The 113,260-nt window shown below is 71.2% G+C and carries 100 protein-coding genes, 2 tRNA genes and 1 pseudogene (1 of these 103 cut by a window edge); 44 read left to right on the top strand and 59 right to left on the bottom strand.

Annotated elements, in window-relative coordinates; all coding sequences use genetic code 11:
• The 3 genes from ABD371_RS13130 to ABD371_RS13120 all read right to left on the bottom strand — a co-directional run.
• Positions 1-19, bottom strand: partial view of an ATP-binding cassette domain-containing protein gene (locus tag ABD371_RS13130; protein WP_344476205.1) — the 5' end (the start) only. Its footprint begins 950 nt before the window's first position; only the first 19 of its 969 coding nucleotides appear in the window; its start codon is at positions 17-19; its stop codon lies beyond the left edge, outside the window.
• A 132-nt stretch (positions 20-151) separates the two neighbouring features.
• A complete protein-coding gene (locus ABD371_RS13125) occupies positions 152-766 on the bottom strand; it encodes an NADPH-dependent FMN reductase (protein WP_344476203.1) in 615 nt (204 codons plus the stop codon).
• A gap of 117 nt (positions 767-883) precedes the next feature.
• The gene (locus tag ABD371_RS13120; protein WP_190121135.1) at positions 884-1,261 is read right to left on the bottom strand and encodes a hypothetical protein; all 378 of its coding nucleotides are present in this window, start codon (positions 1,259-1,261) and stop codon (positions 884-886) included.
• 133 nt (positions 1,262-1,394) lie between these two features.
• Here ABD371_RS13120 and ABD371_RS13115 point away from each other — a divergent pair, with 133 nt between their 5' ends.
• From ABD371_RS13115 to ABD371_RS13105, 3 genes are all read left to right on the top strand, one after another.
• Positions 1,395-2,282 carry a hypothetical protein gene (locus ABD371_RS13115; RefSeq protein WP_344476200.1) on the top strand — a complete coding sequence of 296 codons (888 nt, stop codon included), beginning with the start codon at positions 1,395-1,397 and terminating at the stop codon, positions 2,280-2,282.
• Positions 2,283-2,504: 222 nt separating this feature from the next.
• Positions 2,505-3,569, top strand: a complete 1,065-nt coding sequence (locus ABD371_RS13110; RefSeq protein WP_344476198.1) for an endonuclease/exonuclease/phosphatase family protein — start codon at positions 2,505-2,507, stop codon at positions 3,567-3,569.
• Positions 3,570-3,661: 92 nt separating this feature from the next.
• The gene (locus ABD371_RS13105) at positions 3,662-5,614 is read left to right on the top strand and encodes an FUSC family protein (protein ID WP_344476196.1); all 1,953 of its coding nucleotides are present in this window, start codon (positions 3,662-3,664) and stop codon (positions 5,612-5,614) included.
• Between the two features lie 52 nt (positions 5,615-5,666).
• Here ABD371_RS13105 and ABD371_RS13100 read toward each other — a convergent pair whose 3' ends face one another.
• Positions 5,667-6,842, bottom strand: a complete 1,176-nt coding sequence (locus ABD371_RS13100; RefSeq protein ID WP_344476194.1) for an RCC1 domain-containing protein — start codon at positions 6,840-6,842, stop codon at positions 5,667-5,669.
• A 544-nt stretch (positions 6,843-7,386) separates the two neighbouring features.
• Here ABD371_RS13100 and ABD371_RS13095 point away from each other — a divergent pair.
• Complete coding sequence (locus tag ABD371_RS13095) at positions 7,387-7,923, top strand: DUF2690 domain-containing protein (RefSeq protein WP_344476192.1); 537 nt, start codon at positions 7,387-7,389, stop codon at positions 7,921-7,923.
• Between the two features lie 11 nt (positions 7,924-7,934).
• Here ABD371_RS13095 and ABD371_RS13090 read toward each other — a convergent pair whose 3' ends face one another.
• Together ABD371_RS13090 and ABD371_RS13085 are read right to left on the bottom strand one after the other, a co-directional pair.
• Positions 7,935-8,324 carry an RNA-binding S4 domain-containing protein gene (locus tag ABD371_RS13090; RefSeq protein WP_344476190.1) on the bottom strand — a complete coding sequence of 130 codons (390 nt, stop codon included), beginning with the start codon at positions 8,322-8,324 and terminating at the stop codon, positions 7,935-7,937.
• Between the two features lie 119 nt (positions 8,325-8,443).
• Entirely contained in the window at positions 8,444-10,522 is a 2,079-nt protein-coding gene (locus ABD371_RS13085; RefSeq protein WP_344476189.1) for a PhoX family protein, read from the bottom strand.
• Between the two features lie 288 nt (positions 10,523-10,810).
• Here ABD371_RS13085 and ABD371_RS13080 point away from each other — a divergent pair, with 288 nt between their 5' ends.
• The gene (locus ABD371_RS13080) at positions 10,811-12,061 is read left to right on the top strand and encodes a VWA domain-containing protein (protein ID WP_344476187.1); all 1,251 of its coding nucleotides are present in this window, start codon (positions 10,811-10,813) and stop codon (positions 12,059-12,061) included.
• 11 nt (positions 12,062-12,072) lie between these two features.
• On the opposite strand, the gene ABD371_RS13075 is transcribed toward ABD371_RS13080, so the two are convergent.
• A complete protein-coding gene (locus ABD371_RS13075; protein WP_381733698.1) occupies positions 12,073-13,224 on the bottom strand; it encodes a sensor histidine kinase in 1,152 nt (383 codons plus the stop codon).
• On the bottom strand, positions 13,221-13,874 hold the full coding sequence (locus ABD371_RS13070) for a response regulator transcription factor (RefSeq protein ID WP_344476185.1): 654 nt from the start codon (positions 13,872-13,874) through the stop codon (positions 13,221-13,223). The genes ABD371_RS13075 and ABD371_RS13070 overlap by 4 nt, the downstream gene beginning before the upstream one ends.
• Positions 13,875-14,007: 133 nt before the next feature.
• Here ABD371_RS13070 and metG point away from each other — a divergent pair, with 133 nt between their 5' ends.
• Complete coding sequence (gene metG, locus ABD371_RS13065; protein WP_344476183.1) at positions 14,008-15,627, top strand: methionine--tRNA ligase; 1,620 nt, start codon at positions 14,008-14,010, stop codon at positions 15,625-15,627.
• Between the two features lie 94 nt (positions 15,628-15,721).
• Here metG and ABD371_RS13060 read toward each other — a convergent pair whose 3' ends face one another.
• The 4 genes from ABD371_RS13060 to aspS all read right to left on the bottom strand — a co-directional run bounded on the left by ABD371_RS13060 (position 15,722) and on the right by aspS (position 19,817).
• A complete protein-coding gene (locus ABD371_RS13060) occupies positions 15,722-16,540 on the bottom strand; it encodes a L,D-transpeptidase family protein (RefSeq protein ID WP_344476181.1) in 819 nt (272 codons plus the stop codon).
• Between the two features lie 11 nt (positions 16,541-16,551).
• Positions 16,552-17,388 carry a hypothetical protein gene (locus tag ABD371_RS13055; RefSeq protein WP_344476179.1) on the bottom strand — a complete coding sequence of 279 codons (837 nt, stop codon included), beginning with the start codon at positions 17,386-17,388 and terminating at the stop codon, positions 16,552-16,554.
• A complete protein-coding gene (locus ABD371_RS13050) occupies positions 17,372-17,899 on the bottom strand; it encodes a SigE family RNA polymerase sigma factor (RefSeq protein WP_344476177.1) in 528 nt (175 codons plus the stop codon). Before ABD371_RS13050 ends, ABD371_RS13055 begins: the two co-directional genes overlap by 17 nt.
• A gap of 136 nt (positions 17,900-18,035) precedes the next feature.
• Positions 18,036-19,817: an aspartate--tRNA ligase gene (gene aspS, locus ABD371_RS13045; RefSeq protein ID WP_344476174.1), complete on the bottom strand. Its 1,782-nt coding sequence runs from the start codon at positions 19,815-19,817 to the stop codon at positions 18,036-18,038.
• 157 nt (positions 19,818-19,974) lie between these two features.
• On the opposite strand from aspS, the gene ABD371_RS13040 reads away from it, so the two are divergent.
• A complete protein-coding gene (locus ABD371_RS13040) occupies positions 19,975-22,074 on the top strand; it encodes an ATP-binding SpoIIE family protein phosphatase (protein ID WP_344476172.1) in 2,100 nt (699 codons plus the stop codon).
• A 135-nt stretch (positions 22,075-22,209) separates the two neighbouring features.
• Here ABD371_RS13040 and ABD371_RS13035 read toward each other — a convergent pair whose 3' ends face one another.
• The 3 genes from ABD371_RS13035 to ABD371_RS13025 all read right to left on the bottom strand — a co-directional run bounded on the left by ABD371_RS13035 (position 22,210) and on the right by ABD371_RS13025 (position 24,944).
• Positions 22,210-23,283, bottom strand: coding sequence for an AI-2E family transporter (locus ABD371_RS13035; protein ID WP_344476169.1), 1,074 nt, complete (start codon positions 23,281-23,283; stop codon positions 22,210-22,212).
• 108 nt (positions 23,284-23,391) lie between these two features.
• Positions 23,392-24,348, bottom strand: a complete 957-nt coding sequence (locus tag ABD371_RS13030; protein WP_344476167.1) for a pirin family protein — start codon at positions 24,346-24,348, stop codon at positions 23,392-23,394.
• A gap of 137 nt (positions 24,349-24,485) precedes the next feature.
• Positions 24,486-24,944, bottom strand: coding sequence for an SseB family protein (locus ABD371_RS13025; protein ID WP_190121151.1), 459 nt, complete (start codon positions 24,942-24,944; stop codon positions 24,486-24,488).
• Positions 24,945-25,072: 128 nt separating this feature from the next.
• On the opposite strand from ABD371_RS13025, the gene ABD371_RS13020 reads away from it, so the two are divergent.
• The 3 genes from ABD371_RS13020 (at position 25,073) to ABD371_RS13010 (ending at position 28,828) form a co-directional block, all read left to right on the top strand.
• Positions 25,073-26,899: an acyl-CoA dehydrogenase gene (locus ABD371_RS13020; RefSeq protein WP_344476164.1), complete on the top strand. Its 1,827-nt coding sequence runs from the start codon at positions 25,073-25,075 to the stop codon at positions 26,897-26,899.
• 203 nt (positions 26,900-27,102) lie between these two features.
• The gene (locus tag ABD371_RS13015; RefSeq protein ID WP_344476161.1) at positions 27,103-28,401 is read left to right on the top strand and encodes a M18 family aminopeptidase; all 1,299 of its coding nucleotides are present in this window, start codon (positions 27,103-27,105) and stop codon (positions 28,399-28,401) included.
• A 58-nt stretch (positions 28,402-28,459) separates the two neighbouring features.
• On the top strand, positions 28,460-28,828 hold the full coding sequence (locus tag ABD371_RS13010) for a hypothetical protein (RefSeq protein WP_344476159.1): 369 nt from the start codon (positions 28,460-28,462) through the stop codon (positions 28,826-28,828).
• On the opposite strand, the gene ABD371_RS13005 is transcribed toward ABD371_RS13010, so the two are convergent.
• A complete protein-coding gene (locus ABD371_RS13005; protein ID WP_344476156.1) occupies positions 28,825-30,657 on the bottom strand; it encodes an NHL domain-containing thioredoxin family protein in 1,833 nt (610 codons plus the stop codon). The genes ABD371_RS13010 and ABD371_RS13005 overlap by 4 nt on opposite strands.
• Positions 30,658-30,660: 3 nt before the next feature.
• Positions 30,661-32,262: a recombinase family protein gene (locus ABD371_RS13000; RefSeq protein WP_344476154.1), complete on the bottom strand. Its 1,602-nt coding sequence runs from the start codon at positions 32,260-32,262 to the stop codon at positions 30,661-30,663.
• Positions 32,263-32,706: 444 nt separating this feature from the next.
• Here ABD371_RS13000 and ABD371_RS12995 point away from each other — a divergent pair, with 444 nt between their 5' ends.
• The gene (locus ABD371_RS12995; protein ID WP_344476152.1) at positions 32,707-33,531 is read left to right on the top strand and encodes a maleylpyruvate isomerase family mycothiol-dependent enzyme; all 825 of its coding nucleotides are present in this window, start codon (positions 32,707-32,709) and stop codon (positions 33,529-33,531) included.
• 20 nt (positions 33,532-33,551) lie between these two features.
• Here the strand turns inward: ABD371_RS12995 and ABD371_RS12990 are convergent, their stop codons facing one another.
• Both ABD371_RS12990 and ABD371_RS12985 read right to left on the bottom strand, forming a co-directional pair.
• Positions 33,552-34,868, bottom strand: a complete 1,317-nt coding sequence (locus ABD371_RS12990) for an MFS transporter (protein ID WP_344476150.1) — start codon at positions 34,866-34,868, stop codon at positions 33,552-33,554.
• Positions 34,865-35,506, bottom strand: coding sequence for a GntR family transcriptional regulator (locus ABD371_RS12985; protein ID WP_344476148.1), 642 nt, complete (start codon positions 35,504-35,506; stop codon positions 34,865-34,867). The genes ABD371_RS12990 and ABD371_RS12985 overlap by 4 nt, the downstream gene beginning before the upstream one ends.
• A 263-nt stretch (positions 35,507-35,769) precedes the next feature.
• On the opposite strand from ABD371_RS12985, the gene ABD371_RS12980 reads away from it, so the two are divergent.
• A complete protein-coding gene (locus ABD371_RS12980; protein ID WP_344476549.1) occupies positions 35,770-36,711 on the top strand; it encodes a D-alanyl-D-alanine carboxypeptidase family protein in 942 nt (313 codons plus the stop codon).
• Positions 36,712-36,790: 79 nt separating this feature from the next.
• Here the strand turns inward: ABD371_RS12980 and ABD371_RS12975 are convergent, their stop codons facing one another.
• The 3 genes from ABD371_RS12975 to pdhA (ABD371_RS12965) are packed head-to-tail and all read right to left on the bottom strand — an operon-like array spanning position 36,791 to position 40,394.
• On the bottom strand, positions 36,791-38,233 hold the full coding sequence (locus tag ABD371_RS12975) for a dihydrolipoamide acetyltransferase family protein (protein ID WP_344476547.1): 1,443 nt from the start codon (positions 38,231-38,233) through the stop codon (positions 36,791-36,793).
• A 28-nt stretch (positions 38,234-38,261) separates the two neighbouring features.
• Complete coding sequence (locus ABD371_RS12970; RefSeq protein ID WP_344476146.1) at positions 38,262-39,242, bottom strand: alpha-ketoacid dehydrogenase subunit beta; 981 nt, start codon at positions 39,240-39,242, stop codon at positions 38,262-38,264.
• 3 nt (positions 39,243-39,245) lie between these two features.
• A complete protein-coding gene (gene pdhA, locus ABD371_RS12965; protein WP_344476144.1) occupies positions 39,246-40,394 on the bottom strand; it encodes a pyruvate dehydrogenase (acetyl-transferring) E1 component subunit alpha in 1,149 nt (382 codons plus the stop codon).
• A gap of 363 nt (positions 40,395-40,757) precedes the next feature.
• Here pdhA (ABD371_RS12965) and ABD371_RS12960 point away from each other — a divergent pair, with 363 nt between their 5' ends.
• From ABD371_RS12960 to ABD371_RS12950, 3 genes are all read left to right on the top strand, one after another.
• On the top strand, positions 40,758-41,426 hold the full coding sequence (locus ABD371_RS12960; RefSeq protein WP_190121161.1) for a response regulator: 669 nt from the start codon (positions 40,758-40,760) through the stop codon (positions 41,424-41,426).
• 147 nt (positions 41,427-41,573) lie between these two features.
• On the top strand, positions 41,574-42,110 hold the full coding sequence (locus ABD371_RS12955) for a pyridoxamine 5'-phosphate oxidase family protein (RefSeq protein ID WP_381733708.1): 537 nt from the start codon (positions 41,574-41,576) through the stop codon (positions 42,108-42,110).
• A 15-nt stretch (positions 42,111-42,125) separates the two neighbouring features.
• Entirely contained in the window at positions 42,126-43,226 is a 1,101-nt protein-coding gene (locus ABD371_RS12950; RefSeq protein WP_344476141.1) for a phosphotransferase, read from the top strand.
• 109 nt (positions 43,227-43,335) lie between these two features.
• Here ABD371_RS12950 and ABD371_RS12945 read toward each other — a convergent pair whose 3' ends face one another.
• Complete coding sequence (locus tag ABD371_RS12945; protein WP_344476139.1) at positions 43,336-44,952, bottom strand: protein kinase domain-containing protein; 1,617 nt, start codon at positions 44,950-44,952, stop codon at positions 43,336-43,338.
• 305 nt (positions 44,953-45,257) lie between these two features.
• Here ABD371_RS12945 and ABD371_RS12940 point away from each other — a divergent pair, with 305 nt between their 5' ends.
• From ABD371_RS12940 to ABD371_RS12915, 6 genes are all read left to right on the top strand, one after another.
• Positions 45,258-47,036: a protein kinase domain-containing protein gene (locus ABD371_RS12940; RefSeq protein WP_344476137.1), complete on the top strand. Its 1,779-nt coding sequence runs from the start codon at positions 45,258-45,260 to the stop codon at positions 47,034-47,036.
• Between the two features lie 150 nt (positions 47,037-47,186).
• Positions 47,187-47,819: a chromosomal replication initiator protein DnaA gene (locus ABD371_RS12935; protein ID WP_344476135.1), complete on the top strand. Its 633-nt coding sequence runs from the start codon at positions 47,187-47,189 to the stop codon at positions 47,817-47,819.
• Between the two features lie 144 nt (positions 47,820-47,963).
• On the top strand, positions 47,964-48,662 hold the full coding sequence (locus ABD371_RS12930; protein WP_344476133.1) for a PadR family transcriptional regulator: 699 nt from the start codon (positions 47,964-47,966) through the stop codon (positions 48,660-48,662).
• A 332-nt stretch (positions 48,663-48,994) separates the two neighbouring features.
• Positions 48,995-49,765 carry an ABC transporter ATP-binding protein gene (locus ABD371_RS12925; protein ID WP_344476131.1) on the top strand — a complete coding sequence of 257 codons (771 nt, stop codon included), beginning with the start codon at positions 48,995-48,997 and terminating at the stop codon, positions 49,763-49,765.
• Positions 49,762-52,632, top strand: coding sequence for an FtsX-like permease family protein (locus tag ABD371_RS12920; protein ID WP_344476129.1), 2,871 nt, complete (start codon positions 49,762-49,764; stop codon positions 52,630-52,632). Before ABD371_RS12925 ends, ABD371_RS12920 begins: the two co-directional genes overlap by 4 nt.
• Positions 52,633-52,747: 115 nt before the next feature.
• The gene (locus tag ABD371_RS12915) at positions 52,748-53,293 is read left to right on the top strand and encodes a bacterial proteasome activator family protein (RefSeq protein WP_344476127.1); all 546 of its coding nucleotides are present in this window, start codon (positions 52,748-52,750) and stop codon (positions 53,291-53,293) included.
• A gap of 135 nt (positions 53,294-53,428) precedes the next feature.
• On the opposite strand, the gene ABD371_RS12910 is transcribed toward ABD371_RS12915, so the two are convergent.
• Together ABD371_RS12910 and ABD371_RS12905 are read right to left on the bottom strand one after the other, a co-directional pair.
• The gene (locus ABD371_RS12910; RefSeq protein ID WP_344476125.1) at positions 53,429-54,409 is read right to left on the bottom strand and encodes an NAD(P)H-quinone oxidoreductase; all 981 of its coding nucleotides are present in this window, start codon (positions 54,407-54,409) and stop codon (positions 53,429-53,431) included.
• A 57-nt stretch (positions 54,410-54,466) separates the two neighbouring features.
• Positions 54,467-55,138: pseudogene (locus ABD371_RS12905) on the bottom strand (potassium channel family protein); the annotation flags it as partial.
• Between the two features lie 183 nt (positions 55,139-55,321).
• On the opposite strand from ABD371_RS12905, the gene ABD371_RS12900 reads away from it, so the two are divergent.
• A complete protein-coding gene (locus tag ABD371_RS12900; RefSeq protein ID WP_344476123.1) occupies positions 55,322-56,434 on the top strand; it encodes a potassium channel family protein in 1,113 nt (370 codons plus the stop codon).
• A 7-nt stretch (positions 56,435-56,441) separates the two neighbouring features.
• Here ABD371_RS12900 and ABD371_RS12895 read toward each other — a convergent pair whose 3' ends face one another.
• The 5 genes from ABD371_RS12895 to pdhA (ABD371_RS12875) all read right to left on the bottom strand — a co-directional run bounded on the left by ABD371_RS12895 (position 56,442) and on the right by pdhA (ABD371_RS12875) (position 62,825).
• Positions 56,442-58,154, bottom strand: a complete 1,713-nt coding sequence (locus tag ABD371_RS12895) for a molybdopterin molybdotransferase MoeA (protein ID WP_344476121.1) — start codon at positions 58,152-58,154, stop codon at positions 56,442-56,444.
• Positions 58,151-59,074, bottom strand: coding sequence for an NTP transferase domain-containing protein (locus ABD371_RS12890; protein WP_344476119.1), 924 nt, complete (start codon positions 59,072-59,074; stop codon positions 58,151-58,153). Before ABD371_RS12890 ends, ABD371_RS12895 begins: the two co-directional genes overlap by 4 nt.
• A 115-nt stretch (positions 59,075-59,189) precedes the next feature.
• Positions 59,190-60,677 (bottom strand): dihydrolipoamide acetyltransferase family protein, encoded by a 1,488-nt coding sequence (locus tag ABD371_RS12885; protein ID WP_344476117.1) that lies wholly within the window; start codon positions 60,675-60,677, stop codon positions 59,190-59,192.
• A 1-nt stretch (position 60,678) separates the two neighbouring features.
• Complete coding sequence (locus ABD371_RS12880; RefSeq protein WP_344476115.1) at positions 60,679-61,701, bottom strand: alpha-ketoacid dehydrogenase subunit beta; 1,023 nt, start codon at positions 61,699-61,701, stop codon at positions 60,679-60,681.
• The gene (gene pdhA / locus ABD371_RS12875) at positions 61,698-62,825 is read right to left on the bottom strand and encodes a pyruvate dehydrogenase (acetyl-transferring) E1 component subunit alpha (RefSeq protein ID WP_344476112.1); all 1,128 of its coding nucleotides are present in this window, start codon (positions 62,823-62,825) and stop codon (positions 61,698-61,700) included. Before pdhA (ABD371_RS12875) ends, ABD371_RS12880 begins: the two co-directional genes overlap by 4 nt.
• Positions 62,826-62,991: 166 nt before the next feature.
• On the opposite strand from pdhA (ABD371_RS12875), the gene ABD371_RS12870 reads away from it, so the two are divergent.
• Entirely contained in the window at positions 62,992-63,591 is a 600-nt protein-coding gene (locus tag ABD371_RS12870) for an Lrp/AsnC family transcriptional regulator (protein ID WP_344476110.1), read from the top strand.
• A 67-nt stretch (positions 63,592-63,658) separates the two neighbouring features.
• Here the strand turns inward: ABD371_RS12870 and ABD371_RS12865 are convergent, their stop codons facing one another.
• Together ABD371_RS12865 and ABD371_RS12860 are read right to left on the bottom strand one after the other, a co-directional pair.
• A complete protein-coding gene (locus tag ABD371_RS12865; protein ID WP_344476108.1) occupies positions 63,659-64,261 on the bottom strand; it encodes a TetR/AcrR family transcriptional regulator in 603 nt (200 codons plus the stop codon).
• Positions 64,258-65,826: a 3-hydroxyacyl-CoA dehydrogenase gene (locus tag ABD371_RS12860; RefSeq protein ID WP_344476106.1), complete on the bottom strand. Its 1,569-nt coding sequence runs from the start codon at positions 65,824-65,826 to the stop codon at positions 64,258-64,260. The genes ABD371_RS12865 and ABD371_RS12860 overlap by 4 nt, the downstream gene beginning before the upstream one ends.
• A 123-nt stretch (positions 65,827-65,949) precedes the next feature.
• Here ABD371_RS12860 and paaN point away from each other — a divergent pair, with 123 nt between their 5' ends.
• Positions 65,950-67,626: a phenylacetic acid degradation protein PaaN gene (gene paaN / locus ABD371_RS12855; protein WP_344476104.1), complete on the top strand. Its 1,677-nt coding sequence runs from the start codon at positions 65,950-65,952 to the stop codon at positions 67,624-67,626.
• 17 nt (positions 67,627-67,643) lie between these two features.
• Here the strand turns inward: paaN and ABD371_RS12850 are convergent, their stop codons facing one another.
• Genes ABD371_RS12850 through ABD371_RS12840 form a run of 3 tightly spaced genes read right to left on the bottom strand, consistent with a single transcriptional unit; the run spans position 67,644 to position 70,555 of the window.
• Complete coding sequence (locus ABD371_RS12850; protein ID WP_344476102.1) at positions 67,644-68,423, bottom strand: TrmH family RNA methyltransferase; 780 nt, start codon at positions 68,421-68,423, stop codon at positions 67,644-67,646.
• Between the two features lie 9 nt (positions 68,424-68,432).
• Positions 68,433-69,626 (bottom strand): HTTM domain-containing protein, encoded by a 1,194-nt coding sequence (locus ABD371_RS12845; protein WP_344476100.1) that lies wholly within the window; start codon positions 69,624-69,626, stop codon positions 68,433-68,435.
• Positions 69,623-70,555, bottom strand: a complete 933-nt coding sequence (locus ABD371_RS12840) for a DUF5819 family protein (protein WP_344476098.1) — start codon at positions 70,553-70,555, stop codon at positions 69,623-69,625. Before ABD371_RS12840 ends, ABD371_RS12845 begins: the two co-directional genes overlap by 4 nt.
• Before the next feature lie 112 nt (positions 70,556-70,667).
• Between ABD371_RS12840 and paaA the strand changes: the two genes are divergently transcribed.
• The 6 genes from paaA to ABD371_RS12810 all read left to right on the top strand — a co-directional run bounded on the left by paaA (position 70,668) and on the right by ABD371_RS12810 (position 75,535).
• A complete protein-coding gene (paaA, locus tag ABD371_RS12835) occupies positions 70,668-71,660 on the top strand; it encodes a 1,2-phenylacetyl-CoA epoxidase subunit PaaA (protein WP_344476095.1) in 993 nt (330 codons plus the stop codon).
• Positions 71,657-71,947, top strand: coding sequence for a 1,2-phenylacetyl-CoA epoxidase subunit PaaB (gene paaB / locus ABD371_RS12830; RefSeq protein ID WP_190121184.1), 291 nt, complete (start codon positions 71,657-71,659; stop codon positions 71,945-71,947). Before paaA ends, paaB begins: the two co-directional genes overlap by 4 nt.
• Positions 71,944-72,669 carry a 1,2-phenylacetyl-CoA epoxidase subunit PaaC gene (gene paaC, locus ABD371_RS12825; protein WP_344476091.1) on the top strand — a complete coding sequence of 242 codons (726 nt, stop codon included), beginning with the start codon at positions 71,944-71,946 and terminating at the stop codon, positions 72,667-72,669. Before paaB ends, paaC begins: the two co-directional genes overlap by 4 nt.
• Positions 72,663-73,187, top strand: a complete 525-nt coding sequence (gene paaD, locus ABD371_RS12820) for a 1,2-phenylacetyl-CoA epoxidase subunit PaaD (RefSeq protein ID WP_344476089.1) — start codon at positions 72,663-72,665, stop codon at positions 73,185-73,187. Before paaC ends, paaD begins: the two co-directional genes overlap by 7 nt.
• Positions 73,188-74,243 (top strand): 2Fe-2S iron-sulfur cluster-binding protein, encoded by a 1,056-nt coding sequence (locus ABD371_RS12815; RefSeq protein ID WP_344476087.1) that lies wholly within the window; start codon positions 73,188-73,190, stop codon positions 74,241-74,243.
• 137 nt (positions 74,244-74,380) lie between these two features.
• A complete protein-coding gene (locus ABD371_RS12810) occupies positions 74,381-75,535 on the top strand; it encodes an acyl-CoA dehydrogenase family protein (protein ID WP_344476085.1) in 1,155 nt (384 codons plus the stop codon).
• Between the two features lie 52 nt (positions 75,536-75,587).
• Here ABD371_RS12810 and ABD371_RS12805 read toward each other — a convergent pair whose 3' ends face one another.
• The 7 genes from ABD371_RS12805 to ABD371_RS12775 form a co-directional block, all read right to left on the bottom strand.
• Positions 75,588-75,932 carry a rhodanese-like domain-containing protein gene (locus ABD371_RS12805; RefSeq protein ID WP_344476083.1) on the bottom strand — a complete coding sequence of 115 codons (345 nt, stop codon included), beginning with the start codon at positions 75,930-75,932 and terminating at the stop codon, positions 75,588-75,590.
• A 104-nt stretch (positions 75,933-76,036) separates the two neighbouring features.
• Positions 76,037-76,870, bottom strand: a complete 834-nt coding sequence (locus ABD371_RS12800; protein WP_344476081.1) for a J domain-containing protein — start codon at positions 76,868-76,870, stop codon at positions 76,037-76,039.
• 33 nt (positions 76,871-76,903) lie between these two features.
• Positions 76,904-78,340 (bottom strand): DUF2252 domain-containing protein, encoded by a 1,437-nt coding sequence (locus tag ABD371_RS12795; RefSeq protein WP_344476079.1) that lies wholly within the window; start codon positions 78,338-78,340, stop codon positions 76,904-76,906.
• A gap of 145 nt (positions 78,341-78,485) precedes the next feature.
• Positions 78,486-79,151, bottom strand: a complete 666-nt coding sequence (locus tag ABD371_RS12790; RefSeq protein WP_344476078.1) for a response regulator — start codon at positions 79,149-79,151, stop codon at positions 78,486-78,488.
• A gap of 140 nt (positions 79,152-79,291) precedes the next feature.
• Positions 79,292-81,034 (bottom strand): sensor histidine kinase, encoded by a 1,743-nt coding sequence (locus tag ABD371_RS12785; protein ID WP_417801410.1) that lies wholly within the window; start codon positions 81,032-81,034, stop codon positions 79,292-79,294.
• Positions 81,035-81,601: 567 nt separating this feature from the next.
• Complete coding sequence (locus ABD371_RS12780; protein ID WP_344476076.1) at positions 81,602-81,943, bottom strand: hypothetical protein; 342 nt, start codon at positions 81,941-81,943, stop codon at positions 81,602-81,604.
• A gap of 26 nt (positions 81,944-81,969) precedes the next feature.
• On the bottom strand, positions 81,970-82,878 hold the full coding sequence (locus ABD371_RS12775) for a radical SAM/SPASM domain-containing protein (RefSeq protein ID WP_344476074.1): 909 nt from the start codon (positions 82,876-82,878) through the stop codon (positions 81,970-81,972).
• A 574-nt stretch (positions 82,879-83,452) separates the two neighbouring features.
• Here ABD371_RS12775 and ABD371_RS12770 point away from each other — a divergent pair.
• The gene (locus ABD371_RS12770) at positions 83,453-84,664 is read left to right on the top strand and encodes a helix-turn-helix transcriptional regulator (protein WP_344476072.1); all 1,212 of its coding nucleotides are present in this window, start codon (positions 83,453-83,455) and stop codon (positions 84,662-84,664) included.
• 316 nt (positions 84,665-84,980) lie between these two features.
• Here the strand turns inward: ABD371_RS12770 and ABD371_RS12765 are convergent, their stop codons facing one another.
• From ABD371_RS12765 to ABD371_RS12755, 3 genes are all read right to left on the bottom strand, one after another.
• Positions 84,981-85,814, bottom strand: coding sequence for a recombinase family protein (locus ABD371_RS12765; protein WP_344476070.1), 834 nt, complete (start codon positions 85,812-85,814; stop codon positions 84,981-84,983).
• A 1,029-nt stretch (positions 85,815-86,843) separates the two neighbouring features.
• Positions 86,844-87,086, bottom strand: coding sequence for a hypothetical protein (locus ABD371_RS12760; protein ID WP_344476068.1), 243 nt, complete (start codon positions 87,084-87,086; stop codon positions 86,844-86,846).
• A 239-nt stretch (positions 87,087-87,325) separates the two neighbouring features.
• Positions 87,326-87,508 (bottom strand): helix-turn-helix domain-containing protein, encoded by a 183-nt coding sequence (locus ABD371_RS12755; RefSeq protein ID WP_344476066.1) that lies wholly within the window; start codon positions 87,506-87,508, stop codon positions 87,326-87,328.
• Between the two features lie 137 nt (positions 87,509-87,645).
• Between ABD371_RS12755 and ABD371_RS12750 the strand changes: the two genes are divergently transcribed.
• Both ABD371_RS12750 and ABD371_RS12745 read left to right on the top strand, forming a co-directional pair.
• Positions 87,646-88,209 (top strand): hypothetical protein, encoded by a 564-nt coding sequence (locus tag ABD371_RS12750; RefSeq protein WP_344476064.1) that lies wholly within the window; start codon positions 87,646-87,648, stop codon positions 88,207-88,209.
• 29 nt (positions 88,210-88,238) lie between these two features.
• Positions 88,239-89,507, top strand: a complete 1,269-nt coding sequence (locus ABD371_RS12745) for a tyrosine-type recombinase/integrase (protein WP_344476062.1) — start codon at positions 88,239-88,241, stop codon at positions 89,505-89,507.
• Positions 89,508-89,602: 95 nt separating this feature from the next.
• Here the strand turns inward: ABD371_RS12745 and ABD371_RS12740 are convergent.
• Positions 89,603-89,689, bottom strand: a tRNA-Leu gene (locus ABD371_RS12740).
• 379 nt (positions 89,690-90,068) lie between these two features.
• Here ABD371_RS12740 and ABD371_RS12735 point away from each other — a divergent pair.
• The 6 genes from ABD371_RS12735 (at position 90,069) to pknB (ending at position 98,200) form a co-directional block, all read left to right on the top strand.
• Positions 90,069-90,935, top strand: a complete 867-nt coding sequence (locus ABD371_RS12735; protein ID WP_344476061.1) for an FHA domain-containing protein — start codon at positions 90,069-90,071, stop codon at positions 90,933-90,935.
• A 10-nt stretch (positions 90,936-90,945) separates the two neighbouring features.
• Positions 90,946-91,458, top strand: coding sequence for an FHA domain-containing protein FhaB/FipA (locus tag ABD371_RS12730; RefSeq protein WP_344476059.1), 513 nt, complete (start codon positions 90,946-90,948; stop codon positions 91,456-91,458).
• 129 nt (positions 91,459-91,587) lie between these two features.
• Complete coding sequence (locus tag ABD371_RS12725) at positions 91,588-93,081, top strand: PP2C family protein-serine/threonine phosphatase (protein WP_344476057.1); 1,494 nt, start codon at positions 91,588-91,590, stop codon at positions 93,079-93,081.
• A gap of 25 nt (positions 93,082-93,106) precedes the next feature.
• Positions 93,107-94,516: an FtsW/RodA/SpoVE family cell cycle protein gene (locus ABD371_RS12720; RefSeq protein ID WP_344476055.1), complete on the top strand. Its 1,410-nt coding sequence runs from the start codon at positions 93,107-93,109 to the stop codon at positions 94,514-94,516.
• Positions 94,513-95,979, top strand: coding sequence for a peptidoglycan D,D-transpeptidase FtsI family protein (locus ABD371_RS12715; RefSeq protein WP_344476053.1), 1,467 nt, complete (start codon positions 94,513-94,515; stop codon positions 95,977-95,979). Before ABD371_RS12720 ends, ABD371_RS12715 begins: the two co-directional genes overlap by 4 nt.
• A gap of 169 nt (positions 95,980-96,148) precedes the next feature.
• Positions 96,149-98,200, top strand: a complete 2,052-nt coding sequence (gene pknB, locus ABD371_RS12710) for a Stk1 family PASTA domain-containing Ser/Thr kinase (RefSeq protein ID WP_344476050.1) — start codon at positions 96,149-96,151, stop codon at positions 98,198-98,200.
• Positions 98,201-98,320: 120 nt separating this feature from the next.
• Here pknB and ABD371_RS12705 read toward each other — a convergent pair whose 3' ends face one another.
• The 6 genes from ABD371_RS12705 to ABD371_RS12680 form a co-directional block, all read right to left on the bottom strand.
• Positions 98,321-99,016 carry a class E sortase gene (locus tag ABD371_RS12705; RefSeq protein WP_344476047.1) on the bottom strand — a complete coding sequence of 232 codons (696 nt, stop codon included), beginning with the start codon at positions 99,014-99,016 and terminating at the stop codon, positions 98,321-98,323.
• A 36-nt stretch (positions 99,017-99,052) separates the two neighbouring features.
• Positions 99,053-100,108, bottom strand: a complete 1,056-nt coding sequence (locus ABD371_RS12700; RefSeq protein ID WP_344476545.1) for a class E sortase — start codon at positions 100,106-100,108, stop codon at positions 99,053-99,055.
• Positions 100,015-100,665 carry an aminodeoxychorismate/anthranilate synthase component II gene (locus ABD371_RS12695; protein ID WP_344476045.1) on the bottom strand — a complete coding sequence of 217 codons (651 nt, stop codon included), beginning with the start codon at positions 100,663-100,665 and terminating at the stop codon, positions 100,015-100,017. Before ABD371_RS12695 ends, ABD371_RS12700 begins: the two co-directional genes overlap by 94 nt.
• Positions 100,662-100,865 (bottom strand): hypothetical protein, encoded by a 204-nt coding sequence (locus tag ABD371_RS12690; protein ID WP_344476043.1) that lies wholly within the window; start codon positions 100,863-100,865, stop codon positions 100,662-100,664. The genes ABD371_RS12695 and ABD371_RS12690 overlap by 4 nt, the downstream gene beginning before the upstream one ends.
• Positions 100,866-100,939: 74 nt before the next feature.
• A complete protein-coding gene (locus ABD371_RS12685; RefSeq protein ID WP_344476041.1) occupies positions 100,940-101,758 on the bottom strand; it encodes a class E sortase in 819 nt (272 codons plus the stop codon).
• Positions 101,759-101,785: 27 nt separating this feature from the next.
• Complete coding sequence (locus tag ABD371_RS12680) at positions 101,786-102,553, bottom strand: DUF881 domain-containing protein (RefSeq protein WP_344476039.1); 768 nt, start codon at positions 102,551-102,553, stop codon at positions 101,786-101,788.
• A 143-nt stretch (positions 102,554-102,696) separates the two neighbouring features.
• Here ABD371_RS12680 and crgA point away from each other — a divergent pair, with 143 nt between their 5' ends.
• On the top strand, positions 102,697-102,954 hold the full coding sequence (gene crgA, locus ABD371_RS12675) for a cell division protein CrgA (RefSeq protein WP_190121225.1): 258 nt from the start codon (positions 102,697-102,699) through the stop codon (positions 102,952-102,954).
• Between the two features lie 322 nt (positions 102,955-103,276).
• Here the strand turns inward: crgA and ABD371_RS12670 are convergent, their stop codons facing one another.
• Both ABD371_RS12670 and ABD371_RS12665 read right to left on the bottom strand, forming a co-directional pair.
• On the bottom strand, positions 103,277-104,182 hold the full coding sequence (locus ABD371_RS12670) for a rhomboid family intramembrane serine protease (protein WP_344476036.1): 906 nt from the start codon (positions 104,180-104,182) through the stop codon (positions 103,277-103,279).
• Between the two features lie 135 nt (positions 104,183-104,317).
• Entirely contained in the window at positions 104,318-104,851 is a 534-nt protein-coding gene (locus tag ABD371_RS12665) for a peptidylprolyl isomerase (RefSeq protein WP_344476034.1), read from the bottom strand.
• Positions 104,852-105,130: 279 nt separating this feature from the next.
• On the opposite strand from ABD371_RS12665, the gene ABD371_RS12660 reads away from it, so the two are divergent.
• Positions 105,131-105,829, top strand: a complete 699-nt coding sequence (locus ABD371_RS12660; protein WP_344476032.1) for a DUF5324 family protein — start codon at positions 105,131-105,133, stop codon at positions 105,827-105,829.
• A 124-nt stretch (positions 105,830-105,953) separates the two neighbouring features.
• Here ABD371_RS12660 and ABD371_RS35855 read toward each other — a convergent pair whose 3' ends face one another.
• Positions 105,954-106,631, bottom strand: coding sequence for a DUF6344 domain-containing protein (locus ABD371_RS35855; protein WP_381733734.1), 678 nt, complete (start codon positions 106,629-106,631; stop codon positions 105,954-105,956).
• A 349-nt stretch (positions 106,632-106,980) separates the two neighbouring features.
• Here ABD371_RS35855 and ABD371_RS12650 point away from each other — a divergent pair, with 349 nt between their 5' ends.
• On the top strand, positions 106,981-108,882 hold the full coding sequence (locus ABD371_RS12650) for a protein-arginine deiminase domain-containing protein (protein WP_381733780.1): 1,902 nt from the start codon (positions 106,981-106,983) through the stop codon (positions 108,880-108,882).
• Positions 108,883-108,984: 102 nt separating this feature from the next.
• On the opposite strand, the gene ABD371_RS12645 is transcribed toward ABD371_RS12650, so the two are convergent.
• Genes ABD371_RS12645 through ABD371_RS12635 form a run of 3 tightly spaced genes read right to left on the bottom strand, consistent with a single transcriptional unit; the run spans position 108,985 to position 111,730 of the window.
• Entirely contained in the window at positions 108,985-110,106 is a 1,122-nt protein-coding gene (locus ABD371_RS12645) for a CU044_5270 family protein (protein WP_344476028.1), read from the bottom strand.
• On the bottom strand, positions 110,103-110,768 hold the full coding sequence (locus tag ABD371_RS12640) for an RNA polymerase sigma factor (RefSeq protein ID WP_344476026.1): 666 nt from the start codon (positions 110,766-110,768) through the stop codon (positions 110,103-110,105). The genes ABD371_RS12645 and ABD371_RS12640 overlap by 4 nt, the downstream gene beginning before the upstream one ends.
• Positions 110,769-110,824: 56 nt before the next feature.
• Positions 110,825-111,730: an alpha/beta hydrolase gene (locus ABD371_RS12635; protein WP_381733738.1), complete on the bottom strand. Its 906-nt coding sequence runs from the start codon at positions 111,728-111,730 to the stop codon at positions 110,825-110,827.
• A gap of 186 nt (positions 111,731-111,916) precedes the next feature.
• Between ABD371_RS12635 and ABD371_RS12630 the strand changes: the two genes are divergently transcribed.
• Both ABD371_RS12630 and ABD371_RS12625 read left to right on the top strand, forming a co-directional pair.
• Positions 111,917-112,450 (top strand): GNAT family N-acetyltransferase, encoded by a 534-nt coding sequence (locus ABD371_RS12630; RefSeq protein ID WP_344476024.1) that lies wholly within the window; start codon positions 111,917-111,919, stop codon positions 112,448-112,450.
• Between the two features lie 18 nt (positions 112,451-112,468).
• Positions 112,469-112,984: a hypothetical protein gene (locus ABD371_RS12625; protein ID WP_344476022.1), complete on the top strand. Its 516-nt coding sequence runs from the start codon at positions 112,469-112,471 to the stop codon at positions 112,982-112,984.
• A gap of 69 nt (positions 112,985-113,053) precedes the next feature.
• Here ABD371_RS12625 and ABD371_RS12620 read toward each other — a convergent pair.
• Positions 113,054-113,129: transfer RNA gene (locus ABD371_RS12620), tRNA-Ala, on the bottom strand.
• Between the last annotated feature and the right edge of the window lie 131 nt (positions 113,130-113,260).

Raw genomic sequence — 113,260 nt, 5'->3', positions numbered from 1 at the left:
TGGCTGCTTCTGTACTCATTCGCCTCATTTTCCTTCGAACAAATCTTCGGTCAATGCGCCGGGGACGGCGACTCGTGGCCGTCGGCGGGACGGGAGCGGGCACGGGTGCGCACGGGTCTCGGGAGAGGACCGGTCCTTCGGGAGACAGGCCTCAGGAGACATGGGGCCGCGCGGCGCGAGCCTCCCTCAGCACGAGCCCCCACCAGCCGAGCTGGTCGAGCATGGGCTGGCAGGAGCGCTCCTGCTCTTCCCAGCCCTCTTCGAGCAGATTGACGCCGACGGTGTTGCGGACGGTCACGGTGTGGAGTTCGGTGAAGACCGGGCGCAGCTGCTCGACCGCGTTGAGCCCGTGGGAGCCGAGTCCGTAGCTGACGAAGGCGACCGGCTTGAAGTGCCACTCGTCGTAGGCGTAGTCGATGGCCTGCTTGAGGGAGGCGGGGAAAGAACGATTGTACTCGGGGGTGACGACGACAAAGGCGTCCGCTTGATCGACTCGGGCGGCGAAGTCGGCCATCGGGGCGGTCGGCCGGGCGGGGAGACGGGCCGGGAAATCGAAGTCGATCAGGTCGATGACGGACAGCTCGAGATCCGTGCGCCCCCTGGCCCCGGCGATGAACCAGCGGCCGACCTCGCCGCCCGCCCGGCCCTCCCGCGTACTGCCGATGATCACCGCGACACGCAGCGGCGGAACGTCCGCCGCGCCGCCCCCGAGCCCGCCCCCGCCCCCGCTTCCGCTTCCGCTTCCGTCTCCGACCCGGTCCCGCATGGTGTCCGCCTCCCTCGTGGGCAGTCCGTTCCGCCGTCACTCGAAAGGCGCGAGACCGCGTCGCGCGGTCGCCAGATTCGATCTGGCGACCGCGCGACGGGATCTGGCGACCGCCGGTCACTCCTCCCGGGTGTGGAAGACGTAGAACGAGACCACGAGCATCGCGGCGGCGAAGAAGAGGCCCATCCCCACCGAGCGCAGGATGCTGGTCCCGGTCAGACTGTGCAGAAACCCGATCGCCACACCGCACAGCGCGGCGTACGCGGCGGCGCGCAGCTCCTGGGGCAGCGCGTGCTGGATCCGGCCGAGGCCGAAGGCCAGCGCGGTGAAGATGAGGCCGGCGACCACCCCGTAGAGGACGTCCCACCAGCTGACGGCCTCGCCGGTGCGGCGGAGGAAACCGGCGTAGAAGCCGAAGAGTGTGCCGAGGGCGACCGGTATCGCCCAGCCGAGTGATCCGTGGTGCCGTGCGGGCATCGTCGCGTGAACGGCCATGGCCGGGGCTCCTTCTCTCTCGTCCTTCCTCCCAGGGCACACCCCGGGGGGACGCCCGGCAACTCGGCGGCGGCGCACCCGGTCGGCGGCGCAGCGCTCGCGCCCGCGCCGGGGCGCGCGTTCCCTTGGAGGGGTGCGGAGACTCAGGGCGGCGGTGGCGGCGGTGCTGATCGCGCTCGTGGCCGTGCTGACGCCGCTGAGCGTGCTCGCCGTCTGGGCCGAGTGGGAGATCGGCGACACGGACGGCTATGTCACCGCCATGGCCCCGCTCGCCAAGGACCCGGCGGTGCGGAGCGCGGTCGCGGACCGCATCACCGACGAGGTGATGGGGCAGGCCGGCGGTGCCGGGGAGGCGGTGCGGCCGGGGGGCGTGGGCGGCGCGGAGGGGGTACGGGGGCTGGTGCGCGAGGCGGTGCTGTCGTTCGCCGGGACGGATTCGTATCAAACCGCCTGGAACACGGTGAACAGAGCCGCTCACACGGCCGTGGAGCAGGCGCTGACCAGCGATGAGGGCGATGTCGCGAGTATTGATCTGGCACCGGTGAGCGAGCAGGTGAAGCGGCAGCTGAGCCTGGACGGGGTGCCGTTCGCCGATCAGATCCCGGTGGTGGGCGCGAGGATCACGATCGTGGAGTCCGGGCGGCTCGGCGCGGTGCGCGAGATCTTCGACGCCCTCCAGGTCGCGGGGGTGTGGCTGCCCGCGGGGACACTGCTGCTCGCCGCCCTCGGCGTGCTCCTCGCGCCCCGCGGACGCGGGGCGCACGCCCTGGCCGGGCTGGGGCTGGCGCTCGCGGCGGGCGGGCTTCTGCTGCTGCTGGCGGTGCTGCTCGGACGGGCGCCCACCCTCGGCGATCTGCCGCCCGATGTGGACCACCGGGCGGCCGGGGCGGCCTTCGACGCCCTCGCGGGCACCCTCCGCCGGAGCGCCTGGTGGCTCATCGCGCTCGGCCTCGTCCTCGCCGCCACCGCCGGCCGCCGGCTCCACCGGGACTACTCCGGGACGGCCCCGGAGCGGGCCTGAGGCCGCGATCCGCCGCGATCCGCCGGGGCCCGGCTGGGGAGATACGGCCGGTGCTGTTCCGGTTGCGGCGAGTTGACGCCAGGGGCGGCGGGGACGGAACGATCCCGGTGGGGCCGGACGTCCTTCCTGTGTGACGCCCGGCCCGGACGTCACCCCCGATCCACCCGGCCCCGGTCCGCCCGGTCCGACCGGCGGGAAGCCACCCCATGCCCGGAGGCAGTCTTGGACAGCGCGATCCCGACCGCGGCCCCGGCCGCCGAGCCGGCCGCCGAGCCCGGCACAGGGCAGGACACCGGCCCGGACGCCCCCGCGCGCCGCCCGGGCCGCCGCCGGGGGCTCATACGGCTCGCGGTCCTGCTGCTGCTCGTGCCCACCGCGGTCACGGTCTGCCGGGCGGCGGACACCGACGCGATCACCCCCGTTCCCCAGCTGCTCGCCTTCCTGCCGTGGCTGCTGCTGCCCGCCGGGGCCGCCCTGGCGGCGGCGGTCCTCGCCCGCTGGCGGTCCGGCGTCGTGTGGGCGGCGGCGGTGCTCGCGGTCACCGGCTGGTTCGTCCGGCCGTACGACATCGGTCTCGCCGGCACTCCCCCCGGCCCGGTGACGGCCAGGTTCGAGGTGCTCACCTCCAATGTCGAGTTCGGCAACGCGACGGAAGGGCTGCTGACGGCGATCCGGCGGGAGAGACCGGATCTGGTCTTCGTGCAGGAGTGCGCGGCCCGCTGCTCGGACGGGCTCGCCGCGCGGGTGCCCCTCGCGGACTACCCGTACCGCAATGTGGTCGAGGGCCCCATGGCCTCGGGCTCGGCGATCCTCAGCAAGTACCCGCTGCGGAACACCCCCGGGATCGAGAGCACCCTCGCGATGCCGGGCGCGGTCGCGCGCATAGCGGGCCAGGAGGTGCGCCTCCAGCTCGCGCACCCGCTGCCGCCCATACCCGGCGGGGTCGACGCGTGGCGGAGCGAGCTGGGCCGGATGAGCGCCCACGCCGCGAAGACGGAGAACGGCGGCCCGGCGATCGTCGCGGGCGACTTCAACGCGACACCGGACCACGCCGCCTTCCGCCGTCTGCTGGACGCGGGCGGCCTGCGCAACAGCGCCGACCTCGGCGGAGCCTCCCGTACCCCGTCCTGGCCCACGATGGTGGGCGGACCGCTGGGCGCGCAGATAGACCATGTGCTGATCAGCCGTGAGTTCGCGGTCAGCGAGGCCCGCTTCCTGGAGCTGGGCGACACCGATCACCGCTCCCTGCTGGTCGGCCTGGAGCTGCACGACACCGGCCGGCCCTGACCGTCAGGGCCTGACCCGACCGGATACCGGGCGGGCTCCCCGCGCGGGGGCGGCTTGCCCCCGGGCACCCCCATGAGGCATGTGTAAGGACCATGGAGACCCGAGCGGGACGACTGTCCCCACCCGAGTGGCTGCTCAACACCCTGCGCCCGCGCTCCGCCCCCGTCCCCTGGGCGGCCGTCGCCCGCGCCGGAATCGCGCTCTCCGCACCGCTCGCCGTGGGCATCGCCGTGGACCGGCCCGACTACGGGGCGCTGGTGTCGATGGGCGCGCTGAACGGAGTGATCGGCGACACCGCCGACGCGTACCGGATGCGGATCTTCAACATCGCGGTCCCGCAGCTCTTCGGAGCGATCGGAGTCACCCTGGGGACGCTGGTGTACGGGGAGGGCCGGCTCGCGGTCCTGGTGCTGACCCTGGTGGCGCTGGCCTCCGGAATGATCTCCTCGATCGGTGCGGTCGCCTCCGTCTCCGGGCTGCTGCTCCTGCTCAACGCCGTGGTGGGCGCGGGCCTCCCGATGCCTCAGCCGCTGTGGATGCCGGCGGTGCTGCTCTCCCTCGGCGGGCTTCTCGTCCTGTTCCTCACCCTGCTGGGGTGGCCGCTGCGCGGCCGGATGCCGGAGCGGACGGCGGTCGCCACCGCCTACCGCGATGTCGCCGATCTGCTGGCGGCGGCGGGCACTTCGCACTACCCGGAGCGACGCCAGACCGTCACCGACTCCCTCAGCACCGCCTATGACCTGATCCTCGCCCTGCGCACCCGCGACCACGGGCGGCGCAGCCCGCTGGTGCGGCTGCTGGCCCAGCTCAATGTGCTCATCCCGCTGCTGGAGGCGGCGGCTGCGGCGCATCTGTACGGCAGGGCGTCCCGCCGCCCGCCCGTCGCCGCCGCCGTCCGGGCCATGGCGGACTCGGTGGCAGCGCCCGGCCGGGGCGGACCCGTCGATCTGTCGGGGCTGCCGGAGCCCGAGGGCCCCGCCGACCGCGCGGTGGACGCGGCGCTGCGGCACGCGGCGGCCGTGGTGCACCGGCCGGACCTCGATCCCTACCAGGGGGACGACGCCCTCGGGCGTCCGGCGGCGCTGAGCGTCCGCTTCCGGACCACCGCCCGTGCCGTGCTGCTCTCGGGGGCCTCCTGGCGGTACGGAACGCGGCTGGCGCTCTGCATCGGCCTCGCGCAGGCGCTGGTCTCGCTGGTGGACGTGCCCCGCTCGTACTGGGTCGCGCTCACCGTCACCTTTGTCATGAAGCCGGACTTCGGCTCGGTCTTCTCCCGCGCGGTCCTGCGCGCCCTGGGCACGGCGGCCGGGCTGCTGGTCGCCGCTCCCGTGCTCGCGGCGGTGCCGCGCGGCTGGTGGGACATTCCGGTGATGGCGCTGCTCGCCGCGCTGATCCCCTGGTTCTCCGCCAAGGGATACGCCTTCCAGACGGCGGCCATCACCCCGGTGATCCTGCTGCTCTCCGACACCCTCAACCGGGAGGGCTTCGATCTGGTGCTGCCCCGGCTGCTGGACAGTCTGCTGGGCTGCGCCATCGCGCTGATCGCGGGATATCTGCTCTGGCCGGAGAGCTGGCACACCCGGATCGGCGACCGGCTGGCCACGGCGGTGGAGGAGATCGCCGGGTATGTGGGATGCGCCTTCGACCCGGCGGCGGACCGGGGTGACCAGGTGCGCGGACGCCGCCGGATCTACCGCGAACTCTCCTCGGTGCGGTCCGAGTTCCAGCGCGCGCTGACCGAGCCGCCGCCGACGGGAGCGCGGGCGGCGGCCTGGTGGCCGCTGGTCGTCGCGGTCGAGCGGATCGTGGACGCGACCACGGCTGCCCGGGTCAGGGTCACCCACGGCGCGAGCCCGCCCTCGCCCGGCGAGGTGGCCGGGGTGGAGCGGGAGCTGCGCGAGCTGGCGGGGAATCTGCGCGCCAGCGAGGTCCTGGTGGAGGTGCGTACGGCCCTGGAGGGCGACGAGGACGGCGTACTCGCCCCGCTCCGCCACGAGGTGACGGCGGCCAGGGCCATCGCCTCCCCCGCGCCCCGGACCCGATAGGCCCGGCCCGCGCGGCGGCACGCGGACCGGGCCGGGGGTTCTCGCCGCAGAGCTATCCGGCGAGGCTGAACTCGCCGCCCGCCGCAATGACCGAGACGCTGCTGAGGCTGTTCACCGGAGTGAAGAGCGCGGTGCGGTTGGTGGCGGTACCGTCGCCGATCTGGCCGTTGTTGTTGTAGCCGACGGCGCTGACCTTGCCGTCCCGGTCGAGTACGAGGGTGTGGTACCCGCCGGCCGAGACGGCACGGATGTTGGCCGCGCCGTCGAGGGTGATCGGCGCGGGGCGGTTGGTGGTGGTGCCGTCGCCCTGCTGCCCCTGGGCGTTGTAGCCCCAGGTCTTCACGGTGCCGTCGGCGAGCCGGGCGACGCTGTGATAGACTCCGGCGCTGATCTCACGGGCGGTGGTGATGCCGTCCGTCTTCACCGGAGTGAGGCGCTGGGTGCTGGTGTTGTCCCCGAGCTGGCCCTCGGAACCACGGCCCCAGGCCCAGACCGTGCCGTCGGCGAGCCGCGCGAGGCTGTGCGCGCTGCCGCCCGCCACACTGCGCACATTGGCGAGCCCGCTCACCGTGACCGGCGTGGTCCGGTTGGCGACCGAGCCGTCGCCGAGCTGGCCGTTGGCGTTGTAGCCCCAGGACTTGACCGTGCCGTCGGCGAGCACCGCGATGCTGTGGAGGGCCCCGGCGGCGATGGCCTCGACATTGGTGAGCCCGGCGACCGCGACCGGAGTGTTCCGCTGAGTCGCGGAGTTGTCCCCGAGCTGGCCCTCGGAGTTGCGCCCCCAGGCCCGTACCGTGCCGTCGGCGAGCAGCGCCAGGCTGTGGTAGTTCCCGGCGGCGACGGCGACCACGCCCCGCAGACCGGTGACGGTGGAAGCCTGCTCCTGGGCGGCCGTGCTGCCGATGCCGAGCTGGCCCTCGGCATTGCGGCCCCAGCTCTCCACCGTCCCGTTGGAGAGCAGTGAGAGGCTGTGGTAGTACCCGGCGGCCAGGCTGTCGATATCGCTGCCCGTCGCGCCGGGGATGGTCACCGGCTTGTACTTGGCGGTGACGAGGGTGCCGCCGAGCTGGTAATTGTCATTGGATCCCCAGCCCTTGAGCCGGCCCTCCTGAGCCGTGGCACTGCCGGCGGGCAGCGTCGACCAGGTCGCGAGGACGGCCAGCAGCGCCAGCAGCGCGGCCAGCGCACGGGCGCCGAGCCCCCGGCCGTTGTTGGGACGTACGTTCATATCAATCCTCAACCATCACGTGGCGCAGACGGCCATCGGGGTCACGCCTGTCACCCACGGCGCAACAACTACCGTCCGGGGTGGGCCGCGAGGGGAGTCGCTCCGCCGGATGCCGGTACGTTTTCACCGGTTCGGCTGTCCGGTCTCATGAGCACGCCAACACTCCGCGACCGTCGCGGCCTTCACCGGAGCCGCCCGCTCCGCGACCCGCCGCAGCACGGCCGGAGCACCGTGGACCGTCCCAACGAACACCGCCCAGGGATGAGTTGGCATTTACCCCGGCGGCCCGCGCGCGTCAAGGCGACGGTCGGGGCGGCGAGAAGCCCCGTACACGAATCTTACGCTCAGGTATAACGTGGACACATTCCGTAAGGGCGTGGAGTAGCGGGGGTGCCCCACCGTGCGAGACAGCAACAGCGGCAGTGGCGATGGCGGAGAGGACCCTGAAGGGGCCGGCAGTGCGGCGGGCCGGAGTGGCCGAGTCCCGGCCGCACGGTCGTGGATTCGGCGGCATGGCCCGGAGTCGCTGGTCGGGGCGCTGATCGTGGCGGTCGTCGCGGCCCTGGTACCGGTGATTCTCTCCGCGCTGCTCGCGAAGGAGAGCCCCGGCCCGCCGGACAGCGGCAAACCGGCGGACTCGCCGTCGGCCTCGGTCGCCATCGTCGCCGACTGCCACGGCGAGAGCTGCGGCGGGCTCGATCCGGAGAAGGCCGGCTGCACCCGGGGGACCGTCACCCTGCGGGACGCGTGGATCGGCCTGATGCGGCTGGAGATCCGCTACAACGCGGGGTGCGAGACCGTGTGGGCCAAGCTGACCGGGGCACAGCCGGGCGACACCGTCACGATCAGCACCTCGCCGGCCCAGCGGCAGGCGGCGGAAGTGGACTGGGGCAAGACCCAGTACACCTCGATGCTTCCCGTGTCCCGGCCGGACTTCTCCGCACAGGCGACAGCGGTCGCGGTCAAGGGCGATCCGGAGCAGGAGATCCCCAAGGGGTACGAGCTGCGCATCGGGGCGAACGGCACGCATCTGCCGACCGCCCCGGCCACCCCCGGCTCCTCGTCGCCGAGCCGGGAGTGAGCCGCACGGCCCTACGGGTTCGTACGCTGCTGGAGCCGCTCCAGCTCCCGGCGGTCGCGCTTCGTCGGACGGCCCGCGCCCCGGTCGCGCACCGCCGCCGGGGCGACGAACTCCTTCGGCGGGGGCGGCGGGCTGTTGTCGATGTAGCACTGGACGGCCACCGGCGCGCCCACCCGCTTGCGGACGATCTTGACGACGACCACCACCCGCTCCCGGCCCGCGTGGAAGAGCCGGACCTGATCGCCCGCGCGCAGGTTGTGCGCGGGCTTGATCCGGGTGTCGTTGACCCGGACATGGCCCGCCTTGCACGCCGCCGCGGCCTGTGAGCGGGTCTTGGTCAGCCGCACCGACCACAGCCAGGCGTCGACCCGTACGGACCCTTCTGCCCCTTCGGTATCCATGCGTCCGACTCTACGGCTCCGCCGCCGCCGGCACCGGAATCATTTCCGGCACCGGCACGGCACCGGCACGGCACGGGCGCCCCGCCGGCACCGGCACCGGCGGGGCGGAGCCGACCAGGTCAGACGCCGATCTCCCGGCCGTCCCGGCGCCAGACCGCGACCACGGCGGGCCGCACCAGCCTGCCCGGCCCGTCCGGCCAGCTGCTCGCGGGCTTCTCGACCGAGGCCCCGTCCACCTCGCCGGGGTGCTGGACGGCGACCAGCACCCGCCGCTCCTGGATGACCGGGCCGCAGGTCTCGGCCCCCGTCGGCACGGTCAGGAACTGCTTCAGCTCACCGCGCCGCTCGCCGTGGACGGCCACTCCGAAGAGCCCGTCGTGCGAGCCCAGCTTGTTGCCGTCGGTGGAGATCCACAGATTCCCGTAAGGGTCGAACGCCACATTGTCCGGGCAGGAGATGGGGCTGACCTTCTCCTTGGGGAAGCCCGCGAAGTAGGTGGACGGATCCTTCGGATCGCCCGCGACCAGGAAGAGCCGCCAGGCGAAGCCGTCGCCCGCCGGGTCGTCCCAGTTCTCCGCCAGCTCCAGGATCTGGCCGTGCTTGTTGAGGTTGCGCGGATTGGCCTCGTCCGCGCCGGGCCTGCCGGGCTTGCCCCGGTCGGTGTTGTTGGTCAGCGCGACATAGACCCGGCCGGTGCGCGGCGAGGGCTCGACGTCCTCGGGGCGGTCCATCTTGGTCGCGCCCACCTTGTCGCCCGCGATCCGGGTGAAGACGTACACCTCGTCCGCCGTCATCCCCGGCACGTGCGAGACATCGCCGGTGGCCAGCGGGATCCAGACGCCGGAGCCGTCGAACTCCCCGTCGTCCGGGAGCCTGCCCGAGCCGTCGACGGCCTCCGGGCTGTCGCCGCTCAGCTTGGCGACGTACAGCGTGCCCTCGTCCAGCAGCGTGCGGTTGTGCTCGCGCGCCGCCCGTGACGTGCCCTTCTTCATACGCTTCGACGAGACGAACTTGTAGAAGTAGTCGAACCGTTCGTCGTCCCCCATGTAGACCACGGGACGGCCGTCGTCGGTCAGCCGGGGCTGCGCGGCCTCGTGCTTGAAGCGGCCGAGCGCGGTGCGCTTGCGGGGCGTGAAGTCGGGGTCGTACGGGTCCAGCTCGACCACCCAGCCGTGACGGTGGGACTCATGGGGCTCCAGCGTCGCGTCGAAGCGCCGGTCGAACCGCTCCCACTTGCGCTCGGAGGGACCGGCGGCGATGCCGTAACGGCGGTCGGTCTCGCTCGCGCCATTGGCGAAGTACTGGTTGAAGTTCTCCTCGCCGTGGAGCGTGGTGCCCCAGGGGGTGGTGCCGCCCGCGCAGTTGTTGAGCGTCCCGCGCACCCGTACGCCGGTCCTGTCGGCGGAGGTCCTCAGCAGCGGACTGCCCGCCGCCGGGCCGGTGACCTCGAAGAGGCTGGTCGCGGTGAGCCTGCGGTTGAGGTGGTGACGGTTGACCGGGGTGAGCCTGCCCGTCGGCCGTTCCTCCTGGACCACGACGACCGAGAGACCGTGGGCGGCCCAGGCGATCTCGACCTGTTCGCGGGTCGGATTCTCCGGGTCGTACTTCCGGAACATCAGCATCTCGTCGGTGTACTCGTGGTTGGCGACGAGCACTTGGCGACGGCGCTCACCCGGGAGGGGGAGCAGCGAGAGGAAGTCGTTGTTGTAGCCGAACTGCCCCGCCTGGGCCTTCGCGGTCTGCTTCTCCGCGTTGAAGGCGGGCGCGCCGCGCAGGATGGGGTCGCCCCAGCGGATCACCACATTCTGGCCGTACCCGGCGGGGACGGTGACCCTGTCGTTCACATTGGGGGGTACGGGGGTGAACCGCAGGCCCCTCGCTCCGTCGGCGCGGCCCTTGCCCCTGGCGGTGGCGGCTGTGGCGGGCGCGGCGGCGGCCGGTGCGGCGTGTGCCCGGGAGCCGCCGTCCGGCCCGGCGAGCGCGGCGGTCCCGGCGGCCGTCGCGACGGTCACCACGGCGGCGGCGCGCACCATCGAGCGGCGGGAGAGGGCTCCGGCGATGATGTCGCCCGCGTACTCATTGCCGCTGGTGTTCGGGACCTCCTGGAAGCAGGCGTCACCGCAGCGGTAGCGGCAGGTCAGCGCCGAACGTCCGCCCGCGTGCGGCTTGGTGCTCAAGAGCGGCAGCAGTCTGCGCACTTTTCCTCCTCCGGCGCACACCGCGCCGACAGTCTGTCGGAATCTCTCCGGGCCAGACGTTAGGCGGCGAGCCGTGCGCGGCGGGGGACTCGGAGTGAACGGTGGGTGAACCCGGCGAGTGCGGTGGGGATTGAGGTTCTGGGGCCGTCGGGCGCGGGGCCCGCCCCCGCAGGGGTCGCCGACGGGTGGCGGCTAACCTTACGTGTCCGCCCTGGCCAGGACATATCACGGACAACCTGGCCCAAAAGCGGAGAATACTCCACCCAACTCATGCGAAAGGCCTCGCACATGGGCATTCGGAGCCTGCTGCGCAAGATGTTCGGCCGCGATCGTTCGGAGCCCAGCGAGTCGGCGGCCGCATCCTCCGTACCGCCCCAGTCCGAACACACGGAACCGGCCACCGCCACCGCCATCGCTGCTGCCACCGTCCCGCCTCCGGCCGAGACTCCCGCCGAGACTCCCGCCGAGCCCGCGCCCGCGCCTTCCACGACGACGACGGCGACCGTGCCGACGACGGCGACGGACCTGGTGTCGGCGGCGTTCGACAATCCGCAGGCCCGCCCGCAGACGGCCGCGGTGCCGCCGCAGTCCCGCACAGAGCCGGAACCGGAACCGGAACCGAAGGCGGAACCGGAGCTGAAGCCCGAGCCGGACCCGGAGCCGGAGCCGGAGCCGGAGCCCGCACCGATCGTGACGGCGGAGAAGGCCCCCGAGCCGGTCGAGGAGACCCCCGCACCGGCCGAGCCGGAGCCCGCACCGGCACCCGAGGTGGTCGTCGACGAGCCCGCCAAGGCCGCCGAGGCCCCCGCGGCCCTTGAGGACCCGGTGGTGGCGACCGCCGAGGAGACCCCCGTACCGGCCGAGCCGGAGCCCGAGCCGGAGCCGGAGCCCGAGGCCGAGCCCGAGAGCGCCCTCCCGCATCACGCGGCCGCGCGGGACGCGGTGCGGCGGGCCGGGATCAAGGTCAAGAGCGGCCGGTCGCGGACGCGGGTGTATCTGGTGCTGGACCGGTCCGGCTCGATGCGCCCGTACTACAAGGACGGCAGCGCCCAGCGCCTCGGCGAGCAGACGCTCGCGCTCGCCGCGCAGTTCCAGGACGATCCCTCGGTCAAGGTGGTGTTCTTCTCGACCGAGGTCGACGGGACCGGCGAGCTGACCGCCGAGGCGTACGAGGGCAGGATCGACGAACTGCACGGCTCGCTCGGGCGGATGGGGCGCACCAACTACCATCTCGCCGTCGACGCGGTCCTCGCCCTCCACGTCAAGGCCGCTCCCCGCGCGCCCGCGCTGGTCGTCTTCCAGACCGACGGCGCGCCCGAGTCGAAGACCGCCGCGACCGCCGCGCTGGCGGCGGCGGCCACGACCGCCCCGAAGGTGTTCTGGCAGTTCGTCGCGTTCGGCGAGGAGGACGCGAAGGGGTTCGACTACCTGCGCAGGCTCACCGCCGAGAACGCGGCCTTCTTCCACGCGGGCCCCACCCCCGGCGCGCTCGCCGACGAGGCGCTGTACGACGGGATCCTCCAGGCCTGGCGTCCCTGACCCGCGGTGTCCTAGAGCGCGGGAACGACGGGCAGCGACACGGTGACGGTCAGGCCCCCCTCGGGGCCGGGCCCGGCCGTCACCTCGCCGTCGTGGGCACGGGCGATCGAGCGGACGATCGACAGCCCGAGGCCCGCCCCGGGCCCCATCCGGTCCCGCCCCTCACCCCGCCGGAAGGGCTCGAAGAGCGCCGGGATCTCCTCCGCGGGGATCACCGGCCCGCTGTTCTCCACCGTCAGCGTCCCGCCCTCGACCCGTACCGACACCGTCCCGCCGGGCACGTTGTACGCCACCGCGTTGGCGACCAGATTGCCGACCATCCGGTCCAGCAGCGTCCGGTTCCCGCGCACAACGGCCGGTCCGGCCGCCTCGGCCGTCACCCCCTGTCTGCGGGACTCCTCGACCGCGGCCTCCCCGAGGTCGACGTCGTCCCGCTCGGACAGCCCGCGCTCCCCGTGCGCCAGCAGCAGCAGGCCGTCGATCAGCCGCTCGCTGCGGCGGTTGCTCTCCAGCAGGATCTCCCTGGTGGCGGCGGTCTCCTCGGGGTTGCCCGAGGCCAGCCCCACCTGGATCGCGGTGCGCTGGGTGGCCAGCGGGGTGCGCAGCTCGTGCGAGGCATTGGCGATGAACCGCCGCTGGCTGTCGAAGGCCGTCTCCAGCCGCGCGAGCAGCGCGTCCAGGGTGTCCCCCAGCTCTTTCAGCTCGTCGTCGGGGCCGCTCGCCCCGATCCGCTCGTGCAGCGTCCGCTCGGAGAGCTTCCGGGCCTTCGCCGTCATGGCGTGCACGGGCCGCAGCAGCCGGCCGGCCGTCCACCAGCCCACCACCACCGCGCAGAGCGCCGTGATCAGCAGCGCGGTGAAGGACCAGAAGAGCAGCTGCGCGGCGGCGGCCTCGCTGACGGTCCCGGTGAGCTGGAACGCGCTGATCTGCTCCAGGGACGCTCCCTCCCCGCCCGCCGGGAGCGCCCGCCGGGCGATCGCCTCCGCCTCCGACCGCGTGCCCTCGGTGGAGAGCAGATAGACCACGGCGAGCAGCACCGCGCCCAGCACCAGGAAGACCGCCCCGAACACCAGGGCGATCCTGGTCCGGATCGTGGAACCGGGCCCCAGCCGGCCGGGCCCCCTGTGCGCCACCCGTGTCGCGGGGGCGGGCGCGGCGCTCACAGCGCGTACCCCACGCCCTGGACGGTACGGATCAGCCCGGGTTCCCCGAGTTTTCCGCGCAGCTTGCTCATGCAGACGCGTACCGCGCCGGTGAAGGGGTCGGTGTGCGCGTCCCAGGCCCGCTCCAGCAGCTCCTCGGCGGAGACGGTCGCACCGTCGGACTCCAGCAGGATCTGGAGTACGGAGAACTCCTTGGGCGACAGATCGAGCTCCCGCCCGTCCCGCTCGGCGCGTCTGCGCACACTGTCGAGCCGGACCCCGTGCCGCTCCAGCAGCGGCGGCACCGGGCGGGCGCTGCGCCGCCGCAGCGCCCGGACCCGGGAGACCAGCTCGGGGAAGTCGAAGGGCTTGCCCAGATAGTCGTCGGCCCCCAGGTCGAGCCCCTCGACCCGGTCCTCCGGGGCGGCGGAGGCGGTCAGCATCAGAATCCTGGTGCGGGCGGCGGCGGCGACCAGCGCGCGGGCCACCTCGTCGCCGTGGAGCCGGGGCAGATCGCGGTCGAGGACGACCACGTCGTAGTCGTACAGCCCCAGACGGGCGAGTGCCTCGTCCCCGCTGTAGACCGTGTCCACGGCGAATCCCGCCCGCCGCAGCCCGGTGGCGACCAGCTCGGCCAGAACCTGTTCATCCTCGGCGACCAGTACCCGCATGTCGTTCTCTCCTCGTGCCCGATCCACCCGCAAGAGATACGCCACGGGGTGTTTCGCCGATGTCTCCGCCCCCCGGTGCCCGCGCGGGATTATCGCGGTGAGAAGGGCATCGCCGGGCCAGTAGGATTTCGACATGGCGGCCACTGGATCCGAGAAGCAGGGGGCGGCGGCGTACTACGTCTCGACCCCCATTTACTACGTCAACGACGCTCCTCACCTGGGCCACGCCTACACGACCGTCGCAGGCGACGTGCTCACCCGCTGGCACCGTCAGCGCGGCGAGAAGGTGTGGTACCTCACCGGCACGGACGAGCACGGTCAGAAGATCATGCGCACTGCCGAGGCGAATGGGGTCACTCCTCAGGAGTGGTGCGACAAGCTCGTGGAAGAGGCGTGGAAGCCCCTCTGGGAGCATCTCAACATCGCGAACGACGATTTCATCCGCACCACCGAGAAGCGGCACACGGACCGGGTGAAGGAATTCGTCCAGGATCTCTACGACAAGGGCGAGATCTACAAGGGCGGATACGAGGGCCCGTACTGCGTGGGCTGTGAGGAGTACAAGCTCCCCGGCGATCTGGTCGACGGCGAGGGCGAGTACGCGGGCGAGAAGCTCTGCCCCATTCACAAGAAGCCGGTGGAACTCCTCAAGGAGGAGAACTACTTCTTCAAGCTGAGCGAGTACGGACCGAAGCTGCTGGAGCTGTACGAGGCCGACCCCGGCTTCATCCAGCCCGAGTCCGCCCGCAACGAGGTCGTGAACTTCGTCAAGCAGGGCCTTCAGGACCTGTCGATCTCCCGGTCCACCTTCGACTGGGGTGTGAAGGTCCCGTGGGACGAGAAGCACGTGATCTACGTGTGGATCGACGCGCTGCTCAATTACGCCACCGCGGTCGGCTACAACGAGAACCCGGCGAAGTTCGCCGAGACCTTCCCCGCCAATGTGCATCTGGTCGGCAAGGACATTCTCCGTTTCCACGCGATCATCTGGCCGGCGATGCTGATGGCGAACGGGCTGCCGGTGCCGGGGCGCGTGGCGGCCAACGGCTGGCTGATGGTCGGCGGCGAGAAGATGTCGAAGTCGAATCTGACCGGCATCAAGCCGCAGGATCTGACCTCGCACTTCGGCGTCGACGCCTACCGCTGGTACTTCCTGCGCGCCATCGCCTTCGGCCAGGACGGCTCCTTCTCGTGGGAGGACTTCACCGCCCGCTACACGAGCGAGCTGGCGAACGACTACGGCAACCTGGCGTCCCGGGTCGCCGCGATGGTCGGCAAGTACTTCGGCGGCGCGCTGCCGGCCGCGACCGCCGCCGGTGACGCCGAGACGGCGGTCCAGGAGGGGCTGGCGCGGGCCGCGGCCACGGCGGACGCGAAGATCGGCGACGAGCTGGACTTCCAGGGCGGCATCCTGGCGATCTTCGACTTCGTGAAGCAGGTCAACGGCTATCTGACCGAGCAGGAGCCGTGGAAGGTCGCCAAGGACGACTCTCCCGAGGGTCGGGCCCGGCTGGCGACGATCCTCTACACGGCCGCCGAGTCCCTGCGGGGCGTCGCGGTGCTGCTGAACTCCGTGATGCCCGAGACCTCGCAGGCGCTGTGGGACTCGCTGGGCGCGGAGGCCGCTCTCGGCGCGCTCGGTGAGCAGCGCGTCCAGGACGCCGGCGCCTGGGGTCTGCTGCCCGCGGGCTCGACGGTCACCAAGGGCGCGGTGCTCTTCCCGCGTCTGGAGGACCCGAAGAAGGACCAGTAGCCGTACGCGGTTCACCGCACGAGGAGGACCGCCGCCCCGAGGGAAGGGGCGGCGGTCCTCCTGTCTCGTTCGTACGCCGCCGGCGAAGGCGCTCTCAGCGGGCCAGCGACTTCTCCGGCCCCATCACCACCACCGGCCGCGCCTTCGGATCCAGCAGCTTCAGCAGCTCCGCGACCCGGGGTCTGGCGAGGCCGACACAGCCCTGTGTCGCACCGCCGTGGTCGACATGGATCCAGATGCCGCCGCCCTTCGCCTCGCCGAGCGGGCGCGTCCAGTCCAGCGGGGTGAGGCCGGGCTTCCGGTTGTAGTTGACCGCCACCACATGGTCGAACGCGCCGTCCAGGGGCTTCCCGTCGAAGTTGGTCCCCCGGGCGGTGAACTCCGGCCGCCGGTCGTACGGCAGCTCGGTGCCCGGGTCGGGCAGCAGCCCGCCCGCGTCGGTGAGCCCGTACACCCCGATCGGTGTGCGCAGATCGCCCAGGCGATGGTCCTCGGTCCAGCCCTTCAGCCCGTTGCGGGCGGGCCAGGGCCCGGCGGCCCGCCGCCAGCCGCTCTCCGGACCGCTCTCCTGCCCGCTCTCCGGTCCGCGCTCCGGTCCGCGCTCGTAGAGGGCGGCCGTGGCGCGGTTGGCGTCGGCTCCCCCGCCGCTCACCACGAGGACCTGCCGGGTCCGGCCGTCGATCCCGGCCAGGGTCCGGGGCCCGATCCCGGGCAGCTCCCGGCGCGCCTCGCGCCGCGCCTCCTGCGTCCGCACCGAGGCCGAGAGGGAAGGGGAGGAGGAGACGGGTTCCGCCGGGCGCTTCGCGTCGTCGGGCGGGGCGGTGGCGGCGGGTGCGCCGCAGCCGGTGAGCAGCGCCGCGAGGGCGAGCCCGGCGGCCGGGAGCGCGGCGGACCTGCGGATACGGGAGGTCATCGGGGTGTCCTTCACTGCGGGGCGCTGGAGGCCCGCGACTTGTCCACGGCCTCGTACAGGGGCGCGGTGGGTGCGGTCATCTCCCGGAACCGGGTGCTGTTGACGATCCGCTGGACCGTCGCCCTCGTCTCCTCGGAGGCGTTCACATGGACACAGATGTCGAAGTCGGTCCTCAGGTCGTAGTTCGTCCCCTCGTCCAGCGCCTCGGTCGTGTACGAGAGATCGCCGCCGACCCGCCGGCAGAAGCTGTCCGTCCGCCGGGGCGGCTCCGGGCCGTTCCCGCTCTTCGCCCGGTCCGGGCCCCCGCTCGTGCCGTCGGTCAGCCGGATCAGCACGTCCTCGCGTCCCAGCTTCCTCAAGGACGCGCAGTCGGTGTCGGTCTCCGGCTCGCAGGAGTCCGCCAGCCCGGTCAGGGGCACCGTCCCCGCGTACCCGACCGCCGCCGCGGGCCCACCGGCGGCGGGCACGGTCAGCGCCCGCCAGGACTCGGGAAGATCGATCGTCGCGCCCGCCAGCAGCGGGAAGCGCACGGAGCGCACCTTCTCCTCGCCCCACTGGACGGGCGGCTCCGCCTGTCTGTACGAGGGCCCGGGGGCGGGTTCCGAGGCGGCGGGCCGCACCGGCCGGACACCGGCGTCGCGCAGCGCGGTCGGCAGCACCGTCCCGGCGACCGCCAGCGCGGACGCGACGAGCACCGCGGCCCCCGCCCTGCGGCGTCTGCGGCGGGCCACCCGCTCCCGCACCTGGCGCAGCCGTCCCTCCGGCGCCGCGAGTTCGGGCGTGGCCCGTTCCAGCAGGACGCGCAGCTCGTCCTCGCCGTGTTCCCTGTGCTCAGCAGGCCTTCGCATGGAGATCACCCCCGTGTCCGGCGTGTTCCGGAAGCAGCTCCCGCAGGGTCCGCAGGGCCTTGGACGACTGGCTCTTGACGGTGCCGGGCGCACAGCCGAGGGTGGCCGCGGTCTCCTCGACGCTCAGATCCTCGAAGAAGCGGAGCACCACCACCGCGCGCTGCCGGACCGGAAGGGCCCGGACGGCGGCGGCGAGCGACTGCTCCAGGTCGACACAGGCGTACGCGTCCCAGGAGACGACCGTGTCGGGAAGCTCGCCGTGCGGCAGCTCGCCCCGCCAGCGCCTGCGCCACCAGGAGGCATGGGTGTGCACCAGAGCCTTGCGGATGTACGCCTCCGGATGGTCGCCGGAGATCTTGCGCCACTTGGGCCAGACCTTCGCCAGTACGGTCTGGAGCAGATCCTCCGCGAGGTGGGCGTCGCCGGTGAGCAGCCAGGCCACTCTCAGCAGCCGTGGCCCCCGTGCCCCCACAAACGCTTCAAAATCGCTCGCGTCTCCCCCGGAGCCCATCACGCCGATCCCGTCCTCGATTTCCGTCGTCCACGTCTGTGGAACGCCCCAGGGGCCGGTTCCGGTTGCCCCGGGTACGGGACAGGGCCCGGTACGCGAGGCGTACCGGGCCCTGGTCGGTGCGGGAGCCGGGGTGCTACTCGGCGGCGGCGGCCGGCTTGGCGACCGGCTTGCGGAGCTGGATGTTCAGCTCGCGCAGCCGCGACTCGTCCAGCTCGGACGGCGCGCCCATCATCAGGTCCTGCGCGTTGCCGTTGAGCGGGAAGGCGATGGTCTCGCGGATGTTGGGCTCACCGGCGAGGAGCATCACGATGCGGTCGACGCCCGGGGCGATGCCGCCGTGCGGGGGAGCGCCGAGGCGGAAGGCGCGGAGCATGCCCGCGAACTCCTGCTCGACGGTCTCGCGGGTGTAGCCGGCGATCTCGAAGGCGCGGAGCATGATCTCGGGCTCGTGGTTCCGGATCGCGCCGGAGGACAGCTCGAAGCCGTTGCAGACGATGTCGTACTGCCAGGCCAGGATGGAGAGCGGGTCCTTCTCCTCCAGGTCCTTCATGCCGCCCTGCGGCATGGAGAACGGGTTGTGGGAGAAGTCGATCTTCCCGGTCTCCTCGTCGCGCTCGTACATCGGGAAGTCGACGATCCAGCAGAAGCGGAACTCGTTCTCGACGAAGTGCCCGGCGCGCTTGGCGGCCTCGACCCGGACGCCGCCCATGATCTTGGAGACCTCTTCGTAGTCGCCCGCGCCGAAGAAGACGGCGTGACCGGCGGCGAGGCCCAGCCGCTCGGTGAGGACGGCGACGTTCTCGGCGGTGAGGAACTTGGCGATCGGGCCGGAGAGCGAGCCGTCCTCGGCGACGCGCACCCAGGCCAGGCCCTTCGCGCCGAGCGAGACGGCGAAGTCGCCGAGACCGTCGAAGAACTTGCGGGGCTGGGCGGCGACGTCCGGCACCGGCAGGGCGCGGACGTGCTTCCCGGCGAAGGCCTTGAACTCGGAGCCCTCGAAGACATCGGTGATGTCGACCAGCTCCAGCTCGGCGCGGAGGTCCGGCTTGTCGCTGCCGTACTTCAGCATCGACTCGCGGAACGGGATGCGCGGGAAGGGCGAGGTGACCGGCCGGCCGCCGCCGAACTCCTCGAACAGCTCGGTCATGAGCTTCTCGATCGGCTGGAAGACGTCCTCCTGCTCGACGAAGCTCATCTCGACGTCGAGCTGGTAGAACTCGCCGGGGGAGCGGTCGGCGCGGGCGTCCTCGTCGCGGAAGCAGGGCGCGATCTGGAAGTAGCGGTCGAAGCCGGAGATCATCAGCAGCTGCTTGAACTGCTGCGGGGCCTGCGGCAGCGCGTAGAACTTGCCCGGGTTGAGCCGCGAGGGGACCACGAAGTCGCGCGCGCCCTCGGGGGAGGTCGCGGCCAGGATCGGGGTCGCCATCTCGTTGAAGCCGAGGGTGGTCATCTTGTGCCGGATGGCGGAGATGACGGCGCTGCGCAGCATGATGTTGCGGTGCATGCGCTCACGGCGCAGGTCGAGGAAGCGGTACTCCAGGCGCCGCTCCTCGTTGACGCCGTCGTCGGCGTTGATGGTGAACGGGATCTGGGCGGCCGCGCCCAGCACCTCGACGGCGGAGACCTCGATCTCGATCTCGCCGGTGGGCAGCTCGGGGTTGACGTTGTCCGCGCCCCGGCTGACGACCGTGCCGTCGATACGGACGACGGTCTCCTTGGTGAGGTGGCTCAGCGCCTCGTTGGCGGCGGTGCCCGGGCGGGCCACCAGCTGGGTGATGCCGTAGTGGTCGCGCAGATCGATGAAGAGGATGCCGCCCAGGTCTCGGCGATTGTGCAGCCAGCCGCTCAGCCGGACGTCGGTGGAGACGTCAGAGGCGCGGAGCTCGCCGCACGTGTGTGACCTGTACCGATGCATCGTCGTTCATCCAGTCTTGGTGATTTTGGGATGGGGCGGGCCCATCAAGGTTACCGCCCGGACCTCCTAAACCTCATTGGCATAGACACGCCACTGTTTGTCCCCCGGTAGTGGTCCCTGGGCGTCCGGGGGACACGGATCGGAATAAAGTGAGGCAATGCGCACCGAGGAAGTCCTGTCCGCCATCGCGACCGGCCTGTGGAGATGGGACAACGCGGCGGGGATCGTCACCCTCGACTCCGAGGCCGCCCGACTGCTCGAACTGCCGCCCGAGGGCCGCACCTTCCCCGAGTCCGTCGTCCGCGCGCGCTTCCACCCCGTCGACTGGAACGAGATCAACGGGGTCGTCTCGCTGGCGATCGCCGAGGGGACCCTCGCGGAGGGCCGGCTGCGGGTCGTCGACGACGAGGGCCGGGTGCTCCGTACCGTACGGAGCCGCTCCAAGCCGGTCCTCTTCAACGGGGCCTATCTGCTGGACGGGATGCTCCAGCAGGTCGCCGAGCCCACCGAGGGGACGGCGGCGCGCACCCCGATCACCGGTGACTGGCGGCGCTCGCGCGAGGCGTTCCTGCTGGACGCGGGGCGGGCGCTGGCCGAGGCCCGCTCCACCGCCGAGGTGCTGCGGGTGGCGGCCTCGCTCTCCATGCCCGGTTTCTCTCCGGACGGGCTCGCGGTCTTCGGCTCGGCCGGCGAACGGCTGACGATCATCGGTCACCACGGGCACCAGAGCGCGGGCGACGACCCCTTCAGCGACATGCGCCTGGACACCGACCATCCGGCGGCCGAGGTGGTGCGCGGCGGGCGGGCCGTGTATCTGCCGAGCCCCGAGGAGTACAACCGGCGCTATCCGACCAGCTGGCCGCTGGCCCAGCGGCTGGGCCGGCAGTCCTGGGCCTATCTCCCGCTGATCGTCGCCGGGCGCACCATGGGCGCGTGGATGGCGGCTTTCCGGCATCCGGTGGCCTTCACCCCCGACGAGCGGTCGGTGCTGACGACGGTCGCCCGGATGCTGGCCCAGGCCCTCACCCGGGCCGGGGTCGCCGAGTCGGAGCGGGAGCTGTCCCTGGGGCTCCAGCGGTCGATGATGCCGGTCCTGGGGCCCGCGATCCCGGGCATGACGGTCGCGGCGCGCTATGTGCCGACCGGCGGCGGACTCCAGGTCGGCGGCGACTGGTACGACATGATCCCGCTGCCCTCCGGACGGATCGCCCTGGTCATCGGCGACGTCCAGGGCCATGACGTACGGGCCGCAGGCCTGATGGGCCAGCTGCGCATCGCCCTGCGCGCCTACGCCTCCGAGGGCCACCGCCCCGACGCGGTCCTCTCCCGCGCCTCCCGCTTCCTCCACGGCATCACCGACACCCACGAGCAGGCCGACCGCTCCGGCTCCCGCTTCGCCACCTGCCTCTATCTGGAGGTCGACCCCGCGAACGGCGGCGTCGAGATCGCCCGCGCCGGCCACCCCGAGCCCGCCGTGCGCACCGCCGACGGCACGGTCCTGATGCGCCCCACCGAGGGCGGGCTGCCGCTCGGCATCGACCCGGACTCCGACTATCCGACGACCCGGCTGACCCTGGAGCCCGGCGAGACGATGATGCTCTGCACCGACGGCCTCCTGGAGACCGGCGGCCACGACCTGGACACCGGATGGGCCCGGCTGCGCGAGGTCCTGGAGGGCCACGCCGAGCAGGGCTCCCTCGAAGAGCTGGCCGACTCCCTCGTCCAGGCCGTCCACGGGCCCGTCTCCCACTACACCATCGGCCCGCTGGCCGACCGGCGCGAGGACGACGTCGCCCTCCTGCTGCTCTGCCGCGACGACACCCCCACCCGCGAGACCCCCCGGCGCACGGCCATCACCGTCGCCCAGGCGGAACCCGAGCGGATCTCCTCCGCCCGGAACCAGGTCCGGGAGCTGCTGCACGACTGGGCCGACCCCGAGCAGGTCGACTCCGCCGTCCTCATGGTCTCCGAAATGGTCACCAACGTCCTCGTCCACACCGACGGCCACGCCCTCCTCGCCGCCGAGGTCACCTGCCAGGGCGCCACCAGCCCCCGCCGCCTCCGCGTCGAGGTCACCGACTCCAGCGACGACCTCCCCCACAAGCGCCGCCCCGGCGAAATGGCCTCCTCCGGCCGCGGCCTCATGCTCATGGAAATGCTCGCCGACTCCTGGGGCGTCGACCCCCGCGGCGAAGGCAAATCCATCTGGTTCCTCCTCCACGAGTCCAACAAACCCGACTCCGACGCGGACGGCTGAGCAAATCAACCCGCTGGGGTACCCAGTTTCAGCCCTGCTGCCTGGGTATTCAGCGAACGGGTGCCTAATTTGAGCCTCGCCGGCGTTTGAGGCGCGGGGGCTCGGGGGCGGAGCCCCCGAGCAGGGCCCGACGCTCTACGGACCACCCGCACCCCGAGTACCACCCGCACCCCTCGCACCTCTGGAATACCTCCCCCTCAACTCCCCGATCACCCCGAACGCCGCCGCCACCACCGGCACCGCCAGCAGCATCCCCAGAATCCCCGCCACCCCCGCCCCCGCCGTGATCGCCAGCATCACCACCGCCGGATGCATCTGCACCGTCCGGCTCTGGATCATCGGTTGCAGCACATGCCCCTCCAGCACCTGCACCGCCAGCACCACCCCCAGCGCCCACAGCGCGATCACCCACCCCCGGTCGGCGAGCGCGACCAGTACCGCCACCGCGCCGGAGATGAAGGCCCCGAGATAGGGGATGTAGGCCCCGACGAAGACCAGCGCGCCCAGGCCGACGGCCCCGGGGACGCGGAGGATCAGCAGGCCGACGGTGATGCAGAGGGCGTCGATGAGCGCGATGAAGGTGGTGCCGCGCATAAAGCCCTCGACGGCCTCGAAGGCGCGCCGGCCCATGGCCTCGACCGCCTCTCCGGCGGGGCCGGGGGCGATGGCCTGGGCCAGGTCGGAGGCCCGCTCGGAGTCACGGAGGAAGAAGAAGATCAGCAGGAGTGCCAGTACGGCGGTGGCGATCGCCTCGCCCACCAGGCCCAGTCCGGTGAGCACCCCGGACGCGGCGGTGCTGCCGAACCTCTCCAGCAGGTTTCTGGCGTTGCCCGCGAGATCGCCGAGCGAGGTCCCGGACGCGCCGAGGTGCTTGGCGAGCCCCTCGGCTGCCTGCTTCAGCGAGGCGACGATCTGATCGCCGCTGTCGACGAGGGCGGCGACGACGATGTACATCGCCCCGCCGACGATCACCAGGACGGCGACGCAGGTCAGGGCCGCCGCGAGCGAGCGCTGTACGCCCATCTTCACGAGCCTGCGGTACAGCGGCCCGAGCAGGGCGGTGCCGAGGATGGCGAGCAGCACCGGGGTGACGGCGATCCGGAAGGTGCCGAGGACCCAGATCGCGGCGGCGCCGACCCCGGCCACCAGCAGGATGACGACGCACCAGGCCGCGAGACGCCGTACGGGATCCGGGAGAAGGGTCAGCACTCCCCCAGCCGACCACGGTCCCGGCCGGGCGACCCGTCACGCGCGCCCGGCCGGGTGAGAGAGGGCCCGGCGGCAGAAGTGCGCCGCCGGGCCCTCTCGGCCGTACCGTCACATGCCGTGGACCGCCGGGACCGTGCCGAGCCGGCCGGCCTGGAAGTCGTCGAACGCGGCCTTCAGCTCGGCCTGGGTGTTCATCACGAAGGGGCCGTAGTGCGCCATCGGCTCCCGGATGGGACGCCCGCCGAGGAGGACGACCTCCAGGTCGGGACTGTTGGAGTCCTGCGTCTCGTCGGCGCGGACGGTCAGCGAGCCGCCGTCGCCGAAGACCGCCGTCTGGCCCTTGCGGACGGGCCGGCGGTCGGTGCCGACGGTGCCGTGTCCGGCGAGGACGTAGGCGAGGCCGTTGAACTCCTGCCGCCAGGGGAGGGTGATCTGCGCACCCGGCCGCAGGGTGGCGTGGATCATCGTGATGGGGGTGTGGGTGATGCCCGGACCCTCGTGACCGTCCAGCTCGCCCGCGATGACGCGGAGCAGCGCGCCGCCGTCGGGGGAGGTGAGCAGCTGGACCTGGCCGCCGCGGATGTCCTGGTAGCGCGGATCCATCATCTTGTCGGCCGCGGGGAGGTTCACCCAGAGCTGGAGGCCGTGGAAGAGGCCGCCGGACATCACCAGCTCCTCCGGCGGGGCCTCGATGTGCAGCAGGCCGGAGCCCGCCGTCATCCACTGGGTGTCACCGTTCTGGATGGTTCCGCCGCCGCCGTTGCTGTCCTGGTGGACGAAGGTTCCGTCGATCAGATAGGTCACGGTCTCGAAGCCGCGGTGGGGGTGCCAGGGGGTGCCCTTGGGCTCTCCCGGCGCGTACTCCACCTCGCCCATCTGGTCCATCATGATGAACGGGTCGAGGTACTTGTAGTTGATCCCGGCGAATGCGCGCCGCACCGGGAAGCCCTCGCCCTCGAAGCCGGTGGGGGCGGTGGTCACGGCCAGCACGGGCCGGGGCGTGGCCTCCGCGGGCGCGGAGACGCGCGGCAGGGTGAGCGGGTTCTCGACAGTCACAGCGGGCATGGGGAGTACCTCCTTGTGCGGCCAGTTTAGTTGAATCCTGAACTTTCCGCTACCCAGAACGAGGGACGCCCGGGAGATATTCCTCCCGGGCGTCGTCGAACCGTTCATTCCCGCTGATCAGACCCGCTCGACAGGCCCTACCCGTACATGCGCCGCATCGCGAAGTCGACCATCTGCTCCACCGCCTTGGCGTCGAAGACCATCCGGTGCTCGCCCTCCATGTCCAGGACGAAGCCGTACCCGGTCGGCAGCAGGTCGATCACCTCCGCGCCCGTGATCACGAAGTACTTGGACTCCTTGCCCGCGTATCTGCGCAGCTCCTTGAGGGAGGTGAACATCGGGATCACCGGCTGCTGCGTGTTGTGCAGCGCCAGGAACCCGGGGTTGTCGCCGCGCGGGCAGTAGACCTTCGAGGTGGCGAAGATCTGCTGGAAGTCCTCGGCGGAGAGCGATCCGGTGGTGAAGGCGCGCACCGCGTCGGCGAGTGAAGGAGGCGACGGCTCCGGATACAGCGGCTGCCCTTGCGGCTGCCCCCCGTAGGGCTGCTGGGGTGCGTACTGCTGGTGAGCGCCCTGACTCTGGTCATAGCCGTACATGCCGCAAGGGTAACGAGTCACACTTCGGCGATTGGGGGTTGCAACTTATTACTGGTGGGTAGCATCATCGTAGCTACTAGCTGGTAGATGGGTAAGCCAACAGACTCCCGAACTACGGAGCCGTCGCCATGGGGCACTACAAGTCGAATCTCCGCGACATCGAGTTCAACCTCTTCGAGGTCCTCGGACGCGACAAGCTGTACGGCTCCGGTCCGTTCGCGGAGATGGACGTCGACACGGCCAGGAGCATCCTGGAGGAGGTGGCCCGCCTCGCGGAGAACGATCTGGCGGCCTCCTACGAGGACGCCGACCGCAACCCGCCCGTCTTCGACCCGGAGACCAACACCGCGCCGATACCCGCGTCCTTCAAGAAGAGCTACCAGGCCTTCATGGAGTCCGGGTACTGGCGGCTCGGCCTCCCCGAGGAGATCGGCGGCACCACCGCCCCCCGCTCCCTGATCTGGAGCTACGCGGAGCTGCTGCTCGGCGCGAACCCCGCCATCTGGATGTACTCCTCGGGCCCGGCCTTCGCCGGAATCCTCTTCGAGGAGGGCAATGAGGCCCAGAAGAGGATCGCCTCGATCGCCGTGGAGAAGGAGTGGGGCTCCACCATGGTCCTCACCGAGCCGGACGCCGGCTCGGACGTGGGCGCCGGCCGCAGCCGCGCGGTCCCGCAGGACGACGGCTCCTGGCACATCGAGGGCGTGAAGAGGTTCATCACCTCCGGCGAGCACGACATGTCGGAGAACATCTTCCACTACGTGCTCGCCCGCCCCGAGGGCGCGGGACCGGGCACCAAGGGCCTCTCCCTCTTCCTCGTACCGAAGTTCCTCTTCGACTGGGAGACCGGCGAGCTGGGCGAGCGCAACGGCGTCTACGCCACCAACGTCGAGCACAAGATGGGCCTCAAGGCCTCCAACACCTGCGAGATGACCTTCGGCGACCGCCACCCCGCCAAGGGCTGGCTGATCGGCGACAAGCACGACGGCATCCGCCAGATGTTCATGATCATCGAGTTCGCCCGGATGATGGTCGGCACCAAGGCCATCGCCACCCTCTCCACCGGCTACCTCACCGCCCTGGAGTACGCCAAGGAGCGCGTCCAGGGCCAGGACCTGGTGAACTTCGCGGACAAGACCGCCCCCAAGGTCACCATCACCCACCACCCGGACGTCCGCCGCTCCCTGATGACGCAGAAGGCGTACGCCGAGGGCATGCGCTCCCTCGTGCTGTACACCGCCTCCGTCCAGGACGACATCGCCGCGCGGGAGAGCGCCGGCGAGGACACCGCCGAGCTGACCGCGCTCAACGACCTGCTGCTCCCCATCGTCAAGGGCTACGGCTCGGAGACCTCGTACGAGCAGCTCGCCCAGTCCCTCCAGACCCTGGGCGGCTCCGGGTACCTCCAGGAGTACCCGGTGGAGCAGTACATCCGGGACGCCAAGATCGACACGCTCTACGAGGGCACCACCGCCATCCAGGGCCAGGACTACTTCTTCCGGAAGATCGTCCGCGATCAGGGCAAGGCGCTGAACGTCCTCTCCGAGGAGATCAAGAAGTTCCTGGCCGTCGGCAGCGGCGGCGAGGAGCTGGCCGGGGCCCGGTCCGCGCTGGCCGCGGCGGCGGTGGACCTGGAGGCGATCGTCGGGGCGATGACCAAGGATCTGATCGCCACCGGCGAGGACGTCAAGAACATCTACAAGGTCGGGCTGAACACCACCCGGCTGCTGATGTCCTCCGGCGATGTCGTCGTCGGCTATCTGCTGCTGCGCGGCGCGGCGGTGGCGGCGGAGAAGCTGCCGACGGCCTCCGCCAAGGACGCGCCGTTCTACCAGGGCAAGATCGCCGCCGCGAAGTTCTTCGCCTCGACCGTGCTGCCGCGCGTCTCGGTCGAGCGCTCGATCGCCGAGACCGTGGACCTCTCGCTGATGGAGCTGGACGAGGCCGCGTTCTAGAACGGCTCGGAAAGTCCCGTACGGGGGCCGGGCCGGGGGAGTCACCCGGCCCGGCCCCCGTCGTCAATCCCGTGGCCCCGCACACCCCGTTCGGGTACGGGCGACAGTGGCGGTGCGGTGTGCCCTGATCACCCCGTGCGAGGACCGGGGGCGTGAGCGGATTCCATGCGCCCCCAGTACGCGCCCCTCGTTAAGGTGGCCCCATGAGCAGCAGCGCACCCGTCCCGTTCGACCGCGGACACACCGACGACCTGATGGCCTTCCTGGCCGCCGCCCCCTCGCCGTACCACGCGGTCGCCGTCGCCGCCGAGCGACTGGGGAAGGCCGGATTCCAGCAGGTGCGGGAGACCGACGTCTGGGACGGGACGGCCGGCGGGAAGTATGTGATCCGCGGCGGCGCGCTCATCGCCTGGTACGTGCCCGAGGGCGCCGAGGCGCACACCCCCTTCCGGATCGTCGGCGCGCACACCGACTCCCCCAATCTGCGGGTCAAGCCCCGGCCCGACGCCGGCTCGCACGGCTGGCGCCAGATCGCCGTCGAGGTCTACGGCGGCCCCCTGCTCAACAGCTGGCTGGACCGCGATCTCGGCATCGCCGGACGGCTCACCCTGCGCGACGGCTCGCACCGGCTGGTCAGCGTGGACCGGCCGCTGCTGCGGGTGCCGCAGCTGGCGATCCACCTCGACCGCACGGTCTCCTCCGAGGGGCTCAAGCTCGACAAGCAGCGCCACATGCAGCCGATCTGGGGGCTGGGCGACGCCCACGAGGGCGACCTCATCCAGTTCCTGGAGGAGGAGGCCGGCCTCGACGAGGGCGAGGTCGCCGGCTGGGACCTGATGACCCACGCCGTCGAGCCGCCCGCCTACCTCGGCCGGGACAAAGAGCTGCTGGCCGGCCCGCGCATGGACAATCTGCTCTCGGTGCACGCCGCCACCGCCGCCCTCGCGGCGGCCGCCGCCTCGCCGGGGCTCTCGTACATCCCCGTACTCGCCGCCTTCGACCACGAGGAGAACGGCTCCCAGGCCGACACCGGGGCGGACGGCCCGCTGCTCGGCACGGTGCTGGAGCGCTCGGTGTTCGCGCGCGGCGGCGGCTACGAGGACCGGGCGCGCGCCTTCGCCTCGACGATCTGTCTCTCCTCCGACGTCGGCCACGCGGTGCACCCCAACTACCCCGAGCGCCACGACCCGACGCACCACCCGCGTCCCAACGGCGGCCCGATCCTCAAGGTCAACGTCAACCAGCGGTACGCCACCGACGGCAGCGGGCGCGCGGTCTTCGCCGCGGCCTGCGAGAAGGCGGGCTCGCCCTGGCAGTCCTTCGTCTCCAACAACGCGATGCCCTGCGGCACCACCATCGGCCCCATCACGGCGGCGCGCCACGGCATCCAGACCGTCGACATCGGCGTGGCGTGCCTGTCGATGCACAGCGTGCGCGAGCTGTGCGGGGCCGACGACCCGTATCTGCTGGCGAATGTGCTGACGGCGTTCCTGACGGGCTGACGGCCGGGGGCCTTCGGCGAAACATCCGGGAAAGGCCCCGCCGGGCAGGGTGAGCGTCATGGTTCCGCCCGATCAGACCTCTCTCACCGCCCACAGCGGCCCCTCCCGCCGCGCCCTCGCCATCACCGCCGCCATCGCCGCCGTCTTCCTGTTCGGCGGCGGCTGGCTGCTGCTGCGGCAGTACGGCGACCGGCCGCCGCTCGCCGAGGACGTGGCGTACGAGTCCGGCTTCGTCCACGGCTCCCGCGTCCGGCAGTACGACCGCGTCGGCGACCAGGTCGCCGATCTGCGCGCAGGCGGCTGCGAGCGGCTGGCCCTGGTCGGGGCGGGCGGCCGCGAGATGTCCTACGACCCCGGACTCTGGGTCAAGGGCTGCATGGACGGGGTCTCGGGCCGCCCGGCGGCCGGTCAGGGCATCCTCGGCTAGGCGGCGGGGTCGGGGGCCCGGGTCGCGGCCTCCTCGTCCATCCCCGCGAGCACCAGCGGGAGCCTGCCGACCCCGTCGGCGCTCACCAGGACCGGGACCCCCCAGTCCTGCTGGTGCACATGGCAGGCCGGATATTCATTGGCCGGGTCGTCGTCGCAGGACGCGGCCATCGCGGAGACATGCAGCACGCCCTCCCCGACCGACGGATCGATCTCCAGCTCACGGGAGAGGTCGCTGCCCGCGCCCTCGCCGCCGGCCAGCAGCTCGGGCGGGGTGGCGGAGACCAGCAGCCGGGTGGACGGCCCGTACCGGGTGTCCAGCTTCTGGCCCGCCGGGGCCTGGAAGACCACATCCAGCCGCAGCCGCCCGGGGGCCACCTCGGTCGGGGCCCGCCGGGTGCGATGGGCGACCGCCTCCACGCGCACCGCCTCCTCCGGCAGCCGCAGCCGGGTCAGCCGGTGCCGCGCGGACTCCACCACCACGATGTCCTCGCCGACGAGCACCGCGTCGGAGGGCTCCCGCAGATCGGTGGCGAGGGTCGTCACCTCACCGCTCGCCGGGTCGTACCGGCGCAGGGCGTGGTTGTAGGTGTCGCTGACGGCCACCGATCCGTCCGGCAGCACGGTCACTCCCAGCGGGTGCTGCATCAGGGCCTGCCCGGCCTCCCCGTCCCGGTGCCCGAAATCGAAGAGCCCGGTGCCCACCGCCGTGCGCACGACCCCGTCGAGACCGATCCAGCGCAGCGCCGAGTTCTCGGAGTCGGCGATCCACAGCCGCTCCCCGTCCGCCGCGAGCCCGGACGGCTGCGCGAACCACGCCTCGGCGGCGTCCCCGTCGACCAGCCCCTCATTGGTGGTGCCCGCCTCGACCCGCACGGTGCCGCCGACGGGGTCGTAACTCCACAGCTGGTGCACCCCGGCCATGGCGATCCACAGCCTCCCGTCCCACCAGGCCACGTCCCACGGCGAGGACAGCGCGACCTCTCGCGCGGGCCCCTCCGTCGGCGACCCCTGCCACCACTGCTTCCCGGTCCCGGCGAGCACCTCCACCGCCCCGGTCCCCGGGTCGTACGCCCTGATCGCGTGGTTCACCGTGTCCGCCACGGCCACCCGCCCGTCCGGCAGCAGCGCGAGCCCCTGCGGCTCGTTGAACTCCCCGTCGCCGATCCGCCGCACCACGCTCTCCCCGTCCGGCCCCAGCTCCACCAGCTGATTCCTGGTGGTGTCCGAGACCAGGAAGTTCCCCGACGGCAGCAGAATCGCCTTCCCCGGAAACCTCAGCCCACCCGCGACCGGCTCCGGCGCCACATACGGCCCGTCCCCCCGCCTCAGCGTCCCCTTCGCCCCATGCTCCGCCTCCAGCTCCGCCACCAGCGCGGCGATCGCGTGCGCATGCCCCTCCCCCGCGTGCTGCGCGACCACATACCCCTCGGGATCAATGACCACCAGCGTCGGCCACGCCCGTACCGCGTACTGCTTCCACGTCACCAGCTCCGGATCGTCCAGCACCGGATGCCGCACCTGATACCGCTCGACGGCGTCGACCACCGCCTGGTGATCGGCCTCGTGCACGAACTTCGGCGAGTGCACACCGATGATCACCACGGTGTCTCGGTGCTTCTCCTCCAGCTCGCGCAGCTCGTCCAGGACATGCAGACAGTTAATGCAGCAAAAGGTCCAAAAATCTACGACAACGCACTTACCTCGCAGGTCGGCGAGGGTGAGCTCTTTGCCTCCAGTGTTGAGCCAGCCGCCCTTGCCGATCAGCTCGGGGGCACGGACACGGGCACGGCGGGGCGCGGGGGCGGGCGCCAGGGCGGCATCGTTCATGCTTCAAGCTTGCCATCCTGGTATGAACGCCGGATCACACGTGTACGGCACGATTCCAGGGGGCGGCGTCCGTGCCGGCGGCTTCGCCCACTGGATCTGGATCCGTTGCTCTGGGACGATTCGCCGCCCGCGAACCCCCTTGCTCACTTCAACCCGGTCGATGGCAAGCGACAACCGATCGCGCCGGTCGCCGGTCGCGAAGTCCGCCCACGCCTCGCGCAGCATGACGGTGTCGAGCATCGGTGACACGTCCACAGAGGGCACGGGGAGCATGCGGAGATCGGTGCGAAGGCCCTCGATGCGCCCTCTCAGGCGTCCCGAAAGCCGGTTGTAGCGTTCCACGGCCGCGGTGTCGTTGAACTCGCCACGGACGTAGCGCGCGTCCTCCAGGTCAGCCAAGCGGGCTTCCTCGTCCTGAATCTCGGTGGTGAGTGCATCACGTTTCGCGAAGGTCTCCGGATCCACGCGGTGCACCCATCGATCGGCGATGGCCGCGAGCAGCGGGTCGCCCGGTTCAAGCACTGGGAGCTTCGTGAGGAACTGTTCAGTCACGTAGTTGTCCACGGCCTCAGCCAGCGCCGACGCTCCGATGCACTGGTTGCCCGCACGGCGGGCCATGCACTGATAGCTGCCGCCCACACGGTGCATCCGGCGACCACAGCCGGGTACCGCGCAGTAGACGAGTCCCGTGAGCAGCGCCGTCCCTTCGGGCTTCGGTCGCCGCTTTCCCGCGTGCACAAACGTTCTCGACTCCAGTGTGCGGATGATCTGTTCGCGCTCTCCGGTCGTGATGATCCCCTCGCCGATCCCGACAGTGTTCAGCGTCTCGGGATCGCGGTACGGGAAGACCCTGCCCGTGTACTTCCGCTCGCCGTCATCTGTCTCGACGCTTTCGGTCTCCGGCATCAGACCGGCGAACGCGGGGGAACGCAGGAGCTGCATGATGCTGGCCGCGTTCCACTGCCCGCCCCTGGGGGAAAGGATCTCGTGCTCGTTGAGGAGCCGGGCGATCTTGACCAACGATCTCCCGGCCAGCGCTTCGTCCGCGATCAGGCGGGCGTAGACGGCGTGATCCGGGTCGTGGACGAGTTTCTTGGTCTTCGGGTCGATGAGCAGCCCGTACGGAGGCTGTCCGCCGATCCACTGCCCCTTGCTCCGGAGGTAGCGCTTCGCGTGCCCGACACGCGTGCCGAGATTCTTCGACTCGGACCGGGCCAGCTCAGCGAGCATCGCGACGGCCGTGCGCGCCGAGTCGTTCGAGGTGTCGAGGCCGTCTACGACTGAGACGAGACGGCCGCCGGCCTTCTCGATGTCGTCCAGCACCTTGCCCACCTGCCCGATGCCCTTTCGGGACAGGCGGTCCAGTTTCCAGACGATCAGCGTGCCGACGACGCCCGCCGTGACGGCCGCCAGCGCGGCGTCGAAGCCCTTGCGCTCAACGGTCTTGTAGCCGGAACGCCCTTTGTCTATATGGACCTTTCGGACAGTCAGTCCATTGCGTTCGGCCCAGGCACGGCAGTCGGTTTCTTGCCGTTCGATTGCGGTCTTGCCGTCCCGGTCGAGGGACAGGCGGAGGTAGAGATCACAGATCGTGTCTTGGTGCACACACTCAGCATGGCGAAGAGCTCGGTGCCCTGTTGTCTATTTCAGGAAATCGAGAATAGAGATCTCCCTCGGAGACCTCAGGGAGGGCACTTGCTTGTCACCGGCGTCCAGCCGGCTGCCCCTGCCGATCAGCTCGGGGCCGGACGCGTGCACGTCTCCCCCTCATCCGACCGCACCGGCACGGAAGCGCGCATTCCACCAGGGGGATCAAAGGATTTGTCATCATCTGATGGCGTTTGACGCGATCTTTTCCAGGCGTGTGCCCATGGCGGCGGCGCTTCTGTGGGGCAGCCCGGGGTACGGGCCTACGATCGTCATACGAAAGCACTGCCGGGGTACCGCCCGGCAGCGTAACTTGACTGCCGAACCTCCCACGCAGAGCAGCAGACCAGCCGTCGCCCGCCAGCCGCCAGCCCGCGTCCAGCAGAACCGCCGAGGGGTCCCGTGACCGTCCATCCCAGCCTCCAGAACTATGCCGATGCCTGGACCCACTCCGTCGAAGCGATAGCGGAGCTGGTGCAGCCGCTCGTGGAGGGGGAGTGGAACCGGGCGACGCCGTGCCCCGCGTGGTCGGTGCGGGATGTGGTCTCGCATGTGATCGGCGTGGAGACGGAGATGCTGGGGGATCCACGTCCGATCCATACGCTGCCGCGCGATCTCTACCATGTGACGAACGACTTCGCCCGGTACATGGAGATGCAGGTCGACGTACGCCGTCATCACACGGCCCCGGAGATGACCTCCGAGCTGGAGTACACGCTGATCCGGCGGGCGCGGCAGCTGCGCAATGAGACCCGGTCGCCCGACACCATGGTCCGGGCGCCGCTGGGGGCGGAGCAGACGCTGGAGCTGGCGATGCGGATGCGCGCGTTCGATGTGTGGGTGCATGAGCAGGATCTGCGGGTCGCGCTGAATCGGCCGGGCAATCTGGACTCGCCCGGTGCGCAGATCGTGCGGGACGTGCTGCTGGAGGCGCTGCCGAAGGTGGTGGCGAAGGACGCGGGGGCGCCGCCGGGTTCGGCGGTGGTGATCGATGTGCACGGGCCGGTGGAGTTCCTCCGTACGGTACGGGTGAACGCGGACGGGCGTGGTTCGGTGGACGGCGCGCCCTCGCTGGGGCCGATCGTGACGCTCGCGCTGGACTGGGAGACGTACTACCGGCTGGCCTGCGGGCGGGTCAGGCCGGCCGCGGTGGCGGACCGGGTGAAGGTGGACGGGGACCAGGAGCTGGCGGCGGCGATCCTGCGCGCGTTCGCCGTGACACCGTGACGCCGTGAGGCGCTGAGGCCTCACGCGGGTACGTGCACCGCCTCCACCCGGCTCGCCACCAGCCGCTCGCGCTCCAGCCGGGCCGCGCGCCCCCGCAGCCGCAGGATCTGGACGATGCCGAGGACTTGCAGGACGAACACGCTGGAGAACGCGGCGCGGTAGTTCCCGCCGGTCGCGTCGAGCAGCACGCCGATCGCCAGCAGGGTGGTCATCGAGGCGGTGAAGCCGCCGACGTTGACGATTCCCGAGGCCGTGCCCTGCCGCTGCGGCGGATTCGCCGGCCGGGCGAAGTCGAAGCCGATCATCGAGGCGGGTCCGCACGCCCCCAGCACCACGCAGAGGGTGACCAGCAGCCACATGGGGGCCCGGTCCCCGGGGTGGGCCAGGGTCGCGGCCCACAGCAGGGCCGTCGCGCCGACCGTGCCGAGGACGAGCGGCACCCGGGCGGCGTGGTGGCGGGCGATGACCTGCCCGTACACCAGGCCCACCACCATGCTCACCAGCACCACCAGGGTGAGCAGGGAACCCGCGGTCCCCCGGGCGAGGCCCTGGTCCTCGATGAGGAAGGGCATGCCCCAGAGCAGCAGGAACACCATCGCCGGGAACTGGGTGGTGAAGTGCACCCACATCCCCAGCCGGGTGCCCGGCTCCCGCCAGGAGCGGGTGATCTGCTCGCGTACGAACCCCGAGCCCGGCCGGCCCGCCGGGGGCGGCTCGTACCCCTCGGGGTGGTCCCGGAGGAAGAGCACCACCAGCACCACGACGACCGCGCCGGCCACCGCGCTGCCCGCGAAGGTGGCGGTCCAGCCGATGCCGTGCAGCAGCCGGGCGATGAGGATGGTCGAGACCAGATTGCCCGCCATCCCGAAGAGCGCGGCGATCTGGGCGATCAGCGGCCCGCGCCGGGCCGGGAACCAGCGGCTGCCCAGGCGCAGCACGCTGATGAAGGTCATCGCGTCGCCGCAGCCGAGAAGCGCTCGGGCGGCCAGCGCCGTGCCGTACGAGGGGGCGAGCGCGAAGCCCAGCTGTCCCACGGTGAACAGCACCGCGCCGATGGCCAGCACCTTCTTGGTGCCGAGCCGGTCGACCAGCAGACCGACGGGGATCTGCATCCCCGCGTAGACCAGCAGTTGGAGGATGGAGAAGGTCGAGAGCGCGGAGGCGTTGACGTCGAAACGGTCGGCGGCGTCGAGGCCCGCGACCCCGAGCGAGGTGCGGAAGATGATGGCGACGAAGTAGACGCTGACGCCGATGGACCAGATCGCCACCGCCCGGCCGCCGCCCGGCGGGGAGCCGGAACCGGAACCGGAACCGGCTATGCCGCCCGGGGCGCTCACCGGACCTCTCCGCGCGCCAGGGCGCTGAACCAGCCGACATGGCGGTGGACGAGGGCCGCGGCCCGCTCCGGGTCCCCGGCGCGCAGCGCTTCGAGGATCTCGCTGTGCTCGGTGACGTTCTTGGCGATCCGGTCGGGATGCGCGTGCATGATGGCGACCCCCATTCTCAGCTGCCGGTCACGGAGTTGGTCGTAGAGGCGGGAGAGGATCTCATTGCCCCCGCTGCGCACGATCTCGGCGTGGAAGAGCCGGTCGGTGACCGCCACCGCGGCCAGATCGCCGGTCTCGCCCTGCCGCTTCTGCTGTTCGAGCAGCTCTTCGAGCCGGGCGAGCAGCCGGGGCGGGGCGGGCACGGCCTTGCGGGCCGCGTGCTCCTCCACCAGCAGCCGGGTCTCGACCACATCGGCGATCTCCTGCGCGGAGACCGCGATGACGAGGGCCCCCTTCTTGGGGTAGAGCTTGATCAGCCCCTCGACCTCCAGCTTGAGCAGCGCCTCGCGGACCGGGGTGCGGGAGACGCCCACGGCGTCGGCCAGTTCGCCCTCGGTCAGCAGGGTGCCGCCCTCGTAACGGCGGTCGAGAACCGCCTGCTTGACATGGGTGTAGACGCGTTCGGCCGCAGGGGCTGCGAGAGGCATGCGTACAGCTTAGATACAAGTGGGGTACATCCACAGCGGCCTGTCCACGATGCAGGACGGGCCGACGGGGCGCGAGGCGGACGCGTTGGGGGCGCGCGATGGGGACGGGCGGAACGGAGTGAGATGTTCCGAAAGAGATGTACGCCGTTCCGTACATCCTTTCCGCCCCTTCGTCTGTCTCACCCCAGGGCACTTGTCTCACACAAGGCCACCTGCACTCAGACATTGACGACGCACCTGCCTATTTCGGAGCGTTTCCCTTGATACTCAGCAACACGAACGTCCGCAGGGCCGCCACCGTGGTCCTCTCCGGCGGTTTGCTGCTCACCGCATCGCCGCTCGCCGCACCCGCGCAGGCGGCGGCCAAGCCCAAGCCCAAGCCGTCCATCAGCGCCAAGGGCGGATATCTGCTGGACCAGAAGACCGGCAAGGCGCTCTTCGCCAAGAGCGAGAACACCCGCCGGGAGATGGCCAGCGCCACCAAGGTCGCCACCGCGATCACCGTCCTGGACATCAAGGGCGTCGATCTCAACCGCAAGGTGACCGTCAAGCAGGAGTACCGCGACTATGTCGACAAGGAGAAGGCGAGCGAGGCGGATCTCAAGACCGGTGACCGGCTCACCGTGCGCCAGCTGCTCTACGGCATGATGCTGCCTTCCGGCTGCGACGCGGCGTACGCCCTGGCCGACACCTTCGGCAAGGGCTCGACCAGCGCGGCGCGCACCAAGTCCTTCATCGGCATGATGAACAAGAAGGCCGCGTCGCTGAAGCTGAAGAACACCAGGTTCGACTCCTTCGACGGCATCTCGCACGGCGTGAACAACTACACCACCCCGTCCGACCTGGCGAAGCTCGCGCGGCACGGCTTCAAGAACAAGCACCTGCGCGAAGTGGTGAAGGCCGAGAGCCACACCTCCTACGCCCCCGCCAAGGGCGGCGGCACACGCAAGTACACCTGGTACAACTCGAACAAGCTGCTGGGCTCCTACAAGGGCGCGGTCGGCATGAAGACCGGCACGGGCAGCAAGGCGGGGCCCTGCCTGGTCTTCGTCGCCACCCGGGGTTCCAAGACGTATGTCGGTGTCGTGCTCAACGGCAAGGACCGCTACAAGGACGCCGCCAAGCTGCTGGACTACGGCTTCGGCTCGAAGAGCGCCAAGACCATGAAGCTGCGGACCCTGCCGGCCGGCGCCGAGCAGGACTGAGTCCCCTCGCGGACATACGGGGGCCCGTGACACTGTGCCGTGTCACGGGCCCCCGTATGTCACCGGTCGGTACCGGGCGTCAGGCCCAGGTGATCAGCCGCCTCGGGTTCTCCAGCACGGCGGCGGTGTCCGCGAGCACCCGTGAGCCCAGCTCGCCGTCGACCAGCCGGTGATCGAAGGAGAGCGCGAGCGTGGTGACCTGACGCGGCTTCACCTTGCCCTTGTGCACCCAGGGCTGGAGCTTGATCGCGCCGACCGCGAGGATCGCGGCCTCCCCGGGGTTGAGGATCGGGGTGCCGGTGTCGATGCCGAAGACGCCGACATTGGTGATGGTCACCGTGCCGCCCGACATCGCCGCCGGGGTCGTCCTGCCCTCCCGGGCGGTGGCGACCAGCTCGCCCAGCTCACCGGCGAGTTCGGGGAGGGTCTTGGCGTGCGCGTCCTTGATGTTCGGCACGATCAGACCGCGCGGGGTGGCCGCGGCGATGCCCAGATTCACATAGTGCTTCTGGACGATCTCCTGGCGCTCCTCGTCCCAGGAGGCGTTGATCCCGGGGTTCCGCCGGATCGCGACGAGCAGCGCCTTCGCGATCAGCAGCAGCGGATTGACCCGCAGACCCGCGAGGTCCGGGTCTTGTTTCAACTCGGCGACCAGCTTCATCGTGCGGGTCACATCGAGGGTGATGAACTCGGTGACGTGCGGCGCGGTGAACGCGCTGCCGACCATCGCCGCGGCCGTGGCCTTCCGTACCCCCTTCACGGGGATACGGGTCTCCCTGGCGCCGGCATCGGCGGGCACGGCCGTTTCCGGTGCCGTTTCCGGTGCGGCGTCCGGCGTCACGGCCGGGGCCGGAGTCGGGGCCGGAGTCGGGGCCGGGGGCTGGACCGCCGCGTGCACGTCCTCGCGGGTGACGACACCGCCGGGGCCGGTGGGGGTGACGGACGCCAGATCGACGCCGAGGTCCTTGGCCAGCTTGCGTACGGGGGGTTTGGCCAGCGGGCGGGGGCCGGCGGGGCGGCCGTTCACCCCGGCGGTCGCCTGCTCCGGCAGCTTGCCCGGCGTGGCGACCGGTGCGACCGGGGCAGACGGAGCGACCGGGGCAGGCGTGGCGGCCGACGTCGTCCCGGCGACGGCGACCGCGGCGGCCTTGCGGGGGCGGCGCTTGCTGGAGGTCTCGGCCACTCCGTAACCGACCAGGACCGGCTGACGGCCCTGAGGAGCCTCCTCGGCGGCCTCCTCGGCGACCGCTGGGGTCTCTGTGGCCACTGGGGCTGCCGGGGCCTCAGCGGCCTCCTCAGACCCGGCCAGCCGCACCGAGATGATGACCTGGCCGACATCGACCGTCGTCCCCTCGGCGTAGTTCAGCTCCTGCACCACCCCGTCGTACGGAATCGGCAGCTCCACGGCCGCCTTGGCCGTCTCGACCTCGCAGACGACCTGCCCGTCCGTGACCGTGTCGCCGGGCTGTACGTACCACTTGAGGATCTCTGCCTCGGTCAGCCCCTCGCCGACGTCCGGCATCTTGAACTCGCGGATCACAGCAGACTCCTCAGTACGCGAGCGAGCGGTCGACGGCGTCGAGCACCCGGTCCAGGCCCGGCAGGTACTCCTCCTCCACCCGGGCCGGCGGATAGGGCGCGTGGAAGCCGCCCACCCTCAGCACCGGAGCCTCCAGGTGGTAGAAGGATCGCTCGGTGATACGGGCGGCGATCTCCGCGCCGGAGCCGTAGAACACCGGGGCCTCGTGGACGACGACGAGCCGGCCCGTCCTCTCCACCGAGGCCTGCACGGCGTCGAAGTCGATCGGCGACATCGAGCGCAGATCGAGCACCTCGACCGACTTGCCCTCCTCGGCCGCGGCGGCGGCGGCCTCCACACAGACCTTCACCATCGGCCCGTACGCGGCCAGCGTCAGATCCGTGCCCTCACGGACGGTCCGGGCGGCGTGCAGCGGCCCCGGGATGGCCTCGGTGTCGACCTCGCTCTTGTCCCAGTAACGGCGCTTGGGCTCGAAGAAGATGACCGGGTCGTCGCTGTGGATGGCCTGCTGGAGCATCCAGTACGCGTCCGAGGAGTTGGAGGGCGAGACCACCTTGAGGCCCGCGACATGCGCGAACAGCGCCTCGGGCGACTCGCTGTGGTGCTCGACCGCGCCGATCCCGCCGCCGTAGGGGATACGGACGACGACCGGCAGCTTGATCTTGCCGAGCGAGCGGGCGTGCATCTTGGCGAGCTGGGTGACGATCTGGTCGTACGCCGGGAAGACGAATCCGTCGAACTGGATCTCCACCACCGGCCGGTAGCCGCGCAGCGCGAGACCGATCGCGGTGCCGACGATGCCGGACTCGGCGAGCGGGGTGTCGATGACCCGGCCCTCGCCGAAGTCCTTCTGAAGCCCGTCGGTGACCCGGAAGACGCCGCCGAGCTTTCCGACGTCCTCACCCATGATCAGGACCTTGGGGTCGTCCTCCAGGGCCTTGCGCAGCGACTCGTTGAGCGCCTTGGCGAGCGGGAGCTTGGTGACCGCCATGATTCAGTTGCCTCCCTCGGCGAAGGACGCCTGGTACGCGGTGAACTGCGCCCGCTCCTCGTCGACGAGGGCGTTCCCGTCGGCGTAGATGTTGTCGAAGATCGACACGGGGTCCGGGTCGGGCATCGCGCGCACCGCCTCGCGCACCCGCTTGGCGAGTGCGTCGCTCTCCTCCTCCAGGGCGGCGAACCAGGCCTCGTCGGCGTGGCCCTCCTTCTGGAGCAGGGCGCGCAGCCGCAGGATCGGGTCCTTGGCCTCCCAGGCGGCCCGCTCGTCGTCGTGCCGGTACTTGGTCGGGTCGTCGGAGGTGGTGTGCGCGCCCATCCGGTAGGTGAACGCCTCGACCAGGGTCGGTCCCTCGCCCCGGCGGGCCCGCTCCAGCGCCCAGCGGGTCACGGCGAGACAGGCCAGTACGTCATTGCCGTCCACCCGGACGCCCGGGAAGCCGTAGCCCTGGGCGCGCTGGTAGAGCGGCACCCGGGTCTGGCGCTCGGTCGGCTCGCTGATCGCCCACTGGTTGTTCTGGCAGAAGAAGACCACGGGCGCGTTGTAGACGGCGGAGAAGGTGAAGGACTCCGCCACATCGCCCTGGCTGGAGGCCCCGTCGCCGAAGTAGGCGATGACGGCCGTGTCCGCGCCGTCCTTGGCCACGCCCATGGCGTAGCCGGTGGCGTGCAGGGTCTGCGAGCCGATGACGATGGTGTAGAGGTGGAAGTTGTTGGCGTTGGGGTCCCAGCCGCCGTGGTTCACCCCCCGGAACATCCCCAGCAGATTGGTGGGGTCGACGCCCCGGCACCAGGCGACGCCGTGCTCGCGGTAGGTCGGGAAGACATAGTCGTCGTCGCGCAGCGCCCGGGCGGAGCCGATCTGGGCGGCCTCCTGGCCGAGCAGCGAGGCCCACAGGCCCAGCTCGCCCTGGCGCTGGAGGGAGGTGGCCTCGGCGTCGAAGCGCCGGGTCAGGACCATGTCCCGGTAGAGCCCGAGCAGCTCTTCGGGGGTGAGTTCGATCCGGTAATCGGGGTGCTCGACCCGCTCGCCCTCGGGCGACAGCAACTGCACGAGCTGGGGCTCGGAACTCTGTGGCTTCGTCGCGGCGCTCACGCGCTTGCTGCTGCGTCGCGGCTTGCGCGCGGCAGTGCTCTCCACGGTCACGATGCGTGCTCCTCCGTCTGTCCGGTCCCCCGGGATTGCCGGGAGCCTGGGGTCGCCCCTGTCGATGACAGGGAGAGGCTCGCCCGTTCTCGGCCTCGCGCACGGGGTGGGTGCGGGAAAACGGGAACAGGCGTGACAGGCGCCCCCGACGAGACCCTGTCAAAAAGCACGTTACCCAGTGCGGAGCATTCCTGTGAAACCCCTATTGACCTGGGATTTTGCTTGGATTTCCAAGTAAATCGAGAAATAGGGGAACACTTACCGGTTACCGCGCTGGTCACGGCCTTGCGGGCTGTCGAGGACACCGGCACGTTATCCCGGGCACCCGGGGCACGGGAAGAGCCGGTGTGTGAGACTGCATTCGTGCGCGAAGAAGGAAAAATCACCGTATTCCTGCTGGATGACCACGAAGTCGTCCGCCGCGGCGTCCATGAGCTGCTCTCCGTCGAGGACGACATCGAAGTCGTCGGCGAGGCGGGCACCGCGGAGGACGCCATGGTCAGGATCCCCGCCACCCGCCCCGATGTCGCCGTGCTGGATGTGAGGCTGCCGGACGGCAGCGGGGTGGAGGTCTGCCGGGAGATCCGTTCCCAGGACGAGAGCATCAAGTGCCTGATGCTGACCTCGTTCGCCGACGACGAGGCGCTCTTCGACGCGATCATGGCCGGTGCCTCCGGTTATGTTCTGAAGGCGATCCGGGGCAATGAGCTGCTGTCGGCGGTACGGGAGGTCGCGGCCGGGAAGTCGCTGCTCGATCCGGTGGCGACCGCGCGGGTGCTGGAGCGGCTGCGCGACGGGAACACCCCCAAGGGGGACGACAAACTGGCGGGCCTGACCGAGCAGGAGCGCAAGATCCTCAATCTGATCGGCGAGGGACTCACCAACCGGGTGATCGGCGAGCGGCTGCACCTCGCGGAGAAGACCATCAAGAACTATGTCTCCAGCCTGCTGTCGAAGCTGGGCATGGAGCGGCGGTCCCAGGCTGCCGCCTTTGTCGCCCGGCGTCAGGCGGAGCGCCAGCACCACCGCTGAGCCCGGCACCGGCGCTGAGCCCAACGCCGCGGTGCCGCCGAGCCCGGCCGGGCGGACCCCGACGAGCCCCGGACCGGGACTTACGTCCCCGTCGAGCAGGGGCGGCAGCCCCTTCCGCGGGGGACTCCGGTCACCCAGAGTGGACCCATGCCCACCGAGGAACTCCACGCCGCAGCAGCAGCCGACGCCACAGCTGTCACCGGCCGCCCCGGTTCCGCCGCTGGTTCCGCCGCCGGTTCCGTCGTCGGTTCCGGGGGAGCGCGCACCCCGGACGCCGACGAGCTGCTCGCCATGGAGCTGCTCGGCCGGGTCTCCTACGGCAGGCTGGCGACGAGCATGCGGGCGATGCCCTTCGTGGCCCCGGCCCGGCACATCGTCCTCGGCCGCGGTGTCGTGCTCCGTATCCACCGGGGTTTCGGCTACCACCGGGCGTGCAACGGCGCGGTGGTGGCGTACGGCGCGGACAACTTCAACTCCGGCGGACGGGCGATGTGGTCGGTCCAGTTCACCGGCACCGCCGAGATCGTCCAGCCGGCCGATGAGGAGCTGCGGCTCTTCGGCGACGAGCCCTTCCAGGCCGACGGCGAACGGTTTGAACCGGTATATATGCGTATCGAACCTCAGTTCGTTACCGTGCACACCCTGGACTATCTCTCAGAGCAGCCAAACCGACACGTTGCGTGATCTACCATTTGGTGAGTGCCGCGCTCATCTGTCATCGCCGCGCCGCCGGTCGGCGCCCTGCTGAGCCGCTACGAGAACCCGGGCGAACCGCTCTCCTGTGAGCGGGTCACCGAGGGGCTTCTCAACCGCGGCTACCGCCTCGCCACCACCCGTGGCGCGTACTTCCTGAAACATCATCTCGACGGCGACCACCACGCCATCGCCCGCCAGCACCGCGCCACCCTGCGCCTCCAGGCGCTCGGAGTGCCCGTCGCCCCGCCCCTCGCGGACGCGCACGGCGAAACGGTCGCGGTGATCGGCGGCCGCTGCTACGCACTGCACCCCTGGATCGACGGCCGCCACCGCGACGGGGCGCAGCTCTCCACGTCCCAGTCCCGGCGTCTCGGCTCCCTCCTCGGGCTGGTGCACACCGCTCTGGAGCGGGTGATGCGCCACCCCGCGGATCATCCCGGGGGCGGGCCCGCGGATCGTCCCGGGGGCGGGCCCGCGGATCGTCCCGGGGCCGGTACGGCGGACACCGGGCGCTTATCCGGGCACTCGCTCCAGTACGAGAGCGCCGACCCCGAGGAAACCTTCGAGCTCATCGACGAACTGCTCTCGCTGGCCCGCTCGTCCGGCCCCCGGGACCCCTTCGACACCCTCGCGGAGCACCGCCTTCAGGAGCGCCGGGCGCTGCTGGAGCGCCATGCCGGCCGCAGACCGCCCCCGGCCTCGGCGGGCGGCTGGGTGCACGGCGACTTCCATCCGCTGAATCTGCTCTACCGGGGCGGCGAGCCCGCCGCGATCGTGGACTGGGACCGGCTGGGCGTCCAGCCGCGTGCGGAGGAGGCCGTCCGGGCCGCGGTGATCTTCTTCGTACAGCCGGCCGGTGAGCTGGAGCTGACGAAGGTACGGGCGTACGCGCGGGCCTACCGCCGGGCGGTCGGGGCCGACCGGGCGGAGCTGGCGGCGGCGGTGCACCGGGTGTGGTGGGAGCGGCTCAACGACTTCTGGATACTGCGCTGGCGCTATCAGCTGCACGACCGAAGGGCCGACCCGCAGTTCGCAGCGGTGTCGGCCCTGGCGGTCTGGTGGACCCGGGAGTACGAGGCGGTACGGGAGGCGTTCACGGCGTAACCCCGCACGGCAGCCCGCACGGCGGGTGCGGAGGGCGCGGGGCCGCCGGGCCCCGCGCCGTCCCCGGTACCGGTACCGGTACCGGTACCGGTACCGGTACCGGTGTGGGTCAGGGGGTTCCGCCGCCCGCGTCGGCACCCTCGACGGCGCCGCCGCCCGGGTCGCCGCCCTCGCTGCCGCCCGCGTCCGCGCCCTCGACGGCGCCGCCGCCCGGGTCGCCGCCGCTGTCGCCACCGGCCGGATCACCGGGGTTGTCCGTCGGCCCGGTCGTCGCCGGGGTGGACTCCTCCTCCGTCGGAGCGGTGGGGGGAGTCGTCGACGGGGCCGTCGAGACGTCGTTCGTGGGCGAGTGCTGTGTCGCCGGCGGCTGGATCGGCTTGGTCACCGAGGTCGACTTCCAGGTCGGGGACTGCCCCTGCCCCGGGTTGGTGCCGGGCGTCTGCTGCGTCCGCGAGGGGGAATCCGACGGCGACGGGCTGGTCTTGGCCGGTTCCGAGGACTGGGTGGTCTTCGGCTTGTCCGTCGGCGGGGCCTTGGGCTCGTCCCGCCCGCTCAGGGCGTAGGCGACGCCCGCCACGACGGCCACCAGCGCGAGTGCCGCCACCAGCCAGACCGCGCTCCGGCTGCGGCCGGAACCGGGCCGGCCGCCGTCGTATCCCCCGTCGTCCGGGTTCATCGGCGGCAGTATCGGTCCCTGCGCGGTGTCCCCGTGGACCGGGTGCACGGCGGTCGCGCCGGGGCCGCCCATGCCCATGGCGGTGGTGGCGTTGCCCTCGGGGCCGGGCACGAAGCCGGTGTTCCAGCTGCCGTTGTGGCTGCCCTGCTGCTGAAGCATCTGGAGCCCGAACTGCACCAGACCGCGCATCTCCTCGGCGCTCTGGAACCGGTCGTCCGGGTCCTTCGCGAGGGAGCGCATGACCAGCCCGTCCAGCTCCGGCGGCACCACGTCGGAGGCCTGCGACGGCGGCAGCGGAATGTCCTGGACATGCTGGTAGACGACCGACAGCGGGGTCTCGCCGGTAAACGGCGGACGCAGCGACAGCAGTTCGTAGAGCAGACAGCCGGTGGCGTACAGATCGGAGCGGTGGTCGACGGCCTTGCCCAGCGCCTGCTCCGGGGAGAGGTACTGCGGGGTGCCCATGACCATGCCGGTCTGCGTCATCGTGGTGGACGCGCCGTGCAGGGCGCGCGCGATGCCGAAGTCCATCACCTTGACCGCGCCCGAGTGCGTGATGATCACGTTGGCGGGCTTGATGTCGCGGTGCACGATGCCGTGCTGGTGCGAGTAGGCCAGCGCCTCCAGCACTCCGGAGACGATGATCAGCGCCTGCTCCGGCGGCGGGGCGTCCGCGTTGATCAGCAGATCGCGGATGGTGCGGCCCTCGACCAGCTCCATGACGATGTACGGCACGGACTGGCCGCCCACCACATCCTCGCCGGAGTCGTAGACCGCCACGATCGCGTGGTGGTTGAGCCCGGCGACGGACTGCGCCTCACGGGTGAAGCGCGCCTTGGAGATCGGGTCCTCGGCGAGGTCGGGGCGGAGCAGCTTCACCGCGACGGTACGGCCGAGCCGTACGTCCTCCGCCGCGAAGACCTCGGCCATGCCGCCGCGTCCGAGGCGGTGGGTCAGGCGGTACCGGCCGTCGCCGACCAGTCCGCCGGCGCCCCAGGCGTCCGCCGCATCCGGCACGCCGCCGCTGCCGGCCTCGGGTTCGGGTGCCATCAGTCCTCGCCGTCGTATCTGTGTATCGGTGCCGTGTGGCCTCACGCTACAGCCTTCATACGTCAGGCCAGTCTGAGATGGACCGGCCTTTAAACCTCTGTGAGCACGGCCACGCGCATTTCGTGGCACTCCTGTGACGCTGACCGGACGGTAATTGTGCGTACGGTCACGGAACGGACGCCCGGCTTGACGTGCCGGACCCCTCGGGCACACTTGCCCCGTAACAGGGACAACGGATCACTCCGGGCCTTCGGCGTCCGGGCCGGACCGGACAGCGGTCGTCACGCCGAGGGGGATGCACAGTCATGAGCCAGGACGGCGGGCGTGGCCGGTACTCGGGCGGTTCCCTGGCCGGTGGCCGGTATCAGCTGCGCGATCTGCTCGGCGAGGGCGGCATGGCGGCCGTCCATCTGGCGTACGACACCGCGCTGGACCGGCAGGTCGCCATCAAGACGCTCCACACGCAGCTGGCGCACGAGCAGTCGTTCCGCGAGCGGTTCCGGCGCGAGGCGCAGGCCGTTGCCAAACTGTCGCATCCCAATATCGTCTCGGTCTTCGACACCGGCGAGGACACCGTTGTCTTCGACGCCTCCGGGGCCTACGCGACCGCCGACGGCGGCGCTCCGATGCCGTACATCGTCATGGAGTACGTGGAGGGTCTGCCGCTCGGCTCGGTGCTCCACGCGGATGTGCGGCAGTACGGGGCGATGCCCGCCGACAAGGCCCTGAAGGTGACGGCCGATGTGCTGGCCGCGCTGGACAGCAGCCATGAGGTGGGGCTCGTCCACCGGGACATCAAGCCCGGCAATGTGATGATGACCGGGCGCGGGGTCGTCAAGGTGATGGACTTCGGCATCGCGCGGGCGATGCAGTCGGGCGTCGCGTCGATGACCCAGACCGGCATGGTGGTCGGCACTCCGCAGTACCTCTCCCCCGAACAGGCGCTGGGCCGGGGCGTGGACGCCCGCTCCGATCTGTACTCGGTGGGCGTGATGCTCTTCCAGCTGCTCACCGGGCGGCTGCCGTTCGACGCCGACGCTCCGCTGGCGATCGCTTACGCGCATGTGCAGGAGGAGCCGCCGGCGCCCTCCTCGATCAACCGCTCGGTCACCCCGGCGATGGACGCGCTGGTGGCGCGGGCGCTGCGGAAGAACCCGAACGAGCGCTTCCCGAGCGCCGCCGCGATGCGGAGCGAGTGCGCCCGGGTCGCGAGCGCCGGGCAGTCGTCGGCACCGGTGATCGTCTCGGGCGGTCCGGTGGCGAGCGGGGCGGGGGTGGGCTCCGCGGTCTTCCCGCCGGTGGACCACGGCCGGCCGCCGGCCGCCGCGCCGGAGCCGCCCCGGCCGCAGCCCATGGGGCAGCCGGGGCACATGGGGCAGCCGTATCAGCAGCCTGGTCCCTACCGGGCTCCGGCGCCCGGTCCGCAGTACGGATACCCGCAGGGGGCCGGGACGGTTCCGGGGCAGGGCCCGGTTCCGGGGCAGGGCCCGGTTCCGGTTCCGGTTCCGGGGCAGCACGGGGCCGGGTATCCGGGGCCCGCCTACCAGCAGACGCAGTCCTCGTACACGATGTCTCCGCCGCCTCAGCACCCCGGCGGCCCGCCGCGCCGCAAGGGCTGGAACAAGAAGGCCGTGATCGTCCTGGGCGGATTGGCCCTGGCGGCGGCGGCGCTGTATCAGGTGGCCGAGGGACTGAGGTTCGATCCGCCCGCCGACGAGCCCACCGGGGGCTCCACGTCGAGCGCCTCCGCCGACCCGTCCGCCCGGGGCGGCTCCGGGAACGGTTCCGGGGGCCAGGCGCTGCCGCCGGAGCGCAATCGGACCATCAAGATCACCAAGTGCACGGACGCCATGGAGGACGGCACCGACCCGTCGAAGGTCCAGGCCCCCAACCTCCTCCACAAGGACGTGCTCTCGGTCAAGGAGTGCCTGCGGGCCGCGGACTGGACCTGGAACGTCCGTGAGGTCGACAACCCGCAGTGGCCCAAGGACACCGTGATCAGCCAGTTCCCCGCACAGGGGGCGGCCGTCTCGCCGAACAACCAGGAGTTCGAGCTCCAGATCTCGACGGGCAAGTCGGGCTGACCCTCCCTCCCCCCGCTCCCCTCCCCTCTTCGAGATGCCGGATTCATCCCGCCATGTGACGCTGAGTTCATTGCGCGGACCGGCCGGTGACGGCCACCGTCCGGCACATTCGGCGAGTTCGGCAGGTCCGGTACGGGAGGGGGTCACCCGGTGGCTCCAAGGCGGCGCACCCGCTGCGCCCTCGCGGTCGTCCCGGTGCTGCTGCTGGCCGCACCCCGGGCCCAGGCCGGGGAGTCCGCGCCGCCGGTCCCGGAGCCCGGCCCCACCGCGTCGGAGTCCTTCGCGGGACGGCCTGCGGGCGAGGGCCGGCCGCGCCCCGGGCGCTCCCCGGTGAGTGAGACCCCGACCCCGCCGCAGGAGCCGTCGGCGAGCCGCTCCGGCCCGGCCGCTCCGTCGCCGAACGGGTCCGTGTCACATTCCCGTCCCGGCTCCCCGACCGCGACGGCCACCCCGAAACCCCATCGGACCAGCCCCGGCCACCCCTCTGACTCCGATTCCGGTTACGCCTCCGACAACCGTCTTCCGGATGGCTCGGGGGCGGACCCGCTCGATCCCGAGCCCGCTGGCGAGGACGAGGCGCACGACGGGGACGACACCTCCGGCGAGGAGGCCCCGACGGTCGCGTCACCCAGCGGCCCGCCGCACGAGGCCGCACGTCAGCAGCGTACGGAGGCCGTTCCCGAGCCGGTCGCACGGCAGGTCTCACCACTCTCGCTCGGGGTCGGGATGGCCCTCATGGGGCTGGGAATCGGCTTTCTGGGGATCCGGATGCGCCGCCGCTGAAGGGCGGGAAACCGCTGTCGGCACTTGCTTCCGCTTACTTGTGGATCCGCCTCGCGTCGCCCCTTGTCCCCCTCAGGGCGGACCCGGCGAGATCCGTCTCCCGGCGGTTGGCGACACACGGCATACCCGGTATACATACTCGGTATGTCCATCCGTCACGGGCTCCTCGCCCTCCTCGAAGAAGGCCCGCGCTACGGCTCGCAGCTCCGCACGGAGTTCGAGTCGCGCACGGGAGCGACCTGGCCGCTCAACGTCGGCCAGGTGTACACGACCCTCAACCGGCTCGAACGCGACGGCATGGTCGCGCAGGGCGGGGAGGACGAGGCGGGGCACGCGCTGTACGCGATCACCGAGGCCGGCCGCGCCGAACTGCGGAACTGGTTCGCGTCCCCGGTGGACCGGAGCAGTCCGCCGCGCGACGAGCTGGCCATCAAGCTGGCGATGGCGGTCGGCGCGCCCGGCGTGGACATCCGCTCCGTCATCCAGTCGCAGCGCCACCACACCGTGAAGGCGATGCAGGAGTACACCCGGCTCAAGGCCCAGGCCCTGCTCTCGATCGAGGGCGGGGGCGGGGGCGGGAGCTCGCGGGAACGGGACGACGTGGCCTGGCTGCTCGTCCTGGAACAGCTGATCTTCCAGACCGAGGCCGAGGCGCGCTGGCTCGACCACTGCGAGGTGCGGCTCCTCCGGCTGGCCGCCCTGACCGGGCGGCGAGCCGCGGAGCGGTCGGCCGCCGCACCGCCGGAGACCCGGCCGGACCCGCCGGGGCCCGACGGATCTCCCACCGCCTCCGCGCTGTCCCCGGGCGGACGCGGATCCGCCCGCACCCACCGCCCCGGCTGAACCGCCCCCGCCCGGTGCGCTCTCCCCGAGCGCTTCCACCGGGCGGGGGAGTCCCGGCCCGACCGCTCAGGACCGGGGCCATGGGCCCGGGGACCGGATCGGCGATCCGGCCCCGGACCCGGCCGTCTCCGGCTCACGGCTCCGGCTTCCGCCTTCCGCTTCGGCTTCGGCCCGGCTCCGGCTCCGGCTCCGGCTTCCGCTTCGGGACCACCAGCCGACCGGGCGGCCCGGCCACCGCCGCGCGGCGCTCCCCGCCCGGCCCGCGAACACGGCTCGCGAACACAGCCCGTGCCACACACCGCTCAGCCCATCAGTCCGAGGGGGACCCTCCCATGTCCAATTACCCGGCTCAGCAGTCACTACAGCCTCAGAGATCACAGCAGCCCGTACTGCAACTCCAGCAACTGGCCCGTGTGCACGGGAGCGGAGCCACCGAGGTGCACGCCCTGCGAGGCATCAATCTGGATGTCTTCCCCGGCGAACTCGTCGCCGTCATGGGCCCGTCCGGCTCCGGCAAGTCCACGCTGCTCACCATCGCGGGCGGTCTGGACTCCCCCACCTCCGGCAAGGTGATCGTCGAGAACACCGACATCACCAGCGCCGACCGGAAGACGCTCGCCGCGATGCGCCGGCGCAGCATCGGCTATGTCTTCCAGGACTACAACCTCATACCGGCGCTGACCGCCGCAGAGAATGTCTCCCTCCCCCGCGAACTGGACGGTGTCCCCGCCCGCAAGGCCCGGGTGGAGGCCGTCGCCGCCCTCGCCGAGATGGACCTCCAGCATCTCGCCGACCGCTTCCCGGACGAGATGTCGGGCGGCCAGCAGCAGCGCGTCGCCATCGCCCGCGCCCTGGTGGGCGACCGCCGGCTGGTCCTCGCCGACGAGCCGACCGGCGCGCTGGACTCCGAGACCGGCGAGTCCGTGCTCGCCCTGCTGCGCGCCCGCTGCGACGCGGGGGCCGCCGCCATCCTCGTCACCCACGAGCCGCGCTTCGCCGCCTGGGCCGACCGGGTGGTCTTCCTCCGCGACGGATCCGTGGTCGACCAGACGGTGCGCGGCAACGCGGACTCGCTGCTCTCCGGCCGGGCGGCCGAACTGTGAAGACCTGGTACCACTCCTGGCGGGCGGCGATCCGCATCGCCCGCCGCGACGCCTGGCGCGCCAAGGGACGCAGCTTCCTCGTCCTGGCGATGATCGCGCTGCCCATCGTCGGTGTGAGCGCGGCGGATCTGACGATCCGCAGCCACGAGCTCTCCGCCGAGCAGGAACTCGAACGGGAGATGGGACGGGCGGACGCCCGCGTCCGCGATGCCACAACCGGCGGCGAGCCGGTCATGCAGTCCCCCGACGCCCAGAGCCACTCCGCGGTGGGCGACTTCGAGGACAGGCCCTACCCGCAGGGCCGGACCGATGTCGCCAAGGCGCTGCCCCCGGGGGCGGAGGTCCTGACCGACACCGCCGGCCGGGCCAAGCTGCGCACCGAACACGGTCTGCTGAACACCCAGGTCCGGGAGGTCCGGGCGGCGGACCCGATGGTCGAGGGCATGCTGTCGCTGACCGGCGGACGCTTCCCGCAGAAGGCCGACGAGGTGGTCGCGACCGACTCCTTCCTGAAGAACAGCGGTCTGAAGGTGGGTTCCGGGCTCACCGCCCGTCATCTCGACCGCGAGTACACCGTGGTGGGCTCGTACGAGCTGCCCCAGGCGCTCAAGACCGACGAGGTCGTCGCGCTCCCCGGGGCCCTTCTCGCGCCGCTCGACAAGTCCTTGAAGAAGCACGATCTGCCCACCACCGGGAGCGACACCACCTATCTGGTGAAGTTCCCCGGCGGTTTCACGTGGAACATGGTCAAGGACACCAACGCCAAGGGCGTGGTGGTCGAGTCCCGTTCCGTCACCCTGAACCCGCCGCCGGACTCCGCCGTGCCGCTCTTCCAGAGCGACAACTGGGCGAGCGGCTCCGGGCAGGGGCAGGACGCCATCATCTTCGCCACGATCGCCACCGTGGTCGCGCTGGCCCTGCTGGAGATCTGTCTGCTGGCCGGACCGGCCTTCGCGGTCGGCGCCCGGCGTTCGCGCCGTCAGCTCGGCCTGGTCGGGGCCAACGGCGGTGACCGCCGCCATATCCGCGCCATCGTCCTCTCCGGCGGTCTGGTGATCGGTGCGGCCGCCGCGGTGGTCGGCACCACTCTGGGCATCGCGCTCACCCTGGCCCTGCGGCCACTGCTGGAAGACTTCGTGGGGGCCCGCTTCGGCCACTTCGACATCCGGCCGCTGGAGCTTCTCGCCATCGCGCTGCTCGCCGTGGTCACCGGGGTGATGGCCGCCCTGGTGCCGGCCGTCACCGCCTCACGGCAGCCCGTGCTGGTCTCCCTGACGGGCCGTCGCGGCGTCCGCAAGAGCAACCGGGTGCTGCCGGTGATCGGTCTGGTCGCCGTGGTCCTGGGCGTGGCGATCGCGCTCTACGGCGCGATCATGTCGGAGCAGACGCTGCTGGTCGCCGGCGGCAGCGTCCTCGCCGAGCTGGGTGTCGTCGCGCTCACCCCCACCCTGGTGGGGCTCTTCGGCCGGCTCGGCGGTCTGCTGCCGCTCTCCCCCCGGCTCGCGCTGCGGGACGCGGTGCGCAACCGGGGCCGCACGGCCCCGGCGGTGGCCGCCGTGCTCGCGGCGGTCGCCGGAACGGTCACGGTGGCGACCTACCAGGCGAGTGCGGAGGCCGAGGAGAGGGCCTTGTACGAGCCCGCGATGCCGCACAGCTCCGTCTCCCTCTTCGCCGGCGAGGCGGGCGGCGCCCGGGAGGTACCGGGGCTGCGCTCCACCGTGCAGAAGATGCTCCCGGTCGATGTACGGGCCGATCTGGACCGGCTCTCGGTGGGCAGCCCCAACTGCTCGCTGTACGACGGCTGGGGATACGAGAAGCCGGAGTGCGGGAGCTACACGGTGCTCACCCCCCGCGCCAACGAGTGCCCGCTCTGGTACACCGACCCGGCCCGGCCGGACGAGGACCCGTCCACCAAGTACAGCAAGGAGCAGAGGCAGAAGCTCGCCGAGGACTGGCGGTGCCAGAACCTCGAAGGCTCCGGCACCGGAGTCGATGTCGCGGTCGGTGACGCCAAGCTGCTGAAGGTCCTCGGCATCAAGGACCCGGCGGCCGAGAAGGCGCTCGCGGACGGGAAGGTGCTCGCCTTCAGGCGGAGCCATGTCAACGCCGAGGACAAGATCGACATCCGGCTGGTCACCGACGTCAAGGCGGCCTCCGAGGCGCAGGCGAAGAGCAAGCCGGCCCCCGGCAAGGTCAAGTCCTTCCCCGCGTACAAAATGCCCGAGAGCGCGAACTCCTGGGGCATCCCGCTGATCATGCCGGCCGCCGCGGCGAAGGCCGCGGGCATCGACACGCTCCCGCACGGCGCGTTCTACTCCACGGACCGGATGCCCACCAGCGAGGAGCGCCAGCGGCTCGACGCCGAGATCGCCAAGACCGGCTCCGACCCCAGTCTGATGATCGAGGCGGGCTACACCGCCAAGAACGACCTCGTCCTGCTGGCGCTGGCCATCTTCGCCGGACTGATCACCATCGGTGCGGCGGGCATCGCCACGGGGCTCTCCCAGGCCGACGCCGAGGCCGATCTGAAGACGCTGGCGGCGGTCGGCGCACCGCCCAGGGTGCGCAGAACGCTCAGCGGGTTCCAGTGCGGGGTGGTCGCCACGATGGGTGTGGTGCTCGGCTCGGCGGCGGGCATACTGCCGGCGATCGGGCTGCGGCTCGCCAATCGGCGGGAGAAGATGAAGTGGTTCCAGGACGCCTTCGACCAGGGCTATGTCACCGCTGCGGACGCGCCGTTCGTCCCGATCGTCCTGCCCTGGATGACGCTGCTCGCACTGCTGATCGCGGTTCCGGTCGGCGCGGCTCTGCTGGCGGCGCTGGTGACCCGCTCACGCGGGGGACTGGCCCGGCGCGAGGCGTCGTAATCCGGCGGTAGACCGCCTTTGCGGCACAGTCCGCGCTTTTGTGCCCCCGTACGAGGTGATCATTCTCGTTCGGGGGCCACCCCTGCGCGGCTCGGATGTGCGAGAGAATGACCGCATGGAGATGCCGAGGAATGAACGGTCGCAGGAGAGCCCCCACGTACTGGTCGTGGGTCAGGACGGAATGGCGCTCGGCGGCGGTGACGGTGACAGTGAGCGGCGCGAGATCCCGGTGACGGAGATGGTCGAGCAGCCGGCGAAGGTCATGCGCATCGGCAGCATGATCAAGCAGTTGCTGGAGGAGGTCAGGGCGGCTCCTCTGGACGAGGCGAGCCGGGTCCGGCTGAAGGAGATCCACGCCAGCTCGGTCAAGGAGCTGGAGGACGGCCTCGCGCCGGAGCTGGTGGAGGAGCTGGAGCGTCTGTCCCTGCCCTTCACCGACGAGGCGGTGCCCTCGGAGGCCGAACTCCGGATCGCCCAGGCCCAGCTGGTGGGGTGGCTGGAAGGTCTCTTCCACGGCATTCAGACGGCTCTGTTCGCCCAGCAGATGGCGGCCCGCGCGCAGCTGGAGCAGATGCGCCGCGCGCTGCCGCCGGGCAGCGGTCACGAGGACGACGACGACCACCCGCAGCACGGGGCGATCCGCTCGGGTCCGTATCTGTAGGCCTCGGCCGCGGGATGGGCGACGGCAGGGCCGGGGGCCGGACGGGGCGGACGCCCGGTCCGGCCCCCGGGCGCGTCACGGGCCGGGCCCGTGACGGGCCGGGCCCGTGACGGGCCGGGCCCGTGAGGCGGTCCGTCAGCCGGCCCGCAGGAGTACCTTCCCCACCGGCGCGCCGGACTCCAGCACCCGATGGGCCTCCGCCGCGTCCTTCAGCTCCAGCACCCGGTCCACCACCGGGCGCACCCGGCCGCCCTCGATCAGCGGCCACACATGCTCGCGCACCGCCGCCACGATCGAGGCCTTCTCTCCCAGCGGACGTCCCCGCAGCGAGGTCGCGGTGATCGCGGCGCGCTTGCCCAGCAGCGCCGCCAGGTTCAGTTCGCCCTTGACGCCGCCCTGGAGACCGATCACCGCGAGCCGCCCGTTGACCGCGAGCGCCCGGACGTTCCGGTCCAGATACTTCGCGCCGACGATGTCGAGGATGACGTCCGCGCCCGCGCCGTCCGTGGCCTTCCGCAGCTCTTCCACGAAGTCCTGCCGCCGGTAGTCGATCAGGATGTCCGCGCCCAGTTCAGCGCAGTGCGCCAGTTTCCCGGGGCTGCCCGCCGTGACGGCGACCCGCGCTCCCACCGCCTTGGCGAGCTGGATCGCCATCGTGCCGATGCCGCTCGCTCCGCCGTGGATCAGGACCGTCTCACCCGGCCGCAGGTGCGCGATCATGAAGACGTTCGACCAGACGGTCGCGGTCACCTCGGGAAGCGCGGCGGCGGATACCAGATCAACCCCCTGGGGCACCGGGAGCAGCTGTCCGGCCGGTACGACGGCCTTCTGCGCGTATCCGCCGCCCGAGAGCAGGGCGCACACCTCGTCGCCGACGGCCCAGCCGAAGACCCCGGGGCCCAGTGCGGCGATCCGCCCCGAGCACTCCAGACCGGGATGGGGCGACGCCCCCGGCGGCGGGTCGTAGGAGCCCTGCCGCTGAAGCAGATCGGCGCGGTTGACGGCGCTCGCCGCGACCTCGACCAGGACCTCGCCCTGGCCGGGCACGGGATCGGGTACCTCGGCCCACACGAGCGCCTCGGGACCGCCGGGTTCGGGAATCGTGATGGCATGCATGGCGGCGAGGCTACTCCCGGCCGGGAAACCGTCCGCCGCCCCGTGTCACCCGTGCCGTCAGTTCCGCTCGGACCGGGTGGAGCCGCTCGCGTGGACGATGGTGATCAGGCGGTCCGTCAGCTGGAGCGGGCTCGCGGCGGGGTCGTCGTAGCCGATCAGCCGGTGTCCGCGCAGCACGCTGACCACCAGGTCGTCCGTCTCCCGGACGCTCCGTCCCACCTCGGCCTTTATCACCGGCCGCTCGACCAGATCGAGCCCGCTGCCCTGCTGGATCAGATCCTCCATCACCGCGCCCGCGCTGGGGCTGAGCACGGAGAGCCCCAGCAGCCGGCCCGCCGCGCTGGCGCTGGTGATCACGGCGTCGGCGCCGGACTGCCTCAGCAGCGGCGCGTTCTCCTCCTCCCGCACCGCCGCGACGATCTTCGCCTCGCGGTTCAGCTGGCGGGCCGTGAGCGCGACCAGCACGGCGGTGTCGTCGCGCTGAGTCGCGATGATGATCTTTCCGGCCCGCTGGACCTCGGCCCGGATCAGCACATCGCTGCGGGTCGCGTCGCCGATCACGCCGGTGAAGCCCTCGGCCACGGCGGCGTCGATCACCTTGCTGCTGGGGTCGATGATGACGATCCGGTCTTTTTTCAGACCTGTCGCGGTCATCGTCTGAATGGCGGAACGGCCCTTTGTGCCGAATCCCACGACGACGGTGTGCTCGCGCAAGCGAAGCCTCCAGCGGTTCTGCGAAATCCCACCCGCGCGCGTGACGATCGCCCGCGCGGAGAATTGAAGCTACCTCCAAACCCTTCAACACGGCGGACGGGGGCCGCGTTCGGACGAAGGATCGGCGACCATGGTCACTCGTGCCGGCCGACCGGCCCATGAACGAAACCGACCCGAGACGCCAAGAGGGGACATCCGATGAAGGACGAGAGACGACCGCCGCCTAAGGCAGCAGGGAGGTTCTCGATCCTGCTCTCCCTGTGGAATCGGTCGAACGGCGAGGCCAGGGACGACGCGGAGGCCGGGCGCTCCATCACCATGCCCGCGCAGGCCGCCGTGCCGCCGCTCCAGCAGGTGCTGAGGCGGCTGGCCATGGCCCTGCTGGTGCTGACCGTGACCACGCTGCTGGTCTGGTTCGACCGGGCCGGCTACAACGACAACGCCGATGGGAAAGTCGACTTCCTCGACGCCGCTTATTACACGACCGTCACCCTCTCCACCACGGGATACGGCGATATCGCGCCGGTCAGCGACGGTGCCAGGCTGACGAATATCCTGATCATCACGCCCTTGCGGGTGGTGTTCCTGATCATTCTGGTCGGCACCACTCTCGAAGTGCTCACCGAACGCACCCGCCAGCAGGTCCGGGTCCATCGCTGGCGCTCCCGGATGCGCGATCACGTGATCGTCGTCGGATACGGGACCAAGGGGCGGCACTCGATCGAGACCCTTCTCGGTCAGGGCATTCCCAAGGAGAAGATCGTCGTGATCGATCCGCAGCAGAAGGCGGTGGAGGCGGCGAGCGCCGACGGGCTGGTGTCGGTCCTCGGTGACGCTACCCGCTCCAAGACCCTCCTCAAGGCCGAGCTCCAGCGAGCCGCCAGGGTGATCATCGCCCCGCAGCGGGACGACACCGCCACCCTGGTCACACTCACCGCCCGCCAGCTCAACCGGCGCGCCTCCATCGTGGTCGCCGTCCGTGAGGACGAGAACGTGCCGCTGCTGAAGCAGAGCGGCGCGGACACCGTGGTCACCAGCTCCAGCTCGGCGGGACGGCTGCTCGGGGTGTCGATGGCCAGCCCGCACGTCGCCGACACCCTCGAAGACCTGATGACCCGGGGCAGCGGACTCAACCTCGCGGAGCGCTCCGTGACCAAGACCGAGGTCGGCCGCTCTCCCCGCGAGTGCACGGATCTGGTGGTGGCCGTGGTGCGCCGGAAGAAGATGCTGGACTACGCCGACCCCGAGTGCGCCCGCCTCCAGTTCGGCGACCGGCTGATCACCATCAGCCGCGAGGAGACCGGCTACTGAGCCTGTTTCACGTGAAACACCTCACGGCCGCGCCGGAGGGGGCTCCGGGCAGCCAGGGCAGCTCCAGCACCTCCAGCTCGCCGCCGGGGCCCGCGCCGCCGGGAGGCACCGCCGCGAGCCCGTCGGCGGCGGCGATGCCCCGCAGCATGGCCGGCCCTCCGTAGCGCAGCGGCAGCAGCCGTTCGTCACGGTGGACGAAGGGCACCAGCCGGGTGTCCCGGGGATGGCCGTGGACCTCGCCCTCGACCGGCACCCGGTACGGCTGCCGGGCCGGCAGACCCATCAGGCCCCGCAGCAGCGGCTCGGCCAGCGTGAGAAGGCCGGAGACGGCCGCCAGGGGGTTACCGGGCAGCCCGACCAGGAAACGGCCCGCAGAACGGCTCTCGCCGGTTTCGCCCCGGGGGGCGAGGGCGGCCAGCAGCATGGGGTGTCCCGGGCGCACCGCGACCGAGTCGATCAGCAGCTCGGCCCCCGCCCGGCTCAGCACGGGGTGGACGTGGTCGACGGGACCGGCGGCCGTGCCGCCGGTGGTGAGGACGAGATCCGCGGTCGAGGCGGTGACGGCCCGGTGGAGGGCACGGGCGTCGTCCCCGAGCCGCCGGGTGGCGACGACCTCGGCCCCCAGCGCGGTCAGCCAGGGCCCGACCATCGGCCCCAGGGCGTCGCGGATGAGCCCTTCGTGCGGAAGTCCCCCGGTGAGCAGCTCGTCCCCGAGGATCAGCACCTCGACCCGGGGCCTGGGGACGATGCCCAGCTCGTCGTAGCCTGCGGCCGAGGCCAGTCCCAGTACGGCGGGCGTGACCACCGTCCCCGCGGGCAGCAGCCGGTCGCCCGAGCGGCACTCCTGTCCCCGGGGGCGGATGTCCTGCCCCTGGAGCACCGCCCGCCGCGCGTGCAGCAGCCGCTGTCCCTCGTCCGTACGGGCGTGCTCGCCCCGGACTACGGCGGTGGCCTCCGGCGGGATGCGCGCGCCGGTGGCGATCCGTACCGCCGTACCGTCCTCCAGCGGCGGCGGGACACCGCGCCCGGCGAGGATCGTGCCGCCGTCCCTCACGGCCCAGGGGCCCGGTCCGGCGACGGCCCAGCCGTCCATCGCGGAGGTGTCGAACGAGGGCAGGTCGCAGAGGGCGGTGAGAGGTTCGCCGAGCACCCGGCCGAGCGCCTGCTCCAGCGGTACCCGGACGGTGCGGATCCGGGCGTCGAGGCCGATCCGGGCGGCCAGCGCCCGCGCCTCGGGCCAGGCGGTCGCGCCGTGCCGTTCCGGCTTCTCGTGCTTCTCGGGGTTCTCGGGGTTCTCGGGGTTCTCCGGGGAGCGCGCGGGGCCGCCCGCGGTCCCGTTCCGCCGGTTGTCCCCGCTGACCAGCGCCAGCGCCTCCGCCACCCCGTCGGCGTCCCAGTCCTCCGCCGGTCCGCCGGAGCCCGGTGCGCCGGAGCCCGGTGCGCGGGTGTCCTGAGTACGGGTGTCCTGAGTACGGGTGTCCTGAGTACGGGTGTCCTGAGTACGGGTGTCCGGTGCGCGGGTTTCGGCGGGATCCGGTGCCACGGCCTTCCGCGCCCGGCCGCCGGGGGCCTTGGCGGGCGGGCCGTCCGGCGCGACGGGGTCCCGGCCGCTCGGCGGCGCGTCGGACGCCTTCGCCCGGGTCCTGGCCGGTTCCTTCGCGGCGGCGGTCTTGCGGGGGCTCCGGGTCCGTGTCCCCTCCGGGCGGTCCGTGCCGGTCATCCGATGTCCGTCCGTCCTGGGCCGGAGCCCTCCGGGCCGGCCGGGCCGGTCTCCGCCTCCCAGCGCAGGGCGAGCGCCGCGGCCCTGCGGGCGGCGTCGGCGACCGCTTCCGGGCCCTGTCCGGGAGCGGCGGTGGCCGCCGCGTACCCCACCAGGAAGGTGGTCAGCGGCGCGGCCGGGCGGGCCACGCCGTGCGCCGCGTCCCGGGCGAGATCGAGCAGCAGATGGGTGTCGACGTCGAGCTCGATTCCGAGCTCGTCCTTGACCGCGATGATCCATTCATCCAGCACGTTTCCATGCTCCCTGATCCGGGCCCTGGCGGCGGCGAGGTCGGCCCAGGTGTCGCAGTCGAAGGACGCCTCCGGCTCCGCGGCGACACGGGCGATGTCCAGCTCCTGCGGCAGCAGCCGGAGCGGCAGCCCGGCCAGCGTTCCGTACTCGGTCGCGAGCAGCGCCAGCTCGCGGCGGAGCGGCTCGGTCCGATAGGCGGCCACCAGCGGCTGGTCGCGCCCCTCGGCGTCGGTGAGCAGCACCGCCTCGTGCCCGCCGGCGGCGAGCGCGGCCAGCAGCCGCCGTACCGTCGGCTCGCCGAGGAACGGCAGATCGGCGGAGAGGACGAGAACGGTCTCCGACTCCGCGCGGAGTCCGCGCACCCCGGCGTCCAGCGCGGCGAGCGGGCCGCCGCCCGGCGGGCTCTCCCGGGTCCAGACGACGGGCCGGGCGGTGGGCCGCCGGCCGCCGACGACAACGGTCTCGCCCGCGCCCCGGCAGGCCGCGAGCACCCGGTCGAGCAGGGACCGCCCGCCGACGGTCAGCCCCGGCTTGTCGGCCCCGCCCAGCCGTTTCGCCTCGCCTCCGGCGAGCACCACGGCGTCGTGGTCGGGCGTTTCCAGGGGGTCGGTGCGGTGTGTCGCGGTCATGTCCGCAGTATGGCCGTGCCCTGGGGGAAAACCCGCGGGCCGCCCGGAGTGCGGGCGGCCCGTGAGGAACCGGCCGGGCGGCGTGGGGTCCCGCCCGGACGGTCCGGTGTGGGGCTCAGAGACCGCGCAGCAGCACCGCGGGCTGTTCGACGCAGTCCGCGACATGGCGGAGGAATCCGCCGGCCGTGCCCCCGTCGCAGACCCGGTGGTCGAAGGTGAGCGAGAGCTGCACGACCTGACGCACGGCCAGCTCGCCCCGGTGCACCCAGGGCTTGGGCACGATCCGGCCGATCCCGAGCATGGCCGCCTCGGGGTGGTTGATGATCGGTGTGGAGCCGTCGACGCCGAACACCCCGTAATTGTTGAGGGTGAAGGTGCCGCCGGTCAGATCGCCCGGGGTGAGTGCGGAGTGCCGGGCCGCCTCGGTGAGCCGGGCGAACTCCTCGCTCAGCGACTCGACGGAGCGCCGGTGCGCGTCCTTCACCACGGGCACGACCAGGCCGCGCTCGGTCTGCGCGGCGAACCCGAGGTGCACCTCGGGGAGTCGCACGATCTCTCCGGCTGCCAGGTCCACCGTGGAGTTCAGTTCGGGGTGGCGGGCGAGCGCCGCCGTGCAGATGCGGGCGAACAGGGCGACGAGCGAGATCCTGGGCCCGCCCACCGCGTTCATCGCGGTGCGCGCGGCCATCAGTTCGGTCGCGTCGGCGTCGACCCAGCAGGTGGCGTCGGGTATCTCGGTACGGCTGCGGGACAGCTTGGCCGCCACCGCACCGCGCACCCCGCGCAACGGGATCCGTTCCCCTCCCGGGGAGGCCGGCGCGGAACGCGGCGGGGTGCCCCGCCCGGCCGGGACCCGGGGGCTCCGGGGCGCGGCGACCGGCGCGGGCCGGGGCGGCGTCCGGGAGGCGGGCGGGCTCGGAGGCCCCGGGCGGGCCGCCAGGCCGGCCGCCCGCATGGCGTACTCGACGTCGGCGCGCAGGATCAGACCGTCCGGGCCCGAGCCGGCGAGCTGTCGCAGATCCAGTCCGTGTTCTCTCGCGAGCCTGCGCACGAGGGGCGATATGACGGGCACGGGCCCGCACTGCCCGTCGTCGTCCTCCTGCGCCAGGGCCTCGGCGGCCGGAAGCGCCGCCGTGTCGGGCCGGATCCTGCGGCGTCTGGCCGCGGGCGCTCCCGTCCCATAGCCGACCAGCACATTCCCCGAGGTCTCACTCGCCGCCGAACCATCTGCCGCCGAGCCGTTGACCACCGCCCCCGAGGACGCGGAGCCGTCGGAGACGGGGCCCGGGAGAGCCGCCCCGGCCGGCTCCGAGCCGCTCGCCGCGCCGCCGGGGGAATCCCCGGCCGTGCCGTCCGACGCCCCCACCGCCACGGTCAGCAGGGGTGCCCCGACCGGGAGTTCGCCGCCCTCCTCGCCGAAGCGCGCGGTGACCACCCCCGCGTACGGGCAGGGCACCTCCACCATCGCCTTCGCCGTCTCCACCTCGACGACGGGCTGATCGACGGCGACGACGTCGCCCACCGCCACCAGCCAGCGCACGATCTCCGCCTCGGTCAGTCCCTCGCCGAGATCGGGCAGCCTGAACTCCAGCACCTGTGCCATTTCAGCTCTCCGCCTCCCACTGCAACCGCGCCACCGCGTCCAGCACCCGGTCCACTCCCGGGAGATGGTGCCGCTCCAGCATGGGCGGCGGATAGGGAATGTCGAAACCGGCGACTCTCAGCACCGGTGCTTCCAGGTGGTGGAAGCACCGCTCGGTGACCCTGGCGGCGATCTCTCCCCCGGGTCCGCCGAAGCCCGTGGACTCATGGACGACCACCGCGCGCCCGGTGCGCCGCACCGAGGCGCAGACCGTCTCGTCGTCGAAGGGGACGAGCGAGCGCAGATCGACCACTTCCAGGTCCCAGCCCTCGGCGGCGGCCGCCTCGGCCGCCTCCAGACAGACCGGCAGCGAGGGCCCGTAGGTGATCAGGGTGGCCCCCGTCCCGGGCCGCCGGACCACGGCCCGGCCCAGCGGCGGCACCTTCGCCGGGGCCGTCGGCGACCAGGACGACTTCGCCCAGTACAGCCGCTTGGGCTCCAGGAAGACCACCGGATCGTCCGCGGCGATGGCGGCCCTGAGCAGCCCGTAGGCGTCCTCCACCGTGGCGGGGGTGACGACCTGGAGCCCCGGGGTCGCCATGTAGTACGCCTCGGACGAGTCGCTGTGGTGCTCGACGCCGCCGATGCCTCCGCCGTACGGCACCCGGACCGTGATCGGCAGCGGCATCCGGCCCCGGGTGCGGTTCCGCATCCGGGCGACATGGCTGATCAGCTGCTCGAACGCCGGATAGGCGAAGGCGTCGAACTGCACCTCCACGACCGGCCGCAGCCCGTACATCGCCATGCCGACGGCGGCTCCGAGGATGCCCGCCTCCGCCAGCGGGGTGTCCGTGCAGCGGTCGTCGCCGAACTCGGCGGCGAGCCCGTCCGTGATCCGGAAGACTCCGCCGAGGGTGCCGACGTCCTCGCCGAGGACATGGACGGAGGGATCCTCGGCCATCGCGTCCCGCATCGCCCGCTTGAGCGCCTGGGCCATGGTCGCGGGCTTCTCGGCGGTCCGCTCCTCGGTCGTCGCCGGGGTCATCGCGCCTCTCCCTCCGCCGTCAGCTCGGCCCGCAGCAGCTCGCTCTGCTCCCGCAGCTGGCCGGTCTTCTCGGCGTACACATGCGCGAACAGATCCATGGGGTCGAGAACCGGATCGGCGTTCATCCGCTCGCGCAGTTCGGCGGCCATCGCCTCGGCCGCGTCGGCGGCGGACCGCCGGCGGTCCTCGTCCAGCAGCCCGCGCCCGGTCAGCTCCCGCTCCAGGAGGAGGATCGGGTCGTGCTGTCGCCACAGCTCGACCTCGGGCTCCTCCCGGTACCGGGTGGCGTCGTCGGCGTTCGTATGGGCCTCGATGCGGTAGGTCACCGCCTCGATCAGCGTCGGACCGTCACCGCGTCTGGCGCGGGCCAGGGCCTCGGAGACGACCTGGTGCACGGCCGGGGCGTCGTTTCCGTCGACCAGCCGGCCGGGCATCCCGTACCCCACGGCCTTGTGGGCGAGGGACGGGGCGGCGGTCTGCTTGGCGAGCGGCACGGAGATCGCGAAGCCGTTGTTCTGGACGAGGAAGACGACCGGGGCGCGCCAGACGGCGGCGAAGTTCAGCGCCTCGTGGAAGTCGCCCTCGCTGGTGCCGCCGTCGCCGACCAGGGCGAGCGCGACGACGTCGTCCCCCTTGAGCCGGGCCGCGTGCGCCAGCCCCACCGCGTGGGGCAGCTGGGTGGCGAGCGGGGTGGACAGGGGCGCGACACGGTGCTCGTACGGGTCGTACCCGGTGTGCCAGTCACCGCGCAGCAGGGTCAGCACGCTCACCGGGTCCATGCCCCGGGTCACGGCGGCGAGGGTGTCGCGGTAGCTGGGAAAGAGCCAGTCCCGCTGCTCCATCGCGAGCGCGGCGGCGACCTGGCAGGCCTCCTGGCCGGTGCTCGACGGATAGACGGCGAGCCGGCCCTGCTTCGTCAGCGCGGTCGCCTGGGTGTTGAATCTGCGGCCGAGGACCAGCCGGTCGTAGAGGGAGAGCAACAGCTCGGGGTCTGCGCCCGCCATCGCGTCCGTGCCGAGCAGCCGGTGGGGCTCGGCGTCGGGAAGCAGTGGCGCGGGGTCGGTGCGGGGCTGCCAGGCCGGGGGCGGGGTGGGCCGGTGGGCGACGGCTCTCAAAGCGAGCACCTCCTCGTGGGAGCGTGGAGTGGGCGGCCGGAAATGTGGCGCGCCTCACCTACCGATTGTTCGGTCGTGGACGCATTTTGGCTACAGGCGGCTTCAGCCTGTGGACAAACGGTTCTCCACAGCCTGTAGTGGGCACAGGTCGTCCATGCCAGGGAGGCGGGGGGATATGAGGCCTGAACAAATGGCCGAGAACGGATTTCTCGACGAGGGCTGCGCCGATCGGGCCGAGCCGCCTCCGGCCAGGGCGGATCCCGCCCTGAACAGAGCGGATCCCTTCCCGGGGCAGGCTCAGCAGCCCCGGGCCCTGGACGCCATCGACCGCGACATCCTGCGCATTCTCCAATCGGAGGGACGGGCCTCCATACGGGCCGTCGCCGAGCGGGTCCATGTCTCGCGCGCCAATGCCTACGCCCGGATCAACCGGCTCATCGACGACGGCGTCATCCAAGGCTTCGGTGCCCGCGTCAACCATGAACGGGCCGGTCAGGGGGCCTCCGCCTACATCACGCTCAAGATCGTGCAGAACTCCTGGCGGACGGTCCGCGAGCAGTTGCAGGCGCTGCCGGGAGCCGCGCACATCGCGCTGGTCAGCGGCGATTTCGATGTACTTCTGCTGGTGCACACCCCGGACAACCGCACCCTGCGGGAGCTGGTCCTGACCCGGATCCACTCCATCCCCGAGGTGCTGTCCACCCGTACCCTGCTGGTCTTCGAGGAGACGGACCTCCATCCGGCCCCCGCCGTCCCGGAGGCCGAGCCGCAGTGATCGCGGGCCCGCGGCCCCCCGCGAGCCTCCCTGGGCATCCGGGAGGCTCACAGGGGCTCCCCGGGGCTCATGGGCGCTGGGGAGCCGTGCGCAGCCCGTCGAAGGCCAGCCGGACCACCGTCTCGGCGAGCTGGTCGTCGTCCTGGCCGCCGCCGGGGTGCGGCCGGTACCACTCCACCAGGGAGTTCACCATGCCGAAGAGCAGCCTGGTCGCCAGCCTGATGTCCACGTCCGCGCGGAGGTCGCCGTCGGCCGCCGCGGCCTTCAGCAGATCGGCGACGCGCTGGTCGAACTCCCGGCGGCGCTCCATCGCCCACCGCTCGGTCTCGGTGTTGCCCCTCACCCGCAGCAGCAGCGTCACATGCGGGAGTTCGGCCATCAGCACCTCCACGGTGCGCCGGGTGACGTACTCGATCCGCTCGACGGCCCGCCCCCGCACCGCCCCCGGCTCCTCCAGGACCGCGAAGAGCGCGTCCAGCGCCCGGCTCACGGCACGCCGCAGCAGCTCCTCCTTGCCCGCGACATGGTGGTAGATGGACGACTTGGAGATGCCGGCGGCCTGGGAGAGGTGCTCCATGGAGGTGCCGTCGTAGCCGCGTTCGTTGAAGACGCGCACAGCGACGTTCAGCAGAGTGTCCGGCGTGTAGGCGTCCCGCTTTGCGGCAGTCATGAGTCCGGGTCCGATCCTTCTCCGTCAGGGGCCGAGGCGTGTGTGTGCAGGAAAAGCGCCAGGCCGGGGGCGTAACGGCCGCCCGGCACCCGCTCGTCGACCGATTCCAGCAGCTCGTGGGCGTACCCCAGAGGGAGCTTCCGGTTCCATTCGAGGGGGCCCACGGGGTAGTTGACGCCGAGGCGCATCGCGGTGTCGATGTCCTCCTCGGTGGCGACGCCCTTGGCGACGGCGTCGGTGGCGAGGTCGATCATCATCGCGACCGTACGGGCCACGATCATGCCGGGGGCGTCCTTGATGACGCTGACCTTCTTGCCGAGGGCCTGGAAGAGGCCGACGGCTTCCTGAAGGGTGCGCTCGCCGGTGTGCGGCGCGGCGCTGAGCGCGATCCGGGTGGCGGCGCGGTAGTCGAGGGCCAGATCGAAGTAGACGACGTCGCGGTACTCGGCGGCGGTCTGGCCGTCGACGGGCACCAGCTGTCCGCCGCTCGGCAGGATCAGCCGGGTGCCCTCGTCCTCCGGCTCCCGGCGCAGGGTGACACCGGATTCGGCGATCAGCTCCAGCAGTCCGGGGGCGGGGTCGAGCTCGCCCTCGGCGACGACGTACGCGGGAGGGGCGGCGGGGGCCGCGGTGTGCGGCCGGGGGCGCTCGGCGCCGTCCGCGTAGTCGTACCAGCCGCGGCCCGACTTGCGGCCGAGCGAGCCGGCCTCGACCAGCCGCCGCTGGAGCAGCGAGGGGATGAACTTCGGGCTCCGGAAGAAGGATTCCCACACCGAGCGGGTGACGGCCTCATTGACGTCCTGGCCGATCAGATCGGTCAGTTCGAAGGGGCCCATCCGGAAGCCGCCGCTCTCGCGCAGGACCGCGTCCAGGGTCGCGGGGTCGGCGACCCGGTCCTCCAGGAGCGCGAAGGCCTCCGCGTAGAAGGGCCTGGCTATCCGGTTGACGATGAATCCGGGCAGATCGGCGCAGCTCACCGGGGTCTTGCCCCAGGCCGTGACCGTCGCCAGGGCCCGGCGCGCGGCATCGGCCCCGGTGGCGGTGCCGCTGACGACCTCCACCAGCGGGAGCAGCGGGGCCGGGTTGAAGAAGTGGAGTCCGACGAAGCGGCCGGGGCGGCTCAGTGCGCCGGCGACGGCCGTGACGGAGAGGGAGGAGGTGTTGGTGGCGAGGAGGCAGTCGTCGGAGACGATGCCCTCCAGCTCGCGGAACAACTCCTGCTTGACGGAGAGCCGTTCCACGACGGCCTCGACGACGAGGGCCGCGTCGGACAGCTCGGCGAGGCCGGCCGCGGGATGCAGCCGGGCACGGGCCGCGTCCCGGTCGGCGGCGGTCATCCGGCCCTTGTCGACCTGCCGGTCCAGCCGCGCGCCGATCGCCGCGGCGGCCTCGCCGACGCGGCCGGGCAGGGTGTCGTAGAGCCGTACGGGATGGCCCGCGACCAGGGCGACCTGGGCGATGCCCTGTCCCATGGCCCCGGTGCCGACGACCGCGACGACGCGATCGGGGTCGATGGCCGCGCCCCGGAGGGCGTCGGTGTTCTGCTCCACGGCGCTGGTGCTCATGGGAGTGATCCTCCCGGATGAGTTTTCCACAGGTTTGACAGGCCCCCTTGTCCCGACCGATCGTTCGGTTACTCTAACTCTGTCCTTCCGTCCCTGCCCAGCTCGACGAGGAGTTGGTCCGCCATGCAGCTGACCGAGACCCGGCTGACCGAGAGCCACCGGCCGACACTCGACCAGGCTCTTGAAGCGATCCGCACCCGCGCCTACTGGTCCCCGCACCCCGAGCACCCCAAGGCGTACGGCGAGAGCGCGCCGGCCGACGGCCTCGCCGCCTTCGAGGCCCTGCGCTCCACCCGCTTCGAGCTGGACCAGCCCGGCACCGACGGCTGGACCGGCGGCGAGGTCTCGCCGTACGGCATCGAGCTGGGCATCGAGTATCCGCACGCCGACCCGGAAGTGCTCCTTCCCGCGATGCGCGCGGGGACGGCCGCCTGGCGCGAGGCGGGCCCGAAGCTGCGCGCCCTGGTCTGTCTGGAGATCCTCGCCCGGATCAGCGCCCGTACCCATGAGTTCGCGCAGGCCGTGATGCACACCAGCGGGCAGGCGTTCATGATGGCGTTCCAGGCGGGCGGTCCGCACGCGCAGGACCGCGGCCTGGAGGCCGTGGCCCACGCGTACGCGGAACAGACGCGCGTCCCGGAGGCCGCCGACTGGTCCAAGCCCCAGGGCAAGCGGGATCCGCTGAAGCTGCGGAAGTCCTTCACCGCCGCCGGCCGGGGTGTCGCCCTGGTCATCGGCTGCAACACCTTCCCCACGTGGAACGGCTATCCCGGGCTCTTCGCCTCCCTGGCCACCGGCAATCCGGTGCTGGTCAAGCCGCACCCCCGCGCGGTGCTGCCGCTCGCGCTGACCGTCCGGACGGCCCGCGAGGTGCTCGCCGAGGCCGGCTTCGACCCGAATCTGGTGTGCCTGGCCGCCGAGCGCCCCGGCGAGGGCATCGCCAAGGCGCTGGCGCTCCGCCCCGAAATCAAGATCATCGACTACACGGGCTCCACCGCGTTCGGCGAATGGCTGGAGGCCAACGCCCGCCAGGCGCAGGTCTACACCGAGAAGGCCGGCGTCAACACGGTCGTGATCGACTCCACCGACGACTACCGGGGGATGCTCTCCAATCTGGCCTTCTCGCTCTCCCTGTACAGCGGCCAGATGTGCACCACCCCGCAGAATCTGCTGATCCCCCGGGACGGCATCGCCACCGAGGCGGGCCCGGTGCCGTACGACCGGGTGGTGGCCGATCTCGCGGCAGCCGTCGGCGGTCTGCTCGGCGACGACTCCCGGGCCAACGCCCTGCTGGGCGCGCTGGTCAACCCGGAGGTGCGGAGCCGGCTGGAGGGCGCTTCGGAGCTGGGCGAGGTGGCGCTGTCCTCCCGGGAGATCGCCAACCCGGAGTTCCCCGACGCCGTGGTGCGCACCCCGGTGATCGTGAAGCTCGACGGCGGCAAGGCCGATCCGGACGCGGTGTATCTGAGCGAGTGCTTCGGCCCGGTCTCCTTCGCGGTCGTCGTGGACTCGACGGCCGGGGCCCTGGAGCTGCTGCGGCGCACGATCCGCGACAAGGGGGCGATGACGGTCGGCGCGTACACCACATCGCCCGAGGTGGAGCGGGCGGTCGAGGAGGTCTGTCTGGAGGAGTCGGCGCAGCTCTCGCTGAATCTGACCGGCGGGGTGTACGTCAACCAGACCGCCGCGTTCTCCGACTTCCACGGCTCCGGCGGCAATCCGGCGGCGAACGCGGCGCTGTGCGACGGGGCCTTCGTCGCGGGCCGTTTCCGGGTGATCGAGGTCCGCCGCCAGGCCTGACCGGGCGGGGGAGGCGGTCAGGGACCGGGCGCGGGCACGGGCTCCGGGTCTCCTCCTCCCCAGTGGAAGAGGGTCATGGCCACGCTGGTGGCCAGGTTGTAGCTGGAGACCTGGGGCCGCATGGGAAGCGACAGCAGCCGGGTCGCCCGGCCGCGCAGCTCCGCCGAGACGCCATGGCGCTCGGAGCCGAACACGAGCAGCGCGTCATCGGGCAGGGGGACGGATCTGATGTCCTCCCCCTCCGGGTCCAGGACGTACAGCGGCCCCGGCGGGAACGCCTCGGCGGGCAGGTGCTCGACGGCGGTGGCGTAGTGGAGTCCCGCGCCCGCCCGGACGGCGTTGGGGTGCCAGGGGTCCAGGTCCCCGGTGGTGATCACACCGGTCGCGCCGAATCCGGCGGCGAGACGGACCACCGCGCCGACGTTCCCGAGGTTGCGCGGATTGTCCAGGACGACGATCGGCGCCCGCCGGGGCAGCCTCGCCATGGTCTCCGTGTTCGCGCCGCGCCCGGGCCGGGCGGCCAGCGCGGCGACCTTCGTGGGGTGGACCCGGGGGAGCAGCTCCCGGAGGGTCTCCGGGGGGACCTCGGTGACGAGTTCACCGAGGCGGTCGGTGACGTCGGCGGCCAGTCCCTCGGCTAGTTCCAGCACGGCCGCCCTGTCGCTGGTGATCGCGCACCGTACCTCCGCACCGAAACGGAGTGCGTGCTTCAGCGCATGGAAGCCGTCGAGCAGGACCGCGTCGGGTGCGGCCTCGCGCCATCGCTCTGCCGCCTTGACGGCGTCGTCGTCGCTCATCGCCTCAGGCTACGACGCCGGCGCGCGCTTCCTCCCACCGGTCAGCGCCCACAGCCGGTCACGCCCCCGGGCCGTCAGCGCGCCGAGCCAGAGGAAGAAGGAGGTGGGCAGGAAGACCGCGTCGGCCGCGATCATCGCCAGTGAGAAGAACGGCAGCCCGAGCACCACGGCGATCGCCGCGTGCTCCAGGATCATGACCACCAGCAGGACGTTCTTCACCCGCCGGTTGAAGAGCGTGAACGGGAACGCGACCTGCACGATGACGGTGCCGTACGTCAGCGCCATCACCATCACCCCGTTGGAGGCGAGCAGGTCGGAGAGGGCGGGCCAGGGGGTGAAGTAGTCGAGCTGGAGCGGGTAGTAGAGCGCGGTGCCGTCCTGCCAGCGCGAGCCCTGGACCTTGTACCAGCCCGCCGTGGCGTAGATCAGACAGACCTCCGCCATGATCACCACAAGTGCGGCGTTGTGGAGCACGTTGGCGAGGGAGTCCATCAGCAGATGCGGCTGACCGCGCGGCGAGTAACGGCTCACCCCCCACCACACTCCGAGCACCACCCACACCGCCCACAGGAGGAGCAGGATCTGCCAGCCGGTCCTGTTCAGGAAGGTGCCGGTGAAGAGCAGGAATCCGAGCACACACCACAGGACCGGACCGACCCGGTCCGGCGGCGGTCCGGTCGGAGGTCCGGTCGGCGGGTTCCCGGCCGACCGCGCCCGCCGGCGCTCCGCGAGCCACGCGTCCAGCGACCAGACCTGGGAGCAGCGGGTGAAGATCAGATAGATCGCCATCAGATGGATGACGTTGTCGCCGCCGTCGCCCATGAAGATCGAGCGGTTCTGGAGCGACAGCACCCCGATCATGAACAGCGCGGACATGGCGCGGGTCCGCCAGCCGAGCATCAGCAGGCCGGCGGCCAGCACCGCGAGGAGGTAGACGACCTCGAACCAGAGCCCGCTGTCGGTCCACATGAGCACGGTGAAGGCGTCGTTGCCGGAGATCAGATCGCGCCCCAGCTCCCAGCTCCACGGCCCCCGGGGCCCGTACAGCTCATGGCGGTGGGGCAGCTCGCGCAGGAGGAAGAGGAGCCAGACACAGCCGAAGCCGATCCGGACTATGGCGGCCTGGTAGGGGCCGAGTGCGGCGGCGGTGACCCGCTGCACGGCGGCGGCGACCCGGCCTTCGCGGGGCGCGGTCGCGGTCATCGGCGTGCCTCCGCCCGGCGGGCGGGGGCTTCGCCCTCCCCGCCGGGCCGGTCGGCGGGGGTCACGGTCCACCAGGGCATCAGCCGCTCGACGGGGCGGGTGTCGGTCTTCTCCTCGCTCCACGGCGGGGCCTCGACCGTGGTGGTCAACGACCTCATCCGGATCCGCTCCACCGAGCCGCCGAGATCCTGCCGGTCGAGGCGGAGCATCGCGATCCGGCGCACATAGCTCTCGGAGAGCCGGCCGCGCGGGCCGGTCGCGCGGCCCTTGTCGTCATGGGCGTTGAGGAAGAAGTCCCAGCCCCGGCGCAGTTCGTTCTGATGTATGTGGCTGGGCAGCGGGTTGCCGCGTATCGCCTCGGCGTCCTGTGCGGTGAGGTTGATCCAGCCGGTGGTCTCCCGGCCCCCTTCACGGGTTCGGATCTCGGCCTTCACCTGTACGGCGATGTTCTGCTGGAGCGGGTTGGGCGCGAAGAGCTTCCAGTTCTGCTCGAACTCGGGATAGATCCACGCGCCGATCGTCTCGCCGTGGCGCTTGGTCACCGTGTTGGACGGCGCGACATGGAGGAAGACCATGGCGATGTGGACGCAGGCCACACCGGCGACGAGGGCGAGCGAGACGCCCGCGACCGCCCGGTAGACCGGCGAGAGCGCCAGGACGCCGCCCGAAGGGCCCGCCGGTCCGCCGCCCCCGCCCGCGCCCGCGCCCGCGCCACTGTCCGCGTCGCCGTCCGCGTCCGTGTCTGTATCTGTGTCTGTGTCTGTGTCCTCGCGGCCGGAGCCTTGGGGAGCGGGCGTCGCGAGTATGGCATCGGGCCAGGGTTTCCGCTGCTCAGGAGGGTGTGGCGGGGCCTCGGGCGGCCGGCCGTCCACCGCTGGGGACCGCAGAGCGCCGGTGCCCTCGACGCTCTCGTTCTCGTACGAGCCCATCCCGCCCCGATCACCGTAGGACCACCTGGTTGTCCACAGGGTTGACACCTTAAGGGCCATCGACCGACCATTGAAGTCAACGAACCGAACGATCGGTCGGTAGGGGGCTGCGATGACGGCGATGACCGGGGACACGGCGGAGCGGTACGAGGCGGTGTTCGACGCCGCCGTCGCCGCCGACGAGCGCATCGAGCCGCGCGACTGGATGCCGGAGGCGTACCGGGCGACGCTGGTCCGCCAGATGGCCCAGCACGCCCACTCGGAGATCATCGGCATGCAGCCCGAGGCGAACTGGATCACCAGGGCCCCCTCCCTGCGCCGCAAGGCCATCCTCATGGCCAAGGTCCAGGACGAAGCCGGTCACGGGCTGTATCTGTACAGCGCCGCGGAGACCTTGGGCACCAGCCGCGAAGAGCTGCTCGACAAGCTCCACGCCGGCCGCCAGCGCTACTCGTCGATCTTCAACTACCCCACGCTGACCTGGGCCGACGTCGGCGCGATCGGCTGGCTGGTCGACGGCGCCGCGATCACCAACCAGGTGCCGCTCTGCCGCTGCTCCTACGGCCCCTACGCCCGCGCGATGGTCCGGATCTGCAAGGAGGAGTCCTTCCACCAGCGCCAGGGCTTCGAGCTGCTGCTCGCCCTCTCCCAGGGCACCCCCGCCCAGCACGAGATGGCCCAGGACGCGGTAAACCGCTGGTGGTGGCCCTCCCTGATGATGTTCGGCCCCCCGGACGACGAGTCGGCCCATTCCGCCCAGTCCATGGCCTGGAAGATCAAACGCCACTCCAACGACGAGCTGCGCCGGCGCTTCGTGGACATCTGCGTCCCACAGGCCCGGGCGCTGGGCCTGACCCTCCCCGACCCCGGGATCCGGTGGAACGAGGAGCGGGGCCACCACGACTTCGGCCCGATCGACTGGACCGAGTTCCAGGAGGTCCTCAAGGGAAACGGGCCGTGCAACGAGGAGCGGCTGACCCAGCGGCGCAGGGCCCACGAGGAGGGCGCCTGGGTACGGGAGGCCGCCGCGGCCCACGCGGAGAAGCACCGGACGACACCCCCCGCCCGGACCGGACACGGCGCACCCCAGGAGGCCACGGCATGAGCGGCTCGACCGACTGGCCCCTGTGGGAGGTCTTCGTCCGCTCGCGGCGCGGACTGTCCCACACCCACGCGGGCAGCCTGCACGCCCCGGACGCCGAGATGGCCCTGCGCAACGCGCGCGATCTCTACACCCGGCGCGGCGAGGGCGTGTCCCTCTGGGTCGTGCCCTCGTCCGCGGTCACCGCCTCCTCCCCGGACGAGAAGGACCCGTTCTTCGAACCGTCCGCGGACAAGCCCTACCGCCATCCGACCTTCTACGAGATCCCGGACGGGGTGAAGCACCTGTGACCGCCACCACCACCGACGCCACCGCCGCCGCGCTCGCCCTCGGCGACGACGCGCTGGTGCTCTCGCACCGGCTGGGGGAGTGGGCCGGCCACGCCCCCGTGCTGGAGGAGGAGGTCGCCCTCGCCAACATCGCGCTGGATCTGCTCGGACAGGCGCGGGTGCTGCTCTCCCTCGCCGGCGACGAGGACGAGCTGGCCTATCTCCGCGAGGAGCGCGCCTTCCGCAATCTCCAGCTGGTCGAACAGCCCAACGGCGACTTCGCCCACACCATCGCCCGCCAGCTCTACTTCTCGGTGTACCAGCGCCTGCTGTACGGCGGGCTGGCGGCCGGATCCGGCGAGTTCGCCCCGCTCGCGGCCAAGGCCGTCAAGGAGGTCGCCTACCACCAGGACCACGCCGAGCAGTGGACCCTGCGCCTGGGCGACGGCACCGAGGAGAGCCACCGGCGGATGGCGCGGGCCTGCGATGCGCTGTGGAAGTTCACCGGCGAGATGTTCCAGCCCGTCCCCGGCCTCGGCCTGGACTGGCCCGCGCTGGAGGCGAGCTGGCTGGAGCTGGTCGCCGATGTGCTGGAGCGGGCCACGCTCACCGTCCCCTCCGGCCCCCGCACCGGCGCGTGGACGGCCGGCGCGGGCCGCCAGGGCGTGCACACCGAGCCCTTCGGCCGGATGCTCGCGGAGATGCAGCATCTCCACCGCAGCCACCCGGGGGCGTCATGGTGACCGGCACCCGGCCGGGCGGCCGGCCGGCCGACGACACCGCGCTGGAGGCGCGGCTGCGGGACCTCGCCGGTTCCGTTCCCGACCCCGAACTCCCGGTGCTGACACTGGCGGAGCTGGGCGTGCTGCGCGCGGTCCATCTGCTGGGGCCCGGCAGGGTCGAGGTGGAGCTGACGCCGACCTACACCGGCTGTCCGGCGATCGAGGCCATGTCCGCCGACATCGAACGCCTCCTCCACGAGGACGGAGTGCCGCAGGTCTCGGTGGTCACCGTCCTCTCCCCCGCCTGGTCGACGGATGACATCAGCGCCGAAGGACGGCGCAAACTCGCCGAGTTCGGAATAGCCCCGCCACGGCCCCACGCGTCGGACGGCCCCGTACCGCTCACGCTCTCGGTGCGCTGCCCGAACTGCGGATCCACCGAGACCGAGCTGCTGAGCAGGTTCTCCTCCACCGCCTGCAAGGCGCTGCGCCGCTGTGTCGCCTGCCGTGAGCCCTTCGACCACTTCAAGGAGTTGTAGATGTTCCATCCGCTCCGGGTCAGCGCGGTCGAACGGCTCACGGACGACGCGGTGGCCGTCGCCCTCGCGGTGCCGCCCGAACTGCGAGAGACCTTCCGCCACACCCCCGGCCAGCATCTGACCCTGCGCCGCACGGCCGAGGGCCAAGAGATCCGGCGCACCTACTCGATCTGCTCCCCGGCCGCCCCGGCGGGCGCGGAGCCCGTGCTGCGGGTCGGCATCCGGCTGGTCGACGGCGGCGCGTTCTCGACCTACGCCCTCAAGGAACTGGCGGTCGGGGACACCGTCGAGGCGATGGCCCCGATGGGCCGATTCCGGCTGGAGCCGAGGCCCGGCCACTTCGCCGCGATCGTCGGCGGCAGCGGGATCACCCCCGTGCTGTCGATGGCCGCCACCGTGCTGTCCCGGGAGCCCGCCGCCCGGTTCTGTCTGATCCGGAGCGACCGGACGGCGGCGTCCACGATGTTCCTGGACGAGGTCGCGGACCTCAAGGACCGCCACCCCGAGCGCTTCCAGCTCGTCACCGCGCTCTCCCGGGAGGAGCGGCAGTCGGGGCTGCCGTCCGGGCGGCTGGACGGCGAGCGGCTCACCCGGCTGCTGCCCCGGCTGCTCCCGGTGGCCGACATCGACGGCTGGTTCCTCTGCGGCCCCCTCGGCCTGGTCGGCCACGCGGACCGGGCACTGCGCGGACTCGGCGTCGACCGGGCCCGGATCCACCAGGAGATCTTCCATGTGGACGACGGCTCCGCACCGCCGCCCGCACCCGCTTCCGCACCGGCCCGCGCCACTCTGACGGCGACCCTCGGCGGGCGCTCCGGAACCTGGCCCGTACGCGAGGGGGACTCCCTGCTGGAGACGGTGCTGCGCACCCGCTCCGACGCTCCCTACGCCTGCAAGGGCGGCGTCTGCGGCACCTGCCGGGCCTTCCTGGTCTCCGGCGAGGTGCGGATGGACCGCAACTTCGCACTGGAGCCCGAGGAGACCGAGGCCGGTTATGTGCTGGCCTGTCAGTCCCACCCGGCCACCCCCGAGGTGGCGCTGGACTTCGACCGCTGAGACGAATTCACCGCGGCTGTGTTCATCTCCGCGGATCTGCTCTACCTTGACCGCCCGTCAGCCGGACCTGCTCCGGTGCGGGTTCGGGCAGCTCGGGCGGTTCGGCGCGCACCGGCGGGCGTGTGGGAGGACAGATCATGGATTTCACCTTCACCGAGGAGCAGCGGGCGGCCGTCGAGGCGGCAAGGGCGGTCTTCGCGGGGGTCGCGCCCGACGGGGTGCCGAGCCCGGCGCTCACACCGGGTGCGGTGGCCGAGGACTTCGACCGGCCGCTGTGGGCCCGCCTCGCACGCGCCGATCTGCTGAGTCTGGTGGTGTCACCGGAGTACGGGGGCGCGGGGCCGGACGCCGTGGCGCTCTGTCTGGTGCTGCGCGAGTCGGCCGCGGTGCTGGCCCGGGTGCCGCTGCTGGAGAGCTGCGCGGTCGCCATGGCGGTGGAGCGCTACGGCGGGGACGGGCTTCGGGCCGCGCTGCTGCCCCGGATCGGACGCGGCGAGCTGGTGGTCACCGTGGCGGCCGAGGGCCGCACCGGCCACGACCCGGCCGAGGACGCCGTCACGGCACGCCCGGCCGCCGGGTCCGAGGACTGGCTGCTCGACGGGGTGCAGACGGGCGTGGCCTGGGCCCGGTCGGCGGATCTGATCGCCGTGCCCGCGCGGCTGGGCGACGGCCGCGCCGTGCTGGCCCTGGTCCCCGGGGACCGCGCCGGACTCTCCTTCGCCGACCAGGTCTCCACCAATGGGGAGCGGTACGCGGAGGTGCGCCTCGACTCCGTACGGGTCCGGGCCCATGAGCGCGTCGACGACGCGGGCGCGTGGGAGTGGCTGCGGCTGCTGCTGATCACCGGGACCTGCGCCAGGGCGCTGGGTCTGGGCGAGCGGGTACTGGCGATGACGAGCGAGTACACCGCCGGGCGGGAGCAGTTCGGCCACCCGGTGGCGACCTTCCAGGCGGTCGCCGTGCAGACGGCCGACCGCTACATCGATCTGCGGGCGATGGCGGTGACCCTGTGGCAGGCGGCCTGGCGGCTGACCCCGGCGCGGGACGAGGCCGGGGTCGGCGGGCCGCTCCCGGTGGCCGCCGATGTGGCCGTGGCGAAGATCTGGGCGTCGAAGGGCGTGCGCCGGGTGGTGCGGACCGCCCAGCATCTGCACGGCGGGCTGGGAGCCGACACCGAGTATCCGCTCCACCGCTACCACGCCTGGGCCAAACAGCTGGAGCTCTCCCTCGGCCCGGCCGCCGCCCACGAGGAGGCCCTCGGAGACCTGCTGGCCGCCCAGCCGCTCGGCTAGCCGACCGGCCTTTCGCTCGGGCTCAGCCCCGCCCGGTCCGGGCCGGGCCGGCTCAGGCGACGAAGGCCTGACCGCCGCCCTCGGCGACCATCGGGCGCTGGGCGGCCTCCCAGGCCAGCATCCCGCCCTCGATGTTCACCGCGTCGATCCCCTGCTGCACCAGATACTGCGTGACCTGCGCGGAACGGCCGCCCACCCGGCACATCACATGGGCCCGGCGGCCGTCCGCCACCGCCTCGGTCACCTCGCCGAAACGCGCCACGAAATCACTCATCGGGACATGCAGCGCGCCCTCGACATGCCCGGCGACCCACTCGTCGTTCTCTCGGACGTCCAGCACCAGACCGTCGGACGGCACCGCCGCGGCGTCCACCGAGGGCAGCGGGGCGAAGTTCATGGGTCATGCCTTCTTTCGTGGGTACACGCGTCCGCGCGGTTCCGCGCGGCCGTCTCGTCGGGCGGGGCCGCCGATCGGCGGCCCGGCGGGCAGCCCCAGAAAACCTACTCCACCAGTCCGGAGAGTTCCTTCTCCCGTTCGGCGACCTGGGCGAGCAGCTGCTCGGCGATCTCCTCCAGCAGCCGGTCCGGGTCGTCGGGGGCCAGCAGCATCATCGCCCCGATGGCGCTCTCCTCCAGCTCCTTGGCGACGGCGGCCAGCAGCTCCTTGCGCCGGGAGAGCCACTCCAACCGGGCGTACAGCTCCTCGGCCTCGCTGAACCGGTGCTCCTCGGGCACCGGCCCGGCGTCCCACTCCTCGGCCAGCTCGCGCAGCGTCTCGGCGTCGCCGAGGGCATAGGCGGCGTTCACCCGGGTGATGAACTCCTCGCGCCGCTGCCGCTCCGCATCGTCCTGCGCCAGATCCGGGTGCGCCTTGCGGACCAGCTCCCGGTAGCGCTTACGGGCCTCCTCGCTGGGCCGCACCCGCTCGGGCGGGCGCACGGACTGGCCGCTCAGCATCGCGGCCGCCTCGGGCGGCAGCCCCTCGGAGTCCATCCAGCCGTGGAACAGCTCGTCGATCCCCGGCATGGGCAGCACGGCCGCCCGCGCCTCCTGGGCCCTGCGCCGGTCCTCCGGGTCACCGCTGCGCTCGGCGACGGCCTCGGCGATCCGGGCGTCCAGCTCGTCCAGCCGCGCGTACATCGGGCCGAGCTTCTGGTGATGCAGGCGGGAGAAGTTCTCGACCTCCACCCGGAACGTCTCCAGCGCGATCTCGAACTCGATCAGCGCCTGCTCCGCCGCACGCACCGCCGCTTCCAGCCGGGCCTCCGGCCGCTGGGCCGTGTGCTGCTCTTCGTCGTTCCGGGGCGTCGGCCCGCCGGGCGCATCCTGGGTCACCCGCTCAGCCTACGGGCGCGGCGCGCACCGTCGTCACACCCCCAGCTCGGCGGCGGTACGGCCGGTCTTGATCGCCCGCAGCAGATCGGCGTGATCCGCCTCCGTGCGGTCCGCGTACACCACCGCGAACCGGGCCAGGGCCGCGTCCAGTTCCTCGCTCTTTCCGCAGTAGCCGGCGATGATCCTCGGGTCGGCGCTGTGGGAGTGGGCGCGGGCCAGCAGCGCACCGGTCATCCGGCCGTAGTCGTCGAGTTGTCCGGGCGTGAGCGCCGCCGGATCCACACTGCCCTTGCGGTTGCGGAACTGCCGCACCTGGAAGGGCCGGCCGTCCACCGTGGTCCAGCCGAGCAGGATGTCGCTGACCACCTGCATCCGCTTCTGCCCCAGCACCACCCGGCGGCCCTCGTGGGCCGCCTCCGGGGCGGGGAAGCCGGACGCCGCCAGATGCGGCAGCAGCGCCGAGGCGCGCGCCTCCTTCACCTGGAGCACCAGCGGATCGCCCCGGTGGTCGAGCAGCAGCACCACATAGGAGCGGTTGCCGACGCTTCCCGTGCCCACCAGCCGGAACGCCACATCGTGGATCTCGTAGCGGGCCAGCAGCGGCAGACGGTCCTCCGACACCGTGCCCAGATACTCCTCCAGCGAGGCGGCGACGGCGGCCGCCTCCCCGTCGGGCACCCGGCGCAGCACCGGGGGCGCGTCCACGAAGCGCCGCCGCTCGCCCAGGCCGTCGGAGAAGATCTCGGTGGCCTTGGCGGCGAAACGCGCGCTGGTGTTGTTGCGGGCCTTCTCCGAGACGCGTTCCAGGGTGCCGAGCAGATCGCGTGCGTCGGTGTGGGAGACCAGCTCCTCGTCCGCGATCGCGTTCCAGGCGTCCAGGGCGGGCAGCCGCGCCAGCAGCCGCATGGTGCGCCGATAGGCCCCCATGGCGTCGAAGGCGGCGGCTTGGCAGACGTCCTCGTCCGCGCCCGCCGCCCGCCCCGCGAGGACCAGCGAGGCCGCGAGCCGCTTGACGTCCCACTCCCACGGGCCGACGGCGGTCTCGTCGAAGTCGTTGAGGTCGATGACCAGCCGGCCCCGGGCGTCGCCGTAGAGGCCGAAGTTGGCGGCATGGGCGTCACCGCAGATCTGGGCACGCACCCCGGTGACGGGGGTGCCCACCAGGTCGTGGGCCATCAGGCCGGCCGAGCCGCGCAGAAAGGCGAACGGCGAGGCGGCCATCCGGCCCACCCGTATCGGCGTCAGCCCCGGCACCCGGCCGCGGCTGGACTCCTCGACGGCCTCGACCGCTCCGGGGCGATTCACCGACCGCACCAGGGAGTCGTGCGAGGCCCGGGGGATCCGGCTCCGCAGCGCCTTGCCCCGTTCCTTCATCGCCGCCCCGGCGTCGCCGTCCCGGCGGCGGGCGAAGCCCGGCACCACCGGAATGCGTTCCGTCCGCTGCTCCCGCTCCGCCTGTACCTCGCTCATGATGTGCGGCCTCCCCCGTCGTCGTACCTGTTCACCGGCGTTGGCCCAGACCGTACCCGCGCGACGGGCCCGGCAGCAGGGGCCGACGGCCCCGGGCGGACGTTTCACGTGAAACAGGGGACGCTCAGCCGCGGGCAGGGGACGCTCAGCCGCCCAGGCCCGCGTCCCGCGCCAGCAGCGCGGCCTGCACCCGGTTCTCGCACTCCAGCTTCGCCAGGATCCGGCTGACATAGGTCTTCACGGTGGCCTCGCTCATATGGAGCCGCCTGCCCGCCTCGGCGTTGGAGAGCCCCTCGCCCAGCAGCGAGAGCACATCCCGCTCCCGGGTGCTGAGCTGGGCCACCAGAGTCCTCGCCTGCTCGTTGCGGGCCACGGACCGCCCGGAGGCCAGCTGGTCCACCACATGCCGGGTGGCGGCGGGCGAGAGATAGGCGTCGCCGACGGCGGCAGCCCGGACCGCGCCTATCAGCTCCGCGGGGGCGGTGTCCTTCAGCAGGAAACCCGCGCCGCCGGACTCCAGCGCCCGCAGCACATTGTCCCGCTCACCGAAGGTCGTGAGGATGACGACCCGCGCCGAGGGGACCGTCCTGCGCAGCTCCGCCATGGCCGTGAGCCCGTCCATCACGGGCATCTGGATGTCCAGCAGCACCACATCGGCACCGTGCGCGCGCACCAGCTCGATCGCCTCGCGCCCGTTCGACGCCTCGGCGACCACCTCGATCTGCCGGTCCGAGGTGAGGATCATCCGGATCCCGGCCCTGATCAACGGCTCGTCGTCGGCGATGACGACCCGAATCGGCCCACCCGTCATATCCACCCTCACACCCGCCCCTGTCCACCGGCGGGCTGGTCCCGTCCGCGGTCCCGACGGCCGTGCGAGACCCGGCCGACCGTGCCCCAAGACTGCACCACCGGCCCCCGGGACCACCCGGCGGCCCGGCCCGGCCCGGCCTACCGGACGACGTCGTACGCCTTCTTCTCCACCAGCACCCCGTCCCGGAAGCAGAACCGGAACACCGGCTCCTCCTCATAGGTCTCCGAGCTCTCCGAGGACATCAGCACCAGACAGCTGGAGTCCGCCGGCGGCTTCGGGCCCTTCCCGGTCAGCCCGGTCGTCGCGACGGTCTCCCCGCTCGGCAGCCGGCCGCGCACCGAATCCTCGCTCTCCCCGACCGTCACCTGGTCGTACTCGGCCCGGTCGATCATGCCCTCGTCCATCGAGTTCATCAGGAACACCACCCCGCCGACGCCCGCCGCCGCCAGCAGCGCCAACGCGATCATGGCGATGCCGCAGCCCAGCCCGAGGCCGCTGAACCTCGAACGCGGCCGTCCCGACGGCAGGCCGGGCGGTCCGGCCGGACCGCCCGGTGCCGACCACCCCCGGACACTCCAGTCCATGGCCTGCGGACCGCCCTCGTGCACGGCGTTCGTCGACGCCCCGGGAAAGACCCCGGGAAAGTCGTCCTCCGCCACCAGCGGCGACGCCTCCACCACCCCGTACGGCAACACCCCGGCCACCCGGAACCCGCCGCCCTCGACCGGCCCCGCGTGCACCATGCCGCCGACCAGCCGGGCCCGCTCACGCAGCCCGGTCAGCCCCTGGCCGCCGCTGACCGCGTCCCCGGCGGCGGCCGTCGCCGGACCGCTGACGATCTCGGCGACCAGGGAATCCGGCTCGTACCGCAGCTCCACCGCTATCGGAGCGCCGGGAGCGTGCTTGTAGGCGTTGGTCAGCGCCTCCTGCACGATCCTGTACGCGGCGTGATCGGCCGCCGCCGCCAGTGGCCGCACCTCACCGCTGCGCCGCAGCTCCACCGTGTTGCCGGCCGCCCGCGCGGCCTCCACCAGCTCCCCGACGCCCGCGGCGCCCCGCGCGGCCCGGCCCGTCTCCTCCACCGGGGCGGGCGTCCCCGCTACCCCGTCCCGCAGGATCCCGACGACCTCGCGCAGCTCGTGCATGGCGGTCACCGAGGCGTTCCGCAGCACCCCGACCGCCTCCCGCTGCCGGCCGGTCAGCTCGGGATCGACCTCCAGCGCCCCGGTGTGCACGGCGATCAGCGCCAGCTGATGCCCCAGGCTGTCGTGCATGTCCTGGGCGATCCGCTGCCGCTCCACGAGCCGCGCCTGCCCCGCCACCATCTGGCGCTCCCACAGCAGCTGGGCGTTGCGCTCCTGCAAGGCGTGCAGCAGGGTCTGCCGCTGGCTCCAGTGACGGCTGGACAGCCCGGGTATGACGGTCGTCGCCAGAAAGGCGAGCGTGAGGAGCAGCGCCATCTCGACGGCCTGCTGCACCTCGGACCAGCTGGTCAGCGCCACCGTGCCCAGGAAGACGACATACGCCCCGGTGAACGCGGCCAGCGCCCGTCGCGCGCCCGCGATCCGGCGGCCCGCCGACCATCCGACCACCATCTCCAGCAGGATCAGCCCGACGAACTCCACGGAGAGCGCGGTGGTGACCAGCAGCACCGGCACGGGCAGCCGGCGGCGCAGCAGCGAGAGCACCGCCGCGGCGGTGCCGGCACCGAAGAGCCGCAGCGTCCCGCCCTCGATCAGCTCCTCGACGCCGACCACCAGCAGCGCCAGCACCAGCGCGAGCACCAGCTCCACGCCCATCCCGCGCCGGGGCACCGCCGGCGCCCCCTGACGCGGCGACCACGGCTCCGGCGCGTCCAGCCACGCCCAGCCCGCGCGCACCCCGGCCAGAACTCTCGATGAGACCTTCACGTCGGCACCCTAGGCGGGTGCCTCCGCGCCCGGCCGCCCACTTTCGTCCCCCGCCGCCACGACGAAGGTCGCGCTCGGTGGGGGTGTAGCCGTCGGGGAACGCGAAAGCCCCCAGATCCTGAGATCTGGGGGCTTTCGATCTTGTGCGCGAGGGGGGAGTTGAACTCTCCACTCGCGCACCTTGCTTGTACCGCTCTGACCTGCGGATATTCCACGCAGGGAGCCGGACTCGACTGGTCGTCCTCTCCGTGCTTTTCCTGCTGTTTCCGTCGGTCTCAGAGCGCTGTTGGTCACGCGTTGGTCATGCGGGGCGGGTGATGACTCACCGGCGTTCCAGGGCGTCCGGGAGCGCTTCGGGGTCGAGCCGGGCCAGGAAGTCCCGGAGCATTCCCATGGCGTCGCTGAGCCCCTGCCGTTGCCTCTGGCTCGTGGCGCGCCCCTCCCTCAGAGGGGCCGGGACTGCTCTGGTCCGCCCAGCCGGACGCCCCGCCCGCACAGCCACCGGGGCAGCGCACGGACGGGGCGTCGTGGATCTCGCTAGACGTGCTGGGGCGCGTTCAGGGAACGCAGCTCGGTCAGTCGCCGCTGATACAGCGGCCCGGCCACGTGGGCGGCGCGTGCCTCGCTGGGGGCCGACTGCTCGATGAGGTGATGGGCCACGGCCTTGAGATGGGCCGACCACGCCAGCACATGTTGTTGCGCGGTGCGCCCGCACTCCTGCGGCTCCCCCGGGAGACACAGCGGAAGCGTGGGACCGACCTTGTTCGCGGCGTGCCGGATGTACCCGGCGATGACCGCCCATTCCTCGTCGCTCCGCTGGACGGCATCGGGGGAGGCTTCCGTCCCCCACCTGCCGAAGTCGTCTCCGTGGTCATCCATCTGCGCACCCCAGGGTTCTCGGAGGGTCAAGCGGGTGCGCCGATGCTAGCGGCTTCCACCCCCGTACCCGCCTCCCTCGGGTCGCAGTGCCCGACCGAGGGAACGCACGGTCCGCACGGTCCGCACATCGGGAGGAACTGCGGGGGCGTGCACGACTGCACCCCTTCCCCGTGAACGGCCGCGATGTCAGCGGTCACCGTGGCCATCCGGGCACCGCCCCAGATGTCGGCGAGCGGCGTTTCCCGCACGTTGCCGATGGTGAGGAACCGTCCCAGGACGCAGGGCCACACGTCCCCCGTCGGGCCGATGGCGCACTTCTCGTGGGCACAGTGCCCGCACAGGTCAGCGATGGTCGGCGCGGCTCCCTGGCTGGCCCGGCCGAACGCCCGGGTCCGGTCTCCACCCACCGTGCCCACGCCGAGCGCCGTAAGGTCCCGTGCCGCCTCTTGGACACGCTGACCTTCCCGGACCGCGACGACTCCACCGCGAAGCGGGATGTCCAGGCTCAGCGCCTTCTCGACGTTCGCCCGGGTGCGCTTGTGGGAGCCCCGGAGCTGGGTCACCGCGTCGTGGTCCTCCGCGCTGTCGGAGTAGTACGACGTAGCGAGCTTGACGCCGCACGTCGTGAAGGTCTCCCACAGCTCGTCGCGGATGTGGGTCAGGTTCGAGAACACCTCGATCGCCAGCCCCGTCCCGTGCGCGTGCTCGATCAGCTCACGGAGGTGGGGGTACAGCGTCGGTTCCCCGCCGATGAACTGAACGTCCCGCGCGCCCATGGTCGAGAGCTGATCGATCGTGTTCTTCCAGTCCGGCACGGTCATCGTGCCGTGCGTCCCCTTGGGGGACGAGGCGGCGTAGCAGTGGTCACAGAACTCGTTGCAGAGTCCCGTCACCTCTAACCACGCGAACTTCAGCAGGTTCCGGGCAGCGCTCATGGTGAGACTCCTTACGACGTGGGATTGGTGGTTTCCGCTGAGCGGGGAGCGGACGTCAGAGGTTGTCCGTGATGGCGAGCGCCACGGTGGCGAAGCACAGGACAACCACGCCGAACGCGAACGTCGGCCACGCGGCACGGCCAAGGAAGCGCTTGACGGCCGCCCATGTCCGCCGGGCGGAACTCCGCGCGGTTGCGGGTCGCCGCTCGGCGACCGGTGACCGGATCACGGCTTGCCCCTGCGGCTTCTCTCGTTGACCTCCGCGAGCCTGCTCCGCAGGCCGTTCGCGGTCCGCTCCGCCAAGGGCACGTAGTCCGGGCACCGCTCTGATCCACACCGGCACTTCGGCCACCGCAGAGCATCCCCCGGAATGAGGTCTGCTCCCTCCGGGCCGGGGTCGGCTTTCTGCACCAGGAGCACCCCGGCCACTCCGCGTGCTCCGGAGAGACGGGACAGGAATCGTCGGGCCTCAGTGCTGGGCTTCATACCGTTCAGCGTCGGCCTGCGGAGAACCGGCATCCATTGGCCCGGCATAGGCCCCCGTGTGGGCCAAGGTGTAGGCCACACTGGGTCGATGACCACCGTGATCGGGGCCAACATCAGGCGTCTGCGGAAACAGCGCGGTTGGACTCAGGCGCGCTTAGCGTGGGAGCTGTGCCGTGCGGCGGGGGTGCAGGGCAAGCCGGTCAGCGCCCAGGAGATCAGCAGGTGGGAAGCCGGTCGGCGCACTCCGCGCGACTGGCTTCCGTTCCTCGCTGCCGTACTGGGGGTTTCCGAAGACGTGCTCACAGGCCCTCCCGTGCCCCCGGAACCGGCGATGCCGACGCTGGCCGACTACCTGCCCGAAGGGGACCCGCTGGCCCCTCTCAGCGCCAGGAGCGGGCGTCGCATCGGCGGAGGGGTCGTGCTCGACCTGCACCAGAGGGTTCACGGGCTGCGCCTCGCCGACGATGTCGTCTACGGGCTGGACCTCATCGGGCGGGCCATGCGGGATCTACGCGCCGCTGTCACCTTGTTCCGCGAAGCCCGGTACACCGAGGAGACCGGCCGCCAACTCTTGAGCTTGATCGGCGAGTTCGCGCAGATCGCCGGATGGATTGCCAGCGATGCGGGACAGCACACGGAAGCTGAGCGGATCTACCGGCTGGGGCTCAGCGCGGCCCAACAAGCCGAGGACCACACCTTGGCCGGGAACCTCGCCGGGTCACTGGCCTACCAGCTTAGCAACACCGGCCGAGAGGCGGAAGGACTGACCCTCGCCCGCTCGGCGCTGGCCGAGGCCGGGCCGGACGCGCCCCCGAAAGCGCGGGCGCTGTATCTCGACCGGGTCGCTTGGGCGCACACGAAAGCCGGGGGGCCTGAGAGCGCGCAGCACGCCATGCGGGCGCTTGGGGAAGCCGGGGAAGCACTGGCCGAGGACAGCGAGGGAACCGAGTCCCCGACCTGGCTGTACTGGGTGGACGCTGGCGAACTCCAGGTCATGGAATCCCGGGTCCACACCGAGCTGCACCGGCCGCTCCGGGCCGTGCCACTCCTGCGGGATGTGCTCAGCCGGTACGACGCGACCCACACCCGGGAACTCGCGCTGTACCTGTCGTGGCTCGCCGTGGCCTACGCCGACGCCAACGAACCAGAGGAAGCGGCGGCGACCGCAGAGCGGGTCATCAGCCTGTCGGCGGACGTGGCCAGCGAGCGGACAGCGGAACGGGGACGGGTCATGCTGGCCCGGCTCGCCGAGTACGCGCACGTGCCCGAAGTCCGGGCGGTACTCGACAGCGCGTCGTGAGCAGGGGAACCACGACGCGTTCGCCGGACCGGTGACGCTCACCCGAAGCGCCCGGGGTCGCGCGCCCCGGCAGGGCTCAGGTGCCCGCCCGTGCCCGCCACGCCCCTGTGCCGACACGAGGAACGGCGAGACCCCCGGGCGTCACGCCCGGGATTGTGATGTGGCCGGTGAGTCCGGCCGCGTTCGTTGTGTACGTCATCACCCCGCCCGGTACGTCATCCACTTGACGTACGGATGCCACGCCCCCGGGAACGACGAACGGCCCCCGGGTGGGGGCCGCTGTCCGTAGAGCTGTCGGAGGGGCTGTGCGCCTGTCTCAGGCGCTGTCGGCAAGGTGGCGGTACAGAGTCGCCCGGTGCACCCCGAGCGCCTTAGCGATGGCGGTGACGCTCTCTCCCTTGGCGTACCGGGCACGGGCTACGGCTAGCTTGTCGTCGTCCATCACGGACGGGCGTCCGCCGTGGTTGCCCTTGCGGGCCGCTGTGTCCAGCCCTTCCAACGTCTTCTCCCGGATGCCCTCCCGCTCGACTTCAGCGGCCACGGCCAGGACGGCGAACACGATCGCTCCCGCCCCGTTCGGATCATGCACTCCGGTGAGGGGGCCGGAGAGGAGTTCCAGTTGGACGCCGTCCGCTTGCAGGGTGGACGACAGGGTCATGAGTTCAGCGGCGTTGCGGGCGAGACGCTTCATCTCCACCACGGTGAGGATCACCGGCTGATGGGGTGCTGCCGTCTTGATCTCCCGCGCCAGGGTGAGCACCTTCTCAAGCTCCGGGCGTTCCTTCACCCGGCTGCTGATCTTCTCCGAGAAGACCCGGGTGCACTGGGCACGGGCAAGGGCGTCCAACTGGGACTGGAGTTCCTGGCTTGCGGTCGAGCAGCGGGCATAGCCCAGCCTGATCGCTGCGCCCGGGACCGCTACCGGCGCAACCGGAACAGCCACTTCCGCTTTCCACGCCTTGCCCGGATTCCGGTCGGCCGGAGTCTTCACGGTCAGCTCCGCCTTGAGTGCGGGCACCAGGGCGAAGCGACCCGTGTGGTAGCTGGATGCCACCTTGCCCGCGCCGGTACGGCAGGGGCTCCCAGTGGGGGCCGTGCACTTCGGGCAGGGGTGACGCTCGACCTGATCGGCCGGGGTGATCGTGTTCATGAACGGGACTGTCGCATAACCGTGTCGCGTAACGCAAGATCCGGAGCCATCTTTTGCGACGGGTTATGCGACATCAGGGAAGGGCCGAACCGGACATCGACCGGGATCGGCCGGGGTGTCGCACAACCGATCGTTTACGCGACACCCCTCCGCGCCCCTCACTGCGCCGTGCCCTTGGTCCTGGTGCTCGTGCTCGACACCTTCGACAGAGGGGCGCTGCCGCGCCCCACCCTGGTCTCACCGTGGGCGTACGTGCCTGCCTGAACGTCCGCTACTCCCGTTCACCCCGTGGCTTACCGCGTGGCCTGTCAGCCCCGGAGACAGGCGCACAGCCGCACGCCCCTGGCGGCGGCGGAGAGAGGGCAGCGGCGAAGGGGTGGGGTATGACCCCCTGAGCCTGTCTTGCCCGACCGCCGTGTCTTGGCTGCTCGGATTGGGCCACAGTCCCAGGGTCGATCAGGGCGACGGCGAACCGGTGGGGGAAGTCGTCACCGCTAGAGCATGGCGGCCCTCCCCTTGCCACGGTTACAAGGGCTTTGTACCAACCCGCAGACCCCACGCCGGCTGGACCATAACCCCAGTTCAGCGCATTGAGTCGAGTTTTGTACCACGCTGGAAAGCCTGCAAGGAATGAAGCCTTGCCGAAGGGTCTTCCCAGGTGGGCCGCGTAGCGGCCCCTCTCCCGAAGCCGTCTTCCCTCTGCGGCGGCCGGACGGCCGCCCCCTGCCGCTCACCTCTTCGCCGCTGCGCTTGACCCTGTGGGGGCGCTGCCGCGCCCCGCATTCCCTTCGCCGCTGAACGTAGGCCGAAGCCGTCTTCGCTCTGTCGGCCCCGAAGGGGGCCGTCTTCCGGAAGCTCTTTCGCCTCACCGTTCGGCTTTGCTGCCAGGCTTACCAAGAGAGATAGAGAGGGGGCTCGTATCACCGCAGGTCACAACGTTGCAGCGGCACGCGGGGCGTGTCGCTCACCCTCTGATCGACACGCCCCGCGTGTAGCTGCCCTGATGAACTGGCACGCCTCGCGTGTCGGCTACGGCCGGAAGCGCTTGGCCGGGCGTATGCCGTGCTCGTCGCACGTCTCGTCCCCGATGCCCTTCTGGAAGAAGTGCATGGGCAGCACGAGGCAGCGACGGTTCGACTCCGCCTCGATCAGACCCCACTTCTTCGCCCGGCCCACGTACAGGTTCAGAGCGTTGTTGCTGGGGATCTTGCCGCTCTTGTCGGCCATGATCTTGTTCAGCTCCCCGGGCGGGAACTCCGCGTGCCCAAGCACGTTCGCCCACCCCATGGCCGCGTACTCGATGCGATGTGGGTATAGGAAGCGCGCGCTCCGCGCACGCCGCTTGCACTCATCCTGGGAAACGGCGGCGTAGTCGCCCTCGAACTGGAACGGCTTACGTCCCAAAGTGGCAGCCCCTTCCTGTGCGGCGCACACGGGTACGCCAGTGACCCCGCCGGTCGGCGGGCCATGTGCCTCCCTTCGTGAGGCGGTGGGCATGGAAGGCTGCGCGACTACGCGGCGGCCGAGCAGTCCCGCTCGATCCAGCGGTCCACGTCGGCCAGGCGGAAGCGCAAGTGTCCGCCGATCTTGCGGGCGGGGATGTTGAGCGGGCGGTGGTTGTTGTAGACCCACGCGGGCGTGACGCCCAGGTATTCGGCCAGCTCGGCAACGCTCATCAGACGGGCGCTCTGCAAAGGACGGCTCCTCGGTTGGCGGAAGGGGGCCCCTCCCGGGGGGCTGCCCATCCTGCGTTATCAGTCTGGCTCAGTCAAAGCCGGATGCGTCACACCCTGGCTTGCCCAGTCCGATCCGGTTCCGTATGTTGCTCCGCATGACGAACACCAACGATCACGACGGCGGCGCACCGCCCCGTGCGGGCGTCGAACAGGTCCAGCGCATCGGGTCGTGGAAGGTCACCATGTGGCTTCCGCTCGACTCCACGTCGGGCAACCCCCGGGAAATCCGGATCGAGCCTCACGAGGCGGGCGACCCGCAAGAGGTGGCACGCGGTATCACCACCACGGTTCTGCGGCAGATCGACACGGCCGCGTTCGCGGAAGAGGTGGGGTCGCTGGCGAAGCTGGCCCACTCAGGGCAACAGGCGGTCGAGAGTTTCCGACGCGAGTTGGCCAGCCTGCCCAAGGGGGTCTCTGACGAGTACCTCGCGGTGCTCTCCGCTCTGTACGTGCGCTTCGTGAACGCCGGTCGCCGTGCGCCCGCCCAAGATCTTGAGCTGTGGACGGGAACGAAGCAGGCCACCTTGAAGGGGCATCTCCGGGCGGCGCGGCAGCGCGGCTTCCTGACCAAGGTCGAGGGCAAGCCGGGCGGACAGCTCACGGACAAGGCGGTCGAAACGCTGAGGGGGATCAATGTCGAAGAGGTGCGGCAGCCGTAGCGGCTGGCACAGAGGAGGGGAGTAGCCGGGTGACGAAGCGAGGCAACGGACTCGGCGGGACTCCGGTGGAGATCCCGCGCAAGGGGAGACCGAACACCTGGGGCGTTCGTACGCCCCTGCACTTGAACAAGGCCACCGGGAAGAGGGGGCGCTACTGGATCGGCCGGGAGTACAAGAACAAGACCGAGGCGGAACGGGCGCTGCGCAAGTGGCACAACGACCACGAGGCGGGCAAGGCTCCCGCCCGGTCGGACATGAAGCTGAGCGCGTGGCTCGACAAGTGGATGAGCAACCATCGAAAGGAGGGGACGACCATGGCCGGGTACGAGACCAAGATCCGGCTGCACATCAAGCCGCACATCGGAGACGTGAAGCTGTGCGAGGTGACCGATGACACGCTCGATGATCTCTACCGGCTTCTGGAAACCCAGCCGTGTCCGTCGAACCAGGGCAAGCCTCTCGGTGCCAAGAGCGTGCGGCACGTCCACAACATCCTGTCGGGCGCGCTCGGCGCGGCGGTGCCCAAGCTGATACCGAGCAACCCGGCCACGACCGCGCACCCGCCGACCGCCCGGCAGATCCGGGCGCAAGAGAACCGGTACCCGACGCTGGACGACGACCAGACCTCCCGCTTCCTGGCAGCGGTCTGGGAGCCGTGCGGCGGGCGTCGGTGCGGGCCCCTGCACCACTGCCTGCGGGACGCGGTCCTCTGGACCACGATCGCCGTGACCGGCGTCCGGCGCAGTGAGGCTCTGGGGATGAAGTGGTCCCTGATCCGGTGGGACCAGTGCGCCATCGAACTTGAGTGGGTCGTGGTGGAGGAGGGCAACACCTTCCGGCTGCGACGGCTCACCAAGGACGGCGACGACAACGCGCTCATCTACGTCGATCAGTCCCTGATGAACGCGCTCAAGCGCCAGCGGGAGTACCAGCAGGCGGAAGCGGAGCGCATGGGTACCGGCTGGAACGACCATGACTTGGTCTTCGCCCGCGACGGTCACCGGCTTCGGAAGGAGAGCCGGGCGGGGGGAGCCCAGGACCCCGAGAAGGTGTCGGCCCGATGGCGCAGGCTTCGTACCCGCCTTCGACTCCCGGAGGACTTCCGCATCCATGACCTGCGCCACAGCCAGGTGACCAACGCTCTGGAGGCGGGGCAGAACCCCGTGGAGGTGTCCGCGAACGTCCGGCACCACTCGCCCGGCTACACGATGGCCCGGTACGGGCACAGCCGGAAGGACGGGGCCCGGAAGCTGGCAGCGAACAACGCCAGCCGGGTCGGACTGGCCAAGCTGGTCTGACCACTGACCAGCAAAGATTGGGATGGGTTGGTCACGCAGTTGGCCACGCCGACCCCTGAAAAGCAGAAAAACCCCAGGTGAACTGGGGTCTCTCTTGGTGCGCGAGGGGGGAGTTGAACCCCCACGCCCTTTCGGGCACTGGAACCTGAATCCAGCGCGTCTGCCTATTCCGCCACCCGCGCATTGGGTGTTGTCGTTGGGTTTACCCGCCGGTCCGGCGTGTTCTCCTGGCGACATCGAGAAGATTAGCACGCTGGACAGGGTGGAATCACATCCGTTTGTTTGCCGGCCCCGGCCGGCGAACAGACGGGAGAAACAGAGGCGGGAACAGACCCGGGAACAGGGCGGGCGCACCGGCGCGGGCGGCGGCGCGTCCGGTGGCCCGCACCCGCGCCTGCCGGGCTCCCGCCGGGTGCGGGACACTGTCATGAGGCCGCCTCTACGATCCGTGTGAGAGGTGACACTCATCGACGGGGCAGACAAGGGGAACCAGCCGATTTCCCGACGCGTGGATACGATCAGTAAGCAGTATCAGGACGGCAACAACGGAGGAGGTGCCCGATGGGAGTCCTGAAGCGTTTTGAGCAGCGTCTCGAAGGCCTGGTCAACGGCACCTTCGCCAAGGTGTTCAAGTCCGAGGTCCAGCCCGTCGAGATCGCCGGCGCCCTCCAGCGCGAGTGCGACAACAACGCGACGATCTGGAACCGCGAGCGGACCGTCGTCCCCAACGACTTCATCGTCGAGCTGAGCGCGCCCGACTTCGAGCGTCTGAGCCCCTACTCCGGACAGCTCGGCGACGAGCTGGCGGGCCTGGTGCGCGACTACGCCAAGCAGCAGCGCTACACCTTCATGGGCTCCATCAAGGTCCATCTGGAGAAGGCCGACGACCTCGACACCGGGCTCTACCGGGTGCGCAGCCGCACCCTCGCGTCGAGCACCTCGCAGACGCCCGGCGCGGGCCCCCAGGGCCCCGAGGCGGGCGGCCGTCCCGAGTCGAGCGGCCAGGGAGCGCGCGGAGGCTACGGCTATCCGCCGCCCGCGACCGCGCCCCCGATGCCGTCCGGCCCGCCGCCCGGCGGCAGGCCCGGTCTCTCCGCCGTGCCGGACCGAGGTCCGGCGACGGGTCCCGGCCCGCTGCCGGGCGCCCAGGTGCGGCGCTGGATCGAGATCAACGGCACCCGCCATCAGATCTCCCGCCCGACGCTGGTGCTGGGCCGCAGCACCGACGCCGATGTGCGGATCGACGACCCCGGCGTATCGCGCCGGCACTGTGAGATCCGGACCGGAACGCCCTCCACGATCCAGGATCTCGGGTCCACCAACGGCATCGTGGTGGACGGGCAGCACACCACCCGCGCTACGCTCCGCGACGGCTCGCGGATCGTCGTGGGCAGCACCACCATCGTTTACCGGCAAGCCGAAGGGTGAAGCGGGGGCAATGTCAGAGCTGACCCTGACGGTCATGCGGCTGGGTTTCCTAGCCGTTCTGTGGCTGTTCGTCATCGTGGCCGTCCAGGTCATTCGCAGCGATCTGTTCGGTACGCGGGTCACGCAGCGCGGTTCACGCCGCGGCGCGGACCAGCGTCCCCAGCAGACTCGCCAACCCGCCGCGCCACCACCGCAGCGGCAGCAGTCCGGCAGCCGCCAGCGGCGCGGGGCACCCACCAAGCTGGTGGTGTCCGAGGGCACCCTCACCGGCACCACCGTGGCGCTCCAGGGCCAGACGATCACCCTGGGCCGCGCACACGACTCCACCATCGTGCTGGACGACGACTACGCGTCCAGCAGGCATGCCAGGATCTATCCGGACCGTGACGGCCAGTGGATCGTCGAGGATCTCGGGTCCACCAACGGCACATATCTCGACCGGACCCGGCTCACCGCACCGACACCGATTCCGCTCGGCGCGCCGATCCGCATCGGCAAGACCGTCATCGAGCTGCGGAAGTAGTAAGACAATGAGCGAGCGGAGCGAGCGAGCCGCAGCGGTCCCGACAGCGGACCGGGACGGGCTCCCGACCGGAGGGTGGGCAGTGTGGCGCGAGACCGGCTGTACCCCGAGCCGACGGGCGAGGTGCGCATGAGTCTGTCCCTGCGCTTCGCCGCCGGATCGCACAAGGGCATGATCCGCGAGGGCAATGAGGACTCCGGCTACGCCGGGCCCCGGCTGCTCGCCATCGCCGACGGCATGGGCGGTCAGGCGGCGGGCGAGGTCGCCTCATCGGAGGTCATCTCCACCCTCGTCCAGCTCGACGACGATGTGCCCGGCTCGGACATCCTCACCTCGCTCGGCACCGCCGTGCAGCGCGCCAACGACCAGCTCCGGCTGATGGTCGAGGAGGATCCGCAGCTCGAAGGCATGGGCACCACGCTCACCGCCCTGCTCTGGACCGGCCAGCGGCTCGGTCTGGTGCATGTCGGCGACTCCCGCGCGTATCTGCTGCGCGACGGGGTGCTCACCCAGATCACCCAGGACCACACCTGGGTGCAGCGGCTGGTGGACGAGGGCCGGATCACCGAGGAAGAGGCCACCACCCATCCGCAGCGCTCGCTGCTGATGCGCGCGCTGGGCAGCGGCGACCATGTCGAGCCCGATCTCTCGATCCGCGAGGTCCGCGCCGGCGACCGGTATCTGATCTGCTCGGACGGGCTCTCCGGAGTGGTCTCCCACCAGACGATGGAGGAGACCCTCGCGGGCTATCAGGGCCCGCAGGAGACGATCCAGGACCTGATCCAGCTCGCCCTGCGCGGCGGCGGACCCGACAACATCACCTGCATCGTCGCCGATGTGTTCGACACCGACGCCCATGACAATCTGGCCGGGCAGCTCAGCGACACCCCGGTCGTGGTGGGCGCGGTCGCCGAGAACCAGCTTCAGCTGAACGACGGCGGCGCGATGCAGACCCCGGCGGGCCGCGCGGCCGGCCTGGGCCGTCCCGTACCCCCGCAGAACGGCGGCTTCGGCCCGCCCGGAAGCGGCGAGGGCTACGGCGGAATGCCCCCCGAGGGCGGCTTCGACTCCTACGACGACGAGGACTTCACCAAGCCCGGCGGCGGACGCAAGTGGCTGAAGAGATCCTTCTTCCTCGTGCTCGCCCTCGCGGTCGTCGGCGGCGGTCTGTACGGCGGCTACCGCTGGACGCAGACCCAGTACTACGTCGGCACCAAGGACGGGCACGTCGCCCTCTACCAGGGCATCAGCCAGGATCTGGCGTGGATCTCGCTCTCCAAGGTCGAGAAGAGCCACCCCGAGATCGAACTCAAGTACCTCCCGCCCTACCAGCGCAAGCAGGTGGAGGCCACGATCACGCAGAAGAGCCTGGGCAAGGCGCGGGCCAAGGTCGGCGAGCTGGCCGCCCAGGCCTCCGCGTGCAAGAAGGACGAGCAGCGCCGCGACGCCGCCGACCGCGCGAGCGCCCCGCCGCCCGGCGAGGGCGAGGCCGGGGGAGTCGCCGCCGCCCCCGCCGTACCGAAAGACAAGAAGAAGCCGACCGCTGCCTCTCCCTCTCCTACTCCGGGCCCCACCCTCTCGGAGGACGAGCAGAAGCTGGCCTCGAACTGCGGTAAGCAGTAATCAGCCGTAGGGGGCCTTCTCCACCATGAGCGTTGTCACCAACACCACCACGATCGGCGCGATCGAGGCACCGAGCCGCCGCAACACCGAGCTGATGATGCTCGCCTTCGCGGTCGCCGTCCCGGTCTTCGCGTACATCAATGTGGGGCTCGCCCTCGACGGCAAGCTGCCGACCGGAGTCCTCGGCTACGGACTGGGGCTCGGGCTCCTGGCCGCCGTGGCGCATCTGGTGGTGCGGAAGTTCGCCAAGTACGCCGACCCGCTGCTGCTGCCCCTCGCGGTGCTGCTCAACGGACTCGGGCTGGTCCTGATCTGGCGGCTGGACCAGTCACAGCGGCTGATCCAGCGCGCCGAGTACAGATGGGGGTCGTTCTCCCCCGACGCGCCCAAGCAGATGCTGTACTCGGCGATCGGCATCGCGCTCTTCGTCGCCGTGCTGCTGGTCCTCAAGGACCACCGGATCCTTCAGCGGTACACCTACATCTCGATGGCCGCCTCGCTGATCCTGCTGGTGCTGCCGATGTTCTTCCCCGCCCGCAACGGCGCGAAGATCTGGATCAGCCTCGGCCCGATCAACCTCCAGCCCGGCGAGTTCGCGAAAATCATCATCGCGATCTTCTTCTCCGGCTATCTGATGGTGAAGCGGGACGCCCTGGCACTCGCCAGCCGCCGGGTGATGGGCCTGTATCTGCCGCGCGGACGCGACCTCGGCCCGATCCTGGTGGTCTGGGCGATGTCGATCCTCATCCTCGTCTTCGAGACCGACCTCGGCACCTCGCTGCTGTTCTTCGGCCTCTTCGTGATCATGCTGTACGTCGCCACCGAGCGGACCAGCTGGATCATCTTCGGCCTGCTGATGTCGGCGGCCGGCGCGGTCGGGGTCGCCACCTTCGAACCGCACGTCCAGCAGCGCGTGCAGTTCTGGCTGAACCCCTTCGCCGATGAGACCTGGCGGCAGAGCGACCAGATCGGCCAGGCGCTGATGTCCTTCGGCGCCGGCGGAACCCTGGGCACCGGTCTGGGCCAGGGCAACTCGGACCTGATCGGCTTCGCCGCCAACTCCGACTTCATCCTCTCCACCGTCGGCGAGGAGTTCGGCCTCGCCGGGATGATGGCGTTCCTGATGATCTACGGCCTGATCGTGGAGCGCGGTGTGCGCACCGCGCTCGCGGCCCGCGACCCCTTCGGCAAGCTGCTCGCGGTCGGTCTCTCCGGGGCCTTCGCGATCCAGGTCTTCGTGGTCGCCGGCGGTGTGATGGGCCTGATCCCGCTGACCGGCATGACGATGCCGTTCGTCGCGGCCGGCGGTTCATCGGTGATCGCCAACTGGGCGCTGATCGCCATTCTGATCCGTATCAGCGACACCGCGCGCCGGCCCGCGCCCGCGCCCGCCCCGTCCCCCGACGCCGAGATGACCCAGGTGGTCCGACCGTGAACAAGCCCCTGCGCCGGATCGCGATCTTCTGCGGAATCCTGATTCTCGCCCTGCTGGTGCGCACCAACTGGCTCCAGTACGTCGAGGCCGACGATCTCAACGAGAACGACCGCAACCGCCGGATCCAGATCGACCGGTACGCCAGCGAGCGCGGCAACATCATCGTGGACGGCAAGCCCATCACCGGCTCCGTCAAGACGGACGACACCGACTTCGTCTTCAAGCGGACCTATGTCGACGGCCCCATGTGGGCCCCGGTGACCGGGTACGCCTCGCAGGCCTTCGACGCCAACCAGCTGGAGAAGCTCCAGGACGGCATCCTCTCGGGCAACTCCGACCAGCTCTTCTTCGACCGCACGATGGCGATGTTCACCGGCGACAAGAAGAAGGGCGGCAATGTCGTCACCACCCTGAACGGCGCCGCCCAGAAGGCCGCCTGGAAGGGCCTCGGCAAGAAGAAGGGCGCGGTCGCGGCCATCGAGCCGAAGACCGGGAAGATCCTGGCGCTCGCCTCGACCCCCTCGTACGACCCCGCCTCCTTCGCCGGGTACGCGGCGAAGGACGAGAAGGCGTGGAACGCGCTGGACAAGGACAAGAACAAGCCGACGCTCAACCGGGCGCTGCGCGAGATCTATCCCCCCGGCTCCACCTTCAAGGTCCTCACCGCCGCCGCCGCCCTGGAGCACGGCGCGGTGAAGAGCGTCGACGAGCCGACCGACACGCCCGAGCCGTACATCCTGCCGAACACCCGCACCCCGATGACGAACCTCGTCACCGGGTGCGAGAACGTCAGCCTGAAGAAGGCCCTGGAGATCTCCTGCAACTCCGTCTTCGCCAAGCTCGCCGACGACGTCGGCCGGGAGAAGATGCTGGAGACGGCCGAGAAGTTCGGCTTCAACGACCCCGAGCTGTTCACCCCGGTCCGGGTCTCCGAGTCGGTCTACGACAAGGAGATGGAGCGCTCCGAGAACTCGCTCTCCGCGATCGGCCAGTTCAACACCGCCACCACCCCCCTCCAGATGGCCATGGTCACCTCGGCCATCGCCAATGACGGCAAGCTGATGAAGCCGTACATGGTCGACCAGCTGGAGTCGCCGGACCTCGATGTGATCGAGAAGACCGAGCCCGAGGAGATGAGCCGCCCGATCTCCCCGGAGACGGCCCAGCTCGTCCAGCAGATGATGGAGAACGTGGTCGAGAGCGGCAGCGGCAAGCGCGCCCAGATCGGCGGCGGCGTCAAGGTCGGCGGCAAGACCGGTACCGCGCAGCACGGCGCGAACAACAGCAAGCGGCCGTACGCCTGGTTCATCTCGTACGCCAAGACCGGCGACGGGTCCCAGGTCGCGGTCGCCGTGATCGTCGAGGACGCCGGCGGCACCGCCCGTGACGACATCTCCGGCGGCGGACTGGCCGCCCCGGTCGCCAAGGATGTGATGCAGGCGGTACTGGACGGCAAGGAGTGACTCGGCTCACCCCTGACCTCCATACCCGCACATTGCGATACCGGTCAGGTATCAGCTGACGGTCACGGACCGATCGGGTGGTGGGCGGCCGGTAGCGTAGTCGCGAACAGCACACCGCCGGACCACACTCAGGGTGCGGTGGGGACTGACGGAGAGGGCTGGAACAGCTATGGAAGAGCCGCGTCGCCTCGGCGGGCGGTACGAACTGGGATCGGTGCTCGGCCGCGGTGGCATGGCGGAGGTCTACCTCGCCCACGACACCCGGCTCGGCCGCACCGTCGCCGTGAAGACGCTGCGGGCCGACCTCGCCCGTGATCCGTCCTTCCAGGCCCGGTTCCGCCGTGAGGCCCAGTCGGCCGCCTCGCTCAACCATCCGGCGATCGTCGCGGTCTACGACACCGGCGAGGACTACGTCGACGGGGTCTCCATCCCGTACATCGTGATGGAGTACGTCGACGGCTCCACGCTCAGAGAGCTGCTGCACTCCGGACGGAAGCTGCTCCCCGAGCGCACGCTGGAGATGACGATCGGCATCCTCCAGGCGCTGGAGTACTCGCACCGCAACAACATCGTCCACCGTGACATCAAGCCGGCCAACGTCATGCTGACGCGGACCGGCCAGGTCAAGGTGATGGACTTCGGCATCGCGCGCGCCATGGGCGACGCCGGGATGACGATGACCCAGACCTCCGCGGTCATCGGCACCGCCCAGTACCTCTCCCCCGAGCAGGCCAAGGGCGAGCAGGTCGACGCGCGCTCCGACCTGTACTCCACCGGCTGTCTGCTCTACGAACTCCTCACCGTGCGCCCGCCGTTCATCGGCGACTCGCCGGTGGCGGTGGCGTATCAGCATGTGCGCGAGGAGCCGCAGACTCCGTCGAACTTCGACCCCGAGATCACCCCCGAGATGGACGCCATCGTCCTGAAGGCGCTGGTCAAGGACCCCGACTACCGCTATCAGTCGGCGGACGAGATGCGCGCGGACATCGAGGCCTGCCTCGACGGCCAGCCGGTCGCGGCCACCGCGGCGATGGCGATGGGCACCTCGGGCTACGGCTACCCGCCGGAGGAGCAGCCGGGCCACGCGCTGCGCCACCCCGACCCGGCCGCCGCCCAGACCTCGATGCTGCCGCCGATGAACCCCGACGACGGGGGCTTCGGCGGCTATGACGACGGCCGGGGCCGCCGCCGCCAGCGCAAGTCCAGCACTTCCACGGTCCTGCTGGTGGTCTCGGGCATCCTGGTGCTGGTCGGCGCGATCCTGATCGCCCGGTATGTCTTCGGCGACAAGCCCGATCCCGGTGAGATGGCGGTGCCGTCGATCGTGGGCCTGACCGTCAAGGAGGCCGAGGAGGACGCCGCGAACGCGGGCATCAAGCTGGCCGAGGCCGGCCGGGAGCGCTGCGACCAGCCCAAGGGCGATATCTGTAGCCAGACCCCGGCCGATGGCACGATCACGCAGGGCGACACCATCACCTATGTGCTCTCCGAGGGCGCGCCGCAGGTCGAGGTCCCGGACGTCACCGAGAAGTCCAGGGACAACGCCGAGGACGCGCTGGAGCGCAAGGGGTTCGAGGTGGAGGTCAAGGAGGTCGAGTCCTCCCAGGCCGACCCCGGCACGGTGATGAGCCAGAATCCGGCGCAGAACAGCATGGCCGACAAGGGGACCAAGGTCACCATCACGGTGGCCACGCAGTCGCTCCAGACCGTGCCCCCGGTCGTCGGCAACCAGCTGTCCTCGGCGCAGACCCAGGTGTCGGCGGCCGGCTTCCAGGTGAACACCGAGTACGTGGACTCCGAGAAGCCCAAGGACGAGGTCCTCAGCCAGACCCCGGACGGGGACACCAAGGCGGCCAAGAACAGCACGGTCACGCTCAGGGTCTCCAAGGGCCCGGAGCAGACCGCTCAGGTTCCCAGCCTGGTGGGCGCGACCCTCGGGGACGCCAAGCAGCTGCTGGCGCAGTCCGGTCTCCAGATCGGCGACATCACGGGCCCGGCCGACGACGCCGCCCGCGTCATCGCGCAGGACCCCGGGCCCGGCAGCCAGGTCGCCCCGAATCAGCGGATCAAGGTGACGACCGCCGACTTCGGCGGGGGCAACGGCAATGGCGACGGGAACAACGGCGGCGGCGACAACCAGAACGGCGGCGGTGACAACGGCGGCAGCGAAGGTGACGGCGACGGCGAGGAGGGCGGGTTCATCGGCGGCATAGGAGGCTGATGGACCCCCTCGGTGAGACGGCCACCGCCTCACCCGTGACGGCGGCACAGTGAGAAGCCCCGGCGGCCCTGGAAAGGGCGGCCGGGGCTTCTCACTGTGCGGCTGCGGGAGAGGGCCGGATCAGCGCAGCTCCGCCGGCTTGGAGCGGTCCTTGTCGACCTTGACCTCGCGCACCAGCTCGCCCCAGACGATGTAGCGGTAGTCGGAGGTGAAGACGGGGGTGCAGGTCGTCAGGGTGATGTACCGGCCCGCCTTGGTCTTCCCCGACTCCTTCGGCACCGGATCGATCACATCGACGTTGTACTTGGACGTCTCCGGCAGCGACTTGTAGACCTTGTAGACGTACCAGGTGTCCCGGGTCTCGAAGACGATCGGGTCGCCGTTCTTCACCTTGTGGATGTTGTGGAACTTCGCCCCGTGGCCGTCGCGGTGCGCCGCCAGGGTGAAGTTGCCCCTGGCGTCCCAGGGGAGCGCCGACTTGACCGGCTTGGTGTAGTAGCCCGCGATGCCGTCGTTGAGCTTCTTGGGGTCGGTGCCCTTCTTCACCAGCACCTCGCCGTTCTTCATGGCGGGTACGTGGAGGAAGCCGATGCCGTCCCGGGTGTCGAGCGAGCCGGGACCGGCGGCCCCGCCGCCCCGGCCGTCCTTCCAGCCCTCGCGCATCAGATCGCCCTGCCGGGACGACTCACGGTCGGCGAGGACATTCGTCCACCACAGCGAGTAGACGACGAAGAGCCCCAGCACCACACCAACGGTGATCAGCAGCTCACCGAAGACACTGATGACGCCGGCGATCCGGCTGCGCGCACGTGACACTGCTTCTCTTCCCGTCCTGGCCCAGGATCGAAGTCCTCAGCTTACGAGCGCATCCGGTTTGCCCTTGCTGCGCGGCCGTTCCTCGACCATCTTGCCCCAGACGATCATCCGGTACGTACTGGTGAATTCGGGCGTACAGGTGGTGAGGGTGATGTACCGGCCGGGCTCGGTGAAGCCGGAGCCGGGCGGTACGGGGCTGATCACCTGGACATTGGACGGCGGGGTCTGCTGGAGGATGCTGGCCATCGTGTACGTGTAGTACGTGTCTTGGGTCTCGACCACGATCGGGTCACCCGGCTTGAGGCGGTTGATGTACCGGAAGGGCTCGCCGTGGGTGTTGCGGTGGCCCGCGACCGCGAAGTTGCCCGTCTTCGCGGAGGGGAGCGCGGTCTTGAGCCGGCCCTCGTTGTAGTGGCCCACCATGCCCCGGTCGAGCACCTTCTCGCTGTTGACGCTGGCGGCGACGGGGACGACGACATCCAGCTTGGGGATGTGCATGATGGCGAAGCCCTGGCCGGGGGCGAAGGCGTCCGGTTTGCGGCCGTCCGCCCAGGCTTCCTGGATCTTGTTGGTCTCCTTGTCGACCTCCTGCCCCGCGCGGATGTTGGTCCACCAGAGCTGATAGGTGACGAAGAGCAGCATCAGCACGCCGAAGGTGATGAACAGCTCGCCCATGGCGCGGCTGGCGAGCACGGCCGGGCTCTCCTTGGCGGCCTTGGCCGCGCGGCGGGCCTCGACCCGGGTCAGCGGCCGTCCTGGGGGCTCGTGGCCCCCGGGGCCCTCCTGGCCCCCGAAGGCGTTCGGCGGGCCGTACGGCGAGGGCGGCGGTCCGGCAGGGGGCCGGGCGGCGGCGGGGGGCGGCAGGCGCTTGCGGCCCCGGCCCCTGGCGGCTCTCCGCCGCTCGGCCCGCCCCTGCCCGGCGGGAGGCTCTCCGTACCCGGCGGACGATTCTCCGTACCCGGCCATGGGGTCGTAACTCTCCCCGGCCCGCCCGGCGGTCACACCAGAGCCTTGGCCACAGCCTTGCCCACCACTGGGGCGAGCCCCTCCGAACGGGCCACCGCCCCGCTGTCGCCGCACTGTTCGAGCCAGTTGGCGAGCATCAGATGCCCGTACTCGGTGAGGACCGACTCGGGGTGGAACTGCACTCCCTCGACGGGCAGATCACGGTGGCGCAGCCCCATGATGATGCCGTCCGCCGTCCACGCCGTGACCTCCAGCTCGGCCGGGAGCCGCGCGGGCTCGGCGGCGAGCGAGTGGTAGCGGGTCGCTCTGAACGGCGAGGGCAGCCGGGAGAAGACGCCCTTGCCCTCGTGGCTGACCGGGGAGGTCTTGCCGTGCAGCAGCTCGGGGGCGCGGTCCACCACGCCGCCGTACGCCACCGCCATCGACTGCATGCCGAGACAGACCCCGAAGACGGGCACCCCGGTGTCGGCGCAGTGGCGCACCATGTCGACGCAGATCCCGGCCTGCTCGGGAGCGCCGGGCCCGGGGGAGAGCAGGACGCCGTCGAAGCCGTCCTGGGCGTGGGAGAGGGCCACCTCGTCGTTCCGCACGACCTCGCACTCGGCGCCGAGCTGGTAGAGGTACTGGACGAGGTTGAAGACAAAGCTGTCGTAGTTGTCGACGACCAGAATGCGTGCGCTCATCGGGCGGCTCCTCGTTCCCCACCGGCGCCGGTGTCGGCGCTCGCTCCGTCGACCGTCACATCACCGAACGGAAGCAGTGGCTCCGCCCACGGGAAGACGTACTGGAACAGCACATAGACGGCCCCGAGGACCAGCACGAGCGAGATGAACGCCCGCACCCACGCGTTGCCCGGCAGATGCCGCCAGATCCAGCCGTACATTGCCGTCCCTTTCCGTTCGGTACCGCTCCAGACTAAGGGTCGGGGCGGTCCGGCGGGTCGGCTGTGGAAACTCGCTACCCGGACGGGTCCCGGCCGCCGGTCACCGGCCGGGTGGCGGCCAGCCGGGCCCAGACGATCAGACGGTGGCTGCTGCCCCACTCCGGCTCGCAGGTGGTCAGCGTCAGATAGCGCCCGGGACGGCCGAAGCCGGACTTCTCGGGTACGGGGTCGATCACCCCGATGTCGGTCGGAACCGTCCGCAGGGCCCGCTTCGCCACCCGGTAGGTGAACCAGGTCCTCCCGTCCGTCAGGACGATCGCGTCCCCGGCGCGGAGCCGGGGGAAGTCCTTGAAGGGGTCGCCGTGGGTGCGCCGGTGCCCGGCGACCGCGAAGTTCCCCGGCGCGCCGAGGGCGGCGGTGCCCGCGTAGTGGCCGAGGCCTCTGCGGAGGGTGTCCGTCCGGGTGCCTTCGAGGACCGGCCACTCCCAGTCGCGGCCGAAGCGGGGGATGTGCATCACGGCGAAGGACCGTCCGTCGCGGTACGCCGGCGGCCGGGAGGGGGTACGGGGCGGCGGGCCGGCCCTCCCTGCCGTCGGCGCCCGGGAGGGCGGCACGGGCGCGGCCGGGGTCCCGACGGCGGCCGGAGCGTCCGGAGTATCCGGTTCCGCCGTGATCGCGGGCTCTTCGGAGACCGGGGCGGCGGGGGAGGCCGGGGCCGGGGAGCCGGTCCGCTCCTGGGACCAGTGCGCCCGCAGCCGGTCCATCTCCCCCTCGGCGGCGTCCGCCGACGTCACTCCGGTCCAGAACACCGCGTACCCGGCGAACAGCACGATCACCGTGCCGGCCGTGACGCACAGCTCGCTGAAGACCCTGACGATCAGCCGCACCGACACCGAACCGCCCCCAGCCTGACTCAGGCGCTACTCCACGGGCTTCGCATAGTGCAGATCCACTGTGCCCGAGTAGCCGGGAAGAGTCACCGCGTCGCGCTCGTCGACTTTCCAGCCGAGCCCGTAGGCCTTCACATACAGCTGATAGTTCTGGAGCGCGGTGGACTCCTCCAGCGCCTTCTCCAGCCGGCCCTGGTCCCCGATCGCGGTGACCTTGTACGGGGGCGAGTAGACCCGGCCCTGGAGGATCAGCGTGTTGCCGACGCAGCGCACGGCGCTGGTGGAGATCAGCCGCTGGTCCATGACCTGGATCCCCTCGGCCCCGCCCTTCCACAGCGCGTTCACCACGGCTTGCAGATCCTGCTGGTGAATGACCAGGTCATTGGCCTGGGGCTCGGGGTATCCGGGGGCGGCCTGGGCGTTCGGCGGAGCGTCGTCGAGGGTGACGGTGAGCGCCCGGCCCCGGACCTTCCGGGTCCCGGACGCCTTCTCCAGCGCGGCGAGGCGCTCGTCCTCCGACCGGGTGGAGCCGTCGTCGCGGTCGGCGAGCGTGTCCACCTCGCCCCGGAGCGTGGCCGTCGACTCGTCCAGATGACCGTTTCTGGCACTGCGCTGCTGAATCAGGTCCGAGAGCTTCAGCAGGGAGTCGTCGCTGCGGAGATTGGTGCCCCTCGCGGTGTTGAAACTGGTCACGAAGATCAGCCCGGCGAGGGCGAAGACGGCGGCCGTCAGCAGCCGGCCCGTTCTCCTTCTGAGGATTCGAACCGGCCCTGGCCTGGAGTTGGCGGAATTACTCAACGTACCCTTATCTCCTCAGGCGCCGCGGAAGCACTACGCTAACGGACGCCCGGGGGAGGCGGTGGGCCCCGTCGCCTCCAGCTCCGGACGCCAGCCACAGTTTCCCTGCGCGGTCACGCAGCGCATCGACAGGAGAGTCCCTCGTGCCGAAGTCACGTATCCGCAAGAAGGCCGATTTCACGCCGCCGCCCGCCAACAGGCAGGCGACCGCCATCAAGCTGACCAACCGCAGCTGGGTCGCCCCGGTGATGCTCGCGCTGTTCCTGGTCGGGCTGGCCTGGATCGTTCTCTTCTATGTGACCGAGGGCAAGCTGCCGCTCGACTCCATCGGCGACTGGAACATCGTCGTGGGCTTCGGCTTCATCGCCGCGGGCTTCGGCGTCTCCACCCAGTGGAAGTAGCGGCTTCACACCGTCACCCGGCGCGTCAAGCCTTGCCCTGAGTTATCCACAGCGTTGTCCACAGTGGGGAAAAGGTCAGACGATCTGTGGATAACCTTCAGGACGTTGACGCCGGTGTGACTGCGGCGGCCATCTCGGTGACGGTCTCCCGCCCCTTGTCCCTGCTGGAAAAATCCAGTTCAGCGACAAGGGGCACACATGTTCCGCACAGCCTGCACAGGATCCGCCACCCGTTGTGGACAACCATGGGGAAAGCTTTCGCCCCGGGCCCGCACCGGCCCGCCCGTCGGCTCCGCGGCCAGCTCAGCGGCCGGCTCCGCGGTCAGCTCAGGGCGAGGGTTCTCGCCACCACCATCGCCAGGATCACCAGCAGCACCGCCCCGCAGACCCCGGCCTGAACCAGGGTGCGCCGGGCACGCGGCGCGTAGACCATGCCGAGGGCGATCACCGCACCCACCACCAGCCCGCCGATATGCCCCTGCCAGGAGATTCCCGGCCGGGCGAAGGTGAGCACCAGGCTGATCACGAGGATCACCGCGACCGGCCGCATATCGAGATTCGAGCGCCGGGCCAGCACCGCGAAGGCCCCCATCAGACCGAAGATCGCACCCGACGCGCCGAGCGAGGGCTGATTCTCCGCGGCCAGCAGATAGGCGAGCGCGCTGCCGCCGAGCCCCGAGAGCAGATAGAGCGCGAGGAAGCGGCTCCGGCCGAGCGCGGGCTCCACGATCCGGCCCAGAAACCACAGGCCGAGCATGTTGAAGACGATGTGCGACAGATCCTGGTGGAGAAAGACCGAGGTCAGCAGCCGGTACCACTGGCCGTCGGCGACCCCGACGACCTCGCCGAGATGAGGATTGACGGCCAGCCCGATCAGCTCGGTCCGGGCCACGAACTCCTTGCCCAGCGTGAGCACCAGGGCGTACACCGCGACATTGATCCCCAGCAGGATCTTGGTCACCAGGAAGGGATCGGCGGCGATGGTCCCGCCCGCGATGGTGCGCGGCTGGACGGCGGACGCGCTGTGGCCCGTGCCCGAACCGGTCTTCACACACTCCGGACACTGGAAGCCCACCGAGGCGCTGATCATGCACTGGGGGCAGATCGGGCGCTCGCAGCGGGTGCAGCTGATGCCCGTCTCACTGCCCGGATGCCGGTAGCAGCTGGGCAGCGAGGGGCCGCCCCGCGCTCCCTGCGGCTCCTGCGGACTGCCTGGCGCCTGATCCATGAGATCCCTCAATCCTCCTCAAGCAACACACCGCCCCGTCCATCCAGACGGACGGACGGGGCGCATTTGTTCCCTGCCGGCCGGAGAACCGGCCGGCGGGCCCGTCGGCAGACCCGCCGCCGGACCGGACGGGACTCAGCCCTGGCGGGTCTCGATCACCACGGACTCGATCACCACGTCCCGCAGCGGGCGGTCGCTGCGCGGGTTGGTCTCGGTGGCCGCGATCTCGTCCACGACCTTGACGGAGGGAGCGCCGACGACCTCGCCGAAGATGGTGTGCTTCCCGGTCAGCCAGGTGGTGGGCGACACGGTGATGAAGAACTGGGAGCCGTTGGTGCCCGGGCCCGCGTTGGCCATGGCCAGCAGATACGGCTTGGTGAAGGCCAGCTCCGGGTGGAACTCGTCGGCGAACTTGTAGCCCGGACCGCCGGTGCCGTTCCCCAGCGGGTCGCCGCCCTGGATCATGAAGCCGCTGATCACCCGGTGGAAGACCGTGCCGTCGTAGAGCTTCTCCGTGGACTTCACGCCGGTCTCGGGGTTGACCCACTCGCGCTCGCCCTTGGCCAGCTCGACGAAGTTCTTGACCGTCTTGGGCGCGTGGTTCGGCAGCAGCCGGACCTCGATGTCGCCGTGGTTGGTCTTCAGGGTGGCGTAAAGCTGCTCGGCCACGGTCCTGCCTTCCGTAAAGACTTTTCAGAGTTCTGAACCGTCAGATCCTCGCACGGAAGACACGCGCATACGGAAAAACCTCCGCGTCTCAGCCGCGAAGGCGTATAAGGGCACGGCGTCGTACCAGGGGTGCGGTATGACCGTCATGACCCGGATGCCCGTCCCGCATGCCGGGGCAGCGGTCAGCGGGCATGATGTGCCAGCAGGGGGAAAGGCGAAACACACCGCTACTGGGAAGTGCCCCAGATCAGAGGAACGCCACCGAGGAGGAGGATCCCTGTGACCCGCATCGACAGCGTGCGCGCCGCGACCGATTCGGCGAAGGACAGCGTCCTGCACGCCGCGGAAGTGGTGGCGCCTTACGCCGGTACGGCCCGGGACCAGGCCGTTCATTACGCGCATGAGGCGCGTGTGCACATCGCTCCGAAAGTCTCCAAAGCCGCTCGCCGGGCCCGTGCTCAGGCTCGTGTTCAGTACGCCGCCCATGTGGCGCCGCATGTGCCGCCCCAGGTGGACGACGCCGCGCACCGGGCGGCTCATCAGGCTCGCAAGGCCGCTCGTCAGGCGGCCGACTACACCAGGCCGCGCGTCGAACAGGCGGTCGCCGCCGCTCAGCCCGTACGGGAGGAGGCGGTGGCCCGCTCCGGGGCCGCGCTGGCCGCGCTGCGTGGTCAGGTGACGGCGAAGGAGATCGCCAAGCTGGTGCGCAAGCACGAGCGGCGATCGAGGGCCGCGCGGTTCGGCAAGGGGTTCTTGATCGTCGGCGTGGTGGCCGGCGGGGCCTTCGCCGTCTGGAAGTGGTGGGACAAGCAGGCCAACCCCGACTGGCTGGTGGAGCCGCCCGCCGCGACCGAGCTGTCCGACCGCGACCGCCTCTCGTCCGTGGACGGCAGTCCCGAGGCGCTGACCCCCGAGGTCCTGGCGAAGCAGGCCGAGGCCGAGGCGGAAGCCGCCGAAGACCGGGACGAGCGCCGCTGACCGGGAGCGGGTCTCTCACCGCCGTACCGCTGGGGCGCGTCCGGAGCACCGCCGTGGTGGGGCCGGGGCGTTCGGCCGTCGTGCCGCTGGGGCGCGCACGCGGGGCCGGGGCGTTCCCGGCGCATCACGCGGCGGTGGTCAGCAGCGAGGGGTCGGCTCCCGAAGCGGAGCCCTTGGCCGCGCGCGAGCCGATCGAGACGGCGCCGGAGTCGAGCGCCAAGGGGTCCAGGGCCGGCAGCTTGCGCACGGACGGCGACGCGTTGTGGGCCTCGGCCCTGATGCGCTGCTTGATGGTCGGCGGCAGCGATCTCGTACGCGAACCAGGGCTCCAGCGCGTGGTCTGCGCGGGCACCGACGGCTTCCGCTCAGCCGCCGAGGGCTCGCGGTCCACCGGGGTGGGACGACCCGAGCGTCCCCTGCGGTCCTGCCTACCGGCCCCGGAATCCCGTCGGGCCCGCCGGCGGTCGCGCCGATCGCGCCGGTGATCCCGCTGGTCCGGAAGGCCCGGCCGCCCGGACCGGCCGGGTCGGCCCTTGCGTCCGCGTGCCCCCGTGCCGCCGGAGAGATCCTCGCGATCCACCCGATCCACCCGATCCGTGTGGTCCGTGTGGTCCGGGTGGTCCGTACGGCCCCCGAGGACCGCACCGGCCTCCGGCAGCTCCCGCCCGGCCGGGCCCTGGGCGGCGGAGCGGCGCACGGCGGCGGCGGCGCCGGTCAGTCCGATCGAGGTGAGCACCGCGACAAGAGCGGTGATGAAGGCGGTCCAGACACTTCTGACCGTGATGACTTTGACGGCGGCCATGACCCCTCGCTTTCTTCCATTTCAGGTGGGGCGATCTACATACCTTTCTCATGATGTGTATGCATCTCGAGTTGCGAAGGACCGACGCAGCAGGTACGCAGTTCTTCTGATGAACACCACCCGTACGGCCCTCTCCGGCGTGCGGAGTTCGCTCCGGTATGTCCTCCCGGCACGGAAGGGAGCGGTTCTCGGCCGTTCCCCACCTCCTCGGCCAAAGTCCCGGCACTCCTCAACCCGTCGGCTCCTCACCGCGCCTTTCAGGGCGAAGGGCTCTGAGCAGGGCGAGGCACCGAACGAGGAGGAACCCGTGGGCATCCAGGGGTGGAGAAGCGCCGCTCTGGCGACCGGCATGGCCGGGGTGATCATCGGTACGGTCGGCGCGACCGCGACCGCCGGTACGGCCGCCGCGACCGCGAGCGCGCCGAAGGCCGATCTGCGGGCGGACGTCAACCGCGACGGCCGCGTCGATGTGAAGGGCGGTTCCGACACCCCGGGCGAGAACACCTGGACCCGGCTCAGGGGCGCGGTGGTGCTCCCGAACATCGACGACGACACCCGGCGCTGCCCGACCCGTACCGCCGACGGCAAACCGCTGGGCGACAAGGAACTCGCCCGCTGCCACGACGCGGCGGACACCGTGGTGAACGGCGCGAGCGACGCGGCGGACCTGGCCCGGCTGCGTACCGTGCCGGCCCCGGAGGTCTCGTCGGACGCCTACGGCACGGTACGGATCGTGGGCCGCGCCGCCGGGCGGCTCTTCGTCCAGCGCGCCGGGAAGTGGAAGCACCTCAAGGCCGACGACCGGCTCACCGCCGCCGAGCTGCGCTCGGGCGTGGAGCTGGGTATCGAGGCCACCGATGTGGTCCGGGACGCCGCCCGCTGGGACGGCGAGATCCTGGTCCGCTTCGGCATCACCGACGGCGCGGCCTCCGCCAAGGACGACGTCCGGCTGAAGACCGCCCCGGTGCTGACCCACCATCACCGGCAGAAGGCCCAGGAAGTCCTGGTCACCCAGGTCGCCGAGGTACCCGGCATGCCCGAGCTGGTGCCCGAGCAGGCGAAGTTCGTCAAGGACCTGGAGCGGGAGGTGCGGGCCGCCGGCATCAAGAAGCCGGTCAAGAAATTCGTCTCGTACGACGATCCCTGGGCGCAGGACTTCGTGGAGCCCGGCTATGTGAGCATGACCGGCCCGAACGGCAAGGCGCACGCCATCCGGGTGATGATCCGCTCGGCCCAGGACCGCCCGGCCGGCCGTGAGCTGTTCGAGCGGCTGCGCGGCAAGGACGTCGGAGTGGTCCAGGTCGGCCAGGGGCTGCCGAGCGAGGAGGCCACGCTGAACTCCACCGGGAATCTGGAGACGATCCCGCCCTACCGGCACAAGGGAAAGGCGTACCCGGCGGGCCGGATCATCATGGGCGAGCGGGCGGACACGAAGTCCCGGCCCGCGAAGTCGATGACGACCTTCCTCTCCTCGCAGGGCGAGCAGTCGCCGCTGCTGCTGGACACCGGATGGCTGGGCGTCGGCCATGTGGATGAATTCGTCCAGTTTCTGCCCGCGAAGACGGAGCGCGGCTGGCGCATCGGCATCTCCGACCCGGACGCGGGCCTCGAAGTGCTCCGGAAGGCGCGAGCGGGCGGCCACGGCTCGGCGAAGATGTTCTCCGTCCCGGACAAGTTCGGCATGTCCGCGCCGAAGGAGACCATCGGCCAGATGCTGGAGAACAAGAACTTCCTCGCCGACAACAAGCTCGCGGCGGACCGGATCAAGGCCAACCTCCGGGTACTGAAGGCCGAGACGGGGATCACCGAGGCCGAGGTGGTCCGGGTGCCGGGCCTGTACGCCCGCCACGACACGGGCTCCGGCGCGAAGCTGGGCAAGCTCGGCGGCGACGCGTTCGCCCGGCTCGGCCAGGGGCCGAAGACCAAGCCGTACGCCGGGTCCACCGAGTCCACCGGGTCCACCGAGCGGAGCCGGGCGAAGGCGGCTCCGGTGGAGACCGGCGCGTACATCCCCGGCGCGATCAACGGCGTGGTGCTCAGCGACTCGCGCTATCTCTCGGCCCAGCAGTGGGGCCCGGTCATCGGCGGCCGGGACGTCTTCGGCGCGGCGGTGAGCGCCGCGTACGCCAAGGCCGGGTTCACGACCGCGTACATCGACGACTACTACACGTACCACTTGGGCGGCGGCGAGGTGCACTGCGCCACCAACACGCTGCGCGACACCTCTCAGCCGTGGTGGAAGCTCTCCTAGCCTCGGCTTCGGCTTCGGCTTCCGCCAAGCCGGAAGCGGCCGGTGGCCCCCCGCGCCCTTCGGGTACGGGGGGCCACCGGCGTCCGTGCTCGCGGGTGCGGGTCAGCTCTTCTTGTCCTCGCCCGGACGCTGGCCCTTGGAGTCCACGACATCGCGGTCCATCACGGCGGTGCGCGCGGTGACGGTGCCGGCCTTGACGCCGTAGGCGTCCTTGAGCTGGACGGTGCGCTCGCCGAGATGGGTGTAGGTCGTGCGGTCGAAGATCCACTCGGTGCGGCTGACGCCCTCGTGGTCCGTCAGGGCGACGGCGACGCCCTCACGGCCCGCCGCGTCCTCGGCCTTGTTCACCAGGACGACACCCGGGATCTTGGCCGCGGTCCGGTAGAGCGCGGCAGAGACCTGCGGCGACGCGAGCTGTCCGCGCAGCAGGTCGCCGATGGTGACGAAGGCCTGCTGATGCGGCCCGTTTCCCGCGCCCTTCGTCTCCTTGTAGATCTTCTTCAGCAGGACGTCCGGGTCGGTGGGGAGAGTCTTCAGATAGTCGTACGAAGGTGCGTTCAGCGACGCCTTGTACTCCTCGCCCAGCTCGGGAGAGTTCTCACCCTGGGAGACGTCGTCGGGATCCTCGGCGTAGTAGTCGAGCGAAGCGCCCTTGGTGACGCCCTCCTCCGCGTACCAGCCCTTCTCGCCGTCGGGCGACACCCAGTCCTCCCTGGTGTGCGGGGGGATCACCTTGGGTGCCTCGTCCGCGGCGGAGGCCAGGTTCGAGACCGTGCTCCTGACGTAGATGTACTGGTCCTCCCGGGGCTCCTTGGCCTTCTTCTTGGCGGCGGCGGAGGAGATACGGGACATCACGGATGCCACATTCTCGGTGCTGCCGAGGTCGAGGGTGGCGGGGGCCCCGGCGATCCCGCCCGTGCCCTTGCCGCCGGCCGTGCTCGTGCCCGTACCCGTGCCGTCGTTTGTCAGCACGCCGGTCAGCAGCGCTCCGGCCAGGGCCAGCGCGGTGAGCGGGACACCGACGTACAGCGCGCGGCGGACGGGCCGGACCCGGGCCCCGGACCTGACGCCGTCGGCGTTCGGCTGGATCTCTTGCATCAGATGCTCCTCAAGGAGTCGTCGGCGGTCGTGCGACAGATCCGGGTCACCGGGCGCGGGCAGCAGCCGGGACAGCTCCGCACGGTCGAGCGGCTGCTGCGGCCGCCGCCAAGGGGTGCGGTTCATCGGTTCTTCTCCTCGTTCGACCGGGCCGCTTCCGTGCGGCCACCCTGTACTTGTCCGCGGGCGGAACGGAGTTCCATCCTTTTCTCCACCGGTCCCTGCGACAGTCCCTGCGGCAGTTCCTCCGGAGGGTTGCGCAGCTCCTCGGCCGCGAGCGCGCGCAGCCGGACGCGGGCCCTGGAGAGCCGGGAGCGGACCGTGCCGACGGGCACCTTGAGCGCCTCGGCCGCCTCCGCGTAGCCGAGGCCCGACCAGACGCAGAGCGTGAAGACCTCCCGGTCGCCGCGGCGCAGCCGCTTCAGCGCGCGTTGGGCGGCGGCGAGCTGGGCGGCGTCGGTGAGCCGTCCGACGAGTTCGTCGGCGAAGTCGGGCACGGTGTCACGGGCCGGCAGCCGGTCCAGGGCCGCGCGGTGACGGCGGGCCGCGCGGGTCGTGTTGCGCAGCACATTGACGGCGATCCCCATCAGCCAGGGCCGGGGGCTGTCCCCCTCGTCGCGCAGTTTGCGCCGGAGTCGCCAGGCCTCCAGAAAGGTGAGGGACACGACGTCCTCGGCGACCGTCCAGTCGCCGGTGGTCCGCACGGCGTGCCGGTAGACCAGGGAGGCGTGGGCGGCGAACAGTTCCCTGAAAACCGCCGGATCGCCCTCGCGTATTCGCGCATGCATCGAATAGTCCACGTGAACTCTTGTCCGGCGGTGGCGGGGAGTTCCCGTGATTCAGGTCACCCGGGATCCGGCTCCGGCTCCGGCTCCGGCTCCGGCTGCCGGACAGAAGCAGAAACAGAGGAGGCGGAGGAGGCGGAGGAGGCGGAGGAGGCGGAGGAGGCGGAGGCCTGAAGGCACTCCTCCAGAAAGCCGAGCGCCCGCAGATGGTAGGCGCGGGCCGCCCAGCCCAGGCTGATGTTGTGCCCCGCGCCCGGCTGACGGTCCACCAGCAGGCGTGGTGCGGCGAGCAGTCCGGTGAGTTCGGCGATCGCCTCCGGATCGTGCCGCCACCACCCCTCGTACTCGGCGAAGGTCAGCCGGACGGGCACCCTCACCTCGGCGGCCACCGCCGGGAAGCGCTCCTCCCACCGCGCCGCCTCGGCCCCTTCGCGTACCGGGACATCGGCCACCGCCGTGGCGGCGAGCCGGAAGGTGTCCAGCGGATAGAGGCCCAGCGGGCCCCAGTTCAGCCCTCTGCCGCCGCCGAATCCGCTGCCCGTACCGGTACGCGCGGGCTTGGCGGCGTACCGGTGGCCGCAGCCCGAGATGTCCAGCCCGAGGAGCGCGGGGTGGAGGCCCCGCGCGGCGGCGGTCAGGGCGACCTTGCCGCCGTAGGAGTGGGCGAGGACGAAAAGGCCCGCGCCGAGGGGACGGCGGGCCGCGAAGTCGTCCAGCGCCGACCGCAGCGCGGCGGCCTGCCCTTCGAGGGCCAGTCCCTCGGGCAGCGCGGCGGCGGAGGCCCCGTAGCCGGGGCGGTCCACGGCGAGCACCGTGTATCCCAGCCCGGCCCCGAGCGTGAGCAGCGAGAGGGTGGGGTGGGCCCGCCCGTCGAAGTAATGGGCGTTCATCCCCCCGCCGTGCACGGCGAGGACGGTGGCGCGCGGCGGCCCCGGCGGCTCGGCGAGCAGGGCGGAGAGCGTCACTCCGCCCGCGTCCAGCGAAATGCGGGAGACGGACGGGGGCAGGGCCGGGGCCGGGGGCGGGGCCGGGGAGCGCGGTGGACGGGACAGGACTCCTCCTCGGTGAGGATCATCGTGTGCGGCCGGCCTCAGCGTACGGCGGCGGCGGCGATTACCGCTGAACCCGCACCGTTCGGCAGGATGGGCGGCATGACCGAGATCCGCACCCCCCGTCTCCTCCTCCGCCGCTGGCACGACGACGACCTCGTCCCCATGGCGGAGATCAACGCGGACCACGAGGTCATGCGGTGGATCGACGACGGCTCGACCCTCGACCCGGAAGCCACCGCCGAGGCGATCGAGCGGTGGGAGGAGGAGTGGGACGACGAGGGCTTCGGCCTCTTCGCCGTCGAGCTGCTGGCCTCGGGCGAGCTGATCGGCTTCACCGGCCTCTCCGTCCCCGAGTTCCTCCCCGAGGTACTGCCCGCCGTGGAGATCAGCTGGCGGCTCGGCCAGCAGTTCTGGGGCCAGGGCTACGCCTCCGAAGCCGCCCACGCCACACTGGAGTTCGCCCTCCAGGACCGCGGCCTCGACCGGGTCGTCGCCATCAGCCGGCTGGGCGACGAGGCCTCCGAGAACGTCATGAACAAGCTCGGCATGTCACTCGACCACGAGACCAAGCACCCGGTCCACGGCCACTCCCTCACCGTCCACACCATCGACCTCACCGAATTCGACGCCTGAGCCGGGCAGGGATCCTCGATGCACCTTCACGAGCACGTCCCCACCGATGATCCGTTCTTCGGCGGCGTCACCATCCGGCTCGACCACACGGCCGGGGAACTCCTCGTCGAGGGGGACGGCATACCGAGCGTCGTCGTACGCCGCGCCGCCGGCACGCCCCTGGAGAGCAAGGTGCCGATCGGCACCCGCGACCCCGACCGTCTCACCATGACCATCGGCGATTCGGCCGTCCCCCTGCTCCCCGCCAAGGGCTTCCTGACCCGCCACTCCTACCGCGTGGACGCCGGAGAGGAAGACGCCCGCTACCGGCTCGTCCCCGTCTCCCTGGGCAGCAGCCGCCTCTCCCTCGGCGACACCCCCGTCGGAGACCTGACCTCCTCCGGGGACGGCAAGGTCTCCGCCGACTGGGCCGAGGACCGCCGGCTCACCCCTTACGAGGCCGCCCTCGGCTACACCCTCGCCGCCGCCTTCGGCACCGGCGCGGAGCCGATGTGGCAGCTCGCCCTGGACGCGGGGCTCGAAGCCCTCAACTGACCGCGGCGCGGAAGAGAACCGAAAAATACCCCCTCCGACCACGTTTCCGCAGGTCGGAGGGGGTATTCATGGTGGAGCCTAGGAGATTCGAACTCCTGACATCTGCCTTGCAAAGGCAGCGCTCTACCAACTGAGCTAAGGCCCCTCACACAGGCACGGCCGAACACACCATGTGTTCGCCTCGTGCCGCAGACAAGAGTACCGGGTGACCCCGGGGATCCTGCAAAACGATAGGGACTCCCGGTGGGCGACCACTCTCCGTAAGATGCTCGTCGT

This window comes from Streptomyces amakusaensis, from assembly GCF_039532665.1.
GTDB lineage: Bacteria > Actinomycetota > Actinomycetes > Streptomycetales > Streptomycetaceae > Streptomyces > Streptomyces amakusaensis.
Note: the sequence above shows the minus strand (reverse complement) of the source record. Positions and strands in the feature narration are given on the sequence as shown.

What these genes read in the sequence shown, in the direction of transcription:
- ABD371_RS13125 (WP_344476203.1), bottom strand. Translation starts at nt 766, where the DNA reads ATGCGGGACCGGGTCGGAGACGGAAGCGGAAGCGGAAGCGGGGGCGGG.
- ABD371_RS13120 (WP_190121135.1), bottom strand. Translation starts at nt 1,261, where the DNA reads ATGGCCGTTCACGCGACGATGCCCGCACGGCACCACGGATCACTCGGC.
- ABD371_RS13105 (WP_344476196.1), top strand. Translation starts at nt 3,662, where the DNA reads ATGGAGACCCGAGCGGGACGACTGTCCCCACCCGAGTGGCTGCTCAAC.
- ABD371_RS13100 (WP_344476194.1), bottom strand. Translation starts at nt 6,842, where the DNA reads ATGAACGTACGTCCCAACAACGGCCGGGGGCTCGGCGCCCGTGCGCTG.
- ABD371_RS13090 (WP_344476190.1), bottom strand. Translation starts at nt 8,324, where the DNA reads ATGGATACCGAAGGGGCAGAAGGGTCCGTACGGGTCGACGCCTGGCTG.
- ABD371_RS13080 (WP_344476187.1), top strand. Translation starts at nt 10,811, where the DNA reads ATGGGCATTCGGAGCCTGCTGCGCAAGATGTTCGGCCGCGATCGTTCG.
- ABD371_RS13070 (WP_344476185.1), bottom strand. Translation starts at nt 13,874, where the DNA reads ATGCGGGTACTGGTCGCCGAGGATGAACAGGTTCTGGCCGAGCTGGTC.
- metG (WP_344476183.1), top strand. Translation starts at nt 14,008, where the DNA reads ATGGCGGCCACTGGATCCGAGAAGCAGGGGGCGGCGGCGTACTACGTC.
- ABD371_RS13060 (WP_344476181.1), bottom strand. Translation starts at nt 16,540, where the DNA reads ATGACCTCCCGTATCCGCAGGTCCGCCGCGCTCCCGGCCGCCGGGCTC.
- ABD371_RS13055 (WP_344476179.1), bottom strand. Translation starts at nt 17,388, where the DNA reads ATGCGAAGGCCTGCTGAGCACAGGGAACACGGCGAGGACGAGCTGCGC.
- ABD371_RS13050 (WP_344476177.1), bottom strand. Translation starts at nt 17,899, where the DNA reads ATGGGCTCCGGGGGAGACGCGAGCGATTTTGAAGCGTTTGTGGGGGCA.
- aspS (WP_344476174.1), bottom strand. Translation starts at nt 19,817, where the DNA reads ATGCATCGGTACAGGTCACACACGTGCGGCGAGCTCCGCGCCTCTGAC.
- ABD371_RS13040 (WP_344476172.1), top strand. Translation starts at nt 19,975, where the DNA reads ATGCGCACCGAGGAAGTCCTGTCCGCCATCGCGACCGGCCTGTGGAGA.
- ABD371_RS13030 (WP_344476167.1), bottom strand. Translation starts at nt 24,348, where the DNA reads ATGCCCGCTGTGACTGTCGAGAACCCGCTCACCCTGCCGCGCGTCTCC.
- ABD371_RS13025 (WP_190121151.1), bottom strand. Translation starts at nt 24,944, where the DNA reads ATGTACGGCTATGACCAGAGTCAGGGCGCTCACCAGCAGTACGCACCC.
- ABD371_RS13020 (WP_344476164.1), top strand. Translation starts at nt 25,073, where the DNA reads ATGGGGCACTACAAGTCGAATCTCCGCGACATCGAGTTCAACCTCTTC.
- ABD371_RS13015 (WP_344476161.1), top strand. Translation starts at nt 27,103, where the DNA reads ATGAGCAGCAGCGCACCCGTCCCGTTCGACCGCGGACACACCGACGAC.
- ABD371_RS13010 (WP_344476159.1), top strand. Translation starts at nt 28,460, where the DNA reads ATGGTTCCGCCCGATCAGACCTCTCTCACCGCCCACAGCGGCCCCTCC.
- ABD371_RS13005 (WP_344476156.1), bottom strand. Translation starts at nt 30,657, where the DNA reads ATGAACGATGCCGCCCTGGCGCCCGCCCCCGCGCCCCGCCGTGCCCGT.
- ABD371_RS12985 (WP_344476148.1), bottom strand. Translation starts at nt 35,506, where the DNA reads ATGCCTCTCGCAGCCCCTGCGGCCGAACGCGTCTACACCCATGTCAAG.
- ABD371_RS12975 (WP_344476547.1), bottom strand. Translation starts at nt 38,233, where the DNA reads ATGCCGGACGTCGGCGAGGGGCTGACCGAGGCAGAGATCCTCAAGTGG.
- ABD371_RS12970 (WP_344476146.1), bottom strand. Translation starts at nt 39,242, where the DNA reads ATGGCGGTCACCAAGCTCCCGCTCGCCAAGGCGCTCAACGAGTCGCTG.
- ABD371_RS12955 (WP_381733708.1), top strand. Translation starts at nt 41,574, where the DNA reads ATGCCCACCGAGGAACTCCACGCCGCAGCAGCAGCCGACGCCACAGCT.
- ABD371_RS12945 (WP_344476139.1), bottom strand. Translation starts at nt 44,952, where the DNA reads ATGGCACCCGAACCCGAGGCCGGCAGCGGCGGCGTGCCGGATGCGGCG.
- ABD371_RS12940 (WP_344476137.1), top strand. Translation starts at nt 45,258, where the DNA reads ATGAGCCAGGACGGCGGGCGTGGCCGGTACTCGGGCGGTTCCCTGGCC.
- ABD371_RS12930 (WP_344476133.1), top strand. Translation starts at nt 47,964, where the DNA reads ATGTCCATCCGTCACGGGCTCCTCGCCCTCCTCGAAGAAGGCCCGCGC.
- ABD371_RS12925 (WP_344476131.1), top strand. Translation starts at nt 48,995, where the DNA reads ATGTCCAATTACCCGGCTCAGCAGTCACTACAGCCTCAGAGATCACAG.
- ABD371_RS12915 (WP_344476127.1), top strand. Translation starts at nt 52,748, where the DNA reads ATGGAGATGCCGAGGAATGAACGGTCGCAGGAGAGCCCCCACGTACTG.
- ABD371_RS12910 (WP_344476125.1), bottom strand. Translation starts at nt 54,409, where the DNA reads ATGCATGCCATCACGATTCCCGAACCCGGCGGTCCCGAGGCGCTCGTG.
- ABD371_RS12900 (WP_344476123.1), top strand. Translation starts at nt 55,322, where the DNA reads ATGAAGGACGAGAGACGACCGCCGCCTAAGGCAGCAGGGAGGTTCTCG.
- ABD371_RS12895 (WP_344476121.1), bottom strand. Translation starts at nt 58,154, where the DNA reads ATGACCGGCACGGACCGCCCGGAGGGGACACGGACCCGGAGCCCCCGC.
- ABD371_RS12890 (WP_344476119.1), bottom strand. Translation starts at nt 59,074, where the DNA reads ATGACCGCGACACACCGCACCGACCCCCTGGAAACGCCCGACCACGAC.
- ABD371_RS12885 (WP_344476117.1), bottom strand. Translation starts at nt 60,677, where the DNA reads ATGGCACAGGTGCTGGAGTTCAGGCTGCCCGATCTCGGCGAGGGACTG.
- ABD371_RS12880 (WP_344476115.1), bottom strand. Translation starts at nt 61,701, where the DNA reads ATGACCCCGGCGACGACCGAGGAGCGGACCGCCGAGAAGCCCGCGACC.
- ABD371_RS12870 (WP_344476110.1), top strand. Translation starts at nt 62,992, where the DNA reads ATGAGGCCTGAACAAATGGCCGAGAACGGATTTCTCGACGAGGGCTGC.
- ABD371_RS12865 (WP_344476108.1), bottom strand. Translation starts at nt 64,261, where the DNA reads ATGACTGCCGCAAAGCGGGACGCCTACACGCCGGACACTCTGCTGAAC.
- ABD371_RS12860 (WP_344476106.1), bottom strand. Translation starts at nt 65,826, where the DNA reads ATGAGCACCAGCGCCGTGGAGCAGAACACCGACGCCCTCCGGGGCGCG.
- paaN (WP_344476104.1), top strand. Translation starts at nt 65,950, where the DNA reads ATGCAGCTGACCGAGACCCGGCTGACCGAGAGCCACCGGCCGACACTC.
- ABD371_RS12850 (WP_344476102.1), bottom strand. Translation starts at nt 68,423, where the DNA reads ATGAGCGACGACGACGCCGTCAAGGCGGCAGAGCGATGGCGCGAGGCC.
- ABD371_RS12845 (WP_344476100.1), bottom strand. Translation starts at nt 69,626, where the DNA reads ATGACCGCGACCGCGCCCCGCGAAGGCCGGGTCGCCGCCGCCGTGCAG.
- ABD371_RS12840 (WP_344476098.1), bottom strand. Translation starts at nt 70,555, where the DNA reads ATGGGCTCGTACGAGAACGAGAGCGTCGAGGGCACCGGCGCTCTGCGG.
- paaA (WP_344476095.1), top strand. Translation starts at nt 70,668, where the DNA reads ATGACGGCGATGACCGGGGACACGGCGGAGCGGTACGAGGCGGTGTTC.
- paaB (WP_190121184.1), top strand. Translation starts at nt 71,657, where the DNA reads ATGAGCGGCTCGACCGACTGGCCCCTGTGGGAGGTCTTCGTCCGCTCG.
- paaD (WP_344476089.1), top strand. Translation starts at nt 72,663, where the DNA reads ATGGTGACCGGCACCCGGCCGGGCGGCCGGCCGGCCGACGACACCGCG.
- ABD371_RS12815 (WP_344476087.1), top strand. Translation starts at nt 73,188, where the DNA reads ATGTTCCATCCGCTCCGGGTCAGCGCGGTCGAACGGCTCACGGACGAC.
- ABD371_RS12810 (WP_344476085.1), top strand. Translation starts at nt 74,381, where the DNA reads ATGGATTTCACCTTCACCGAGGAGCAGCGGGCGGCCGTCGAGGCGGCA.
- ABD371_RS12805 (WP_344476083.1), bottom strand. Translation starts at nt 75,932, where the DNA reads ATGAACTTCGCCCCGCTGCCCTCGGTGGACGCCGCGGCGGTGCCGTCC.
- ABD371_RS12795 (WP_344476079.1), bottom strand. Translation starts at nt 78,340, where the DNA reads ATGAGCGAGGTACAGGCGGAGCGGGAGCAGCGGACGGAACGCATTCCG.
- ABD371_RS12790 (WP_344476078.1), bottom strand. Translation starts at nt 79,151, where the DNA reads ATGACGGGTGGGCCGATTCGGGTCGTCATCGCCGACGACGAGCCGTTG.
- ABD371_RS12780 (WP_344476076.1), bottom strand. Translation starts at nt 81,943, where the DNA reads ATGGATGACCACGGAGACGACTTCGGCAGGTGGGGGACGGAAGCCTCC.
- ABD371_RS12775 (WP_344476074.1), bottom strand. Translation starts at nt 82,878, where the DNA reads ATGAGCGCTGCCCGGAACCTGCTGAAGTTCGCGTGGTTAGAGGTGACG.
- ABD371_RS12770 (WP_344476072.1), top strand. Translation starts at nt 83,453, where the DNA reads ATGACCACCGTGATCGGGGCCAACATCAGGCGTCTGCGGAAACAGCGC.
- ABD371_RS12765 (WP_344476070.1), bottom strand. Translation starts at nt 85,814, where the DNA reads ATGAACACGATCACCCCGGCCGATCAGGTCGAGCGTCACCCCTGCCCG.
- ABD371_RS12750 (WP_344476064.1), top strand. Translation starts at nt 87,646, where the DNA reads ATGACGAACACCAACGATCACGACGGCGGCGCACCGCCCCGTGCGGGC.
- ABD371_RS12735 (WP_344476061.1), top strand. Translation starts at nt 90,069, where the DNA reads ATGGGAGTCCTGAAGCGTTTTGAGCAGCGTCTCGAAGGCCTGGTCAAC.
- ABD371_RS12730 (WP_344476059.1), top strand. Translation starts at nt 90,946, where the DNA reads ATGTCAGAGCTGACCCTGACGGTCATGCGGCTGGGTTTCCTAGCCGTT.
- ABD371_RS12725 (WP_344476057.1), top strand. Translation starts at nt 91,588, where the DNA reads ATGAGTCTGTCCCTGCGCTTCGCCGCCGGATCGCACAAGGGCATGATC.
- ABD371_RS12720 (WP_344476055.1), top strand. Translation starts at nt 93,107, where the DNA reads ATGAGCGTTGTCACCAACACCACCACGATCGGCGCGATCGAGGCACCG.
- pknB (WP_344476050.1), top strand. Translation starts at nt 96,149, where the DNA reads ATGGAAGAGCCGCGTCGCCTCGGCGGGCGGTACGAACTGGGATCGGTG.
- ABD371_RS12695 (WP_344476045.1), bottom strand. Translation starts at nt 100,665, where the DNA reads ATGAGCGCACGCATTCTGGTCGTCGACAACTACGACAGCTTTGTCTTC.
- ABD371_RS12690 (WP_344476043.1), bottom strand. Translation starts at nt 100,865, where the DNA reads ATGTACGGCTGGATCTGGCGGCATCTGCCGGGCAACGCGTGGGTGCGG.
- ABD371_RS12670 (WP_344476036.1), bottom strand. Translation starts at nt 104,182, where the DNA reads ATGGATCAGGCGCCAGGCAGTCCGCAGGAGCCGCAGGGAGCGCGGGGC.
- ABD371_RS35855 (WP_381733734.1), bottom strand. Translation starts at nt 106,631, where the DNA reads ATGGCCGCCGTCAAAGTCATCACGGTCAGAAGTGTCTGGACCGCCTTC.
- ABD371_RS12650 (WP_381733780.1), top strand. Translation starts at nt 106,981, where the DNA reads ATGGCCGGGGTGATCATCGGTACGGTCGGCGCGACCGCGACCGCCGGT.
- ABD371_RS12645 (WP_344476028.1), bottom strand. Translation starts at nt 110,106, where the DNA reads ATGAACCGCACCCCTTGGCGGCGGCCGCAGCAGCCGCTCGACCGTGCG.
- ABD371_RS12640 (WP_344476026.1), bottom strand. Translation starts at nt 110,768, where the DNA reads ATGCATGCGCGAATACGCGAGGGCGATCCGGCGGTTTTCAGGGAACTG.
- ABD371_RS12630 (WP_344476024.1), top strand. Translation starts at nt 111,917, where the DNA reads ATGACCGAGATCCGCACCCCCCGTCTCCTCCTCCGCCGCTGGCACGAC.
- ABD371_RS12625 (WP_344476022.1), top strand. Translation starts at nt 112,469, where the DNA reads ATGCACCTTCACGAGCACGTCCCCACCGATGATCCGTTCTTCGGCGGC.